106 protein-coding genes are annotated in these 113,648 nt (G+C 57.1%); 48 read left to right on the top strand and 58 right to left on the bottom strand.

The window, feature by feature from the left end; all coding sequences use genetic code 11:
* The first annotated feature begins 16 nt into the window (after positions 1-16).
* The gene (locus tag ASF69_RS02810; RefSeq protein WP_062585081.1) at positions 17-934 is read left to right on the top strand and encodes a cation diffusion facilitator family transporter; all 918 of its coding nucleotides are present in this window, start codon (positions 17-19) and stop codon (positions 932-934) included.
* A 3-nt stretch (positions 935-937) separates the two neighbouring features.
* Complete coding sequence (gene queF / locus ASF69_RS02815) at positions 938-1,402, top strand: preQ(1) synthase (protein ID WP_062585083.1); 465 nt, start codon at positions 938-940, stop codon at positions 1,400-1,402.
* Between the two features lie 18 nt (positions 1,403-1,420).
* On the opposite strand, the gene ASF69_RS02820 is transcribed toward queF, so the two are convergent.
* Positions 1,421-2,191, bottom strand: a complete 771-nt coding sequence (locus ASF69_RS02820; protein ID WP_062585085.1) for a DUF2076 family protein — start codon at positions 2,189-2,191, stop codon at positions 1,421-1,423.
* Positions 2,192-2,298: 107 nt separating this feature from the next.
* Positions 2,299-2,889: a HupE/UreJ family protein gene (locus tag ASF69_RS02825; RefSeq protein WP_062585087.1), complete on the bottom strand. Its 591-nt coding sequence runs from the start codon at positions 2,887-2,889 to the stop codon at positions 2,299-2,301.
* 217 nt (positions 2,890-3,106) lie between these two features.
* Between ASF69_RS02825 and ASF69_RS02830 the strand changes: the two genes are divergently transcribed.
* The gene (locus tag ASF69_RS02830) at positions 3,107-3,688 is read left to right on the top strand and encodes an ATP-dependent Clp protease proteolytic subunit (protein WP_062585089.1); all 582 of its coding nucleotides are present in this window, start codon (positions 3,107-3,109) and stop codon (positions 3,686-3,688) included.
* 84 nt (positions 3,689-3,772) lie between these two features.
* Here ASF69_RS02830 and ASF69_RS02835 read toward each other — a convergent pair whose 3' ends face one another.
* The gene (locus ASF69_RS02835; protein ID WP_062585091.1) at positions 3,773-4,834 is read right to left on the bottom strand and encodes an SDR family oxidoreductase; all 1,062 of its coding nucleotides are present in this window, start codon (positions 4,832-4,834) and stop codon (positions 3,773-3,775) included.
* A gap of 97 nt (positions 4,835-4,931) precedes the next feature.
* On the opposite strand from ASF69_RS02835, the gene ASF69_RS02840 reads away from it, so the two are divergent.
* The gene (locus tag ASF69_RS02840) at positions 4,932-5,309 is read left to right on the top strand and encodes a helix-turn-helix domain-containing protein (protein ID WP_062585093.1); all 378 of its coding nucleotides are present in this window, start codon (positions 4,932-4,934) and stop codon (positions 5,307-5,309) included.
* A gap of 12 nt (positions 5,310-5,321) precedes the next feature.
* On the opposite strand, the gene ASF69_RS02845 is transcribed toward ASF69_RS02840, so the two are convergent.
* Entirely contained in the window at positions 5,322-5,996 is a 675-nt protein-coding gene (locus ASF69_RS02845; protein WP_062585095.1) for an MnmC family methyltransferase, read from the bottom strand.
* Between the two features lie 424 nt (positions 5,997-6,420).
* Here ASF69_RS02845 and ASF69_RS02855 point away from each other — a divergent pair, with 424 nt between their 5' ends.
* The 5 genes from ASF69_RS02855 (at position 6,421) to leuA (ending at position 13,105) form a co-directional block, all read left to right on the top strand.
* On the top strand, positions 6,421-9,042 hold the full coding sequence (locus tag ASF69_RS02855; protein ID WP_062585098.1) for an autotransporter domain-containing protein: 2,622 nt from the start codon (positions 6,421-6,423) through the stop codon (positions 9,040-9,042).
* A 341-nt stretch (positions 9,043-9,383) separates the two neighbouring features.
* A complete protein-coding gene (locus tag ASF69_RS02865; RefSeq protein WP_062585101.1) occupies positions 9,384-10,559 on the top strand; it encodes a benzoate/H(+) symporter BenE family transporter in 1,176 nt (391 codons plus the stop codon).
* A gap of 21 nt (positions 10,560-10,580) precedes the next feature.
* Positions 10,581-10,850 carry a BrnT family toxin gene (locus ASF69_RS02870; RefSeq protein ID WP_062585102.1) on the top strand — a complete coding sequence of 90 codons (270 nt, stop codon included), beginning with the start codon at positions 10,581-10,583 and terminating at the stop codon, positions 10,848-10,850.
* Positions 10,831-11,067 carry a CopG family antitoxin gene (locus ASF69_RS02875; RefSeq protein ID WP_082469605.1) on the top strand — a complete coding sequence of 79 codons (237 nt, stop codon included), beginning with the start codon at positions 10,831-10,833 and terminating at the stop codon, positions 11,065-11,067. The genes ASF69_RS02870 and ASF69_RS02875 overlap by 20 nt, the downstream gene beginning before the upstream one ends.
* Before the next feature lie 322 nt (positions 11,068-11,389).
* Positions 11,390-13,105 (top strand): 2-isopropylmalate synthase, encoded by a 1,716-nt coding sequence (leuA, locus tag ASF69_RS02880; RefSeq protein ID WP_062585103.1) that lies wholly within the window; start codon positions 11,390-11,392, stop codon positions 13,103-13,105.
* A 56-nt stretch (positions 13,106-13,161) separates the two neighbouring features.
* Here leuA and ASF69_RS02885 read toward each other — a convergent pair whose 3' ends face one another.
* Positions 13,162-14,127 (bottom strand): metallophosphoesterase, encoded by a 966-nt coding sequence (locus tag ASF69_RS02885; RefSeq protein WP_062585105.1) that lies wholly within the window; start codon positions 14,125-14,127, stop codon positions 13,162-13,164.
* Positions 14,128-14,353: 226 nt separating this feature from the next.
* Here ASF69_RS02885 and ASF69_RS02890 point away from each other — a divergent pair, with 226 nt between their 5' ends.
* A complete protein-coding gene (locus ASF69_RS02890; RefSeq protein ID WP_244475386.1) occupies positions 14,354-14,752 on the top strand; it encodes an NUDIX domain-containing protein in 399 nt (132 codons plus the stop codon).
* Positions 14,753-14,754: 2 nt separating this feature from the next.
* On the opposite strand, the gene ASF69_RS02895 is transcribed toward ASF69_RS02890, so the two are convergent.
* Complete coding sequence (locus tag ASF69_RS02895; protein ID WP_062585107.1) at positions 14,755-15,747, bottom strand: glutathione S-transferase family protein; 993 nt, start codon at positions 15,745-15,747, stop codon at positions 14,755-14,757.
* Positions 15,748-16,039: 292 nt separating this feature from the next.
* Between ASF69_RS02895 and ASF69_RS02900 the strand changes: the two genes are divergently transcribed.
* On the top strand, positions 16,040-16,606 hold the full coding sequence (locus ASF69_RS02900) for an N-acetyltransferase (protein WP_062585109.1): 567 nt from the start codon (positions 16,040-16,042) through the stop codon (positions 16,604-16,606).
* A gap of 69 nt (positions 16,607-16,675) precedes the next feature.
* On the opposite strand, the gene ASF69_RS02905 is transcribed toward ASF69_RS02900, so the two are convergent.
* The 7 genes from ASF69_RS02905 to ASF69_RS02935 are packed head-to-tail and all read right to left on the bottom strand — an operon-like array spanning position 16,676 to position 24,623.
* On the bottom strand, positions 16,676-17,029 hold the full coding sequence (locus ASF69_RS02905; RefSeq protein ID WP_062585111.1) for a helix-turn-helix transcriptional regulator: 354 nt from the start codon (positions 17,027-17,029) through the stop codon (positions 16,676-16,678).
* 10 nt (positions 17,030-17,039) lie between these two features.
* Positions 17,040-17,291 carry a type II toxin-antitoxin system RelE/ParE family toxin gene (locus tag ASF69_RS02910; RefSeq protein WP_062585113.1) on the bottom strand — a complete coding sequence of 84 codons (252 nt, stop codon included), beginning with the start codon at positions 17,289-17,291 and terminating at the stop codon, positions 17,040-17,042.
* A gap of 59 nt (positions 17,292-17,350) precedes the next feature.
* A complete protein-coding gene (locus ASF69_RS02915; RefSeq protein ID WP_062585115.1) occupies positions 17,351-17,770 on the bottom strand; it encodes a GNAT family N-acetyltransferase in 420 nt (139 codons plus the stop codon).
* A complete protein-coding gene (locus ASF69_RS02920; protein WP_062585116.1) occupies positions 17,770-19,851 on the bottom strand; it encodes a hypothetical protein in 2,082 nt (693 codons plus the stop codon). The genes ASF69_RS02915 and ASF69_RS02920 overlap by 1 nt, the downstream gene beginning before the upstream one ends.
* 1 nt (position 19,852) lies before the next feature.
* Positions 19,853-22,663, bottom strand: a complete 2,811-nt coding sequence (locus ASF69_RS02925; RefSeq protein WP_062585118.1) for a DUF4159 domain-containing protein — start codon at positions 22,661-22,663, stop codon at positions 19,853-19,855.
* Entirely contained in the window at positions 22,660-23,580 is a 921-nt protein-coding gene (locus ASF69_RS02930; protein ID WP_062585634.1) for a DUF58 domain-containing protein, read from the bottom strand. Before ASF69_RS02930 ends, ASF69_RS02925 begins: the two co-directional genes overlap by 4 nt.
* A 32-nt stretch (positions 23,581-23,612) precedes the next feature.
* A complete protein-coding gene (locus ASF69_RS02935) occupies positions 23,613-24,623 on the bottom strand; it encodes a MoxR family ATPase (protein ID WP_062585120.1) in 1,011 nt (336 codons plus the stop codon).
* A gap of 180 nt (positions 24,624-24,803) precedes the next feature.
* Between ASF69_RS02935 and ASF69_RS02940 the strand changes: the two genes are divergently transcribed.
* The 3 genes from ASF69_RS02940 to ASF69_RS02950 are packed head-to-tail and all read left to right on the top strand — an operon-like array spanning position 24,804 to position 27,321.
* Positions 24,804-25,427 carry a DUF1285 domain-containing protein gene (locus ASF69_RS02940; protein ID WP_062585121.1) on the top strand — a complete coding sequence of 208 codons (624 nt, stop codon included), beginning with the start codon at positions 24,804-24,806 and terminating at the stop codon, positions 25,425-25,427.
* Entirely contained in the window at positions 25,424-26,062 is a 639-nt protein-coding gene (locus ASF69_RS02945) for a CoA pyrophosphatase (RefSeq protein ID WP_062585123.1), read from the top strand. The genes ASF69_RS02940 and ASF69_RS02945 overlap by 4 nt, the downstream gene beginning before the upstream one ends.
* The gene (locus ASF69_RS02950; protein WP_062585125.1) at positions 26,059-27,321 is read left to right on the top strand and encodes a CCA tRNA nucleotidyltransferase; all 1,263 of its coding nucleotides are present in this window, start codon (positions 26,059-26,061) and stop codon (positions 27,319-27,321) included. Before ASF69_RS02945 ends, ASF69_RS02950 begins: the two co-directional genes overlap by 4 nt.
* Here ASF69_RS02950 and ASF69_RS02955 read toward each other — a convergent pair.
* The 3 genes from ASF69_RS02955 to hemF all read right to left on the bottom strand — a co-directional run bounded on the left by ASF69_RS02955 (position 27,312) and on the right by hemF (position 28,982).
* Positions 27,312-27,500: a DUF1059 domain-containing protein gene (locus tag ASF69_RS02955; RefSeq protein ID WP_062585127.1), complete on the bottom strand. Its 189-nt coding sequence runs from the start codon at positions 27,498-27,500 to the stop codon at positions 27,312-27,314. The genes ASF69_RS02950 and ASF69_RS02955 overlap by 10 nt on opposite strands.
* Before the next feature lie 95 nt (positions 27,501-27,595).
* A complete protein-coding gene (locus ASF69_RS02960) occupies positions 27,596-27,862 on the bottom strand; it encodes a hypothetical protein (RefSeq protein WP_062585128.1) in 267 nt (88 codons plus the stop codon).
* 208 nt (positions 27,863-28,070) lie between these two features.
* Positions 28,071-28,982 (bottom strand): oxygen-dependent coproporphyrinogen oxidase, encoded by a 912-nt coding sequence (gene hemF / locus ASF69_RS02965; protein ID WP_062585130.1) that lies wholly within the window; start codon positions 28,980-28,982, stop codon positions 28,071-28,073.
* A 124-nt stretch (positions 28,983-29,106) separates the two neighbouring features.
* Between hemF and ASF69_RS02970 the strand changes: the two genes are divergently transcribed.
* Positions 29,107-29,382 carry a hypothetical protein gene (locus ASF69_RS02970; protein WP_062585132.1) on the top strand — a complete coding sequence of 92 codons (276 nt, stop codon included), beginning with the start codon at positions 29,107-29,109 and terminating at the stop codon, positions 29,380-29,382.
* A gap of 2 nt (positions 29,383-29,384) precedes the next feature.
* Here ASF69_RS02970 and ASF69_RS02975 read toward each other — a convergent pair whose 3' ends face one another.
* Positions 29,385-31,037, bottom strand: a complete 1,653-nt coding sequence (locus ASF69_RS02975) for a Na/Pi cotransporter family protein (protein WP_062585134.1) — start codon at positions 31,035-31,037, stop codon at positions 29,385-29,387.
* A 194-nt stretch (positions 31,038-31,231) separates the two neighbouring features.
* Positions 31,232-31,693, bottom strand: coding sequence for a tRNA (cytidine(34)-2'-O)-methyltransferase (locus tag ASF69_RS02980; protein ID WP_062585136.1), 462 nt, complete (start codon positions 31,691-31,693; stop codon positions 31,232-31,234).
* Between the two features lie 412 nt (positions 31,694-32,105).
* Between ASF69_RS02980 and ASF69_RS02985 the strand changes: the two genes are divergently transcribed.
* Positions 32,106-33,962, top strand: a complete 1,857-nt coding sequence (locus ASF69_RS02985) for an ABC transporter ATP-binding protein (protein ID WP_062585138.1) — start codon at positions 32,106-32,108, stop codon at positions 33,960-33,962.
* A gap of 239 nt (positions 33,963-34,201) precedes the next feature.
* Complete coding sequence (locus tag ASF69_RS02990; RefSeq protein WP_062585636.1) at positions 34,202-36,076, top strand: ABC transporter ATP-binding protein; 1,875 nt, start codon at positions 34,202-34,204, stop codon at positions 36,074-36,076.
* Here the strand turns inward: ASF69_RS02990 and ASF69_RS02995 are convergent.
* Complete coding sequence (locus tag ASF69_RS02995; RefSeq protein ID WP_244475371.1) at positions 36,073-37,230, bottom strand: endonuclease/exonuclease/phosphatase family protein; 1,158 nt, start codon at positions 37,228-37,230, stop codon at positions 36,073-36,075. The two genes, ASF69_RS02990 and ASF69_RS02995, sit on opposite strands and share 4 nt — an antisense overlap.
* Before the next feature lie 85 nt (positions 37,231-37,315).
* Here ASF69_RS02995 and petA point away from each other — a divergent pair, with 85 nt between their 5' ends.
* The 4 genes from petA (at position 37,316) to ASF69_RS03015 (ending at position 40,793) form a co-directional block, all read left to right on the top strand.
* Complete coding sequence (gene petA, locus ASF69_RS03000) at positions 37,316-37,894, top strand: ubiquinol-cytochrome c reductase iron-sulfur subunit (protein WP_062585142.1); 579 nt, start codon at positions 37,316-37,318, stop codon at positions 37,892-37,894.
* A gap of 13 nt (positions 37,895-37,907) precedes the next feature.
* On the top strand, positions 37,908-39,191 hold the full coding sequence (locus tag ASF69_RS03005; protein WP_062585143.1) for a cytochrome b N-terminal domain-containing protein: 1,284 nt from the start codon (positions 37,908-37,910) through the stop codon (positions 39,189-39,191).
* A 22-nt stretch (positions 39,192-39,213) separates the two neighbouring features.
* Positions 39,214-40,101: a cytochrome c1 gene (locus ASF69_RS03010; RefSeq protein ID WP_062585145.1), complete on the top strand. Its 888-nt coding sequence runs from the start codon at positions 39,214-39,216 to the stop codon at positions 40,099-40,101.
* A gap of 149 nt (positions 40,102-40,250) precedes the next feature.
* A complete protein-coding gene (locus tag ASF69_RS03015; protein WP_062585146.1) occupies positions 40,251-40,793 on the top strand; it encodes an adenine phosphoribosyltransferase in 543 nt (180 codons plus the stop codon).
* A 125-nt stretch (positions 40,794-40,918) separates the two neighbouring features.
* Here ASF69_RS03015 and ASF69_RS03020 read toward each other — a convergent pair whose 3' ends face one another.
* From ASF69_RS03020 to ASF69_RS03055, 8 genes are all read right to left on the bottom strand, one after another.
* Positions 40,919-41,386, bottom strand: coding sequence for a MaoC family dehydratase (locus ASF69_RS03020; RefSeq protein WP_062585148.1), 468 nt, complete (start codon positions 41,384-41,386; stop codon positions 40,919-40,921).
* Positions 41,383-41,841, bottom strand: a complete 459-nt coding sequence (locus tag ASF69_RS03025; RefSeq protein WP_244475373.1) for a MaoC family dehydratase — start codon at positions 41,839-41,841, stop codon at positions 41,383-41,385. Before ASF69_RS03025 ends, ASF69_RS03020 begins: the two co-directional genes overlap by 4 nt.
* Before the next feature lie 153 nt (positions 41,842-41,994).
* Positions 41,995-43,098, bottom strand: a complete 1,104-nt coding sequence (gene ychF / locus ASF69_RS03030; protein WP_062585150.1) for a redox-regulated ATPase YchF — start codon at positions 43,096-43,098, stop codon at positions 41,995-41,997.
* Between the two features lie 145 nt (positions 43,099-43,243).
* Positions 43,244-43,870: an exopolysaccharide biosynthesis protein gene (locus ASF69_RS03035; protein WP_062585152.1), complete on the bottom strand. Its 627-nt coding sequence runs from the start codon at positions 43,868-43,870 to the stop codon at positions 43,244-43,246.
* Positions 43,871-43,989: 119 nt separating this feature from the next.
* Entirely contained in the window at positions 43,990-44,706 is a 717-nt protein-coding gene (pth, locus tag ASF69_RS03040; protein ID WP_062585154.1) for an aminoacyl-tRNA hydrolase, read from the bottom strand.
* 87 nt (positions 44,707-44,793) lie between these two features.
* The gene (locus ASF69_RS03045; protein ID WP_062585155.1) at positions 44,794-45,510 is read right to left on the bottom strand and encodes a transporter substrate-binding domain-containing protein; all 717 of its coding nucleotides are present in this window, start codon (positions 45,508-45,510) and stop codon (positions 44,794-44,796) included.
* Positions 45,511-45,533: 23 nt separating this feature from the next.
* On the bottom strand, positions 45,534-47,924 hold the full coding sequence (locus tag ASF69_RS03050) for an EAL domain-containing protein (protein ID WP_062585157.1): 2,391 nt from the start codon (positions 47,922-47,924) through the stop codon (positions 45,534-45,536).
* A 313-nt stretch (positions 47,925-48,237) separates the two neighbouring features.
* Entirely contained in the window at positions 48,238-48,855 is a 618-nt protein-coding gene (locus tag ASF69_RS03055) for a 50S ribosomal protein L25/general stress protein Ctc (RefSeq protein ID WP_062585159.1), read from the bottom strand.
* 320 nt (positions 48,856-49,175) lie between these two features.
* On the opposite strand from ASF69_RS03055, the gene ASF69_RS03060 reads away from it, so the two are divergent.
* The 3 genes from ASF69_RS03060 to adh all read left to right on the top strand — a co-directional run bounded on the left by ASF69_RS03060 (position 49,176) and on the right by adh (position 53,965).
* Complete coding sequence (locus tag ASF69_RS03060; RefSeq protein ID WP_062585161.1) at positions 49,176-51,248, top strand: EAL domain-containing protein; 2,073 nt, start codon at positions 49,176-49,178, stop codon at positions 51,246-51,248.
* 83 nt (positions 51,249-51,331) lie between these two features.
* A complete protein-coding gene (locus tag ASF69_RS03065; protein WP_062585162.1) occupies positions 51,332-52,291 on the top strand; it encodes a helix-turn-helix domain-containing protein in 960 nt (319 codons plus the stop codon).
* A gap of 156 nt (positions 52,292-52,447) precedes the next feature.
* A complete protein-coding gene (gene adh, locus ASF69_RS03070) occupies positions 52,448-53,965 on the top strand; it encodes an aldehyde dehydrogenase (RefSeq protein WP_062585164.1) in 1,518 nt (505 codons plus the stop codon).
* Between the two features lie 196 nt (positions 53,966-54,161).
* On the opposite strand, the gene ASF69_RS03075 is transcribed toward adh, so the two are convergent.
* The 6 genes from ASF69_RS03075 to lgt all read right to left on the bottom strand — a co-directional run bounded on the left by ASF69_RS03075 (position 54,162) and on the right by lgt (position 60,180).
* Positions 54,162-55,094 carry a ribose-phosphate pyrophosphokinase gene (locus tag ASF69_RS03075; RefSeq protein WP_062585639.1) on the bottom strand — a complete coding sequence of 311 codons (933 nt, stop codon included), beginning with the start codon at positions 55,092-55,094 and terminating at the stop codon, positions 54,162-54,164.
* Between the two features lie 241 nt (positions 55,095-55,335).
* Positions 55,336-56,058: a hypothetical protein gene (locus ASF69_RS03080; RefSeq protein ID WP_244475375.1), complete on the bottom strand. Its 723-nt coding sequence runs from the start codon at positions 56,056-56,058 to the stop codon at positions 55,336-55,338.
* Between the two features lie 99 nt (positions 56,059-56,157).
* Positions 56,158-57,309 (bottom strand): Xaa-Pro peptidase family protein, encoded by a 1,152-nt coding sequence (locus tag ASF69_RS03085; protein WP_062585168.1) that lies wholly within the window; start codon positions 57,307-57,309, stop codon positions 56,158-56,160.
* A 1-nt stretch (position 57,310) separates the two neighbouring features.
* The gene (pgeF, locus tag ASF69_RS03090) at positions 57,311-58,105 is read right to left on the bottom strand and encodes a peptidoglycan editing factor PgeF (RefSeq protein WP_062585641.1); all 795 of its coding nucleotides are present in this window, start codon (positions 58,103-58,105) and stop codon (positions 57,311-57,313) included.
* A gap of 146 nt (positions 58,106-58,251) precedes the next feature.
* On the bottom strand, positions 58,252-59,352 hold the full coding sequence (locus tag ASF69_RS03095; RefSeq protein ID WP_062585169.1) for a class I SAM-dependent methyltransferase: 1,101 nt from the start codon (positions 59,350-59,352) through the stop codon (positions 58,252-58,254).
* A gap of 6 nt (positions 59,353-59,358) precedes the next feature.
* Entirely contained in the window at positions 59,359-60,180 is an 822-nt protein-coding gene (lgt, locus tag ASF69_RS03100) for a prolipoprotein diacylglyceryl transferase (RefSeq protein ID WP_062585644.1), read from the bottom strand.
* Between the two features lie 128 nt (positions 60,181-60,308).
* On the opposite strand from lgt, the gene ASF69_RS03105 reads away from it, so the two are divergent.
* From ASF69_RS03105 to ASF69_RS03125, 5 genes are all read left to right on the top strand, one after another.
* Positions 60,309-60,503 carry a hypothetical protein gene (locus ASF69_RS03105; RefSeq protein WP_062585172.1) on the top strand — a complete coding sequence of 65 codons (195 nt, stop codon included), beginning with the start codon at positions 60,309-60,311 and terminating at the stop codon, positions 60,501-60,503.
* Positions 60,500-60,763 carry an accessory factor UbiK family protein gene (locus ASF69_RS03110; RefSeq protein WP_062585174.1) on the top strand — a complete coding sequence of 88 codons (264 nt, stop codon included), beginning with the start codon at positions 60,500-60,502 and terminating at the stop codon, positions 60,761-60,763. The genes ASF69_RS03105 and ASF69_RS03110 overlap by 4 nt, the downstream gene beginning before the upstream one ends.
* Before the next feature lie 452 nt (positions 60,764-61,215).
* Positions 61,216-61,716: a YbjN domain-containing protein gene (locus ASF69_RS03115; protein ID WP_062585176.1), complete on the top strand. Its 501-nt coding sequence runs from the start codon at positions 61,216-61,218 to the stop codon at positions 61,714-61,716.
* Positions 61,717-61,719: 3 nt separating this feature from the next.
* Complete coding sequence (gene proC, locus ASF69_RS03120) at positions 61,720-62,538, top strand: pyrroline-5-carboxylate reductase (protein ID WP_062585178.1); 819 nt, start codon at positions 61,720-61,722, stop codon at positions 62,536-62,538.
* Positions 62,539-62,627: 89 nt separating this feature from the next.
* Complete coding sequence (locus ASF69_RS03125; RefSeq protein ID WP_062585180.1) at positions 62,628-62,969, top strand: tRNA-binding protein; 342 nt, start codon at positions 62,628-62,630, stop codon at positions 62,967-62,969.
* A gap of 63 nt (positions 62,970-63,032) precedes the next feature.
* Here the strand turns inward: ASF69_RS03125 and ASF69_RS03130 are convergent, their stop codons facing one another.
* The 4 genes from ASF69_RS03130 to ASF69_RS03145 all read right to left on the bottom strand — a co-directional run bounded on the left by ASF69_RS03130 (position 63,033) and on the right by ASF69_RS03145 (position 66,553).
* The gene (locus ASF69_RS03130; protein WP_062585182.1) at positions 63,033-64,412 is read right to left on the bottom strand and encodes an ATP-binding protein; all 1,380 of its coding nucleotides are present in this window, start codon (positions 64,410-64,412) and stop codon (positions 63,033-63,035) included.
* A gap of 39 nt (positions 64,413-64,451) precedes the next feature.
* Positions 64,452-65,165 (bottom strand): response regulator transcription factor, encoded by a 714-nt coding sequence (locus ASF69_RS03135; RefSeq protein ID WP_062585184.1) that lies wholly within the window; start codon positions 65,163-65,165, stop codon positions 64,452-64,454.
* Positions 65,166-65,167: 2 nt separating this feature from the next.
* The gene (locus tag ASF69_RS03140; RefSeq protein ID WP_062585186.1) at positions 65,168-65,677 is read right to left on the bottom strand and encodes a MarR family transcriptional regulator; all 510 of its coding nucleotides are present in this window, start codon (positions 65,675-65,677) and stop codon (positions 65,168-65,170) included.
* 276 nt (positions 65,678-65,953) lie between these two features.
* A complete protein-coding gene (locus tag ASF69_RS03145) occupies positions 65,954-66,553 on the bottom strand; it encodes a DUF1236 domain-containing protein (RefSeq protein WP_062585188.1) in 600 nt (199 codons plus the stop codon).
* 210 nt (positions 66,554-66,763) lie between these two features.
* Here ASF69_RS03145 and ASF69_RS03150 point away from each other — a divergent pair, with 210 nt between their 5' ends.
* Entirely contained in the window at positions 66,764-67,408 is a 645-nt protein-coding gene (locus ASF69_RS03150) for an MBL fold metallo-hydrolase (protein ID WP_062585189.1), read from the top strand.
* A 131-nt stretch (positions 67,409-67,539) separates the two neighbouring features.
* Here the strand turns inward: ASF69_RS03150 and ASF69_RS03155 are convergent, their stop codons facing one another.
* The 4 genes from ASF69_RS03155 to ASF69_RS03170 all read right to left on the bottom strand — a co-directional run bounded on the left by ASF69_RS03155 (position 67,540) and on the right by ASF69_RS03170 (position 70,670).
* Positions 67,540-67,755, bottom strand: coding sequence for a cold-shock protein (locus tag ASF69_RS03155; protein WP_042617292.1), 216 nt, complete (start codon positions 67,753-67,755; stop codon positions 67,540-67,542).
* 441 nt (positions 67,756-68,196) lie between these two features.
* Positions 68,197-69,099, bottom strand: a complete 903-nt coding sequence (locus tag ASF69_RS03160; RefSeq protein ID WP_062585191.1) for a DMT family transporter — start codon at positions 69,097-69,099, stop codon at positions 68,197-68,199.
* Positions 69,100-69,223: 124 nt separating this feature from the next.
* Positions 69,224-69,514, bottom strand: a complete 291-nt coding sequence (locus ASF69_RS03165; protein WP_062585193.1) for a hypothetical protein — start codon at positions 69,512-69,514, stop codon at positions 69,224-69,226.
* A gap of 238 nt (positions 69,515-69,752) precedes the next feature.
* Positions 69,753-70,670, bottom strand: a complete 918-nt coding sequence (locus ASF69_RS03170; protein WP_062585195.1) for an EAL domain-containing protein — start codon at positions 70,668-70,670, stop codon at positions 69,753-69,755.
* Between the two features lie 206 nt (positions 70,671-70,876).
* Here ASF69_RS03170 and ASF69_RS03175 point away from each other — a divergent pair, with 206 nt between their 5' ends.
* Entirely contained in the window at positions 70,877-72,079 is a 1,203-nt protein-coding gene (locus ASF69_RS03175; RefSeq protein WP_062585197.1) for a pyridoxal phosphate-dependent aminotransferase, read from the top strand.
* A gap of 102 nt (positions 72,080-72,181) precedes the next feature.
* Here the strand turns inward: ASF69_RS03175 and ASF69_RS03180 are convergent, their stop codons facing one another.
* Positions 72,182-73,297, bottom strand: coding sequence for a calcium:proton antiporter (locus ASF69_RS03180; protein ID WP_062585646.1), 1,116 nt, complete (start codon positions 73,295-73,297; stop codon positions 72,182-72,184).
* A 187-nt stretch (positions 73,298-73,484) separates the two neighbouring features.
* On the opposite strand from ASF69_RS03180, the gene ASF69_RS03185 reads away from it, so the two are divergent.
* Complete coding sequence (locus ASF69_RS03185; RefSeq protein WP_062585199.1) at positions 73,485-73,745, top strand: DUF2188 domain-containing protein; 261 nt, start codon at positions 73,485-73,487, stop codon at positions 73,743-73,745.
* 11 nt (positions 73,746-73,756) lie between these two features.
* On the opposite strand, the gene ASF69_RS03190 is transcribed toward ASF69_RS03185, so the two are convergent.
* Entirely contained in the window at positions 73,757-74,701 is a 945-nt protein-coding gene (locus tag ASF69_RS03190; protein ID WP_062585200.1) for a LysR family transcriptional regulator, read from the bottom strand.
* Positions 74,702-74,794: 93 nt separating this feature from the next.
* On the opposite strand from ASF69_RS03190, the gene ASF69_RS03195 reads away from it, so the two are divergent.
* Positions 74,795-75,757 carry an NAD-dependent epimerase/dehydratase family protein gene (locus ASF69_RS03195; RefSeq protein ID WP_062585202.1) on the top strand — a complete coding sequence of 321 codons (963 nt, stop codon included), beginning with the start codon at positions 74,795-74,797 and terminating at the stop codon, positions 75,755-75,757.
* A 59-nt stretch (positions 75,758-75,816) separates the two neighbouring features.
* On the opposite strand, the gene ASF69_RS03200 is transcribed toward ASF69_RS03195, so the two are convergent.
* The 4 genes from ASF69_RS03200 to trxB all read right to left on the bottom strand — a co-directional run bounded on the left by ASF69_RS03200 (position 75,817) and on the right by trxB (position 79,743).
* Complete coding sequence (locus ASF69_RS03200) at positions 75,817-76,929, bottom strand: alkene reductase (RefSeq protein WP_062585204.1); 1,113 nt, start codon at positions 76,927-76,929, stop codon at positions 75,817-75,819.
* A 47-nt stretch (positions 76,930-76,976) separates the two neighbouring features.
* The gene (locus ASF69_RS03205; protein WP_062585206.1) at positions 76,977-77,267 is read right to left on the bottom strand and encodes a metalloregulator ArsR/SmtB family transcription factor; all 291 of its coding nucleotides are present in this window, start codon (positions 77,265-77,267) and stop codon (positions 76,977-76,979) included.
* A gap of 581 nt (positions 77,268-77,848) precedes the next feature.
* Entirely contained in the window at positions 77,849-78,745 is an 897-nt protein-coding gene (locus ASF69_RS03210; protein WP_062585207.1) for a LysR family transcriptional regulator VtlR, read from the bottom strand.
* Positions 78,746-78,768: 23 nt separating this feature from the next.
* Positions 78,769-79,743, bottom strand: a complete 975-nt coding sequence (gene trxB / locus ASF69_RS03215; protein ID WP_062585208.1) for a thioredoxin-disulfide reductase — start codon at positions 79,741-79,743, stop codon at positions 78,769-78,771.
* Positions 79,744-79,987: 244 nt separating this feature from the next.
* Between trxB and ASF69_RS03220 the strand changes: the two genes are divergently transcribed.
* The gene (locus ASF69_RS03220; RefSeq protein WP_112962784.1) at positions 79,988-80,455 is read left to right on the top strand and encodes an Lrp/AsnC family transcriptional regulator; all 468 of its coding nucleotides are present in this window, start codon (positions 79,988-79,990) and stop codon (positions 80,453-80,455) included.
* Between the two features lie 10 nt (positions 80,456-80,465).
* Here ASF69_RS03220 and ASF69_RS03225 read toward each other — a convergent pair whose 3' ends face one another.
* From ASF69_RS03225 to ASF69_RS03235, 3 genes are read right to left on the bottom strand one after another with little or no spacing between them, the layout of a single operon-like run.
* Entirely contained in the window at positions 80,466-81,479 is a 1,014-nt protein-coding gene (locus ASF69_RS03225) for a glycosyltransferase family 2 protein (RefSeq protein ID WP_156461970.1), read from the bottom strand.
* A 57-nt stretch (positions 81,480-81,536) separates the two neighbouring features.
* Complete coding sequence (locus tag ASF69_RS03230; RefSeq protein ID WP_062585212.1) at positions 81,537-82,295, bottom strand: glycosyltransferase; 759 nt, start codon at positions 82,293-82,295, stop codon at positions 81,537-81,539.
* 3 nt (positions 82,296-82,298) lie between these two features.
* Entirely contained in the window at positions 82,299-83,060 is a 762-nt protein-coding gene (locus ASF69_RS03235; protein WP_062585214.1) for an FkbM family methyltransferase, read from the bottom strand.
* A 136-nt stretch (positions 83,061-83,196) separates the two neighbouring features.
* On the opposite strand from ASF69_RS03235, the gene ASF69_RS03240 reads away from it, so the two are divergent.
* From ASF69_RS03240 to ASF69_RS03250, 3 genes are read left to right on the top strand one after another with little or no spacing between them, the layout of a single operon-like run.
* The gene (locus ASF69_RS03240) at positions 83,197-84,015 is read left to right on the top strand and encodes a glycosyltransferase family 2 protein (RefSeq protein ID WP_062585216.1); all 819 of its coding nucleotides are present in this window, start codon (positions 83,197-83,199) and stop codon (positions 84,013-84,015) included.
* On the top strand, positions 84,016-85,047 hold the full coding sequence (locus ASF69_RS03245) for a glycosyltransferase (RefSeq protein ID WP_062585218.1): 1,032 nt from the start codon (positions 84,016-84,018) through the stop codon (positions 85,045-85,047).
* Complete coding sequence (locus tag ASF69_RS03250; protein ID WP_062585220.1) at positions 85,044-86,066, top strand: glycosyltransferase; 1,023 nt, start codon at positions 85,044-85,046, stop codon at positions 86,064-86,066. The genes ASF69_RS03245 and ASF69_RS03250 overlap by 4 nt, the downstream gene beginning before the upstream one ends.
* Here the strand turns inward: ASF69_RS03250 and ASF69_RS03255 are convergent.
* Both ASF69_RS03255 and greA read right to left on the bottom strand, forming a co-directional pair.
* Positions 86,050-87,045: a glycosyltransferase family 4 protein gene (locus ASF69_RS03255; RefSeq protein ID WP_244475376.1), complete on the bottom strand. Its 996-nt coding sequence runs from the start codon at positions 87,043-87,045 to the stop codon at positions 86,050-86,052. The genes ASF69_RS03250 and ASF69_RS03255 overlap by 17 nt on opposite strands.
* A gap of 96 nt (positions 87,046-87,141) precedes the next feature.
* Positions 87,142-87,618: a transcription elongation factor GreA gene (greA, locus tag ASF69_RS03260; RefSeq protein WP_062585221.1), complete on the bottom strand. Its 477-nt coding sequence runs from the start codon at positions 87,616-87,618 to the stop codon at positions 87,142-87,144.
* 218 nt (positions 87,619-87,836) lie between these two features.
* Between greA and ASF69_RS03265 the strand changes: the two genes are divergently transcribed.
* Complete coding sequence (locus ASF69_RS03265) at positions 87,837-89,069, top strand: putative DNA modification/repair radical SAM protein (RefSeq protein WP_062585223.1); 1,233 nt, start codon at positions 87,837-87,839, stop codon at positions 89,067-89,069.
* Positions 89,069-90,547, top strand: coding sequence for a UdgX family uracil-DNA binding protein (locus ASF69_RS03270; RefSeq protein ID WP_062585225.1), 1,479 nt, complete (start codon positions 89,069-89,071; stop codon positions 90,545-90,547). The genes ASF69_RS03265 and ASF69_RS03270 overlap by 1 nt, the downstream gene beginning before the upstream one ends.
* On the opposite strand, the gene ASF69_RS03275 is transcribed toward ASF69_RS03270, so the two are convergent.
* Positions 90,544-91,482 (bottom strand): LysR family transcriptional regulator, encoded by a 939-nt coding sequence (locus ASF69_RS03275; protein ID WP_062585227.1) that lies wholly within the window; start codon positions 91,480-91,482, stop codon positions 90,544-90,546. The genes ASF69_RS03270 and ASF69_RS03275 overlap by 4 nt on opposite strands.
* A 90-nt stretch (positions 91,483-91,572) precedes the next feature.
* Here ASF69_RS03275 and ASF69_RS03280 point away from each other — a divergent pair, with 90 nt between their 5' ends.
* Positions 91,573-92,445, top strand: coding sequence for an aldo/keto reductase family oxidoreductase (locus ASF69_RS03280; RefSeq protein ID WP_062585652.1), 873 nt, complete (start codon positions 91,573-91,575; stop codon positions 92,443-92,445).
* A 77-nt stretch (positions 92,446-92,522) separates the two neighbouring features.
* Here the strand turns inward: ASF69_RS03280 and carB are convergent, their stop codons facing one another.
* Positions 92,523-96,011, bottom strand: coding sequence for a carbamoyl-phosphate synthase large subunit (gene carB / locus ASF69_RS03285; RefSeq protein WP_062585228.1), 3,489 nt, complete (start codon positions 96,009-96,011; stop codon positions 92,523-92,525).
* Positions 96,012-96,270: 259 nt separating this feature from the next.
* Between carB and ASF69_RS03290 the strand changes: the two genes are divergently transcribed.
* Both ASF69_RS03290 and ASF69_RS03295 read left to right on the top strand, forming a co-directional pair.
* Positions 96,271-96,939, top strand: coding sequence for a glutathione S-transferase (locus ASF69_RS03290; RefSeq protein ID WP_062585230.1), 669 nt, complete (start codon positions 96,271-96,273; stop codon positions 96,937-96,939).
* A 60-nt stretch (positions 96,940-96,999) separates the two neighbouring features.
* Positions 97,000-97,899, top strand: a complete 900-nt coding sequence (locus ASF69_RS03295; protein ID WP_062585232.1) for a neutral zinc metallopeptidase — start codon at positions 97,000-97,002, stop codon at positions 97,897-97,899.
* On the opposite strand, the gene ASF69_RS03300 is transcribed toward ASF69_RS03295, so the two are convergent.
* Positions 97,896-98,378: a DUF2938 domain-containing protein gene (locus tag ASF69_RS03300; protein ID WP_062585233.1), complete on the bottom strand. Its 483-nt coding sequence runs from the start codon at positions 98,376-98,378 to the stop codon at positions 97,896-97,898. The two genes, ASF69_RS03295 and ASF69_RS03300, sit on opposite strands and share 4 nt — an antisense overlap.
* A 127-nt stretch (positions 98,379-98,505) precedes the next feature.
* On the bottom strand, positions 98,506-100,596 hold the full coding sequence (locus tag ASF69_RS03305) for a methyl-accepting chemotaxis protein (protein WP_062585235.1): 2,091 nt from the start codon (positions 100,594-100,596) through the stop codon (positions 98,506-98,508).
* Positions 100,597-100,918: 322 nt separating this feature from the next.
* On the opposite strand from ASF69_RS03305, the gene ASF69_RS03310 reads away from it, so the two are divergent.
* Positions 100,919-102,316, top strand: coding sequence for an MATE family efflux transporter (locus tag ASF69_RS03310; RefSeq protein ID WP_062585237.1), 1,398 nt, complete (start codon positions 100,919-100,921; stop codon positions 102,314-102,316).
* A gap of 39 nt (positions 102,317-102,355) precedes the next feature.
* On the opposite strand, the gene carA is transcribed toward ASF69_RS03310, so the two are convergent.
* Positions 102,356-103,561, bottom strand: a complete 1,206-nt coding sequence (gene carA / locus ASF69_RS03315; RefSeq protein ID WP_062585240.1) for a glutamine-hydrolyzing carbamoyl-phosphate synthase small subunit — start codon at positions 103,559-103,561, stop codon at positions 102,356-102,358.
* A 323-nt stretch (positions 103,562-103,884) separates the two neighbouring features.
* On the opposite strand from carA, the gene ASF69_RS03320 reads away from it, so the two are divergent.
* The 4 genes from ASF69_RS03320 (at position 103,885) to ASF69_RS03335 (ending at position 110,224) form a co-directional block, all read left to right on the top strand.
* Positions 103,885-104,337, top strand: a complete 453-nt coding sequence (locus tag ASF69_RS03320) for a GatB/YqeY domain-containing protein (protein ID WP_062585242.1) — start codon at positions 103,885-103,887, stop codon at positions 104,335-104,337.
* Positions 104,338-104,700: 363 nt separating this feature from the next.
* The gene (gene dnaG / locus ASF69_RS03325) at positions 104,701-106,680 is read left to right on the top strand and encodes a DNA primase (RefSeq protein ID WP_062585244.1); all 1,980 of its coding nucleotides are present in this window, start codon (positions 104,701-104,703) and stop codon (positions 106,678-106,680) included.
* Positions 106,681-107,070: 390 nt separating this feature from the next.
* Positions 107,071-109,125, top strand: coding sequence for an RNA polymerase sigma factor RpoD (gene rpoD / locus ASF69_RS03330; protein WP_062585246.1), 2,055 nt, complete (start codon positions 107,071-107,073; stop codon positions 109,123-109,125).
* Positions 109,126-109,252: 127 nt separating this feature from the next.
* Positions 109,253-110,224: a DUF930 domain-containing protein gene (locus tag ASF69_RS03335; protein ID WP_156461971.1), complete on the top strand. Its 972-nt coding sequence runs from the start codon at positions 109,253-109,255 to the stop codon at positions 110,222-110,224.
* A 51-nt stretch (positions 110,225-110,275) separates the two neighbouring features.
* Here the strand turns inward: ASF69_RS03335 and ASF69_RS03340 are convergent, their stop codons facing one another.
* Positions 110,276-112,828 carry an HWE histidine kinase domain-containing protein gene (locus tag ASF69_RS03340; RefSeq protein WP_062585250.1) on the bottom strand — a complete coding sequence of 851 codons (2,553 nt, stop codon included), beginning with the start codon at positions 112,826-112,828 and terminating at the stop codon, positions 110,276-110,278.
* A gap of 265 nt (positions 112,829-113,093) precedes the next feature.
* Here ASF69_RS03340 and ASF69_RS03345 point away from each other — a divergent pair, with 265 nt between their 5' ends.
* Positions 113,094-113,516 (top strand): secondary thiamine-phosphate synthase enzyme YjbQ, encoded by a 423-nt coding sequence (locus ASF69_RS03345; protein WP_062585252.1) that lies wholly within the window; start codon positions 113,094-113,096, stop codon positions 113,514-113,516.
* Positions 113,517-113,648: the final 132 nt, after the last annotated feature.

The raw sequence follows: 113,648 nt of genomic DNA on the forward strand, positions 1-113,648 counted from the left end.
CTGCATGGGGTCAGTTATGAACGAACAGGGTCACGCACTCGTCAGAAAGCTTGCTTTCTGGGGAATTCCATTTGCCATTGCAGTGCTTTGCCTCAAGCTTCTGGCCTGGTGGTTTACCGGCTCCGTCGCACTGCTGTCCGATGGTCTGGAATCAACCGTCAATGTGGTGGCGGCCTTCATTGCCTATTTCGTTATCCGTTACGCGCAAAAGCCAGCCGATGACGATCACCAGTTCGGGCATCACAAGGCAGAATATCTGTCTGCGGTGGTGGAAGGTGTTTTGATCGTGGTGGCCGCGCTTCTGATCGTGAAAGAGGCCTGGGGTGGTCTCATGGCACCCAGCCTGCCGGATGCACCGGTGCTCGGCCTCGCCATCAACGCCTTTGCGGGTATCCTCAATTTCGTCTGGGCGACGGTGCTGATCAGGGTCGGGCGCAAGCAATCCTCTCCGGCACTTCTGGCAGATGGCCATCACATCATGTCGGACGTCGTCACCTCAGGCGGCGTTCTGATCGGTCTCGTGCTGGCAATCATCACCGGTTACGCGATCCTCGATCCGATCCTTGCCATCATCGTTGCCATCAACATTCTTTTCCAGGGTTACAAGGTCATCACGCACTCGCTTGGCGGCTTGATGGACCGTGCGGTAGAGCCGGAGGAAGACGAGATCATCAAGACGGCGATTGCGGAGAACTCCGCCGGTCTTTTGGGCGTCCACGATCTCAAAACCCGCAGGGCCGGGTCGGTAGCCTTTATCGATTTTCACGTCGTCGTACCCTCGGCCATGTCGGTTGGTGCCGCACACGAGATTTGCGACCGGCTGGAAGATGCCATAAGAGAGGCCGTGCCCGGTGCCGTCCTCGCCATTCACGTCGAACCCGAAAGTGAACAGGCGCATGGCGTCCGGGTCGAGTTTCAAGAAGCAGGAGTTTGAATCATGTCAGTCACGGATGTTTCCGGCCTGTCTCAACTGGGTGCGCAGGTTGCAGCACCCGAAAGTCCGGAAAAGGCCGTTCTGGAAAAAGTGCCGAACGGCAACGCCGGCACGGACTATGTCGTACGCTTTACCGCACCGGAATTTACGTCACTGTGCCCGATGACGGGTCAGCCGGACTTTGCCCATATCGTCATCGATTACATCCCGGGTGAATTCCTGGTGGAATCGAAGTCGCTGAAGCTGTTCCTGCACGCCTTCCGCAACCATGGTGCGTTTCACGAGGATTGCTCCGTCTACATCGCTAAACGTCTGGTGGAGCTGCTGCAGCCGAAGTGGCTGCGCATCGGTGCCTATTGGTACCCGCGCGGCGGCATCCCCATCGATGTTTTCTGGCAGACGGGTGCGCCGCCGGAAGGCGTCTGGCTTCCCGAGCAGGGTGTCGCGACCTATCGCGGTCGCGGCTGATCCCGCTCTGAGAGAGATTCAGGCGAAGGAATCGCCATCGCCTGAATCGAAATCCATGTCGTCATTGCTGTCGTCATAATCCGCCTGCTGCACGTCGTCATTATTGTCCGAGGCGTCCTGCTGTGGCTTGTCGTCGTCATTATAGTAGTTGTTGATGACGGTTTCCTCGACGGGCGCATTGGCTGAGCCCGCGCCACCCCAGCCGGATGAGGCGACGTGGTTGGAGAAGATGCCGCTCAGCGAATTGGCCAGCAACATGCCGCCTGCGACACCGGCCGCCGTTCCTAGCGCGCCCTGCAGAAAACCGCCGCCACCGCCGCCGCCAAATCGGCCGAAGCCGGAGGGCTGCTGGCTCCATGGGCCACTGGTCTGCTGCGGCGCATCCGTGGTGCGGCCCCATGGCCCCGCGGTCTGGCCGGATATGTCGTTGCGATAGGTTGGAGCGGGGGCCGCAGAGCTGGGGCTTGGCGCTGGTGCCGGTGCCGGTGCCTGCTGCTGGTTGCCGCCGAAGATCGAGCTGAGGAAGCCGCCCTGCTGTGCCTGCTGCGGTGCAGTGTTGCTGCTTTCAAGCTGATGGATGCGTTCTTCCAGCTGGCGAATATGCGCCGCCGCTGCTTCCAGTCCCTTCTCCTGCACGATAACGGCCTGAGCAAGATAATAGGGGGCGGCTGGCTCATCCTTTACGGCCTGGCTGATAAGCCTTTCGGCGTCCGCATCGCGCGGTGTGGAGGATGCGGATCTAACCCTGTCGAACAGGGATGTGAGCAGTTGGGTTTCTTCTGGTGACATCGGTTGCCTCCTTGGCGTGTCGAGAAACGCACAGCAAGGAAGTAGGGTTCAATTCCGGCTTTTGAAAGCCGGAATTTTCTAACATTTTTGTAAGGTTAAGCGCCTGCTCAGCCGCCGAGAACCAGTGACAGACCGGCAAGTGCGGTCGCCGCTCCTGTGAGGCGTGCAGCGATCGGCCCAAGCTTTGCAATGCCCAGCCCCAGCGCCATGCCTGCGACATGAAGAAGCGCCGTTGCAATGACGAAGCCAATGCCGAATTGCAGCGCGCCCGCGCTGCCCAGTTCTCCGCCATGGGCATGGCCGTGAAACAGGGCAAAAACGCCGACAATGGCCGCAGCCGCGTTCACCAGAACCCGTGTTGCCATGGCAACCAGCAGTCCAAGGGCGATCACAGATGCAAGAATGGCAGGCTCTACGAATGGAAGCTCGATGCCGCCGAGTGCCAGCAGGAAACCGATGGCCATTGCGCCGACGAAAGCCGCAGGAACCATGAACAGTGCGCGGCGATCATGTCTCGTTGCCGCGATCTGCGCCGCCCAGATACCCACCGCCACCATGACGAGAATGTGGTCAGCGCCAAACAGCGGATGGGAGAAGCCCGCCATGAAGGAGCCGTGCTCTTCCGGATTGAGGTGAGCAAAGGCGGGAAGCGTGGACGCAGCCAGCGTTGCCGCAACGAGTGAAAGTCTTTTGATCATTGTTCCCTCTCGATTACTGGACGCGGAGCAAGGGCGCTTGGGTCGCCTGTCTAACCCCGCAAATTAACGATATCGTAGGCATGAAGTCCGTGTCCATGCGTCATTTGCCGGAGGTCTGTTTATTAAGCAGTTCCGCGCCTTGTCTTTTTCAATCATTGTTTTACGAAACAAATCACACTATGTCCGGTAGGTAATGAATTACGTTGGAGATCGCCCCATGAACGAAGAAGAAGACGACAAGAGCAAGGAACTGCCGATCGGCAAGGAAACGGAAGCGAATCTTTTCAAGTCGCGTTCGATCTTCATCTATGGCGGCATCACGCAGGAATTGGCGCAGAAAGTGTGCACGCAGCTTGTGGCGCTCGCCGCAGCCAGCGATGAAGACATCCGCGTCTATGTCAATTCGCCCGGCGGCCACGTCGAGTCCGGCGACAGCATTCACGACATGATCAAGTTCATCAAGCCGAAGGTCTGGATCATCGGTACGGGCTGGGTCGCTTCCGCTGGTGCGCTGATCTATGTGTCGGTGCCGAAGGAGCGTCGTATCTGCCTGCCGAACACCCGCTTCCTGCTGCACCAACCATCCGGCGGCACACGCGGCATGGCATCCGACATCGAGATACAGGCACGTGAAATCATCAAGATGAACAAGCGCCTGATCAAGATCTTCTCCGTGGCCACCGGCCAGACGGAAGAAAAGATCGCCAAGGACATCGACCGCGATTACTGGCTGGGCGCTGAAGAAGCTGTTGCCTACGGCCTTGCTTCGCGCATCGTGACCTCGCAGGCCGAAATCTAAGGCACGCCTTATCTGATTAAAAAGAACCCGCACCGGCTATGCCGATGCGGGTTTTTTATTGTCTGTAATCGGCCAATAGCGCGCTCAGGGAATCAGACGGTTCTTCCGCAGCGTTTCGAAGAGCGCAAAGAATGCGTCGTCGGTTGGCTGATACTCCTTGAAGCCGAGACGGCGGCTTTTACCCATGTCGGTCACGACTTCAATGGGGCGTCCCAGGTCGGCGTCGGTATGCCAGGGCGATGCGAGGCGGTTAAGATCCGGCTCGGCGAGATTTTCGCGAGTGGAAATTTTATTCCAGATTTCGGCGTCGTGTTCCATTTGTTCTGCCAGAGGAGTGACGGTGCCGTCGAAGGGTGCTGCTTCAATGCCGAACCATTCCGCGATGCGGCCCCACATCCAACTCCAGCGGAAGATATCGCCATTCACGACGTTGAAATCTTCGTTCTTTGCCTCAGGCGTTTGCGCTGCCCAGAGCAGATGCTTGGCCAGAAGGTTCGCATCCGTCATGTCGGTCAGGCCGTTCCATTGGGCGGCTGATCCGGGGAAGCGGAAGGGGCGTCCGGTTTCCCGGCAGATCGTGGCATAGACCGCCAGCGTCGTGCCCATGTTCATGGCATTGCCGACTGCCTGGCCAATCACGGTATGGGGGCGGTGGACGCTCCAACTGAAGCCATCGCGTTTGGATGCGGCAAAGACCTCGTCTTCCTGCGCATAGTAGAAATTCTCGACATCGAGACGGCCCTGTTCTTCGCGAAACGGGGTTTGCGGAAGCGTGCCCTTGCCATAGGCTTCAAAGGGTCCGAGATAATGTTTGAGACCTGTGACCAGTGCCACATGGCGAGTGGATTTGCCGAGGCTCAGACCATCCAGCAGGTTGCGCACCATGGCGGAATTGACGCGGATGTTTTCCGCTTCGCTTTCCTGCCTCGCCCAGGTCGAGATAAAGACGGCCTCTGGCCGCACATCCGCGAGCGCCTTTGCGGTTTCGACTGCATCCTGCAGATTTGCCGAGACGGGAATGATTCCCTCTTGCTGGGTCGGGCGTCTGGCCAGACCATAGACCTGCCAACCCTGTTCCAACAGAAGATTTGCCGTGGCACTTCCCACGATCCCACTTGCGCCGACGACCAATGCCGTTTTAACCATGTTCAAACTCCATTTCGTAAACGCTTTAATTAGTCATCCGGCGCGTCATCGTGTAGACGGCACTGTTTGGGGACATGGAAACCAAAGGGTGACCACTATGAAACCGGGTAGCCACGAAGCAGAATGGCGCGAGGATTGTGCGCCGAGACGCGTTCTGGAACTCTTCTCGACCAAATGGACGAGCATGATCCTGCACACGTTGCACAAGCTGCATGAGGGGGCCGCGCGCACCGGTGTGCTGGAGCGCAGCCTGCCGGGCATTTCCAAGAAGATGCTGACACAGACTTTGAAAGAGATGGAAAGGTCCGGCCTTGTCACGCGCCACGTGCACGCCACACGCCCGCCTGCTGTCGAATACAGGCTAACGCCGCTCGGTAACCGCTTCATCGAACCGGTGGAGATGCTTTACGCATGGGGCAGGGATAATGCCGACGCCTTGGACGCTTTGGGAGAACGCTCTACTTCAAGGCGCTGACACTTTCTGTCGTCAAGCCTTGGCAGCAAGCCAGAGTGTGTGACGCGCACCGCCGCGTTTGCCATTGGCGCGAACGCTGACCTCATCGGTCTTGAAGCCGGTCTGGCGAAGGCGTCGGGTAAAGGCAGCATCCGGACCTGAAGACCAGACCGCAAGCACGCCCTTCGGGCGCAGCGCGCTTCTGGCCGCTTCCAGCCCTTCGCGATCATAGAGGCTGTCATTGGAGGGGCGGGAGAGGCCATCCGGGCCGTTATCGACATCCAGCAGGATTGCGTCATAAGCCGCCTTTTTGGAGCGGATGAGCGCACCGACATCGCCGACATGAATATCGACGCGGGCATCATCGAGCGTGCCCTTGTGCAGATCGGCCATCGGTCCGCGCGCCCAGTCTACGACAGCCGGTACAAGCTCTGCCACGGTGACGTCGGCATCCGGCGGCAGTGCACCCAGTGCAGCGCGCAGGGTAAACCCCATTCCAAGACCGCCGATAAGAATATGCTGTTTACTGCGGCCCGCAATGCGCTCGCAGGATAGTGTCGCCAATGCTTCCTCGGAACCGCTCAGCCGGCTGTTCATCAGCTCGTTCGAACCAAGCATGATGGAAAATTCCTGACCGCGCTGCTTCAGGCGCAGTTCGGTGCCATCGCCGGGAATGGCTGCACGGTCCAGTTCTATCCAAGGGAGCATGGCGTATCTCGTTGTTTGCTGGCCGGGGTTTACACGGGCGGGGCCGAGAGAACAACAGGCACCAACCCTCAGGCGGCATGGCATCGGATACTAATGAATCATAGGCGGAAAACTCTTTTGCGGTTTCTGCCCATAGAAAAAACGCCCCGTAAAAATGGTCGCGTCTATCGTCGAATTTTCAACTGGAGCAATCTATACGAACAAAAGTTGCCGGACAGAGAAATTGTTTCGTCAAAATTGCGGATACCCCAAAAAAAGTCGTTCGCAAATCGCTTTTTCAGCTTTAAGTTCATGAAGTTCAATTATAGATTGCGTATCTATGTCGATAAATACGACCTGATTCCGGCTGTTCTAAATCGGATTGAGTGCATTTGGGGTAATTATGAACGCAAAGCATAATTTAAAACATTTTCGGCGGGCGCTTTTGGCATCCACTTTCGCTCTCTGCGGCAATGTCGACCTTGCTTTTGCAGTCGACAGCGGAGACATCGTCTTCAATAACGGAAGCGAGACCATATCTGACTCGATAAACTATGGTACCAATGTTATCGTCGGTGAGAGCGGCAATGCCGCCCTGACAATTAACAGCGGTGCGACTGTGACCGGCACGGGCGCCTATGTCGGAAAGCAAGAAGGTGTTACCGGCACCGTCACCGTAACCGGCAGCGGTACGATTTGGGAAAACACTAGCTCAACCTCTATCGGTCATCGCGGAACCGGCATACTGACAATCAGCGACGGCGGGTCTGTCAGCACTGATTATACGACTATTGGCAATGAGAGCGACAGTGAAGGAACCGTTACCGTCACTGGCAGTGGATCAAGTTTTGCCACGCCGAACTTAGCCGTTGGTTACAAGGGTCGTGGAACGCTTAATATAGAGAATGGCGCAACGGTAACAGCCTACACCAGCTTTATCGGTGTTTACGATGGTCGGGAAGGACTCGTGAAGGTCACCGGCAGTGGATCGACCTGGACCAATGGCAGCTTCTTTTACCTCGGCGGCTTTAACACCAGCATAGATCCAAGCTATATTGGAACGGGCACTTTAACCATCGCAGATGGCGGTGCTGTGAATGTAGGTGCCGAGCAGACTGGTGGAGGTTATGGCGGTACTGTAAATATTGCATATTCTGCTTCCTCGACAGGCACACTGAACATTGGTGCCGCGTCTGGTCAGACGGCTGTGGCCGCAGGCACACTGAACGCTGCAAATTTGGCGTTTGGCCAAGGTAGCGGCACTTTGGTGTTCAATCACACCGATTCGGATTATGATTTCTCGACAGCGATGTCATCCAATGCGGACAACACCGGCGCAATCAACCAGATTGCCGGCTTCACCACCCTGTCCGGCGATAGCTCGCAATTCGACGGCACCACCAATGTCACGGGCGGCACGCTCGACGTCACAGGTGCGCTGGGAGGAAGGCTGTACGTCTCCAATACGGGCACGCTTAGTGGTTATGGTGACGTTGGCACCACAAATATTCTCAGTGGTGGCACGCTTTCACCGGGCGGAAACAGTCTTGGCAGCCTGACCGTCAATGGTGATCTGACATTCGAAAGCGGCTCGACCTATGCTGTCGATCTGAGCGGCACAGAAGGCATAAGCACGAGAAGTATTCTTTATGGCGATCAGACAAGGGTCACCGGCAATGCCACCATCAATGGCGGCACAATCGCGGTTACTGCGCTTGATGCATCAACCAGCTACCTCAGTGGCAAGACCTACACTGTCATTGCCGCAGAAGGCACATTAAGCGGTGCATTCACAGGGGTTGTGAGCAGGTCTGCCTTCCTGACAACAACCGCAAGCTATGATGAAAACAACGCTTATTTGACAATTGCGGTGCAGGATACGGGTTCAAGCGGTACGGGCCTCTTTACGCCTGTCGCCCAAACCCCAAACCAGTCGGCAGTCGCCCGTTCGCTCGACAGCCTCTCGCAATCAGGCATATCGCTCGATCTTCACAACTCCATGCTGTTATTGAGCGACGATGAGGCGCGCACGGCCTATCAGCAGCTCTCCGGCGACAGCTATGCCACCGCTCAGGCATCCTTTGTGCAAACGGTCCAGACAGTCAACAACACCGTCAACACGCGCATGCGCAGCATTACCCAAAGCGTGGCGGCACCGTCCATCGCGCCGCTGGGCTATGCTGAAGAAGAAAAGACCCCCAAAAAGAATAACCCTTTCTCATCCTATGAGAAGAAGGAGCAAACCTTTGATTCCCAGCGGTTCTCCGCATGGTCGATGGGCTTTGGTTCCTGGGGTAAGGTGAAAGGCACCGGCGGCGGGCCAGATACCGACACCGGCAACGGCGGCGTCTTGTTTGGTTTCGATGGCCGAGTTTCCAATGCATGGCGCGTTGGTGTCATGGGCGGCTATAGCCACTCCTCTTTTGATACCTCGACGAGCGATGGCAACAGTGACAACTACCATGTTGGCGTCTACGGCACTGGCGATTGGGGGGCGGTTACGGTCCGATCCGGACTTAACTATGCCTGGAGCGACGTTGATAATACCCGCCAGGTCTCCTTGTTGAATCAGACCTTGAAGGGGGACTATGATGCCGGCAGCCTGAGCAGTTTTGCGGAAGTCGGCTATACGATCAAAACCGCCCCTGCGAACTTTGAACCCTTCGCGTCTCTCTCTTATTCGCGCGTGAAGACTGATGGTTTCAGCGAAACAGGCGGCTCTGCAGCGTTGACCGTGGATGAGCAGCAGATGAATACAACCTTCACCACAATTGGACTGCGCACATCGAAGGATATAAAGCTGCTCGGAACCGCCGCAGCCTTGCGCGGCACGGCCGGATGGGTTCATGCTTTCGGCGATGTCGATCCAATCTCGACTGCCCGCTTTGCCACGGGTGACAGCTTCACAGTGTCCGGCACGCCGATCGACAAAGATGCCGCCTTGCTGGAAGCAGGACTGGACCTCAACCTGACACCGGCCTCAACCTTCAGCCTTGGCTATAATGGCCAGATCGGAAAGAATGCTTATGAGCACGGCGCGAATGCAAAGTTCCGGGTGCAGTTCTAACAACTCAGGTCAAGAAAACATTTGTCGCCATGGTTCCTATGGCGGCAAACCCGAAACGCTCACGGTCTTGCACAATTCCTCAAATCGGAATCGACTCAAGGAATTGTGCAACAGATCTCGGGTCTTGCAGCGTCGGGCGTTTGAGAAAACGCACCGTGCTGTCATGCAGATTGGCAAAGCGCAGGCTGGAAAATGTGTCTGCCTTATTGCAGACCATAGCGAAAACAACGATTATCTGCTCAAGTTTCGTCCATTTACGGCATCAGCACGACTACCTTGGCTTGCGCATGCGGTCAAAATAATGTTCCAGAGCAATATCCTGCCTGCTCTGGACCGTCGCCATGCATAAAGACTTCTCTCTCCAAAGCCTTTTCATGGGCCTGCTGACGGCTTTCGTCGGCTTTGCCAGCTCCTTTGCCGTGGTGCTTCAGGGCCTGAAAGGCGTCGGCGCCACCGATTACGAGGCGGCATCCGGTCTGATGGCGCTTTCGGTGGCCGTCGGCCTTTGCGCCATCGCCCTGTCCGCCACAACACGGCTTCCGATCAGTATCGCGTGGTCGACGCCGGGCGGCGCCCTTCTGGCCACGACGGGCGTAATCGAAGGCGGGTTTCCCGCCGCCGTGGGTGCGTTCATCGTCTGCGCGGTATTGATCATCATTGCGGGCCTGTTCAAGCCGCTGGGCCGCGCCGTCGCATCCATACCCACGCCGCTTGCCAATGCCATGTTGTCAGGCGTCATCATCGGCCTGTGCTTTGCGCCAATAAAAGCAATCGGCTTCAACCCTCTGCTTGGCTTGCCCATCATTCTGGCATGGATCGTCGTCGGCGCCTTCAAGCGCCTGTTTGCGGTTCCGGCCGCGCTTGGCGCCTTCGTGCTGGTCATGATTTTCGGGGTCGATATCCCCGCAGGTGCACTCGACAGCGTGGCGCAATCGCTGGCCCCGCCGGTGGAGTTCGTTTTGCCGGTGTTCAACCTGCAAGGGTTGGTCTCCGTTGCGTTGCCGCTGTTCATCGTCACCATGGCCTCGCAGAATATACCTGGCATCGCCGTGTTAAAGGTCAACAATTATGATCCGCAGCCGGGGCAGCTTTTTGCTACCACGGGCCTTTTTTCGCTGCTATCGGCACCCTTCGGCGGACACGCCGTCAATCTCGCCGCCATCACTGCCGCCATGTGCGCAGGTGAGGATGCCCATCCGGACCCAAGGCGTCGCTACTGGGCTGTCATTGTCAGTGGCGTGGGTTATGTGATCTTCGGTCTGCTTGCCGGTGTGGTCACAGCCTTCGTGGCGCTGGCTCCGCCCATTCTCATCCAGGCAGTTGCGGGTCTCGCACTCGTTGGCGCTTTTTCCGGTTCAGCGGTCGCCGCTTTCAAAGAGCCCGAGACCCGCGAAGCCGCCGCCATAACCTTCCTGATAACAGCTTCCGGCCTGTCCTTCGGTGGCATATCCGGCGCATTCTGGGGTCTGCTGGGCGGCGGTCTGATGATGGCTTTGCAGCGCGTGGTGAAGCGCTGAGGATTGCTCCGGGCATATTCCATGACATTTGAGTTCGACCCGTCCAAAAGTGCCAGCAATAAAGACAAGCACGGCATAGACTTTATAGAAGCGCAGGCCTTATGGCGCGATCATAAAAGAATCACCGCACCACTCGCAACAGAGGGAGAGGAGCGGTATATTATGGTCGCTCAGCTTCACGGACGTTGCTGGAGTGCGATTTATACTTACAGAGATGATCGCGTTCGGATCATTTCTGTAAGGCGCTCCAGAGACAGGGAGAGACAGTATTATGAAGACTATCAGCGCTGAAGAACTGGATCGCAGGTTCGACGATGGTGAAGATGTCAGCGATCATTTCGACTGGTCAAAGGCTACGCGACCGGGCCTTGAGCTTGAACATGCCGATATCGATCTGCCGAAGTGGATATTGCGGAAGGTGGATGCGGAAGCCTTGCGCCTGGGTGTGACACGCCAGTCTCTTCTGGAGGAGTGGATTGCTGAAAAAGCAAAGCACGTCTCTTCGTGAAAATAGCCGCAACAAAGACTAGATGGTTACTTGCCAGATCAAAAACCGCTGTTTATACAAATCGACATGACCATTCGCACCGTAATCACTTCCGGCATGAGCGCGCAGATTTCTGCGAAGGCCAGCCCGTGCGGTGCACTCTCGCTTCTTAGCCTCGACCTTACACGCGGTTGCCGGGTCCAGTGAGGAGCGCCCGGCGGCCGAAAGCCCGCTGGTGCCAATGCTCCTCAACTCGAAATTTCATATTACACTGGATTTAAGGCCCGTTTGGGCGCGCATTCGTGAAGGCTTTTCAGCCCCGATGCGTTGAAGGAGCAGCACAATGGATTCCAAGATTTCCAACACGACCAAGGGAATGCCGGACGCGAACGTCAAGTATCGCCCATACCCTGTCATCGATATCAAGGACCGCACCTGGCCGTCGAAGACCATCGACAAGGCGCCAATCTGGTGTTCGGTGGACTTGCGCGATGGCAACCAGTCGCTGGTCAATCCCATGGGGCATGATCGCAAGGCCCGGATGTTCAAGCTGCTGCTGGAAATGGGTTTCAAGGAAATCGAGATCGGCTTTCCTTCCGCATCGCAGACCGATTTCGACTTTGCCCGCTGGTGTGTGGAAGAGGGTGGTGTGCCCGAGGACGTGTCCTTGCAGGTGCTGGTACAGTGCCGTCCGGAACTGATCACGCGCACGTTCGAATCACTGGAAGGCGCCAAGAACCCGATCATCCATTTCTACAATTCCACCTCCGAATTGCAGCGCCGCGTGGTGTTCGGCAAGGATGTCCACGGTATCAAGCAGATTGCCGTCGATGCCGCCAAGATGATTACCGACATGGCTGCCAAGGCCGGCGGCGGTTACCGCTTCGAATATTCGCCGGAAAGCTTTACCGGTACGGAGCTGGAAGTGGCGCTGGAAATCTGCAACGCGGTTGTCGAGGTGGTGAAGCCGACGGCTGACAACAAGCTGATCCTGAACCTGCCTTCCACCGTCGAGATGGCGACGCCCAATATCTACGCCGACCAGATCGAGTGGATGTGCCGCAACATCGACAACCGCGAGAATGTCATCATTTCCCTGCATCCGCACAATGACCGTGGCACAGGCATTGCAGCCACCGAACTGGGCCTGATGGCAGGTGCCGACCGCGTGGAAGGCACATTGTTTGGCAATGGCGAACGCACGGGCAATGTCGACGTCGTTACGCTGGCGCTGAACATGTACACCCAAGGTGTCGACCCCGAACTGGACTGCCGCGATATCGAACGGATCAAGGCGGTCTATGAATACTCCAACGAGATGACGATTCCCGAGCGCCATCCTTATGTCGGTGAGTTGGTCTATACGGCTTTCTCCGGCTCGCATCAGGATGCGATCAACAAGGGCATGAAGGCCATCAAGGTTGCCAATCATCCCGTATGGGAAGTTCCCTATCTGCCCATCGATCCAAAGGATGTCGGGCGCTCCTACGAGGCGATCATCCGCATCAATTCGCAGTCCGGCAAGGGCGGCATCGCCTATATTCTGCAGCAGGATTACGGCATCAACCTGCCGCGCAATCTGCAGGTGGAGTTCCGCGAAGACATTCAGCGCATTACCGACGATGAGGGTGTCGAGCTGCCAGCCAAGCGCATCTACGACCGCTTCATCGAACGCTACGTGACGCAGCCAAATGCCCGCATCAAGTTTGTCGATCACCACACCTATCCGGCTGGCGATTTCAAGGGCGTGCGTGTCGTGGCTGCCGAGATCACCGATAACGGTGAGGTAAAGCGCATCGAGGGCAAGGGGACCGGTCCGATTGATGGCTTCATCAATGCACTGTCCACCTATCTTGGCGTTGACCTGTCGGTCAACGATTACTCGGAACACTCGCTGCAGCACGGCTCCAACGCCTCTGCCATCGCCTATGTCGAGATGGAGCACCCCGGTGGAAAGCTGTTTGGCGCGGGCGTCAACACCAACATCGTTGCCGCTTCGCTCGAGGCAATCGTGTCTGCTGCCAACCGTGTTCTGGAAGAGCGGGCGGCCAAGGCGTAACGCGGGCCAGGAAGCAAAGCATTCTATTGAGGTGGGCGGGGGCAGGTGCTCCCGCCTCAGTCTTCCTCGCCCTGTTCAGCGGGGTTTGTGAAGCCCAGTGGACGTCCGTTGGTGTAGAAAACACGCACGTCTTCCAGCTCTATGCCGGTCGATTTCTCGTTGAGGCCATAGCGTTCACAGGTCACGTTCCATGTGCCTGGACCGCCATCGATATGGAAAAGATTGTATCCGGCGCGGGGCTTTTCTCCGCCCGGCCCCTGTGAGGCGGATGCTATGCCTACGACCGGGGTATGGTCGCGCCCGCGATGCGTGTTCAGCCAATAGACCGTGTTGAGGTGCGTATGGCCGTGCAGGACGAGTTCTGCGCCGCCGGTGCCGATCGCTGCGGCAAAGCGTCGAATGCCGATCATGCGTTTATGCGTGGCGGCAGCACCGCGAACGGGTGGGTGATGGATCATGACGACGCGAAACAGACCCTGTTCGCCGGCCTTGCGCAGCAGTTCCGCCGTCGCGCGCGCCTGCCTGCGACCAAAATAGCCGGTGGCGGAAAAAGGTGGTGTTGCAATGGAGGTCGAGCAGCCGATCATGGCGACCGGCCCGCGTATGCGCATGTAAGGAAAAATCTTGCGGTCTTCGTCCCATTCTTCCGCGTCGCCATCGCCCCGCACATAGGGGTACCAGGCGGCCATGGCCTTATCATGCGCGCCGGGCACATAGGCGTCATGGTTGCCGGGCACGACGGATATTTTCAGGGGGTCGCCCACTTCCTCCAGCCAGTCCGCTGCAGCGCGGATTTCAATGCCGGTGGCGAGATTGACAAGATCGCCTGTGATGGCCACATGGTCCGGCTCCTTGCCTTCCATGTCATCCACCAGTCTTTCCAGCGTATCGGTGAAAAGATGCTTGCGGCGGTTGAGGCGCCAGTTCACAAAGCCGGTAATGCGCTTAGAGGCCAGTTCGCGAAAGGTCAGCTTTGGCAGCGGGCCGAGATGGACGTCAGAAATGTGAGCGAGTTTGAACATGGGTAAGCCATACCGTATCGGAAACTAGGCGTCCAACGCGAAACCCCATTTTTTCAATGGGATAGTCGCCAGACCAAGAAATGTGAAAATCCGTGATGGCACTGCCATGCGCCGGGTGAGAGGATCTCTATTGAGCGACAACCGTGGTCAGGCAAATGGGTTCCGCATTCTGTTGCAGAATCTCGCAAAACGTGCGCTGCATAGCTTCTTTTTCCTGCGCCGGGGAATGACGCTGGGCGTTCGCGCAGCGTGTTTTGATGGCGAAGGCCGGATCTTTCTTGTGCGCCATACCTATATTGCTGGCTGGCATATGCCGGGAGGCGGTGTGGAGAGGCATGAGACCTGTCTGCAGGCGCTGCACAAGGAAATACGGGAAGAGGGCAATCTGGTCGCAGTTTCTCCACCGGTGCTCGTCCACGTCTATTTCAATAATCGCACCAGCAACAAGGACCACGTCCTGCTCTACAAGCTGGATGTAAGGCAAACAGCGCCAAAAATCGCCGACCGGGAAATCAGCGAAAGCGGATTTTTTGCATTCGACGCACTGCCTGAGGGAACCACGGGCGCGACCCGGCGTCGCCTGCTGGAAATTGCGGGCGAAACGCCGCCGGCCGATTACTGGTAGCTTCAGCCCAGCCGGGCTCTGTCGTGCGCTTTCTCTAGCTCCAGCTCTGGCCCCACGGGAACGATTCCCGTTGGATTGATCGTCTTGTGGCTGCGGTAGTAGTGATCCTTGATGTGACGCATATCGACCGTCTCAGGCACACCTGCGGTCTGGTAGAGATCGCGCAGATACCCCGTCAGGTTCGGATAGTCCGCAATGCGGCGGATATTGCATTTGAAGTGGCCAACATAGACCGGATCGAAGCGGACCAGGGTCGTGAACAGCCGCCAGTCTGCCTCCGTCTGGCGAGAGCCAAGCAGAAAGCGCTTGTCCTCAAGCCGTTTTTCCAGAAGGTCCAGTGTTTCAAAGACCTTTACGGCGTTCTCTTCATAGGCTTCCTGCGTGGTGGCGAAGCCTGCCTTGTAGACCCCATTGTTGACGGTGTCGTAGACGAGTGCGTTGACCTCATCGATCTCGTCTCGAAACTCTCTTGGGTAGAAATCATCGGTCGATTCCGTCAGCGCATCGAAAGCACTGTTGAACATGCGGATGATGTCTGCCGATTCATTGGAAACGATTGTGTTCTGCTGCTTGTCCCACAGCACGGGTACGGTCACGCGGCCGGAATAGGATGGGTCGGCCTTGGTATAAACCTGCCACAGGGCTGACGCGCCAAAGAGATGATCCTCAGTCGCGCCCGGCGTGCGGGCATCTTCAGCTTTGAACTCCCATCCATTTTCCAGCATCAGCGCATCGACGACCGATACGGAAATATAGTCTTCCAGCTTCTTGAGCTTGCGGAAGATCAGGGTTCGGTGTGCCCAGGGGCAGGCCAGAGAGACGTAGAGATGATAACGGTCCTTCTCGGCCTTAAAGCCGCCCTTGCCGGAAGGGCCAGCTTCGCCATCCGCAGTGATCCAGTTGCGAAACTGCGAGGCGCTGCGCTTGAAGTGACCCTTGGTTTCCTTGGTGTCGTACCAGACGTCTTTCCAGACGCCTTCAACCAGCATACCCATCGCGCTTTCTCCTACATCTCGTTTTGGCTTACTGTAAGCCACCGATTTGGGGTTGGAAAACCCTGGCGGCTGTAAACAGTGCGTTCGTATTCACTCATATCAATGAATGGGTGTGCGCCGGATTAGTTCTGGACGTGCCGGAATTTTCCTGATATCCGCGTTTATCACAATTCTGAGGGAATTCTGCTTTATGACCGCAACACGGATGCTCCGACGACGCTGACGCTTCGAACGCCTTAACCGGCGCAGCCGTCACATTGTCGTATCCGTATTGAAACGTTCCGGTCCCTTCATGTCCAAGCACGAACTGGTCTACCTCACCGAAGACGCGTCGCATGACGCCATTATCGAACTCATCAACGCAGAAGCTTTCGGTCCAGGCCGCCACACGCGCGCCGCCGCCCGCATTCGCGAGCAGGGCCCTCACGACCGGTCGATTTCCTACATCTGCGCCGATGATGGTGAAACCATTGCTTCCGTGCGCATGACGCCGGTGCTGGCCGGTGGCGTGAAAGGCCACATGCTAGGACCACTCGCTGTCCGCCCCTCCCACAAGAACCTTGGCATCGGCCGCGAACTGGTTCGCATTGCGATTGCTGCTGCCAAACGCAAGGGCTCGGAAGGCGTCATCCTCATCGGCGATCCACCCTATTACATGCCCCTGGGCTTCGAGAGGGTCGCCTATGGCGCGCTCGACTTTCCCGGCCCGGTCGATATGAACCGGGTGCTTGTCGTGCCTCTGGCAGCTGATACGCATGAGCGGCTAAAGGGCAAGATCGGCTGGCGCAAGTGCGAGGCGACCGTAGCGGCCGCTGAGGATGGCGAGCCTTTCGTCGAGCAGCTTCGCGCCATCGGGTGAGCCATCTAGTCTGCTGATGAAGGGTCAAAGCTTCGTCTTAGTCTGGAATGAAAGGGCACGGCTGCTAGCCTATACGAGATCATCCAGATCAACGCCGAGTACATCGGCAATCTTGCGCATGACGGAAAGACTTGCTTCTTTTTTGCCGTGTTCGATCTCGGAAAGATAAGGCGGGCTTATTTCAGCTTTTTCAGCCAGTTGTCTGGCGGTGATGCCTCGATGCACCCGCCAGACCTTTACTGGATTTTCCCCGGAAAGGATGAGGTTGACGACTTCGGCTGGAACCAGCTCATCGCGGCCAGCAGCAATATCTGCCTTGATCGCATCTGCTGACACGATCTCCGCTGCTTCGACAAGCTTTTCATATTCGGATAGCGGAAGAACAACGAGTGTTTCTCCACCCGGCGTCGTGATCGTTTGCATGTGTGTTTTCCTATCCGTAAATCTCGCCGCGAGCGCCTATTTTTATTACCTCCAGAACGTTGCCTTGATCATCCATGACAATGCGCCAGTCACCAACGCGCAATCTTATGTATGACGAGCCCACCAAGGCCCTTACATTGTTGGCAAGCGACTTCGGCTCTTTTGCGTACTGCTCGATCTTGGAGGTTATCCGTTCCGCCTCATTTCTCGGTAAGCGGCGTAAAACCTTCAATGAGGATTTGCTGTAAGCGATTTTCTTCATAAAATAGCTATCCGCTAACAATAGTCAATAAAATTCGCCATTGGCTAATAATCGTGCGGTTAAGACAATGATTTCTTCAAATAGGTAAGCGAACTTTCGCCAAAATTCTCGATCCGGCCAAAAATTTCATAGCCGCACTTCTGATAGACAGGCACCGCATCGGGGTTCATCGTATCGATAAAAGCGCCGACGCAGCCCCGTTTGATGGCCTCGTCTTCGGCCATGGCGAGCAGTTTTGGGCCAAGGCTCTGGCCGCGCAACGTTTCCGGGACGAAAAGCAGTTGTGTGTAAAGCCAACCGCGGGCGGTATGTCCACAGAGGCCGCCGATGACGTTGCCATCATCATCTCGCAAGGAGATGACGAGTTCCTGCCAGTCGCTAGGGCCAAAGCGGTCGATATTGTAGGACTTAAGCGCTGCTAATATCGCCGCTTCGCTGTCCTTGTCGGCGGTCTGACTGATCGAAATGGTAGGCTGCATCAGCGACCTTCTCTCCACCACAGCGCGGAAAACGCCATCAACAAGGCGGCGAGGCCTGCAAAACCGGCAAAGAGCGGCAGCGTGTTGACGCCCTTCAGAACGGTTTCATCCGTCAGGCGAATGAGCATCCGGTCATTATCGGCGACCCGTACATCTCCGCGCACGGGCAGGATATCGGGCAGGACAACACGACCATCTTCGTTGACGACGCGGTGGATGTTGCCCTTGGTCGCATCGGCCAATGGCTTTAAGGGCTCGGTGGTGGAGATCATTGCCTTGAATTCCGGTGCATCGACAGCGCCGACGTGAACAAGGGTGGTGAAGTCGCCATTGGTGATTTCGTAAAGGCCGGTTTCATCCATGCGGCGCTCGATCTTGTAAAGACCGGGTTCTGCCTGCGTAAACGCCATGGTTTCGGTCCTGCCCGTCGGGAATTTCACGGTCGCATTGCCGGGGTTGTCGCCGATGGTCTGGCGAGTAATTTCCAGCGTGCGGCCATTGGCGCGGGCCGTCAGCGCCTCTTCCTCAAGCTCCGGTTCCTTCATCAGCCAGTGGGCAATCCGGCGATAAAGGGCGACATGCGGACCGCCGCCTTCATAACCGCGCGCCCAGAGCCAGCCCTGATCGGACAACAACATGGCAACGCGGCCTTCACCCTGTCGGTTGAGAACGAGGAGGGGGTCCTGTCCGTCCCCCAGCATCACGGTCTGCCCCTGTGGCTGATCGACGCCGACGGTGCGGAACCAGCGTCCCCACTGCGGCGGCTCCTGGCCTGAGCCTTCCAGTCCACGCGTGACCGGGTGCTTCTTGCCTGCGTCCGAGAGGCGCGGATAAAAGGCGGATTGATGCATTTCACCGGTTGGCTGGGCCGGCAGCACGGAGGCAAGCGGCGTCATGGCGATGGAGTCCTGGCCCGCATGTTCCGGACCTGCGGCAATCAGCAGAGCGCCACCCTTTTCGACATATTGCGCGATGTAGTCGTAATAGAGGATTGGGAGAACACCGCGATGCTGGTAGCGGTCGAAGATGATGAGGTCGAAATCCTCGATCTTCTCGACAAACAGTTCACGCGTCGGGAAGGCGATCAGCGACAGCTCGTTGATCGGCGTGCCATCCTGCTTTTCCGGCGGACGCAGAATGGTGAAATGCACGAGATCGACTGACGTGTCTGACTTCAACAGGTTGCGCCACGCCCGCTCACCGGCGTGGGGTTCGCCGGAGACCAGAAGCACGCGCAGGTTCTGTCTGATGCCCTCAATAACGTGGACGGCACGGTTGTTGCTGGTGGTGACTTCACCGGGAAGTTCGGCCACAGAAAATTCCATGACATTGTTGCCGCCTCTGGGAACCTTGAAAGCAAAGGGCAGCGGCTGACCGGGTGTGGCATCCAGCGTGGCGATTTCCTCGCCATTCATCTTGATCGTGACGCGCGCCTGTCCACCCTGTGAACGTCCATCATCGAAAACGCGCAGCGTCAGTTCCTGCTCTTCGTTGACGATGCCGAAGCGCGGTGCGCGGACCACTTCGATGCGGCGGTCGAATTCCTGCGGGCGTCCGGTGATCAGGCCATGAATAGGGGCCTTAAATCCGAGCGTCTGCTCGATGTTGGGTGTCACATTCGGAATATCGTGGATCTGGCCGTCGCTCAGGAAAATCGCACCGCCGACGCGCGAGGGCGATACGTCTGAGACGGCTGCAGCAAGCGAAGAGAACAGGCTGGTTGCGGGTGAGTCGCTGTTGGGATCATTCTCGACCTCGACGATGCGGGGCTCGATGCGTGGGAAACGGGCGAGGCGCTCCTTGAGTGTCGCCAGCGCCTGATCCGTCTGTTCAGGCCGCTGCTGCACGTCCTGGCTTTGTGAGCGGTCAACAATAACGGGGACAATGGTGGAAAGCGGATCGCGTTCTTCATTGGTCAGAAGCGGATTGGAGATGGCAAGCAGAAGTGCCGCGAGCGCAAGGCCGCGCAGCCACGCACCGCGAACGCCCCGCCAAAGGCCAATTACGGCAAGCACAAAGGCTGCGGCGGCGAGAATGCCAATGACGATCCACGGCAGGAAGGGGGCGAATGTCAGTGTCATATCATTGCCCCAACCGCTGGAGGATATCGGGCACGTGGACCTGATCGGCCTTGTAGTTGCCGGTGAGCATATACATCATGATGTTGACGCCGGTGCGGAAGGCATGTTCGCGCTGTACCTCGTCCGGTGGAACCGTGGGAAGAACAGGTGCACCATTGGCATCCACGGCCCAGGCACCGGCAAGATCATTGCCAGTAATGAGAATGGGAGAAACGCCATCGCCTGACGATGAAATGCCCGATGTTGTCTTGGCAGCATCCTGCCGGGATTCGACCCAGAGCGGGCTGCCATTATAGCGACCGGGGAAATTGTTCAGCAGGTAGAAGGAACGGGTGATGACATGGTCCTTCGGCACAGGCTCCAGTGGCGGAATATCGACACTGGCGAGGATTTCCTGCAGACGCTGACCGTTGGCGCTGGTGCTGCCGGTGTCCAGTGACGAGAACTGGTCGCGCGTGTCGAACAGCACCGTTCCGCCAGCACGCATATAGGCATCGATGCGTGATATGGCAGCGGTCGATGGCATCGGCGCGGTCGCCGATATCGGCCAGTAGATGATGGGATAGAAGGAGAGCTCGTCGCTGGAAATGTCGAGCCCCACCGGCTGGCCGGGTTCAAGCGTGGTGCGCCATGTCAGAAATTCGGAAAGCCCTCGCAGACCCTGTTCGGAAATGCGGTCCACATCATCCTCACCGGTGCGCACATAGGCCAGATGGGTGGTGTCCAGCCGCTCGAAAATGGCCTCATCACCCGGCTTGGGGTCATCGGCGCGGGCAACATCAGGCCCAAAAGCCGCAAGGCTAGCGGTCAGCACAAGCAGCATTCCGGCAGCCGTAGAGCGTGCGCGCGGAAGGCGCGAAAAGACGCCGTTCATGAAGAGGACGATGAGTGTATCGGCAAACAGCATCAGGAGTGCCGCGATGAAGAGGGCAGGGCGCATGGATTTGGCGGCCTCGCCAACAAGACCTTCGCGCGTCGTTGCCGTTCCCGCCATGGAGGCGTCGATCGGGCGGAGCGTGGCATCCGGCGGCAAAAGGTTCAGCGCGACGAAACCGGATTCGGTGCCGTAAAGGCCGGGCGGATTGTCGAAGCTTGCCCGTGGCGACTGGCCGGGCTTGACATCCAGCGGGCGGGCGGTGCCGATTTCAGGGGACAGGGAGCCCGTTGCAGTCAGCAGACGGTATGGCGGCAAGGCGGCAGCGGGCGCATTGGCGGAGGCAGACGAGCCTCCGACCAGCGAGAGTTGGACGATACGGCGCAGCATTTCCACAAAGTGGCCGGAGATCGGCAGATCCGACCAACTGGCCTCGGCGCTGACATGGAACAGCACGATGCGGCCTGCATCGATGTTGCGGGTTGTCACCAGCGGCGTACCATCGGCAAGGCTTGCCCATGTACGCTCGGCAAGATCAGGCGTCGGCTCTGCCAGAACCTGACGTTTGATATGGATACCATCCGCCTTCGGCATACCGGCAAAGGGGCCGAAATTGGGGAAGTCTGCCAGCGGTTGCGGTTCTGCCCATGACAGGGCGCCGCCAAGCGCGCGCTCACCCTGTCGCAATGTCACCGGCACCAGCGGATCCTCGGCGGGGGCTGCGGCGAGGCGCGGACCTGCAAAACGGATCAGCGTGCCGCCGCGCGATAGCCAGCGTTCAAGCGGTGCGTAGGTTTCCTGCGGAAGACGACCGATATCGGCCATGACGATGACGGAGGGATTGGTCTGCAACAATTCGGGGATAGCGGATGCTAGATCGGCCTGTCTTTGCGGAACGAGATCGACATAGGGCTGGAGCGCGCGGCTGATATAGAACAGAGGCTGCAACAGCGGTTGAAAATCATTGGCGGTTTCGCCAGCCAGAAGCGCAACGCGACGGCGGCGGAAACCATCATCCAGCATGTGGACGGAGCCTGCGGTGGACAGGCGGTCGATCGACAGACGGGCAAAGTCGTTGCGCAGTTCGAAGGGGGCGCCCAATACGGCGGTTGTTTCTGCCGCACCCGGTGCAAAGCTTGCGGTGTCGCTGGCGAGAATACGGCCCTGAGTGTCCTGCGCGTTGATGGTGAGGTTGGCCGGACCGGTCGTATCCAGTCGGGACAGCTTGACCGTCATGGTCTCGGCACCGTTTTCAGCACCGGTAATGGCGGTAACTGCGCGGCCATCACCCTCGACCAACCGGAATTCTGCGGCCTGCATGGTGGCGAGGTTGCTGAGCGCGGCCCGGTCATCCGGCGTGGCGACGCCATCGGTAATGAAAGCGAGAGTTCCCGGTGTCGTCCCATTCATGGCCTCGATGACCGCTTCGGCAGCGCGCCTGCGGTCCGGCACCAGGGGTTGAGGCTTGGCTGCGGCCAGCTTTTCCAGCGCCGCTGCCGTCGTGCCAGCTTCGGCATCATGGTCACGATCTGCGGTAAAGGCGATGGAAACGGGCCGCTCTGCTCGTTCGGCGTCGCCAATGAGAGCCTGCGCAGTCTGGACCCGGCGATCCCAGTCCGGGGCGGACGCCCATCCATTATCGACGATCAGCACCAGAGGGCCGCTGCCCGCAAGCGTATTGTTGCGTGGATTGATAACCGGATCGGCCAGTGCGAAAATGACGGCGGCGGCCAATAGCATCCGCAGCAGTGTCAGCCACCATGGGCTCTGCGACGGTGTTTCCTCGCGCTTGAGAACGGTTGCGAGAATCCGTAGCGGTGGAAACACTTCCGCCCTTGGACGCGGCGGCGTCAGGCGAAGCAGCCACCAGATGGCGGGCAGCGCCAGAAGGCCGAAAAGAATGTAGGGGCTGGTAAAGACGAAGGGCAGGGCGCTCATGTCCGGCCTCCATTCTTCCCGCCGCCCGGTGCGCCTGACAGATACATGTGCATGGCGACAAGGGCTTCGGATGCCAGGTGATCGGTGCGGTGAAAGACGAAGTTCCAGCCGAGACGGCGAAGCGAGGATGACAGCGCATCCCGCCTTGCCAGATAGGCGCGGGTATAATCATCGCGAATGGTTTCAGCGCGGCCTGCCGTCAGCTTTTCCCCGGTTTCCGGGTCGGAGAATTCGGTTCTGCCGCTGTAGGGGAAGATTTCCTCTGCGGGATCCGCGATCTCGACCACGTGACCGCCGAGCCCACGGCGCGCGAGCGGCGAAAGACGTTCCATCACGCTCGTTGCATCATCGAGAAAATCCCCGATCAGCACGATGTCGCTGGAGCCGCGGATCATCGACGTATCGGGAAGGCCCGTCGTGGCCGGTGCGTGCATGATCGCAGTCGCCAGCCGCTCGGCAGCGTTGCGGGCGGATATGGGTTCCATGATGCCGGGGCAACCGATGCGTTCTCCGGAGCGGGCAAGAATTTCCGCCAGCGCCAGCAGCAACACCAGCGCCCGGCTTTCCTTGGAAACGGAACCGAGCGTGGACTTGAACATCATCGAGGGCGAGAGATCCGCCCATAGCCAGATGGTATGGGCAGCTTCCCATTCCCGGTCGCGAACATAGGTATGATCGTCACGGGCAGACCTGCGCCAGTCTATGCGTGACAGGCTTTCTCCCTCGGCATAGGGGCGGAACTGCCAGAAGTTTTCGCCGATACCGCGTTTGCGGCGGCCATGCCAGCCCGCGGTAACGGTGTTGGCGATGCGCTTGGCCTCAACCATGCAATCAGGCACCAGGGCGGCGCGCTGGCGCGCACGGGCAAGCACGTCATTGGCGGGCGTTTGCTCTACGATCTGGCCGATGGATGCCACATGCACTCCTTAAGATCCGACCCTTGAACCGGTCAGTTTCTGGCCTGCTCCACAAGGCCCGCAATAACGTCGCGAACCGACATGCCTTCCGCGCGCGCCGCAAATGTCAACGCCATGCGATGCTCGAGAACCGGTTCTGCCAGTGCATGGATGTCGTCCAGCGATGGTGCCAGACGGCCTTCGTAAAGCGCACGGGCTCGAGCTGTCAGCATCAGGGACTGGCCTGCACGCGGTCCCGGCCCCCATGCAACGTTCTTGTCGGTCAGTTTGTTGCCATGGCCCGGTCGGGCAGAGCGCACGAGCGCAAGAATGGCGTCCACCACCTTGTCGCTGACCGGCATCTGGCGGATGAGCGTCTGGATTTCGATGAGGCGGTCGGCCTCGATCATGCGGCGGGCTTCACCCGATGCGGTGCCGGTCGTATCCAGCAGGATCTGACGTTCAGCGGCAAGATCGGGATAGTCGACATCCACCTGAAGCAGGAAGCGGTCAAGCTGGGCTTCCGGCAGAGGGTAGGTGCCTTCCTGCTCCAGCGGGTTCTGGGTGGCCAGGACGTGGAAAGGCTTGGGAAGGTCGAAACGCTGGCCCGCCACGGTGATGTGGTATTCCTGCATGGCCTGCAGCAGCGCAGACTGCGTGCGTGGGCTGGCGCGGTTGATTTCATCCGCCATCAGCAGCTGGCCGAAGATCGGTCCCTTGATGAAGCGGAAGGAACGGCGGCCGCTTTCATCCTGATCCATCACTTCGGAGCCGAGAATATCCGATGGCATAAGGTCCGGCGTGAACTGGATGCGGTTGGCATCGAGACCGAGAACCGTGCCAAGGGTGGTGACGAGCTTGGTCTTGGCGAGACCGGGAACACCAACCAGCAGGGCATGGCCGCCGGAGAGAATGGCGAGAAGCGTGTTCTGGACCACCTTCTCCTGACCGAAAATCACCTTGGACACTTCCGCCCTTATGGCGGCAATGTCGGACAGCGCCTTTTCGGCAGCGGCGATGATTGCCTTTTCGTCGAGGGTTTCGCTGGTGTTCATCATGCCCATATCGCTCTCCTCAAACTTTAAGACGCAGCCATCATCTTGTTACCGGTCATCATCGCATACAGGACACATCTCGCGCTGCCTATAGCTTATTGTCATCCTGCCGGCTGACAAGCATCCTTTGAATGACTATCTCGTTACCCGTGTCTGGGACTTCAATAATGGACAAAGCAGGGCTCGAATATGGCGGTTGAGACGATAAATTCAGCGACGGATGCGGCAGGGCTTGCGGCGATGATTTCCCGTGCCGCCGAGCAGACCGGTGACAAGCCCCGTGGTGCTGCCCCCGTCGAGCGATGGAACCCGCCATTTTGCGGTGATCTGGACATGGAAATCCGTGCGGATGGAACGTGGTTCTACATGGGCACGCCCATCGGTCGCGCGCCGCTTGTGCGGCTGTTCTCAACGGTGCTGCGCAAGGATGAGGACGGCAAGACCTATCTGGTCACACCTGTGGAAAAAGTCGGCATCCGCGTGGCCGACGCGCCTTTCATAGCGGTTGAAATGAATGTGGCGACAAGGGACGCCATGCCGGTTCTCACCTTCCGGACCAATGTCGGAGATGTCGTCGAGGTCGGCGCGGATCATCCGCTGCGGTTTGAAATCTCTGGCGAAAACAATGAGTTGAAACCATATGTTCTTGTGCGGGGTCGGCTGGAAGCGCTGGTTTCGCGCGCGGTGATGTATGATCTGGTCGAACTGGGTGAGGTCGTGGAAATCGATGGAAAGGATATGTTTGCCGTCCGCTCCGGTGGCGCGGTATATCCTGTCATGCCTGCCGATGAACTGGACGCACTTTCCCGATGACAGTGAGCGCAATGGATTTTTCCGCCGAGGACTTCAGGCGACGCGTGCTGGAAGAAGGGCAGGGTGTCGCCGAGCGGGACGTGGATGACAATGGCGATCATGGTCTGAATCCCGGTGTGCGTCTTGCGGGCGACGGTATCAGGCTCAAGGATGCCGCCGTGCTGGTGCCCGTTGTCGACTATGGCCACCATGCCCGGGTTATCTTTACCCTGCGCACAGCCACGCTTCGCAAGCATTCAGGCCAGATTTCCTTTCCCGGCGGCGGCATCGACGCGGATGATGCCTCGCCTGAGGAAGCGGCACTTCGTGAGACGGAAGAGGAAATCGGCCTATCCCGTTCATATATCGAGACAGTCGGTCGTCTGCCCGACTATGTCTCCGGCACCGGATTCCGTATCAAGCCCGTTCTTGCGGTTGTCAAACCCGGTTTTGAGCTCACGCTCAATCCGACAGAGGTTGCCGATGTGTTCGAAGTGCCGCTTGGATTTCTGATGAACCCGGAAAATCACAGACGCGCCAGCCGCATCTTTCAGGGGAGGGAGCGGTTTTTCTACGAAATGCCCTATGGCGAGCGATATATTTGGGGCATTACGGCGGGCATTACACGCAGCATTTACGAGAGGTTCTATTCATGAGCAGCATCGCGGGGCAAGAGTGGTTCTCCAAGCCGGGCCTTCAGCGGATTTTGGCGCTTCTGAATGCAGATGGCGGCGAAGCGCGCATTGTCGGCGGCGCGGTGCGCAACGCCCTCATGGATATGCCCGTAGGTGACATAGACATAGCAACGACATTGCCGCCTCAGGATGTCGTGGAGCGTGCCAAAGACGCCGGGATCAAGGCGGTTCCAACCGGTATCGAGCATGGCACCGTCACGCTGGTTTTGGATGGCGAGGGTTTCGAGGTAACGACGCTTCGCCGCGATGTGGAGACAGACGGGCGACACGCGCAGGTGGCTTTCGGCACAGACTGGAAGGAAGATGCGGAGCGGCGCGACCTCACCATCAACGCGCTCTATGCAGATGCCTCGGGTGACGTCATCGACCTGATCGACGGTCTGCCTGATATCGAAAATCGCATCGTCCGCTTCATAGGAGATGCGGATCGGCGGATCGCCGAGGATCATCTTCGCATCCTGCGGTTCTTCCGCTTCTTTGCCCATTACGGCGCTGGCCGGCCCGACGCAGACGGCCTGCGTGCGTGTGCACGCGCAAAAGACAAGGTGCCGACGCTCTCGGCCGAACGGGTCTGGAGCGAAACCAGGAAGTTGCTGGCGGCGGAAGACCCATCGCGGGCGCTGTTGTGGATGCGCCAGTCCGGCGTTTTGGCACAGGTTCTGCCGGAAACCGAAAAATGGGGCATTGATGCCATTCATGGGCTTGTGGCAGCGGAGAAGGCGTTGGGCTGGCAACCGGACCCGCTTCTGCGTCTCGCGTCGATTATCCCTGTTGACGTTGACAGGGTAGCGGCTATGGCGGTCCGTCTGCGCTTGTCCAACGCTGAAGCCAAGCGGTTAAAATCATGGGCATCGGCCCCGGCGGTAGATGCATCTATCACCGACGCAGCCTTCGACCGTCTGCTCTACCGGCAGGGCGTTGAGGGCGTAGCGATGAGAGCAAGGCTTGCGCTGGCGTCCGCACGTGCAGATGTTTCTGCGGGCGCCGAGGCGATGCAGAAGATTGCGAGACTGTCGGCTTTGCTCGCGCGGGCGGAAAAATTTGCCCGTCCCCAGTTTCCGCTGTCCGGTGCAGACGTGCTGGCCGCTGGCCTTCCTCCGGGCCCAAAGGTCGGGGAGATACTGGCCGCATTGGAAGAAAAATGGGTTGAAATGAACTTCTCACTCGACCGGGCAGCATTAACCGCCCGGCTTCAATCGGAAATCAAGGATCAGGCCTGAACATTCGCCTCATCGCGAATGCGATGTTTGATGTTCTCGACCATGTTTTCCCGGATGATGGTTTCGCCGTGAGCTTGGCGAAGGTGCTCGACCGCGCGTCGCACGACTTCTGCATCTTCACTCGCCCGCGTATGCCATTCGCAACCGGGGACGAGAGTTCCACATTCAAAGAGTCGCATTGATACCTCCCATTGTTGGTGAAAAGGGCGGCGGCCTTGTGAAGGCATATCCGCCCTTCCATCAGCAAACGGGTGTCCGACTTGTTCGGTTCCCGTCAGACCCTTTCAGGCATAGCCCAGCAATGGAATACGGAGGATGTGGCCGCAGCGGGTATGCTGCGCGGTTCCAGGCGGTCATCATTTGCCGCCGCATCATTGGCGAGCTTGCGTTTGACCTGTTCTACATAAAAGGAGTGAGGCAATTCGCGGTCGCCTGTGGCGCGCATTTCGGCGGCAAGGCGGTCAATCAATTCTTGGGTCGGAATAATCTTTTCGCCGTCACCGGGGACCGAGGACAGAGACATGCTGTTTGAAGTAATCATGATGATAGCTCCTCCAGTCATCAACGCTGGGAGACTACCACCACATCGACGTTTTCATAAGAGCTAATCTTCGGAAATATGCGCGAAAAAACCTAACAAAAGTCAAACTTTTCGTGATTTCTCAGTCCTGCTGAATAAAACCTGTAGGTGCCTGAAATTGTTTACGCGACTCAGGCGCGTGGCGCCCGAGAAGGTTTCAGTTCCCCGATTATGGCCAGCGCACGACGGGCGGGAGGGATGACAGAATGGATTCCACGTTGCCGCCCGTCTTGAGACCAAAGATGGTTCCGCGGTCATAGAGCAGGTTGAATTCCACGTAGCGACCGCGACGAACGAGCTGTTCGTCCCGGTCTTCTTCCGTCCACGGCTTGTTGAAGTTGCCCAGGACGATCTTGGGATAGACGAGGTTGAAGGCCCGGCCAACATCCTGCACGAAGGCAAAATTGGCGTTCCAGTCTCCTCTTTCCTCGGCGGGATGCAGCCAGTCGAAGAATATGCCGCCGATGCCGCGTGGCTCGTTGCGGTGCTTGAGATGGAAATACTCATCGCACCACTGCTTGTAGCGCGGATAGTCCGCCACCGCGTGTCTGTTGCAGGTGATTTCGAAGACGCGGTGGAAAATCTGCGCATCCGTATCCTCCTGCGTGCGGCGACGATCCAGCACGGGGGTAAGGTCAGCTCCGCCGCCAAACCAGTGGCTGGAGGTGACAACCATGCGGGTGTTCATGTGAACGGCAGGCACGTTGGGATTGATGGGATGAGCAATCAGCGAAATGCCTGAAGCCCAGAAACGCGGATCTTCTTCCGCGCCGGGTATCTGATTGCGGAACTCCTGCGAAAACTCGCCATGAACGGTGGATGTGTGGACGCCGACCTTTTCGAAGACGCGGCCTTCCATCATCGACATCTTGCCGCCGCCGCCTTCGCCGTTGTCGCGGTGCCAGTCCTTCTGCACGAAGCGGCCGGGCGGCTGGTCGGACAGGGGGCCTTCCAGCGCGTCCTCAATGGCTTCAAAGGAGGTCACGATGGTATCGCGCAGGCTCTCGAACCATGTTCTCGCCAGTGCCTTCTTGTCCTCGATGTCGTCGGGCAAGCCTTTCGGCAAAACTGGCCGTTCCATATTCGTATTCCTTCAGGTCGAATCGCAAAGTCCTGCCCGGTTTAACAGTCGCACGGGACAGACACAAATTCGACTCGCCAACTGTCCGCTGGCACACTATCTTTTGATCAGAGAGGTGAATGTCATGACGAAATTTACCGGACCGCCACCCCTGGCCGGCCTCAAGCGCAGGATCGATGCCCACCGGCAGGATCAGGCCGCCGGTGGCCGCAAGAACGAAAAAAGCGGCATGTTCGTTCGCCAGACCTTTTGCATGAGCCGTGGCGAAGCACGCGCCAAGGCCAAGGAATGGTTCGATGAATATCCGAAGGCCGCTTACTGGACCGAAGTGGAAAGCTGGCGGACGCTTGAAGGCGACCGCATAGAATTCACCATGCGGCGGCTGCCTTCCGCCGATTGATCTTACGCCCTGCTGTCTGTGGCCCTCAGACGGCTTTCGCCGAGAACGCCGCCCTGATCGAGGATCGGGTGGGCAACGGATACGATATGGGCATTGATACGCTTGAGGTCGCGCAGCATGTCCAGATGCAGCGAGCTTGTCTGCAGGCTCTGCATCAGGCCATCGCGCAGCCGTTCCAGGTGTCGCCCGGAGGACTGCTTTTCCAGCCGTCTGATATCGATCTTGATTTCCATCAGACGACGGGCCAGATCGAAATCACCGGTTACGAATATGCTCTGGGCCGCTCGCAGGTTTTCGATCGTCATGTCGAACAGCGTCTTGAGCTCTTCATAGCCCTGATCTGAGAACTTGAAGCCGTTGAGGATTTTCTTACGGATTTGCTCGGCAAGGCCCTTCTCGATGATATCGCCGATATGTTCCAGATTGATGGCGTAGTCGATAATCGTGATCGACCGGCGACCATCCTGCTCGTCCAGCCCCTTGCGGCCCAGCTGCGACAGATAGATCTTCACGTCCTGCTGGCGCGCGTCGACCTTCTTTTCCAGCGCGATGATTTCTGCAAGAGGGCCAAGATCATTGTGCTTGAAGGCATTTTCCGCCCGGATCAGCATCCGCTCGATGGTGTCGCCGACGACAAGGACTTCGCGGGTGGCGTTGGCAAGAGCGACGACGGGGGTGTCGAGCGCATCGGCATCGAGAAAACGCGGGCCTTCATCGGCCTGCGGGTCATCGGGCACCAGCTTGCCCATCAAGTCGGAGATGAGACCGGACAGCGGCCATGCAAGAGTGGCAAGCGCCAGATTGAAGATGAGATGCGCATCGACCGGCAACATAGCCTGCGATAGCGGCAGGCTTTGCAGCAACAGCGCGCCATATCCCGCAAGCGGCAGCGCAATGGCGCAGCCGACGGTGCGGACCACCAGATTGCCGATGGTGATGCGGCGCGCCGATGCCGGTGCAGACAGCGTGGCAACGACGGGCGGGATCGCTCCGCCGAGGTTGGCGCCGAGGATGAGGACGATTATCAGACCTGTGGAGAGGACACCGGCGGAGGCTAGCGACAGGATGAGGACCACGACGGCAAGGCTGGAGGATGACACGAAAGCAAGTGCTGCAGACAGGATGAGCGCGACGGGCCAGGCGTCATCCAGCATACCGATGAAGGCGCCAAGCGCCGGTGAATCGCGCATCGGCTCTGTTGCGCTGCTCAACAGATGAAGAGACAAAAGCATCAGGCCAACGCCCACAAGGGCTGTGCCGCTGCCCTGCCGGGCACTGGACGCGCCTTTGCGCACAATCAGGCCGGTGAGGATAAGCATGGGCGACAGCCAGGCAACCCCGGTCGCGAAAATCCATGCCGTAACGGCGGTGCCGATATTGGCACCCAGCAGAACGACCTGCGCCATGCGCGGGCGGATCAGATCACGTTCGGCAAAGGATGCGACCGTGAGCACTGTTGCGGTGGAGCTTTGCAGCGCGATGGTTGCAAGGAAGCCTGACAGGAGCGACCGTGGACCGCTTTGCGTGCCCGTCGCCAGCACGGCTCTGAGCTTGACGCCGAAAGCGCGCGTCACGCCATACTTCACCTGAGCAAGTCCGAAAAGAAGAAGCGCGACAGCGCCGAGCAGATTGACGATGGTGATGGTGGATTGCATTGTCCGGTCGCCCTCCTTCCGTCAGTGAAATGACTGTGTGCGTCCTGGCTTGCCCGAAACCGGTCTGCTTTCGGACGACACGCTGCGTGGAAAGTATTCGGGGGCGGGAATGTTAGTTGGCTAAATAATATAGGCCTGAAATGCCGTGTCGTACAGGGCTGATTACGACATTTTGGAGCAAAATGGCGATGGCCCTAGCGCCACGCCGTCTGCCGCAACGCTTCTCCGGCAATCATTGCAGCGGAAACCGCGACATTGATCGACCGCTGGCCTTCCATCATGGGAATGATCAGCCGCTCATCGGCTTTCTCATGGACGTGATCTGGAACGCCAGCACTTTCGCGGCCGAACAGTAGAATGTCGTCGGCTCGAAAAGCCACATCGACATAGGGCAGTGCTGCCTTGGTGGAGGCCAGAAGCAGCCGGCGACCGGTGGAGATGCGGCACGCCTCGAACCGTTCCCAATTGACGTGCCGGGTCAGTGATGCGGTGGTCAGGTAATCCATTCCGGCACGCTTCAGGTTGCGGTCCGAAATGTCGAAACCGGCAGGTTCGATGATATCGACGCCAATGCCCAGGCACGCCGCAAGCCGCAGGATCGTACCGGTGTTTCCCGGAATATCGGGTTGATAAAGGGCGATCCTGATCTCTGGCATGGCATCTCTTCCGTGTCGCGCAATCGCCGGGACTTACCACGGCCCGCTACGTCTGAACAAGAAAGTCTATCGCCCGCCGGTTTCGTCGCGCCGACATAGTTCGATGGTAGGGGTGACGGGGATATATTAGTGGGAGTTTCATGCTGGCCAATGCATATTTTTTGAGCTACAAGGTTGCATCTTCAACACCAGCCAAGGAGGTTCAGATGAATATGCTCGTTCGATATCGCCTCCCGGCCCTTGTCGTGCCGCTACAGGCATAGGTGTTTCCAGCGGTTCGTCCGCACTTTCCTGTTTTTACCTTTCGTCATGTGGCTGTTGCGGCCATGTTCAATGTTCTTCCCGTTCAGGCCCTGGCGCTTATTTCGCCCTGCGGCCGTTAATTCGGGTTATTTTTGTCCGGAGCTTGGCCATGTTCGGCTGGTTTGAAAAACGTCTCGATCCATTTCCCGCGTCAACGCCTGTTGTTCCACCCGGCAGGCTGCTGCCCTTCATGTGGCACTACGTCAAGCCTGCTGCGCCGTGGCTGCTGCTGCTCGGCCTGATGTCCATGGGCATCGCGATTGCCGAAGTGATGCTCTATCAGTTCCTGGGCAACATCGTGGACTGGCTGTCTTCTGCCAACCGGGAGACATTCCTGCAGGATGAGGGCTGGCGCCTCATCCTCATGGCCGCAATCGTACTGGTCGCGCTGCCCTTGATGGGGTCCATCCATACGATGACCATGCACCAGACGCTGGCTGGAAACTTCGGCATGATTGCCCGCTGGCACATGCACCGGTTCCTGCTGCGTCATTCCATGACGTTTTTCGCAAACGAGTTTGCCGGTCGCGTTTCCACCAAGGTCATGCAGACAGCGCTTGCCATCCGCGAAGTGGCGCTGAAGATCATCGACGTCTTCGTCTACGCCATCAGCTTCGTCGGTTCGATGCTGTTTCTGGTTGCGGCGGCTGACTGGCGTCTGGTCATTCCGCTGGTGGTTTGGCTCTCCGCCTATATTGCGATCCTGACCTATTTCGTGCCGAAGCTTGGCCGCCTTGCCAGTGAGCAGGCGGATGCGAGGTCGCTGATGACGGGCCGCATCGTAGACAGCTACACCAACATTGCCACGATCAAACTGTTTTCCCATGCGGGCCGTGAAGAGGTCTATGCGCGTGAAGGCATGAACATATTCCTCAAGACGGTCCATCGGCAGATGCGCCGCATCTCCGCGTTTAACATCGCCATCGATATCAACAATGCGCTCGTCATGTTTTCCACCACGTCGCTGGGTCTCTATTTCTGGATGATGGGTTCGGTATCCGTCGGCTCGGTTGCCGTTGCCATCGGCCTGTCCATGCGCGTCAACGGCATGTCGCAGTGGATCATGTGGGAAGTGACATCGCTGTTTGAGAACATAGGCACCGTCTATGACGGCATGAACATGATGTCCAAGCCGCACGATATCGTGGATGCCGCCAATGCGCCGGCGCTGTCTGCCCACAAGGGTGAAATCATCTTTGAAGACGTCCGCTTCCACTATGGCAAGAACAAGGGCGTTCTTGAGAACCTGTCTCTCAACATCAAGCCGGGCGAAAAGGTCGGTCTCGTCGGTCGCTCCGGCGCTGGCAAGACCACGCTGATGAACCTGCTGCTGCGTTTCTACGATCTGGAGTCGGGCCGCATCCTGATCGATGGGCAGGATATTTCCAATGTCTCGCAGGATAGTTTGCGCTCGCTGATCGGCGTCGTGACGCAGGATACGTCGCTGCTCCACCGCACGATCCGCGAAAACATCGCCTATGGTCATCCCGGAGCGACGGACGAAGAGATCATTGCCGCAGCAAAGCGCGCCAATGCCTGGGACTTCATCGAAACGCTGGTGGATATGCATGGGCATCAGGGGCTGGACGCGCAGGTCGGAGAACGTGGGGTCAAGCTTTCCGGTGGTCAGCGCCAGCGTATCGCTATTGCCCGCGTGTTCCTCAAGGATGCGCCGATCCTCATTCTCGATGAGGCAACTTCGGCGCTCGACTCGGAAGTCGAAGCGGCCATTCAGGAAAACCTGTTTGCGCTGATGGAAGGCAAGACGGTAATCGCGATTGCCCACCGCCTGTCGACGCTGACCGAGATGGATCGCCTCATCATCCTCGACAAGGGCAAGATCGTCGAGGCTGGCACGCATACGGAACTGGTGGAGCAGGGAGGCATCTATGCCGATCTGTGGCTGCGTCAGTCCGGCGGGTTCATCTCCGAAGAAGAGCCGGACATGAAGGTGGCAGGGGAGTAGGTTTCTGCTTCCCCCACTCCCTCACCCCGGTCTTGAGCCGGGGGCCAGATTGATCAAGGCCTTGATCGAAAAAAGCTCTTTTGCAGCGCAGACGCGGCGCTGCCGGACCCCGGCTCAAGGCCGGGGTTAGGGAGTGGTTGAAATCGTAGCGGACAAAGCATTCCCTCCACCAATCTCATTACTAAAATATAATCCAGCCGCCGCTTTGCCCGTCCGATGAAACCGCCTATATCGGAATGATGCTTATCACCCGTATTTTTCGCGTTTTCGAGAACTGGATCAAGCCCTTCGCCCGCAAGGACGATCTTCGTCCGCCGCAAGATACCTTCGCATTCATCTGGTTTTATCTGAGGCAGGCCAAGGCGCCGTTTTTCGCCATGCTCGTTCTTGGCGGCATGACGGCCGCCATCGAGGCCGCATTGTTCTGGTTCGTCGGCAGGCTGGTGGACATTCTCTCGAGCGTAAAGCCCGGCGATGGCTGGGCAGGGCTGATCGCCGGGCACGGTTACGAGTTGATCGGCATGTTGTTCCTCATTGCCGTCGTCCGCTTCGTCGTGACCATGCTGACGGCACTGGTCGATCAGCAGATCATCACGCCCGGTTTCTACAATCTCGTGCGCTGGCAGTCCTATATGCATGTCGCGCGACAATCGCTCACATTTTTCCAGAATGATTTCTCGGGCCGCATCGTCACCAAGGTCTGGTCCGGCGGGCAGGCGGCGGGCGATCTTGTGACCTCGCTGATGGAAAGCGTCTGGTTCGTCGGCATTTATTCGGTCTCGATGCTGTTTCTGATCGGCGGGCTGGACTGGCGGCTGGCGGTTGTCGTTCTGGTCTGGGTCGGCATATTCTCGATGCTGGCGCGCTATTTCGTGCCGCGCATCCGCAAGCACTCCCGCGAGACGGCAGAAGCTGCATCCATGCTGTCTGGCCGCATGGTGGATGCCTACAGCAATATCCAGACCCTGAGGCTCTTCGGTCGCGACGACGCCAATGACCGCTACATGCGGCAGGGTTTCGACATCTTCCAGAACACGACGATGATGTTTACACGCTTCATCACCGGGGTCCGGGCATCCATGGCGCTCCTGTCAGGCATCATGATCACATCCATGGCCGCGCTCTGCATCGATCTCTGGCTGTCTGGAAAGATCAGTTCCGGGGCGGTTGCCTTTACGCTTGCGCTCGTGCTGCGCCTCAACTTCCTGCTCGGTCGTCTGATGACGCAGTTCAACGGCATCATGCGCAATTTTGGGACGGTGCAAAACGCCGCCGAACTGATTTCTCAGCCGCTGGGATTGGTGGACGCCGAAAGCGCCAAGGCATTGTCCGTGGCACGTCCAGCCATTCGCTATGATCACGTCAGTTTCCACTATGGCCGTGGCAAAGGCGTGATCGATGATCTCAGCCTTGATATTGCGGCGGGAGAAAAGGTTGGCATTGTCGGTCGCTCCGGGGCCGGGAAATCGACGCTGGTCAATCTCCTGCTGCGTTTTTATGATGTCGAAAAGGGCCGCATTCTCATCGACGGACAGGATATTGCGGCGGTAACGCAGGAAACGCTGCGCTCCCATATCGGAATGGTTACGCAGGACACATCGCTTCTGCACCGCTCCATCCGCGACAACATCATGTTCGGACGTCTGGACGCGACCGAGGAGCAATTGCTGGAAGCCATACGCCGGGCGCGGGCGGATGAGTTTATCGATAAGCTGGAAGATCAGCGCGGGCGCAAGGGGCTGGACGCCCATGTGGGCGAGCGCGGCGTGAAGCTTTCTGGTGGACAGCGCCAGCGCATTGCCATTGCCCGCGTGATGCTGAAGGACGCCCCAATTCTTGTGCTGGACGAGGCGACATCGGCACTGGATTCGGAAGTGGAAGCAGCCATACAGAGCAATCTGGACGAGTTGATGCGGGGCAAGACGGTTCTAGCAATCGCTCACCGCCTATCGACGATTGCGGCACTGGACCGGCTGGTGGTGATGGATGCTGGGCGTATTGTGGAGCAGGGTACCCACAGCCAGCTCGTCGCCAGCGGCGGGCTCTATTCCGAATTGTGGGCACGCCAGTCTGGCGGCTTCCTCTTATCGGACGAAACGGTTCAGCCTGTTTAAGGCTTCGCAATCGCAAAATCGGCAACCAGTCCGAAGTGATTGGACCCCAGATTGTCTGGCAATCGCTCGGTCTTAATGAGCGTAGCTGGTGCGCGGGCGAATATGTGATCGATCGCGATGCCGAATTTTCCCGCAGGTATGGGCCATGTGGCCGGCTCCCATTGGGCCTTTTTCAGATCGGTAGCGAGCAGGAATTCCCGCATATCGGGGGCAATGCTGGCCGAGTTGAAATCGCCGCCGAGTATGACTGGGCCGCTGACCGAGGCGATGGCCAATTGGATGCGGCTCAGCTCATTGCGGTGATATTCATCAAAATACGGTTTTGCCAGATGGGCGGCCACGAGGGTCAGCTTGATGCCCGCCGGTTCGATGGTGGCCATTGCGAAGCGGTCGCGGCTGACATAGCTGAGGCTGCCGATACCCGCATCCATAAGCGGCAGCTTTGACAGGATCAGCAGATCGCAGGACTGCGTTTTTTCGCCGCATCCCAAGCGATACGGGTAAGTCTGCTGCAGGCGCGGCAGCACGCTTCTCAGTGCCGCAGCCTCCATGACGTAAACAGCGTCTGCCCTCTGTGCGAGGATCGCGTCCGCGATTGATTCGGCATTGGCGCCGTTTTCCATCAGCACATTGAAGGAAAGCAGCCGGAACGGTGTCGCGTCCTTCGGAGCATAGGCTTCGGTGACGAATTCCCGGTGCATGTAGAGGGTGTGGGCACCCAGTACGATTGCCCAGATCAGCAGTAAAACGAAGATGCGGGACCGCAGTACAGCCAGGCCCAACAGTGAGGTGAGGGCGACCATAATTGCGATATGCAACTGGAAACTGGTGACGAAGGCCAAAATCCAGAAATCGAAGACATATCGAAGACTTATGACTGCCAACGAAAGTGTGAGCGCAAACGCAACGACACAGGTGAGCCTAGCTTTCAAAATTAAAAACCTCGTTGAAGGGCTCTCCCTGATTCTGCTTAACACGCGCGATTTTCCGGCACAATGTTGCATGATGGCCAGCAGGACGGGAAAAGACGGAGAAAAATGACCTGACAAGGCAGAATTACGGCAGCTTTGTGAGCTTTCCTCTTGCCAAGGTCCGGCATATTTTGCGATCAAGCAGAATAGGCGCGATTTCTCGTCGCGCGGTATCCGGGACAAGGGGGATCGAGTTTGTCCTGGATCAAAACATAGCTGGAGGACTCATGCGACTTTCAACAAAATCAGCGCAGAGGATGGTGTAGCGGTGAGCGAGCACGTAAATGACCATGACGCTTCGGGTGAACCCACCCGTCGCGATTTTCTTTATCTTGTAACAGGTATGGCTGGCGCAGTTGGCGCTGCCGCAGTTGCCTGGCCTTTCATTGACCAGATGCGTCCCGATGCATCGACGCTGGCTCTGGCTTCCATCGAAGTCAACGTCGCAAGCGTGGAGCCGGGCATGTCTCTGACCGTGAAGTGGCGCGGCAAGCCGATCTTCATTCGCAACAGAACTCCAAAAGAGATCGAAGAAGCAAATGCCGTCCAGCTGGCTGAGCTCAAGGATCCCGTTGCGCGTAACGCCAATCTCGATGCCACCGCACAGGCGACGGATGTCGATCGTTCCGCAGGCGCGGGCAAGGAAAACTGGATCGTCATGGTCGGTTCCTGCACGCATCTTGGCTGTGTTCCGCTGGGTCAAGCCGGCGATTTCGGCGGGTGGTTCTGTCCCTGCCATGGCTCGCACTACGATACGGCGGGCCGCATTCGCAAAGGTCCGGCGCCGGAGAACCTGCATATTCCGACCTTCGCATTTACATCCGATACCGTGATCAAGATCGGATAAGGGGACATATGAAATGAGTGGTCATTCCAGTTACCAGCCCTCGACCGGTATCGAAAGATGGGTCGATTCCCGCTTGCCACTGCCGCGCATGGTCTATGACAGCTTCATAGCCTATCCGGTTCCGCGCAACCTCAACTACGCATACACCTTTGGTGCGATGCTTGCCGTCATGCTGATCGTGCAGATTCTGACCGGCGTCGTGCTGGCCATGCATTATGCAGCCGAGACGACGGTTGCGTTCAATTCGGTCGAAAAGATCATGCGCGACGTGAACCACGGCTGGCTGTTGCGCTACATGCACGCCAACGGTGCGTCCTTCTTCTTCATTGCCGTTTATCTGCATATTGCGCGTGGACTTTACTACGGCTCCTACAAGGCACCGCGTGAAATCCTCTGGATTCTCGGCTGCGTCATCTTTTTGCTGATGATGGCGACCGGCTTCATGGGTTACGTTCTGCCATGGGGACAGATGTCCTTCTGGGGTGCAACCGTTATCACCGGCTTCTTCACCGCGTTTCCTGGCGTCGGCGAGTGGATCCAGCAGTTCCTGCTCGGCGGCTTTGCGGTTGATCAGCCTACGCTGAACCGCTTCTTCGCGCTGCACTATCTTCTGCCCTTCATGATTGCCGGTGTCGTCATCCTGCACATCTGGGCACTGCATGTGACTGGCCAGACCAACCCGACAGGCGTTGAAATCAAGAGCAAGACGGACACCGTTCCGTTTACGCCCTATGCAACGCTGAAAGACGCACTCGGCCTTTCCATCTTCCTTCTGGCCTATGCGTGGTTCGTGTTCTATATGCCGAACTTCCTTGGCCACCCCGACAACTACATCATGGCGGACGCTCTGAAGACACCGGCACATATCGTGCCTGAGTGGTACTTCCTGCCTTTCTACGCCATGCTTCGCGCGATTACCTTCAACGTTGGCCCGATCGATTCCAAGCTCGGCGGCGTTCTGGTCATGTTCGGTGCTATCGTCGTGCTGTTCTTCCTGCCATGGCTGGACACATCGAAGGTTCGCTCGGCTGTCTATCGCCCCTGGTACAAGATGTTCTTCTGGGTCTTCGTCGTAAACTCCATCATGCTCGGCTGGCTCGGTTCCCGCCCGGCAGAAGGCACCTACGTCACGCTTTCGCAGATCGGAACGGTTTACTACTTCGGCTTCTTCCTCGTCATCATGCCGCTGCTTGGCCTGTTCGAGACGCCGCGACGTATTCCGAATTCCATCACCGAAGCTGTTCTTGAAAAGAACGGCAAGACAGCCGCCGCGCCTGCGGCCGCCGTCAAGATATGAGCGTGAGAGAAGGACGATTACAATGAAAAAGCTTGTAACGAGCATCGCGCTTATCGCTGCCATGGGCGGCTTCGGATCCGCGGCTTTCGCCGCGGAAGAAGGACACGACCTGAAGGCCCAGACCGAACATGCCATTGCAGGCGGGCACTTTCCCGTCCTCAAGCCACATGAAGAAAAGTGGTCCTTCGCCGGTCCATTTGGCAAATATGACAAGGGCCAGCTTCAGCGTGGATTGAAGATCTACAAGGAAGTCTGTTCTGCCTGCCACTCGATGAGTCTCGTTTCCTTCCGCACGCTGGAAGATCTGGGTTACTCCGAGGAACAGGTGAAGGCTTTTGCTGCCGAATATGAAGTGCAGGACGGCCCAAATGCCGATGGCGAGATGTTCTCGCGCAAGGCTGTGCCATCCGACCATTTCCCGTCGCCCTATCCGAACAAGGAAGCAGCTGCAGCTTCGAACGGCGGCGCCGCTCCTCCCGATATGTCGCTTCTGGCGAAGGCCCGTGGCGTGGAACGCGGTTTCCCGCAGTTCATCTTCGACATGATCCCCATTCTCGGCGGATATCAGGAAGGCGGCCCGGATTACATCCATGCGCTGCTGACGGGATATCAGGAGCCGCCGGAAGGTATCGAAGTCGCTGAAGGCACGCACTTCAACCCTTATTTCGCCAGCGCAATCGCGCTCAAGATGGCCCCGCCCATCAGCGCCGATCAGGTGACCTATGATGATGGCACGCCGCAGACCCTGGACCAGTATTCTCAGGACGTTTCCGCTTTCCTGATGTGGGCTGCTGAGCCGCATCTGGAAGAGCGCAAGCGCACCGGCTTCATGGTCATCGTGTTTCTGCTGATCTTTACGGCGCTGATCTATCTGACGAAGAAGTCGGTGTACTCCCGCAAAGAGCACTGATCTCCAACATCAAGGATATCAAGACACTGGCCCTCACGTTAACGCGTGAGGGCTTTTTCCATGCCCTTTGCACCTGTTTTCCTATTGGTCTGCTTGGGCTGAGTTGTTAAAGTTGCCTCACTTTTAATCCTGACACCATCGGAAATTCCATGACCGTCATCGCCTCGGAGCTCGCTGCTGCCATTCGTTCCATTCATGACTATCCCAAGCCAGGGATCATCTTTCGCGACATTACGACGTTGCTGGGCAACCCGCGTGCCTTCCGCCGGGCGGTAGATGAGTTGGTGCAGCCCTATGCGGGTACGAAAATCGACAAGATCGCGGGAATGGAAGCGCGCGGTTTCATCCTTGGCGGAGCCGTTGCACATCAGCTTTCAGCCGGTTTCGTCCCAATCCGCAAAAAGGGTAAACTGCCCCACACGACGGTGCGCGTGGCCTACAGTCTCGAATATGGCGTCGATGAGATGGAAATGCATGTGGACGCCGTTCAGCCCGGTGAAAAGGTCATTCTTGTCGATGATCTCATTGCAACGGGTGGAACCGCAGAAGGTGCGGTCAAGCTTCTGCGCCAGATGGGCGCTGAAATCGTGTCTGCCTGCTTCGTCATCGATCTTCCCGATCTGGGTGGCCGAAAGAAGCTGGAGGATCTGGGTGTCGAAGTGCGCACACTGGTGGAGTTCTCGGGCCACTAGAGCCTTTCCATTTACAAGGAAATGCTCTACGCCGATCACGCTGCACCAGAATGCAGGCGTAAGAAAAGCCCCGTCATGGGGCTTTTTTATTGCAAGGCTACAGATCCTGTGAAGGGCGATCGCGTCTAATCGAATTCCAGAACGTTGCTCTCAAACGTCACCACGACGTCACCATGCTGATTAACGCCCTCGTTGAGTGTCGTGTTCATGTAGGTGCCGGGTCGTGATGCCAAGGCGCGCGATGCCTTCATTGTCGTGAAATAGGTCACGTCATCGCCGGCATAGACCGGGCGAAGCCATTTGAGATCGCGAAAACCAGGGGAGGGGCCGAGCTTGGGCGGTTCTATCCCTTGCGCCACCAGCCGCTTTGCTTCCTTTGACCAGAAGTTCAGGAAACATTTCATCCAGGAGGCGCTGGTCTGCCATCCGGAGGCGCAGAGACCTTCGAAGACGGAGTTCTTCGCGGCTTCCGCATCCAGATGGAAGGGCTGCGGATCAAATTTTTCCGCATAGCGAATGATTGAAGCGGCAGAGAAATGGATCGTACCAAGCTCCAGGCGGACATCGGTCGGGTAGAGGTCGATGAATTTCATGCGTTTGCCGTTTCTGCGGAGGTGGCCAGCATGGCATTCAACTCTACTATGCACACAATCTGTCCGCGCTGGTTTTGCAGCTCGTGGCGCAGCTTCACGACGCCCATGCCGGGCCGCGTCTTGCTGACCCTCTGGTCGATCACGGTTGTTGTGCCGCTCAACGTGTCACCCGCCAGAACGGGCTTCTTCCATTCCACCAGATCGACGCCGAGGCCAGCCTGTGAGGGCGAGTGGCTGATATAGCTGTCGACGGTCATGCGCATCAGCATTCCGCATGTGTGCCAGCCTGAGGCCGCAAGCCCCCCTAAAATGCTGGCTTTCCCGGCTTCTTCCGAGAGATGCATGGGCTGCGGATCGAACTCTTCCGCAAACTCGATGATTTCCTCCGCAGTGACCAGTTTTGGTCCGAGCGGGAAGCTCCGGCCCGGCGTAAAATCCTCAAATCCGTATTTCACTGACAGACTCCTCTTCCGCAGCACGATTGGGCTAAAGCCTATCGTAAATCGGCCTTTTACGTAAAGGTAATATTGCCGGGGTTTATGCAAAACTTGGCGGTCAACGCAAAAAGCCCGCGACGATGCGCGGGCTTCTTGCGGAGGGCGTGTGCCTCAGGTGTTGAAGCGGAAGTGGATGACATCGCCGTCGTTGACGACATATTCCTTGCCTTCATCTCGGCCCTTGCCGGCTTCCTTTGCTCCGACTTCACCCTTATAGGTGACGTAGTCGTCGTAAGCGATTGTAAAGGCGCGAATAAAGCCGCGTTCAAAATCGGTGTGGATGACCCCGGCTGCACCCGGCGCCTTGGTGCCGCGCACGATGGTCCATGCGCGCGTTTCCTTCGGGCCAACGGTGAAATAGGTGATGAGGTCGAGCAGGTGGTAACCTGCACGGATCAGCCGATCAAGGCCAGCCTCTTCAAGACCGAGAGCCGAGAGGAATTCCTTGGACTCTTCTTCAGGAAGCTGGGCGACTTCGGATTCGATCGCCGCAGAAATGATGACGCATTCCGCGCCCTGCGCCTTTGCCATTTCGGCAACGGCCCTGGTGTGCTCATTGCCATCGACGGCATCCGCTTCAGATACGTTGCAGACATAGAGCACGGGGTGCGACGTCAGAAGGTTAAGCCCCTTCAGCACTTCGATTTCGTCGGCAGCAAGCGTCTTCAAGAGAAGGCGGGCGGGCTTGCCTTCATTCAGCAGCTTGATGACCGCTTCCATGACGGGCAATTGGGCAAGCGAATCCTTATCCTTGGAAGATGCGCGCTTGCGCGTCTGCTCAACGCGGCGCTCGAGGCTTTCGAGGTCGGCGAGCATCAGCTCGGTCTCAATCGTGTCGGCATCGCCAACCGGGTTGATGCGGCCTTCGACATGGGTGATGTCGTCGTCTTCAAAGCAGCGCAGAACGTGAACGACGGCGTCGACTTCGCGGATGTTGGCGAGGAACTTGTTCCCGAGGCCTTCACCCTTGGAGGCACCGCGAACCAGACCGGCAATATCAACGAAGGAAATGCGGGTAGGGATGAGTTCCTTGGAACCGGCGATATCGGCCAGAACCTTCATGCGCGGATCCGGTACGGCAACTTCGCCTGTGTTGGGCTCAATCGTGCAGAAGGGATAGTTTGCCGCCTGCGCAGCCGCCGTTTTCGTCAGCGCGTTGAAAAGTGTGGACTTGCCGACATTCGGCAGACCGACGATACCGCATTTGAAGCCCATGGCTTGAACCTGTCTCTGTTCTCAAGAATTCCGTTAGCCAGCCTTTTGCGGAATGGGCAGGGGAAGGTCAAGCCTTGTTGCCGGAAAGCTTGAGGATTCGCGCAAATTGCAGGCCTGGAGCGTTTTCATTGAGCAACGAACTGCCTCAGGCCGCCGCCTGACCGAGGCCGAACCAGTTCGAAATCAGGGCCCATCCGCCATAGATAATCGCCACGCTTGTCACCATGGACAGCAGCGCGAGGGCAAAGCCGGTCAAGACGGCGACATCGTCCTTCTGTGCCAGGCCAAGCGCAATCGCTAGCACCGAAAGGCCGGGCAGCACGTTTCCAAAGGGAATGGGCAGCGCAATGAGGACCGCCATGAGGAAAATGACGATGCCGATAACCGCCGGGCTGAGATGTTTCGACAGCACATGGCCGCGTGGTCGCAGCATCTTTTCCAGCTTCGCAAGCCGTGGTGCAGCCTTCGATGCGGTCAGCTCTATGATGGAGCGCGAGATCGACAGGCGGCCAAGAAACCCAGGAAGCACCAGTTTTTTCGCGCCAAACATGATCTGCAGGGACAGGATGGCCAAAGCCGTTCCGAAGATCATGCCCGCCGGAATGCCGGGTGTCGGTATGATTGCGGGTATGGCGAAGACGACCAGAACAAATGCAATGGCCTTGTCGCCAAGGCTCTGGAGCAGCCCTTCCAGCGTGACCTTCTCCGGCAGGTCTTCGGGAAGCCGGCCAAGTGCGGCCGCCATTGTCTGTTGGCTCGCAGGATCATCCATGGTCTGGATGTTTCTGGGCGGCGCAGCGGCGCCCGCAATGGCGGTCAGATGTCTTCATCAGGCTGAAATGGGGAGGCGTGACGAAGTTTCAAGCGGCAGCGAAGTGGTCGGTGCCACTCTCAATCCTTCTTGGCAAACATTCTTTTCAGCATTTCCGCCATGGGGCCGGTCTCCGGAAGCTTCTTCGGCTGGGCTGAATTGCGGGCCTGATGGATGTGGGATTGCGCGGCGGGCTTTGATGGTTTGGCTGCCGGCTTTTCTTCGGTCTTTACGCCAACGGCCAGCGCCAGCTTGTTCATCAACTGCGAGTCTTCGCCTTTGACGAGCAGGTCAGCATTGTCAGCGATGGCATCGAGCAGCGGCTCCAGCCATGTCTTGTCAGACTTGGCGAAGTCACCGAGAACATGCCCGTGAACGCGCTCCTTGTCGCCAGGATGACCGATGCCAAGCCGCAAGCGCCTGTATTCCTTGCCGCAATGGGCATCCAGCGACTTCAGGCCGTTATGCCCACCATGGCCGCCGCCAATCTTGATGCGGGCGCGGCCGGGCGCCAGATCGAGTTCGTCATGAATGGCAATGATGTCGCCGGTCTTCACCTTGAAGAAACGCATTGCCTCGCCAACGGCCTCGCCGGAGAGGTTCATGAAGGTCAGCGGCTTCATCAACAATATCTTTTCGCCCGCGATTTCGCCCTCGGAAATTTCGGCCTTGAACTTTTTCGCCCATGGCGAAAAGGAAGGTAGACGCTGCAAGGCATCCACTGCCATGAAGCCGATATTGTGCCGGTTGGCTGCATATTGCGTGCCGGGATTTCCGAGGCCTGCAATGATGATCATTGACGTGTCCGCTCAGTTTCGATTGACGATTGCCTTTCACCACCGAAAAAACGAGCTGAAGTCAACGTCTTTATCGCCTGCCGGGAATCATTGGCGAATGACGAGACCATATTTCTCGTAAATCTTGCGCTGGGTTCCGTCTGCGATCAAGGCATCGAGAGTGACCTGCATTCTGCTGATCAACTCATCTGGAACGGAGCGATTACACGCCATTCCCAGGCTCTGGTTTGTGAGAACCACAACCTCCTGGAAGCTCGCGCCCGGCAGTTTCCGAAGCGCACTTTCAGACATGGGCATCAGGTCTATGCGTCCGGCGGCCAGTTTCGACAGCGTCTTGTCGAAATCGGCGCTGAGGTCGATATGGGTGAATCCCAGCGACTTCAGAACCGACTGGGTATAGTCGTTGCGCTGGGTGCCGATCAGATAGTCCTTGGCCTCGTCGAGGTTTTTGATCTTGAGACGCCGTTCTCTCAGGCCGACGAGCACATTCCTGTCGGTGTGAACCGGAGACACCCACTTGAACTGCGCCTCACGCTCCGGCGTTCGCGCCGCCGCCACAACGCAGTGCATCGGCTTGCTTTCTGCAAGTGCGATGGCGCGCGCCCACGGCGTGACCGTCGCATCGTAGTCGACCTTGGCTCTGGCGAATATAATCTTGAGCTGGTCCATGTAGACCCCGCGGGGCTGCCCGTCAGTCCCGCGTGTATTGTAGGGTGGATATTCCTCCGTCGTGATGAAAAGCTGCTCGGACGAAGCCGATGAGGTTATAAAAAAAGCAATCGAAAATAAAATGATGCGCCACATTCACTTCCATCCCCCCGATGAAGTCATGTTCCTACTTTTGCAATGGCCTGGTTATTTGCTTGTTCAAATTCCGCAATATAGGCGTCGATAGGTTGTGGGCGCGCGAAGAGATAGCCCTGTCCGCAATCCACCCCAATATCCTTGAGCATCTCCTGCTGCTCTACGGACTCGATACCTTCGGCAATAACCACGCAGTTCATCTTGTGGGAAATGGCGCTGATGCCCTCCACAAGCATTCGGCTTCTCTGGCTGATCTCTGGGACCTTATCACGAATGGAACGTGTAAACGACTGGTCGATCTTGACGATATCGACCGGGAAACGATTGAGATAGCTCAGCGAGGAATAGCCCGTTCCGAAATCGTCCAGTGCAATACGGCAGCCCAGCTGACGTATGGCATCCAGCACAGCCCGGATTTGCGGGTCGTCATGCATCAACACGGCTTCGGTGATTTCGATGACCAGTCTGCTCGGTATGATGTCATGGCGATAGAGAAGCCCGGCAATTCTGGTCGGCAAGCCCGGCTCGAACTGTAGCGCGGAAAAATTCACGGCCACATAGACGTTCTCCAGACCTGGCAACTCCGACAGCTTGGCGAGATTCCGGATGGAGTGTTCAAGGATTTTGCTGCCGATGCGGCTGATCGAACCGTTTTCTTCAGCGACGGCGATGATGGCTGCGGGGGACAGAAGGCCCTTACGGGGATGTCTGACGCGCATCAGCGCTTCGAAGCCGACAGTTTCACCGCTTTTCAGCTTCTGGATGGGTTGGAAATAGGCCTCCAGCCAGTTCTCCTTCAAGGCCTGCTCGATATCCTGTTCGATTTCCGCGCGCTCGCGAGCCTCGTTCATGAAGGCCGGATCGAAGATTTGCGCACCGTTCTTGCCTGCGCGCTTTTTGCTATACATGGCCATGTCCGAGTTTTGCAGAAGCTCGGCGGCGGTTTTTGCATGGCTCGGATAAAGCGCCAGACCGATACTTGCGCTCAGGCGAACGCTGTGGCCGTTGGCATCGAATGGCGTATCGAAGATTGCGCAGATTTCGGCGCAGATGCGTTCGGCGCGCTGCTGGGTCATGGGACCCGCCAACAGAACCGCGAATTCATCTCCACCGAGGCGCGATGCGCTATCCATGGGCGTCAAAAGAAGCTTTAGGCGATCAACGAAACCCTTGAGGACGGCGTCTCCGGCCGCGTGCCCCAGATTGTCATTGATGATCTTGAAGCGGTCTAGGTCGATGAAAAGGCAGGCGAGTTCAGTATGGTTTTCATCGGCTTCGATAATCTTCTCGTCCAGAATGGCTTCGAAGCCCTGACGGTTGAATAGCCCGGTGAGGTGATCCGAAATGGCCTGCATCCGGTTGCGCAATTCCGAGCGTCGAAGCTCGGTTACGTCGGTCATGACGCTCAGACATTCGGAGCGGTGGTGGCCATCGCCCGCATCCAGCGCTTTTTCAGCGATCAGAACATCCATGATGCGGCCATCGCCGCACTGGAACCTTATGGTCAGCTCGGAGCTTCCTGCCATGCCATGGGTTGTGTGTTCGTTGTGCTTGCGCAATACGAAACGGGCCCGATCTTCCGGGAAGATCAGGCTCGCGAAATTATGGCCCAAAACGTCTGCCCGCTGGTAGCCTGTCGCCTCTACCCAATAATCGCTCACTGCGGCAATGCGATCGGTCGGATCCAGCGAGAACAGCATTGCTGGCGTGCGGTTGTAGATTTCCGTCGTGCGCTGATGCGCCTTTTTGATTTCTTGCTCTTCCCGCTCCAACTGAATCTGCATTTCATTGAAGCTTTGCGCCAAGCGGCCCATTTCGTCCTCGGATCGCCAGTCCACATGGTGGCGGGAGCCGAGACGCCGTGTTGCCTCGATGGCTGCCGTCAGCCTCAAGAGCGGCTTCATTACCATCAGACGGTTGCCGATGATGGCGGCTGCAAAAATCGTGAAGATGGCGAGGACGAAGATCGATATGGCCGCAAGCTCGATAGTGCCGAGAGAGGCAAACAGGCCGACATTCTGGTAAAAGACGGTGATGGTGCCGACTTTCGTTTCACCATCGAGGTTCTTGTAGGTGATGTCGCGGCTGATAGACGAGATATCCGAGGGCGTACGGGAGCCGGCGGTCTGGGTTATATCGAGCTGGCCGAATATGTCGCGAACCTTGACCATGTAGACGGCAGGATCGGTGACCAGCGTTCCGGTAATCTGGTTGATGCTTTCATCGTCGAGATCCCACAGCGGACGCCCCAGGGCCTGCGCATTGGCAACCAGCAGGATTTCCAGACGGTCATTCTGATTTTCGACGGTTTCGTGGTGGGAAAGCATCAGCAGGATAGTGAAGAGCGGAGTGACCAACGCCAAAAGCGCGCCGGAAACAATCGCTATGAAGCGACTTTCTACGGAGTGAGTCATATGCCGTACTACCGTCCCTTTGCCCTTCAACCCTTGCCGCGCATACAACAGAAGCACGCGATAAAAAGTCTTGTTTGAAAATGGTGACGCGTCCCAGATTAGATAAGTCTCAGACAATGGTCCCGAACGTACCAATCGTATGACGTCTAAACTTAAAGTTTTGAATTATCGTTTCCGGGCATGATTAATCAGCACTAAATAATTCTGATGGCGATTGTTGAAAGATCTATGGATATCATCCGGCCATAAAAAATGCCCCGCATCCTGAGGATGCGAGGCATTAGAAGGCATAAAAGCAGCGTCGAAACGCGACTTATTCTTCGGAAGCTTCTTCTGTCGGAGCTTCTGCTTCATCAACAATCGCGACGACTGGCGGCACGATGGTTGCAATTGTGAAATCGCGGTCGGTGATGACAGGTGCGACGTTCTTCGGCAGCTTGACCTGCGAAATGTGAACGCTGTCGCCGATCTTCAGACCGTCGAGGTCAACCGTGATCGCCTCAGGAATGTCGTTTGCCGGAACGTGGGCTTCGACAGTGTGACGAACGATGTTGAGAACGCCACCCTTCTTGATCTCGGACTTTTCTTCATTGATGAAGTGAACCGGGATTTCGACGGTAACCTGCGAATTGCCGGATACGCGCAGGAAGTCTACGTGCATCATGAAGTCGCGAACTGGATCGCGCTGGTAGTCCTTCGGCAGAACCTTGTACTTCTGGCCGTCGACGTCGATCGTGGCGATGGTGGTCATGAAACCGCCAGCCTGAACGCGCTTCGTGACCTCGTTGGTCGAGATCGCGATGGAAATCGGGGTTTGCTTGTCACCATAGATGACAGCAGGAATCAAACCGTTGCGACGAAGTTCACGAGAGGACCCCTTACCAACTCGTTCGCGCGCCTCGGCCTTGAGCTCATACGATTCTTTGCTCATGGCATAATCCTTTTAGGTTGTCTGGAGAGTTCACTCCGGCAGGCCGGATGGAACTGGAGAGGCGTTTTGAATGCCATCTCGCCCGTGTTGCCTCCAAGGGTGTCTACACGGATGCGGGCGCTATAATATAAAGAGGGCACAAAGGCAAGGCTTGTCACCGCGTTGTCACGCAACGCCCTGTTTCACCCGTGGATTTTAGTCTGGACAAAATACCTCTATTTAGAGGGGTATAATTTAATTTTTGCTTATCTATATCAATAAACGCGATGAATACAGATGATGACTAGTATCTGTGACACTTCAACAGATGCGTGATGTCAATGTACCAAATTCTCACCTGCCTGGCCGTCGAACACGACATCCGCTACACATTGGCGGCAGTCACCATATGTGTCATGGGCAGCTTTCTGACCATGCGTCTCTTTGCACGCGCCAGACAATCCGCATCTATACAGCGCGCCAACTGGCTTTTTCTTGCTGGCATGATCGGCGGAACCACGATCTGGACGACCCATTTTGTCGCCATGCTGGGATATCAGGCACCCGGTAGTGTCGGCTTCCTGCCCGGTTTTACCGGATTGTCCTTTATCATCGCCATTCTTGCCACGACGGCGGGTTTTGCCATTTCGACCTATGGCGGACAATCGGCACTTGCCGAAGGCGGCGGGCTGGTTGTCGGCCTTGGCATTGCGTGTATGCATTACACTGGCATGGCGGCCTATACGGTACAGGGGACGTTGATCTGGGACCCGTATTATGTGGTTGCGTCCATGGTGCTTGGCGCGATTTTCGGCGTTCTGGCGACAAATCGCGTCGTTCGTCCGGTCAACTGGTTCTGCAAGTATAGCGGCATGACGTTTCTGGTCCTTGCCATTGCCTCCACGCACTTTACCGCCATGGCGGCGTTTTCCTTGTCTTTCGATCCGGTATTGACCATCGCACCTGCTCTGGTGTCGCCGGGTCTCATGGGCGGCAGCGCAATCATCATTACCTTTGTGCTTCTGGCTTTCGGCTTTTCGACCTATGTCATCGACTCAGAGGCCAGCCTGCAGGCTGTCGCACGATACCGCCATCTGTCGCTTCACGATGCCCTGACGGGTATTCCCAACAGAGCAGCCTTTCATGAGCATCTGCAACTGCTGATGAAGCGCAGCGCCGATCCTACCGCGCGCATTGCCCTGCTGTCTTTCGATCTCAACCGCTTCAAGGAAATCAATGACGTCCACGGCCATGGGGCAGGGGACGCCGTACTTCGCTCACTGGCTGACCGCATGAGTTCGGTTCTGCGGCCCGGCGAATTCGTCGCCCGCGTCGGGGGCGATGAATTCGTTGCCGTGTTGCATCGCTTCTATTCGCGCGCAGACGGGATCGAATTTGCAAATCGGCTGCTGGCGGAAATTGTCAAGCCGGTGGCGTGGAACGGTACCGTGCTTTCGGTCGGTGCCAGCATCGGTATTGCGGTTGGCAATGCGGGTGCTAGAAATATCGATACGTTGATATCCCAGGCTGACGTCGCCATGTATCGCGCAAAAAGCGATGTGACCGGCACGATCTGCTTTTATGACAAGTCCATGGACGAAGCATCGCGCACCCGAAATGCGCTTGCGGTCAGCATGAGAGCGGGTCTGGCTGCGGGCGCATTCGAGCTTTATTTTCAACAGCAGAATGACACGGCCACCGGCACAATCGTTGGTTTTGAGGCTTTGCTGCGCTGGAACCATCCGGAGCGTGGCATGATTTCGCCTGCCGAATTCATTCCCATCGCCGAACAGACGGGATTCATCATCGAAATGGGCGAGTGGGTGTTGCGCGAAGCCTGCTCCCAGGCCGTTCGATGGAAAAATCCCTTGAGCATCGCCGTCAACGTAGCGCCCTTGCAGCTTTCGGACTCCGATTTCGTGCAGAAAGTGCAGCGTATTCTTCTTGAAAGCGGGCTGGAGCCGGGTCGTCTCGAGCTGGAAATAACCGAAAGCGGCATTATCGACGATCACCGACATGCGCTGCTGACGATCCGCAGGCTGAAAACACTCGGCGTTCGCATCGCCATGGATGATTACGGCACGGGCTATTCATCCCTTTCGACATTGCAGAGCTTCCCCTTCGACAAGATCAAGATCGACCGCGCCTTCATCGAGGGGCTGGGATCGAACATACAATCGCAGGCCATCGTGCGCTCAACGCTCATTCTGGCAAACAGCCTGGATATTCCCGTTCTGGCGGAGGGTGTTGAGACGCTGGCCCATGTCGAATTCCTTCGTCGCGAAGGTTGCCAGCATGTGCAGGGCTACTATTTCGGGCGGCCGGGGCCTGCGGAGAGTATCGAGTCGGTGGTCAATCTTCCAAGAGAGCCCATCACCATTTCGGCGCAGGACGTTATCTCGCTCGCAAGCTGAGTGGGCGAAGAGGACGTAAAGCGTTTTTTTGTTGAAAGACCTTTGTTTCCGGCGCACCATCCCGTCAAACTCGGGAGGAGTCCATGTCTATCGGCACAGCGCATGCGGATCATGTCTACCAGAGTGCGAGCCAGCCATCGGCTGCCGCCAGTTCGCCCATAATCGCCTCTTGGCGTCGCTGCATGACGAAATACAAACTGGCGCCTGAACAGAGCAGCAAGCCAGTCTTTCTGACGGATACGGAATTTCAGCGCGCCCGGGAAGTGTCTGCCGGTCTGATCGCGGAGAGCGAGGACGAGCTGGACCGGATCTTTACCGCAGTCGGAAAGGCCGGATGCTGCCTGCTTCTGACGGATGCAGATGGCGTGGCGCTGGAGCGACGCGGCGCTGTCAGCGATGATCGGGATTTCCGCCAGCTTGGCCTGTGGTCTGGTGCCGTCTGGAGCGAGGCAAGCGTCGGCACCAACGGCATTGGCACGGCGCTCGCCGATGAACGGTCCGTTACGATCTACCGCGACCAGCACTTCTTCTCCTCCAATATCAGCCTGTGCTGCACCACCGCGCCCATTCGCGATCACGTCGGGCAGGTGACCGGTGCGCTGGACATTTCCACCTGTCGCGACGATGTCAACGAATTCACCTTTTCCATGCTGACCCAGGCGGTGCGCGATGCGGCCCAGCGCATAGAAGGCAATCTTTTCCGGCGTGCCTTTCCCGGTGCGCGCATTCTCATGCTGCCATCAGGCGGCTCCACATCCCTGTCGCTCCTGGCCGTTGATCCCGACGATATCATTCTGGGGGCGACGCGGGCGGCGCGGCTTGCGCTGCGGCTGGATGATGCCCGGCTGGCGGCTGGTATTCCTGCGTCCGATGCGTTGAAGGAAGATCGCCATGACCGGGGCGCGGAGCTTGCGGAGGCGGAGCGAGCCGCACTCCGTCGTGTGCTGTCACGTGCCAATGGCAATATAACGCAGGCTGCATCCCTGCTTGGCATCAGCCGGGCAACGCTCCACCGCAAGATGAAGAAATTCGGCGTTCACTGAACCTCATGATGGTGTGTTGATCGCTTCCGCTGTCGCAGAAGTGAAACACTGTGCAATGCGGAATCGCCCGCCACCTCTATGAATGGCCGCATTCTGCGAGCACCTTCCTGTCACGCGGTCAGATAAGGACCGCATTTCATCAGGGAGGATGAACTCATGAACATTCAGGTCCAGCAAAAGGCCGGCGAAGCGCCGTTCAAGCTGAAATATGGCAATTACATCGGCGGCGCATGGGTGGAGCCAAAGTCGGGTCGCTATATGGATAACCTGTCTCCGGTCACGGGTCACAAGATTTGCGAAGTCCCGCGCTCCGATGCCAGCGATATCGAAGCGGCACTGGATGCCGCGCACAAGGCCCGCGCGGCCTGGGGTCGCACCAGCGTAACGGAACGATCCAATATTCTTCTCAAGATCGCCCAGCGCATCGAGGACAATCTCGACCTTATCGCCCGGGCTGAAACCTGGGACAATGGCAAGCCGCTGCGTGAAACCACCAATGCCGATATTCCGCTGACGATCGATCACTTCCGTTATTTCGCAGGCTGCGTGCGCGCGCAGGAAGGGTCCATCGGCCAGATCGACAATGATACCGTCGCCTACCATTTCCACGAGCCGCTCGGCGTCGTCGGTCAGATCATTCCTTGGAACTTCCCCATTCTCATGGCGGCCTGGAAGCTTGCGCCCGCGCTTGCGGCTGGCAACTGCGTGGTGCTGAAGCCTGCTGAGCAGACGCCTGCCTCGATCCTGCTGGTGATGGAGCTGATCGAAGACCTGCTTCCGCCCGGCGTTCTCAACATCGTCAACGGCCTTGGTACGGAAGCGGGCAAGCCGCTGGCACAAAGCAACCGCATCGCCAAGATTGCCTTTACCGGCTCGACCTCGGTCGGCAAGGAAATCATGCGCTACGCCGCAGACAACGTCACCAACATTACGCTGGAACTGGGTGGCAAGTCTCCCAACATTTTCTTTGCGGATGTGATGAACGAAGACGACGCATTCCTCGACAAGGCGCTCGAGGGCTTTGCGATGTTTGCCCTCAATCAGGGCGAAGTGTGCACGTGCCCATCGCGCGCGCTGGTTCACGAGTCCATCTATGATCGCTTCATGGAAAAGGCGATCAAGCGCGTGGAAGCGATCAGCCAGGACGATCCGCTGAATGCTGCAACCATGATCGGTGCGCAGGCATCCCAGGAGCAGTTCGACAAGATCATGAGCTATCTTGAGATCGGCAAAAAGGAAGGTGCAAAGGTCCTGACCGGTGGCGACAGGAAGTCGCTTTCGGGCAACCTGAAGGATGGCTTCTACATCCAGCCGACGGTGTTCGAAGGCAACAACAAGATGCGCGTGTTCCAGGAGGAAATCTTCGGACCGGTCGTATCCGTCACCACCTTCAAGACGCTGGACGAGGCCATCGAGATTGCCAATGACACGGTGTATGGCCTCGGCGCGGGCGTCTGGAGCCGTGACACCAATACGGCTTACCGGGCAGGGCGCGGCATTGAGGCCGGGCGTGTCTGGACCAATTGCTACCACGCCTATCCTGCAGGCGCTGCCTTCGGCGGCTACAAGCAGTCCGGTATTGGTCGCGAAACCCACAAGATGATGCTGGATCATTATCAGCAGACGAAAAACCTGCTGGTCTCCTACAGCCCCAACAAGCTCGGCTTCTTCTAGGAAGCACCAGGGTCCTCCCCGGAGCCGGTGGCCGCTGCCGCCGGCATTCTCCCGGAAGTTCTCGCGAGCTTCCGGGAGCCGGTTCCCGAAAGACAGAAAAAGCCGGAGCGGAATGCGCCGGCTTTTTTATTTCATCCATGGTTGGAAATGGAATATCTATTCCAATATGCGGGAGCTGGATATTCCGGCCGCAGTCTTAGTCAAACAGACCGGAAACCGACTGTTCCATCGATGTACGATTGATGGCTTCGCCCAGCAGGGTGGCTGTGGTGATGACGCGGATATTATGCGCTGACTGAACAGCTGTCGTTGGCTGAATGCTGTCGGTGATGACCAGCTCGCGCAGCTTGGAAGAGGCCACACGCGCCACGGCACCGCCGGAGAGAACGCCGTGGGTGATGTAAGCCGTCACGCTGGTCGCGCCATTCTTGAGAAGCGCCTCTGCGGCGTTGCACAGCGTACCACCGGAATCCACGATGTCGTCGATCAGCAGGCAGTCCTTGCCGGTAACGTCGCCAATGACGTTCATGACCTCGGACTCGCCCGGACGGTCGCGGCGCTTGTCGACGATGGCGAGCAGACAGTCCAGACGTTTGGCCAGCGAACGGGCGCGCACCACGCCACCGACGTCAGGCGAAACGACAACGACGTTCTTGGTGTCGTAATGTTCCTTGACGTCGCGTGCCAGAATGGGTGCGGCGAAGAGGTTGTCGGTGGGAATATCGAAGAAGCCCTGGATCTGGCCTGCGTGGAGGTCCAGCGTCAGGACACGGTCAGCACCGGCTTCGGTAATGAGATTGGCAACGAGTTTCGCTGAAATGGGCGTCCGTGGACCGGCCTTGCGGTCCTGGCGGGCGTAGCCGAAATAGGGAAGAACGGCGGTGATGCGCTTTGCCGAGGAACGACGCATCGCGTCGATCATGATCAGCAGTTCCATCAGATGGTCATTGGCGGGGAAAGACGTGGACTGAACGACGAAAACGTCCTCACCGCGCACGTTTTCAGAAATTTCTACGAATATTTCCTGATCGGCAAACCGCTTTACAGTGGCATTTCCAAGAGGGACATTCAGATACTTGCAGATCGCTTCGGCCAGATGCCGGTTCGAATTGCCTGCGAAAACCTTCATTGCTGCCGCCTGTTTCCATGCCATCGCTTAAAACCCGACAGAGAATGTTCCCTGAGGTCCATGCGTCGTTAAACGGGGAGGAATACCCGACCCGAAGGGTGTCGGACACGCCGTTTTGCCATGGGCGCCTTAATAGCGGTGTTGCCCGTGAATGCAAGAGCTCAGAGGGTCTTACCCATGATTTTCGTGAAAACTTTGTGACTCCGCAATGCCTAAAAAAGTTTCATACCATCCTGAGTTGCTATCCTTGCTTTGCCTGCTTCCACGCCTGATAGTCATTGAGCGTTTGGGCAGCGATTTTCTGCATGGTTGTATCAGTCACCGCGCCCCATGGATCAGTGCCTCGCCGGGGCACAGTCTGCTGTCCCTGCAACCGGTGCAGTCTGGCGCCATTGGGGTCCAGAACATCCCATACATAGACGATGGTGACATTGCCGCCATCATCAAAGGCGGAAAGATATCCCTTGAGAATGTTTTCAGCGGAGGCATCCGTCGACGGCTTGATCGTCAGGCCCTTGGCGCGCGCTTCGGCACCCAGTTGGCGAGACAGGGGCGTCACGGCCTCTACAGGGGCGCCAATGATGGGAAGAAAGCGGATGGAGCCTGCGGCAGATCCAGACGTCAGAGAAGCTACCTGCGCAGGCGCTTGTGCCTGGGGCTGAGCTGGCGCCGGCGCTTGTTGATCAGGGGCAGGCTGTTGCTGGGCGATGGGTTGGCCGTATTGAGCGCCACTCGACATGGCCAGAGCCTGCGCTTGCCGCGTATTTTGCGGTGCATAGGCAGGTATCTGGGCGGAGACCCCGCCTGGAGACCGGTCTGCGGCCGCCGCCATCTGGTCGAGGTCGCCCTGATTGACCGGCGTTGACTGCGTGTTCCCATGGCCGACATCGACCAAGGGGGTGAGTGTATCTGTGGTGTTACAGCCTGCCAGAACAGCGCTCAGGCAGGGGATTGCGATCATCATCCCTAGCCGCCGCATGGTGGATGTCCCTTCAATGTCGTCTCCCGCCGAACGTCTTTCGCAGCAATGTAAGGTTCGTAGCCGACGGGAGTCAAATCGAGATTAGGCCGTGAGCAAATCCAGGCTATGACGGGAGAGCGATTCCGGCGCTCCCTCGGTCGTGAGGTAAGTCTGGCCAAGCGTCATGGCAACGCCGGAGTCGCTGTCCATGATGATCATGTGGACGAACAGCGTCATGTTGGGCAGGATTTCCTGGGTGTTGCCGGCATAGAACATCTGGTGTTCCATCCAGGAGGGCGAAAAGCGCGCGCCCAGCGAATAGCCGCAGGCATTGAGGCGGTGGCGTGTGAGGCCGCGCTCATCCATGATACGTGCGTGGACGTCGAAGACATCTCCGAAGGTGTAACCGGGACGCAGAACCTCCTCGATGGCGCGAATGTTCTCGGCACAGGCGTTATAGAGCTCCTTGTGACGGAATTCCGGCTCTCCGATCACGATGGTGCGCATCATGGCCGCATGGTAATGCGCGCTCACGCCTGCCCACTCCAGCGTCAACTGGTCCTTTGTATCCAGCTTGCGGCGCCCGGCCTTGTAGCGGCAGAGCAGCGCATCGGGACCGGAGCCGATGATGAACTCATTGGCAGGATAGTCTCCACCGCCCGCGAAAACGGCACCCTGCATGGCGGCAAGTATCTCTGCCTCGTCAGCACCCGCAGCCACGATCTTCAGCGCTGCATCCAGCGCATCGTCTGCCAGTTCGCCCGCCCGCCGTGCATAGGCCACTTCTGCGGGGCTCTTGATCAGACGAAGGTTGCTGACAATAGCTGAGGCATCGATAATCTGGCCGAAGCTGGCAAGCTGGTTGTCCAGCAGGCGCGCAATGCGCCCGGTCATGCCGTGGGTGTCGAACTCGATACCGATGCGGCAACCCAGCAGATCCATCTCGCTCAGCAGGTTCTTGAGGTCCAGCGTTGGGTCGGCATTCAGGCGGTCCACCCAGATGACGATGTTTTCGATGTTGGACGTCTGGCGTGCCTGGCGCAAATCCGCCGAGCGGGTGAGAAGCGTCATGGTGCCATCGGCCTTGACGATCAGGGTCTGGAAAAAGCAGTAGCCGAACGTGTCGTAGCCGGTCAGCCAATACATGCTTTCCTGCGCAAACAGCAAAACGGCATCCAGCTTTTCCTCCGCCATCTTTTCCATCAGGCGGGCATGGCGTGCCTCGAACTCGGCGGCGTCGAAATGCAGGGCCATATCAGGTCTCCAGAATTGCTATTGCTGAAATCTGCCGTCCATAGTCCGGTTGGGAGCGATGCGTGGTACGGCGGAAGGAAAAGAAACGGTCCTCATCGGGGTAGGTGCACAGACCGAGGTCCTCCACCTGCACTCCGGCATTCGCAAGCCTGTCGACGGTCAGCTTCTTCAGATCGAAAAAGGCATGGCCATCCTTGGGCGATGGGGAAAAGTAGGCCGCGTAGTCCGGGTTCATCTCCTTGAGGCTATCGACGCGCTCTGGCCCCACCTCGTAATTCTCCTGCGAGATGGACGGTCCGAGACTTGCGACGATGCGTTCACGCCGTGCTCCAAGAGCAATCATGGCTTCGATGGTGTTTTCCAGGACGCCGGATACCGCACCTTTCCAGCCCGCATGAGCCGCACCGATCACACCCTGTTGGGCATCGGCGAAAAGGATGGGGCCGCAATCGGCGCTCAAAACACCAAGGATCAGACCCGGAGTGGCGGTGACCATGGCATCAGCCTGAGGTCGCTCACCGTTGTATGATCCATCCACCACGACGACATCCGGGGAATGGACCTGATGGACCGTTGCCAGTCTTTCCACCGGCAGATCGAACCAGTTCGTCACGCGTCGTCTGTTTTCGGCAACGGCGTCGCGGTCGTCGTTGGAACCCAGGCCGACATTCAGTCCCCGATAAATGCCTTCGGAAACCCCGCCGTGACGACCGAAGAAGCCATGGCGGATCTGTTTTCCGCCAGCAACGGCCAGCATGGGGCTGAGAATGGGAAGCGGCAGCGTTTCGTCCTGCATTGCGGTGTCATTCCTTGGCGATGTCGCTGATTTGAAACGCATATTTGCGAGCGAGTGTTTCCGTTTGAGCACATCACATGGGATGCTTGCGGCAGTTTTTGACTGCTTCGAATTGCGGCGATGTTGGCCCAAGGGCCATGCTGCTGTCAATCCAGCGGGCGGAAAGGCAAGAGGTGGACCGGCGTACTGGACACGGCAAGCACCTTGAAAAGCTCACCCATCTTGCCCACGCCTTCACCAGCCAGTCGATTGACGGCTTCCGCGATTTCCAGCGTCTGATCGGGGGTTGCTTTCGCAGCCAGCGCTTGCGCCCGCTCTCTCAACCCTAGGCCATAGAGGAAGTCGCCCTGGGGCAGGCAGCCATTGACGTGCACGCCGTTGCTTTCCGCTGTCTTGACGAGGCTTTCGAAATCGACATGGCTGGTGAGGTCCGCTTCGCCGGGATGCGCCAGAACCGGATCGAATTCATGCATTCGAAGCGCCTGCAACGTATCACCGAAGCCGGAAACCACGTGCCCGTAATCGATGATGAGGGCCGTGCCACCCTGACTTTTCAGTTTCTTGGCAATGGCTGCCATGACCGCTTCACGTGCCGGGGAATATTCAAAAATCGTGCCGATGGGCTGACGTTCCGGGAATGGCGGCAGCAGTTCGGGGTCGATGCTGGCGAGCCCCGACGTGAAGATCAGCTCATCATCTGCGCCGAGTGCGACCACCCGTTCACGAAAGCCCTGTGGCGTCTTGACGAACTGACGAATGGGGATGGCGTCGAACAGCTCATTGGCGACGATCAGCAGAAAGCCCGGGGGAACCTCCTCAAAGCTTTCGTGCCACGAAATCTTGTCGCCATGGCTTGCCAGCTTTTTTTGCTGCGCTTCGGCCAGCCGCGGGCTGGTTTCCACAAGATGGACACTCATCGTTTCGTAGAGTGGCGGCGCAATGCGCTGAACCACGCGCAAAATGTCCGTCATCATCGTCCCGCGCCCCGGGCCGATTTCCACGAGGCGGGCATTTGCGAGCGTGCCATGGCGCTGCCATGCGTGGACGATATACACGCCCAGCATTTCGCCAAACAACTGGCTCACTTCCGGCGCCGTTACGAAGTCACCGGTCCGGCCGAAGGGCTGGCGCGTCTTGTAGTAGCCGTGCTCCGGATCAGCCAGGCAGAGCGAAAAGAAGTCGGTAACATTCATCGGGCCGTTGAGGCGGATGAGCGACTTAATGCGGCGTGCGAGCGGTGTCGGCATCGTGGTTTATCCGGTTCTCTCTGGCGTCGCTGCGCGTTGGGCGCGCACGACAGCCCATAGACCTAAAAGGAACATGGGCGTCGACAGAACCATGCCCATGGTCAGCCAGTTTCCAGCGAGATAGCCGATCTGCGCATCGGGTTCGCGGAAGAATTCTACGAAAATTCTGGAAAGCGCGTAGCCGCAGACGAAAACACCCGTCACGGTACCCGGGCTTTTCAGCGCCTTGAAACCGTAGATAAGAATGGCCAGAACGATCAGCAAGACCAGTCCCTCCAGACCGGCCTCATAAAGCTGGCTCGGATGTCGCGCAAACGGACCGCCGGTTGGAAATACCACCGCCCAGGGAACATCCGTCAGGCGTCCCCACAATTCTCCATTGATGAAATTGGCAATTCGACCGAAGAAAAGCCCGAGCGGGGCGACTGCGGCAATGATGTCGAACATGCTCCAGACGGGTATGCCATTGCGTCTGGCAAAGAGGTACATCGCCAGCGTCGTTCCCATCAGGCCGCCGTGAAACGACATGCCGCCGTTCCAGACCTGCAATGCCCGCACCGGATTGGCCATGACGGCCGGCATGTCATAAAAAAGAATGTAGCCGATGCGTCCGCCCAGAACGATGCCGACGGCTGCCCAGACAATAAAGTCATCCAGGTGCGCGGGGGTGACGGGCGATTTGTCATGCCGCCAGAGCGTGTCGGAAAGGCTGAGTTTGCGGGCGTAGTACCAGCCCAGCATGATGCCGAAGACATAGGCAATGCCATACCAGTGAATGGCCAGCGGGCCCAGACTGAATGCTACCGGATCGATGTTCGGGAACGGCATGATGGATAACTGGGCGAGGGGTCCAAACAAATCGCTTATTCCATTGTCATTGCGTTGAGGGCAAGGAACGCCAGAGGGCTGACCTTAAGAACCAGATATCTCAATCATTCTTTTCCCGGAGCGGGAAAATGGCGATTGAAAAGGGTGCGGTCAAGGCGATTCTTCGGCGCTATCGTGACGCTGTCAATCGGGCAGCAAAAGGAACGGTTTCTTATTTCGCTTGCAACGTCGCGGGCGAGTGCCTACCTGAAGAGTATGGAGCGGAAAGGCGACCGGCTTTTCCCTATTCTGACCTGGATCTTTACGAGGACATCGCACCATGAGTACGACTGGAACAAACCGTATTTTCGATGAATTCGCGAAGCTTATGACCGATGCAGCAGGGGCAGCCCAGGGTATGCGCAAGGAAGTCGAACAGGCTTTTCATGCGCAGGCAGAACGCTGGCTGAACAGTCTGGATCTCGTCAAGCGTGAAGAATTCGAAGCCGTGCGCGAAATGGCCATACAGGCTCGCGACGAAAACGACGCGCTGCGTGCGCGGCTGGACGCGCTGGAAGCAAAGCTCTCCGCGACCGCCTCCTAAGGCTTCAAATCTGTTCGTTGATTCTGACGCCGGGCCTTCTAGAGGGCCCGGTTTTTTTATGCCTGTTCCGTTTTGCTACAGGTTTCGGCCGCAGTGGGGATTCGGCCTGTGCAAGCAAGCAAATTCCTTCAGTTTTTTTTAACGTCTGTGGAAACACTCGAAAAATGCAATTGGCAGAGTCGGTTATGACTCCCAACTGAGGTTTCGTACGAGGAGATATCCACCGTTCTGATTGCAAAAACGGGAAGGTGGGGGTGGCGCTGGGACTCGCTCGTTATACACTGATTTTAAATGATGATTCGTAATGAACTCGGTAAGCTCCAGACAGGTTAACTGCGTTATTCTGGCAGCGTCGGACATCATCCCAATGTGTTGTAACCGGCATTTGTGTGTGCGTTTTTGTGCCTTTGCGTGCGAGACAGAACATTCATTTCCGGCTGAGAAGGTGCCGTATGAGCTTAATGGAATTTGAAGTCGAACGTTACTCCAACCCGGTCGATATGATCGAGTTTGTGGCTGCGTCAAACGACTGGTCGTTCGAACGCTCCGGCGAGGATGAGATTGCCATGACGGTCGAAGGCCGTTGGGCGGATTACCATGTTTCGTTTTCCTGGATGGAACAGTTCGAGGCGCTTCATCTCGCCTGCGCCTTCGACATCAAGGTGCCCGATCACCGGGTCAACGAAGTCATCCGCCTTCTGTCGCATGTCAACGGCCAGACGCTGATGGGCCACTTCGACCTTTGGCGTCAGGAAGATGTCATCATCTTCCGTCAGTCGCTGCTTCTGGCAGGCGGGGCGGAGCCCACCAATCAGCAGGTGGAAGTGCTTCTTTCAAGCGCGCTTGAAGCCTGCGAGCAGTATTTCCAGGCATTCCAGTTTGTCGTCTGGTCCGGCATGGAAGCGAAGGCTGCCATGGAAGCGGCACTGTTCGAGACGGTTGGAGAGGCCTGATCGATGGTCACTCTTGCATCGGGTCCACTTGTTCTGATCGGCGCCGGCAATATGGGCGGCGCTTTGCTGTCGGGCTGGCTTGAGAAGGGCATCACCGGCTCTTCCATCCTCGTCGTCGATCCGGGTCCGTCCGATATCATGATGAGGCGGATTACAGAATCCGGCGCAACGCATCTGACAGAAGCGCCGCGCGATACTGTTGCGGGTATTCTGTTTCTGGCCATTAAGCCGCAGTTGATGGATACGATCCTGCCCGCCCTGAAAACGCTGGTCGGGCCGCAGACGATTGTCGTCTCGATCGCAGCAGGCAAGACGCTCGCAGGCATCGAAGCTTCACTTGGCAAATCCGCGGCCATCCGCGCCATGCCGAACACGCCCGCCATGATTGGCCGCGGTGTGACCGGCGCCTATGCCAATGAGGCGGTGTCCGAGCAACAGCGTTCGCTTGTGGAAACCTTGCTGAAGGTCAGCGGCCCCGTCGAGTGGGTGCCGACCGAAGCCGATATTGACGCGGTTACGGCTCTCTCGGGCAGCGGGCCTGCTTACGTTTTTTATCTCGTCGAGTGCATGGCGGAGGCAGGTCGCAAAGCTGGCCTGCAGGCGGACCTCGCCATGCGTCTCGCACGGGAAACCGTCGCGGGGGCTGGTGAACTGCTTCACCAGTCCCCCGAGGACGCGTCACGGCTACGAAAGAACGTTACGTCGCCGGGCGGCACAACAGCTGCAGCCCTCTCGGTCCTGATGGCAGATAATGGGATGCAACCGCTTTTTGACAAAGCCATTGCCGCTGCAAAGAAACGGGCCGAAGAACTGGCCGTGTAAGCTGGAGCGCTTCCACTTAACGAGGAGACGCTCGAGGACCGGGTCCCCTTAGGGGCATCGGTCCCTCCATGTCTCTGGGAGATTGGACCATGAGCGAAGAAATCACCTATGCGGATTTTGAAAAGGTCGATATTCGCGTCGGCACCATCATCGAAGCCGAGCCTTTTCCCGAAGCGCGTAAGCCCGCTTTCAAGCTCAAGATCGATTTCGGTGCCGAGATCGGCATCAGGAAATCATCTGCACAGATCACAGTTCACTATACGCTGGACTCACTGGTCGGCCGACAGGTTCTGGGCGTCGTGAACTTTCCGCCACGCCAGATCGGTCCCTTCCGCTCGGAAGTTCTGACGCTCGGTTTTGCGGATGAGGAGGGCGATATTGTTCTCGCCAGCGTGGAACAGGCAGTGCCAAACGGCGCGAGAATGTGCTGACATCGAACTCCGTCCACGGCGTCGTCCATGGCAGGGGCATTTGCCTCACCAGACGGAAAGGCTTTAGGCCGGTATTTTCACGATCACGCGAAGCCCGCCCAGAGCGCTGTCTCCCAGCGTTACATCACCGCCGTGGCTTCGGGCTATGTCCCTGACGATAGAAAGCCCAAGGCCGGTGCCTGATGCGTTAAGATTGCGCGCTTCATCCAGACGATAAAACGGCTTGAACACGTCCTCGCGGGACTCCTCGGGTATTCCCGGGCCATCGTCATCGAAAGTCAACGTGATCGATCTTGGCGCACGGTGTGCCTGGATGTTCAGCGTGGTGGCATAGCGGTGGGCATTGGCCACCAGATTGCCGATCAATCGGGAAAAGGCGTTGGGGCGAACGGGTAGGCCCTCAATTCCGTTCAGCTCGTAGCTGAAGGTCTTTCCACACATCTGGAAATCGCTGGCAAAGCGGTCAAACAGGGGTGCCAGTTCCAGCGTACCAATGCTCTCTTCGGCATCGTCGCGGGCAAAAGCAAGATATGCCTCCAGCATGGACTGCATGTCGTCCACATCCTTGTCCAGACCTTCAAGATCCGGATTGTCTCCGGCAAGCGCGAGCTGCAGCTTGAACCGGGTGAGGATGGTGCGAAGATCGTGGCTCACGCCGTTCAGCATGGCTGTGCGCTGTTCCATCTGCCTCTCGATGCGCTCTCGCATGAGAATGAAGGCAAGCCCCGCGCGACGAACCTCGTCCGCTCCTCGCGGCGAATAGGCGGTGATTTTCTGGCCGCGTCCAAAGCTCTCGGCGGCTTTCGCGAGCGCCAGAATTGGCCTGATCTGACCGCGAAGAAACAGAATGGATATTCCAAGAAGCACTAGAGAGGCGCCGCCCATCCAGACCAGAAAGATATGCGTGTTTGAGGCATAGGCCTGGCTGCGACGGGTAAAGACACGCAACGTCTTGTCGGCAAGCTGAATGCGGATCTCGACCAGCGAGCCGTTGCCAAATGTATCGATCCAGAAGGGCCTGCCGATCTGTTGCTGTATCTGATCGGCGAGAATCGTATCTAGGATCGAGAAGAACGGCTGGGCGCGAGGCTCGGGAAGAGGTGTCTTCGGCTCGATATAGACACTGAGATCCAGCCTGTCGCGCGCGATGCGGATAACACGCTGGTAGTCGTCTTCCTCCGGATCGCTCTCCAGAAGTTCGATGATGGCGGCGATGTCGCGGGTGACGGCGGCGGACAGCCGCTCCGTCACCATTTGCCAGTGGCGCTCCATGAAAACGGCGGCAACCACCACCTGCAGCAAAACCATGGGCAGGATGATAATCAACAGCGACCGGGTATATAGCCCGGTTGGCAGCCAGTGGCGAAGCCAGCGAACGAAGAACCGCCAGGCGCGGGCGATCCCGCTGTTTCTCGCGGCACTGATGAAATCGAGGCTGGCCATTGTCGTCTCTTCCAGTTGGCGTAAGGGACGCAGACAGTGTCAGTCCACGCTCAGACGGTACCCGATGCCGCGCACGGTCTGCAAGTAGACCGGATTTGCCGGGTCGTCTTCGATCTTGCGCCGCAGCCGGTTGATCTGGACGTCGATCGTGCGTTCGCCAACATCAGCGTCGGCATCGACCAGTTCATGGCGAGGGATCGTGTCGCCTGCGCGAAGCGCGAAGAGAAGCATGATCTCCTGTTCGCGGTCTGTCAGCCGGATGACTTCCGCGCCGCGCCGCAATTCCTTGCGCGGTACGGAGAAATTATACGGCCCGAAAATGATCTGCTCTATCTTGGGCGTATCCGGCGATGCGTTGCGTCTCAGGATGTTGTTGATCCGCAGCACAAGCTCGCGCGGGTCGAAGGGCTTTGGAAGATAATCATCGGCACCGGCTTCCAACCCGGCGATGCGTGCATCCGCTTCCGAACGCGCTGTCAGAAGAATGACCGGTACGGTCTTGTTTTCATTGAGCGATCGGGTTAGCGACAGGCCGTTTTCCCCAGGCATCATCACGTCGAGAATGAGAAGATCGAAGCGGATGCCCTGCATCTTGCGGCGGGCTTCCGCGGCATCCGCCGCAGCGGTAATCCGGTAGCCCTTGTCGCCAAGAAAGCGTTGAAGCAGCGCCCGGATGCGCGCATCGTCATCGACGATCAGCAGGTGAGGGGCATCATCATCTGCAAGTGGCTGTTTCGGTGTACCGCTCGGCATGTCTACTCCTTGTCCTCCGTAGAGGCTGTTTCCATGGTCGGGCGGTCCGTTTCCGGGTCACGCATTCGCGCAAGAAACTCTCGAACGCAGGCACGGGCATCCGGTGGCATCCCCTCCAAGGCACGGTCGATTCTTCGCGATTGTGGATCGCTGAGAGCTAGCGCCAGTTCACGGCCCGTCAAGGTGGGGTAAAGCCTGCGCTGTCGTCTGTCCTCAGGGCCCGCCATCTGTCTTATGTAGCCGTCATCGATGAGCTGTTTGAGCACTCGCGCAAGACTTTGCTTGGTAATCTGCAGGGTATCCAGCAGGTCGGCAACCGTCATGCCCGGTTGACGGCAGACGAAATAGACCACGCGGTGGTGCGCTCTGCCATAGTCCAGCTTTGACAGGATTACGTCCGGGTCCGAAACAAAGTCGCGATAGGCAAAGAAGAACGCCTCAATCGTATCGAAGTCGATCTTTCCATCATCGACATGTGGAAGAGGTGGGGCGCGTCTGACGGCTTTCTTCATCGACTGGGCAGGCACCTTGGTTCCTTCTCGCTCTTACCACCTGCATCGCACGACCACGCCGACTTCTCGGCTGCTCTGCAGTCCCGGCGATGCGGCTGCAGACTATCTGAAAATACGCGACAACAGGAGGTCGATTGCAATCATTTTCTGTTGCGTTCGATAATATGACGAGGGAGGAACATCAACGACATTATGCGGAGGGGGCCGGGATACGCAAAAAAAGAGCGCAGGAAAACCGCGCTCTTTTTACAGTAAACTCAAGCTTATGCGTCAGGCTTATTCGTAGACGTAAACGACCCGGCGGGTGGTTGGCTCTACGAGAACCCGGCGATCGTTGACCATGACGTAGCTATATTCATAGTCTGGGATCTGAACGAGTTCTGCCGTTGCTGGCAACGTGCTGCCGATGGCGACATCGCCATCGATGCGCACTACCTGACCAGGATGACGCTCGATATAGGTCATGACATTTTCCGGCGGATCGACTTCACCAACGCGACCGAGGTTCGGGTCGCCCGGATTTGGTTCCGACTGGACGTTGGATGTTTTTTCGTATGTCACGACGGGAACGTTGATCTCAGAACGACGCTCACGCAGAACTACGGGCGCGCCCTCGTACATGACGTTGAGATAATCGGCATTTGCCCAGCCACGCACACCATTTACTTCGATACGGCACCATGCGCTGCCGTCCAGGCAGCCGTCCAGTACGGCGTCGCTGCCACGGGTGGCGAGACCGACCTCAGGATAATCTTCGCCTGGGCCCGAACGTACAGAAATGTCGGAAGCCGTGGTGGCAACCATCGCCGCGTTGGCGTACCCAGCGAGCAGCGTAAGCGCGCCGCCGGCGATCATAAGTTTCAGCTTCTTGTTCATCTGCCTCACTCCTTTGAAGACTGGGGCAAGAACGCGCGAGTTAACGGTCTGTTCCAGTTTGAGCGATTGCTAAAATATAGGCGTCTGTTTCATCGAAGGGAAATGTTGTCGCCGGGGCATAGTCTTTGTCGGCGCAATAATCCCTGCGGTTTTGTTGTCTGGCGAAAAATGGCGGTTTATAGAGGACGCTGTTTTTAAAAGGGAGATACAATGGGAAAGTTACAGGCAGGCATTATCCCAGTGACGCCTTTTCAGCAGAACTGCACCATTCTCTTTGATCAGGACACCAAGGAAGGTGTCATTGTCGATCCGGGCGGAGATGTGGATGTCATCATCCAGACCATCCAGGAAAACGGTGTTACCTTAAAAGAGATATGGCTGACCCACGGGCATCTGGACCATGCCGGTGGTGCCAAGGAGCTGAAAGAGAAGCTATCTCTTCCCATTGTCGGGCCGCATGAGGATGACAGGCCGCTTCTGAAGCGTATTGAAGTTCAGGCGCAAACCTACGGCATACCCGGGCTTCAGAATGTATTGCCGGACCGCTGGCTGAAGGATGGCGATACGCTGTCCTTCGGGGATCATCGCTTCGAAGTTCTTCACTGCCCGGGCCACGCGCCGGGCCATGTGATCTATTATAACAGAGAGCAGGCCTTTGCGCATGTGGGCGATGTCCTGTTCAGCGGCTCTATTGGACGCACCGATCTTCCCGGCGGCAACCACGAGCAATTGCTGGCATCGATTAGGGACAAGGTACTGCCTCTTGGCGATGATGTCGGCTTCATCTGCGGCCATGGTCCCGGTGGACGCATAGGCGAGGAACGCCGCACCAACCCCTACCTCCAGGGCCTCTAGTCATTCTTCTGGCCGCGGCAGGCGGCTACACGATGCGGGAACTGGGGAGGAGCGAATGCAACCCTTGCCTGGAGCACAAAAAAACCCGGCATTCCTGCCGGGCTTCAACCAGAAGAGAAAGTCGTGAGGGTTCAGCCATCAATCTGCAGATTGACTGCCTTCGGCCCCTTGCCGCGACGATCCGGTTCAGTGTCGAAGCTTACTTTCTGATTTTCTGAGAGTGCGGACAGGCCGGAAGCCTGTACAGCGGAGATGTGGACAAAAATATCGGCGCCACCATTGTCTGGCTTGATGAAGCCGAAGCCCTTGTCGGTATTGAAGAATTTAACAGTGCCAGTCTCGGCCATGCATCAGGTCCTTTTCGCTCTGCCCGTGTTCAGCTCCAGGCAGCATTACAGTTTTGCCGGTTAAGGCGTACGGCAGGCAGTTTTTGATAGTTGAGAATGTGGACCTTCGCGTGGAAAGCTTTTGACGTTCTGATCAACGTTATTTTGTCCCCGCCGCCCAGAGTTTTTTATCTCCGGAGCATTCATTTTTTAGGCCTTCCCATGCTCGCAACTTGCCCGAACCGCAGTAGATTGCTGTGTTTATTTAGAATTGGCAAGCGAAACTTTTTAGACAAATTGGATGCGCCCCTTACACCATATGGGCGACAGACCACTGCAATGGCAGAATTTTTCTCACGTTTTAGAAGTTCTGAAATGAAAACATCGCTGGCGATGGGATTCAGTGGTAAATTTCGCGTGAAAGGGGAAAATTTTATTGAATGTGGAAAATTACGAGAGTGCTCAGGTTTTGGCACTTAACGCGTTATTTCGCTTTCTCGACAGTTCGGGAACCAGCTCTACCAGCAAAATCGCGGCAAAAATTATCGCGCAACCAATGTAGCCGGCAGTCTGAATGGTTTCCTGAAGAAAGATCGCAGCAAAGAAGGCTCCAAATAGCGCCTCGGACGAGAGGAAGATGGCTGCCTGTGGTGCCGTCGTATATCGCTGCCCGACGACCTGCAGCACGAAGGCAAGGCCAGAGGAAACCAGACCCACATAGAGTATTTCGCCGATGGAAGACGAGATTGCGGTGAAGCTCAATGGTTCGACCATTGCGCCGAAGACCATGCTCAACGCGGCGCATATGGAAAACTGCGTGCAGGAAAGCGCAAGCGGCCTGTTGCTCTGCATGACGAAGCGACCGGCAAGGGTGATCTGGAGAGCCCAGAAGACGGCGCAGGTGATGCTGAGCATGTCTCCCGTCGTCAGGCTGGCGATGGCGCCGCCTGACAGCAGGAATATGCCAGTCAACATCATCAGTGCGCCGGGCCAAACCACCCAGTGCGGATTGCGGCGATATATGATGACGGCGATGACGGGGACGAAGATGACGTAGAGCGCGGTGAGAAAGCTGGAGTTCGTGACAGATGTTGTCAGCAAGCCGATCTGTTGCGTTATCGCGCCCAGAAAGAGAGCCACGCCCACAAGGGCGAAGGCCTTGAATTCACCCCTCGATGGCGCCGAGCCCATCTTCCGGCTTTCCATGGCCGCGAAAGGCAGCACCGCGATGGCGGCGATGGCAAAACGCAGACCGACAAACCAGAATGGACCGATCGTATCCATGGCCGTGGACTGCGCGACAAAGCCGCCGCCCCAGATTGCGGCGGCGAGCAATAAAACGAGATTGGCCTGAATGCGCGTCATGTCTCACCGGATGCAAAGGCCATGACACGCTGGTACGTGATCCAGGCGTCGTTCTGGCAAATTTGACCCTTGCCAAATTTGACGCTGCTCTAACAGCAAAGAATGATTGCGGCAAGCTGACCGGTCAGTCCCGACGGCTGCGCGTGGGCGAGGTTTCGCGAATGCCGTTGACGGTCAGCACGATGCCGCCAATGGCCATTGTGACGAAGCCGGTAACGACAAGTGCGGTTACCAGGATGCGGTCCGACGCCCTGGATATGGGAGCCGAGGCAATCGCCGATGTATGGATGTTGTCGACCATTTCATTTGCCTGGTCCGGCGATGCCTCGAGCGCGTGAGCCGATGTGGCTAGCCCTGCGGCCATGGTGATGACGACCATCAATGCGGCCAGAGCCATCCAGAGCGAAAAAAGCATTCTTTGGGTTCTCAGCCGGTCTGCCGAATTCCGATCATTGAGAAACATTGTTCTGGTTCCTTGCCCACGTTCTGCGCCCGCTACCGCCTGAATGCCGACAATGCGACGCACGGCACGGAAATTCGCGACATGGTTTAAAATTGGCTTTGAAGTGGACGGCTTGTGGACCGAATTCGGACAGTCCGGCGTATTTATTGTGGCGATAACAAGGCGGCGGTTAACAAGAGATAAACGCCCCTCAAATTCCTCGTTTGCCGAAGGTTTTGACCGGTTTGGGGCCGCGCGTCTCGTTCCCAGCAGGAAGCCTCGAAGAGGGCTTAAGGGACTGTTTAAACCCGGTCGCGCGCGCTGCTCCGAGAAGCTCGGGGAACCTTTCATTGAAGGTGGTGGGAGCCAGTTCAGGCCTTGCCAGTGCATAGCCCTGCATCAGCGCCACACCCAGGTCCACGCACAGGTCTATCTCGCGTTCTTCCTCGAGTGCTTCGAAGATCGGTTCGATACCTTCGGCGACAAATTGCCGGACGATGAGGCGCAGGAGGGCCGCACCAGCGGAATTGCGCATGAAGTTGCGGGCCCAGGCCGCTTCGAACTTGACGTAATCGGGCTTGATCAGCTTGACCCGCTCGATATCGGAATCTCCGGCACCGAAATCAGCAATGGCGACACGAAAACCCATGGCGCGCATGTGGTCGGCGAAATCGGCCACCAGCCGCGTATCGGCACCCTTGTTTTCCGCAACTTCGCAAACAATCCGGTCCGGCGCCATTCCAGCCTCATGGGCCGAAAGCCGCATCCGCTCCACTTCCTGCTGCATCTTGGCGGGAGTTCGAAACAGGCCCGGATGGAAATTGACGAAAATGCGTGCCCGCGATCTCGCCAATGCGCCGGTATTAAGAATGTGGATCGTGCGCAGGATGCTGTCGATCGCCTCGATGTCATCGGGATGGATCTGCGCGAAAAGCTGGGCTGGCGGCACCAGTTGCGATGCCTGGTAGGGGCGCACCAGACCCTCGAAGGAATCTATATCGAACCGTCCATCGGACAGCCTGCGAAATATGGGCTGTAGCGCGGATCTGAGCGTAAAGGGGGCATAGGTCGTTGACCAGGAGCCATCGGCCTCGCGTGAAAGATTTGAAAAAATGCTTTTCGGTGCCACGGCGATCCACCCGGAAAATCATTTCAGCCGTCATAGCCTAGCACAGCAAGCGTTACGGGCCGGTTAAGCGCCTCTTAAAATGCCGACAACGTAACGTTTTCATGGCATTTGGCCTTGAAACGCGCTTGTTCTTTCGACATACCACTTGCCGCAGAGGGCGGCTGTCGCAAACTCTGCCGATGTCAACTTCAATAGGACCGATAAAAATGGCCTTCCTTGCCGACATTCTCTCCCGCGTTAAGCCTTCCGCCACTATCGCCGTTTCCCAGAAAGCCCGTGAACTGCAGGCTCAGGGTCGCGATGTGATTGGCCTTGGTGCAGGTGAGCCGGATTTCGATACGCCCGACAATATCAAGGAAGCTGCCATTGCCGCGATTAACGCGGGTAAAACGAAATACACGCCGGTTTCGGGTATTCCTGAACTGCGCAAGGCAATTGCCGAAAAGTTCAAGCGGGAAAACGGTCTGGACTACAAGCCGGAGCAGACAATCGTCGGAACCGGTGGAAAGCAGATTCTTTTCAATGCCTTCATGGCGACGCTTAACCCCGGCGATGAAGTTGTTATTCCGGCACCTTACTGGGTCAGCTACCCGGAGATGGTTTCGATTTGCGGCGGTACCCCCGTTTTCGTAACCACATCGCTGGAAGATAACTTCAAGCTGAAGCCAGAAGCGCTGGAAAAGGCCATCACGCCTCGTACCAAGTGGTTCATCTTCAACTCGCCATCCAACCCGTCGGGTGCTGCATACAGCCACGACGAGCTGAAGGCGCTGACCGACGTTCTCGTCAAGCATCCGCATGTCTGGGTCTTGACCGACGACATGTATGAGCACCTGACCTATGGCGATTTCAAATTCGTCACGCCGGTTGAAGTCGAGCCATCGCTCTATGACCGCACGCTGACCATGAACGGCGTCTCCAAGGCTTATGCAATGACTGGCTGGCGTATCGGTTACGCTGCAGGCCCGCTGGAACTCATCAAGGCCATGGACATGATCCAGGGCCAGCAGACCTCCGGTGCAACCTCGATTGCGCAGTGGGCCGCTGTCGAAGCATTGAACGGAACCCAGGACTTCATTCCGACCAACAAGAAGATCTTCGAAGGTCGTCGCGATCTCGTGGTTTCGATGCTCAACCAGGCAAAGGGCATTAACTGCCCGTCTCCTGAGGGTGCATTCTATGTCTACCCATCCTGCGCTGGCTTGATCGGCAAGACCGCACCATCCGGCAAGGTCATCGAAACGGACGTGGATTTCGTCACCGAGCTTCTGGAAACGGAAGGCGTCGCCGTCGTTCAGGGCTCTGCATTCGGCCTTGGCCCGAACTTCCGCATTTCCTACGCGACATCGGAAAAGAACCTGGAAGAAGCGTGCAAGCGCATCCAGCGTTTCTGCAACGCCTGCAAGTAATCGTCTTCATCCTGAATTTAATGGAAAGGCCCGGCAGCGATGCCGGGCCTTTTCGTTTCGTGCATTGATTCAATGCTATCTCTTAAGATCCTGATTTCGCTCCTAAAGTCCCAGAAAAAGAAGCATGATGAATGTTGCAAAGAGGATAAAATGGGTCATCCCTTCAATGGCGTTCGTTTCCCCGTCATTGAGATTGATGGCGGCCGCGATGAGGGTGATGAAGACCATGACGGTTTGAACTGGCGTCATGGCCATGATGAAAGGCTGTCCGGTGTAAAGCGCGATGGCTTCCATGACCGGGACGGTCAGGATGACTGTCGATAGCGATGCGCCCATGGCGATGTTGACCACCGACTGCATCCGGTTGCGCAGGGCGGATCGCATCGCCGTCATGATTTCCGGTGCAGCTGAGATTGTCGCGACAACGACGGCCATGAGTGCAACCGGTGCGCCACTTCCCTCAAGGCCGTTGCCCAGAAAGGCCGACATGAATTCCGCGAGAACGCCAATGATGACAACGCCGAGGAGAATGACCGTGATCGATTTGGTCGCAGGCCCATCCTCTTCATCCGGTTCTGCTGCCGGTGTCCCTGAACTCGTGGCCTTCTTCCTCTCACTGCGGGGATAGCTGTAGCTGAAGAAATAGCTGTGTGGGCCGACCTGCATTTTCAGGAAAAGCGCGTAGAGGACGATCATGGCGCAGATGGTGAAGGCGGAATAGATATGCCAGCTTTCACCGGGAATGAATTCAGGCACGATCATGGATATGCCCATGGCGGTCAGGATCATCACGCCATAGGTCTTGCCGGAATCGTCATTATAGGGCTGCTCGCCATGCTTGAGGCCGCCCAGAAGCGCCGCAAGCCCCAATATGCCGTTGATGTCGATCATGACTGCCGAATAGATTGTGTCACGCACGAGTGTTGGCGAGCTGGATTCCTGCATGATGATGGCAAGGATCAGCACTTCCACGGCGACCGCTGAAAGGGTGAGGATCATCGTTCCATAGGGATCGCCAACCTTGGCGGCCAGAATTTCGGCGTGATGGGCCACGCGCATGGAAACGAGAATGATGACGCCGATCAAAGCTGCGGCAACGATGAAGGATACGGCCTTGCTCTGCTCCATGACGGCGTGTTCGGCAAAATAAGCAAGGGCGGCACAGGGGACTGCCGCCAGCAACATCCGTTCCTGTTTCAGGGTTGTCGCAATTGACATGGTCGGCCTTTCATAATGCTCAGCGCGGTGATCCACGAAGGCTGCGACATTGCGGAATTTGCACAATGCGCTTTTTGGTAGGATAGTAACGATCAAGGACATGGCAACAAAGCCGCGATCTGGTCCTTGAATGCGCTTTTGCGGCAAAGGTTGCCACGCTCCTTCAATCTATCAGGAGGAAGTGTGCATGACCAAAGTGGTTTATGAGATTGTCGAGCACGATGGCGGCTGGGCTTACCGTATGAACGGAGCCTATTCCGAAGCGTTTCCCACCCATTCTGACGCCGTGCAGGCAGCCCGCATTGCGGCAGCTGAGCAGCAGGTTGGAGGCGATGATGAGGAAATCTACTATCAGGACGAAGGCGGCCGTTGGCACATAGAACACAGCCAGGGCGGCGACAGGCCGGAGGCCGAGGTGGTGGACCATGCACAGTCCCTGAGGTCCTAGCGTGATTGCGTTCAGCGCTTGAGGGCGGGTGCCGCCGGATCTGCCGCTTTCAGAAAGCCCTTCAATCCGTGCACCAAGGCATCGAATGTCGCCCGGCATCGCGGCGATGAACGCAGGTTTTCATGCATGGCCACCCATGTGTGGAGAGACATGTCCAGGTCGGGCAACACGCGTACGAGGTTGGAATCGTCTTTAGCAAGGCCGATCTGGCACATGCCGACACCGCCCCCGGACCGTATCAGTGCAAGCTGCGCAAGATTGCTGTCCGTGCGCATGTTGAAAATGATCTGATCGAAGTCCGGCATGGAGGGTGTATCGCGCTTTACCCGTTCAAGTGCCGCGCGGACAAAGGGTGTCCGGGTGTCAAAGCCAATAAGGCGATGTTGCGCCAGATCCTCGTTGGTGGTGGGCGTGCCCATTTTTTGAAGATAGGCAGGGTTGGCGTGAAAGCCGATCCGAAAATTGCCGACATAGCGCATGACCACCGCATTCTGGACCGGCTCCGTCATGCGGATTGCGATGTCGACATCCCGGCGCAGCAAGTCTTCCAGTGCGTTGCTCAGAGACAATTCGATCTCCAGTCGAGGGAAAGTCTCCTGAAGTTTGGCGATGATAGGAGGAAGAATTTCGACGCCCATCACATCCGATGCGCTGATGCGCACGGTGCCTTCGATCTTGCCGACCTCTCCAGAGGCAGCACGCAGCAGGGCGGAGGTGGTGGCTGCAAGGTTTTCGGCATAGGGTCTGAGTGCAATGGCGGCATCCGTTGGCAACAGACCCTGCGGTGACCGTATGAAAAGTTCAAAGCCAACGGCTTCCTCTAGAGCTGCAATATGCCGCCCCACTGTTGGCTGGGTCAGCGCAAGCTCTCGCGCTGCAGCCGATAGGGAGCCATCGCGCAGCACACTCAAGAAAGTGCGATAATAATCCCAGCTGATATTGCGATGTCGCGCCATATATTTTTGAATGGATGCTCAACGTTTTTCTCTAATTTTGTATAGCATGGGCGAGGTCCATAGTCCAACCACACTGGATTATGGAGTTTCACCGTGCTGAACGTTTCAGAAAAGACATCGCCTCTCGCCCTCGTTCTAGGCGCCAGAGGTGGGATAGGCAGCCATGTCGTAACCACAGTTTTGCAAAGAGGCTGGCGTGTTCGTGCGTTGGTCCGTGGCACCCCGCCTGCATCGACTAATTCATTAATGGAGTGGATCGAGGGCGATGCCTTGAATGAAGGCGATGTGATGAAAGCCGCTGAGGGCGCGGCGCTGATCGTCCATGCGGTCAATCCACCCGGTTACATAAACTGGGAAACGCTGGTGCTGCCCATGCTGGACAACACGATCCGCGCTGCGGAGGCGACGGGTGCACGTATTCTTTTGCCCGGGACTGTCTATAATTTCGGACCGGACAGCTTTCCCGATCTCACGGAGCAGAGCCCACAGCGGCCTGTAACCTCCAAGGGCGCCATCCGTGTCGAGATGGAGGCTCGTCTCCGCCGGGCGTCTGAGCGTGGTGTACCGGTGCTGATCGTCCGAGCGGGGGATTTTTTCGGTCCCGGCGCGCAAAACAACTGGTTCCACCAGTTGGTCAAGCCTGGCAGGACGGTCACCAGCGTCTCCAATCCCGGTGTCGCGGGTGTTGGTCATCAGTGGACCTATCTGCCGGATATGGCGGAAACAATCGGACAATTGCTGGACCGGAAAGCAGAACTGGAGACATTTGCTGTCTACCACATGGAAGGATTCTGGGACCGGGATGGGCAGGAGATGGCGCGGGCAATCCAGCGCGTCGCAGGTCGGGATATTCCCGTCAAACGCATGCCGTGGTGGCTTTTCAGGCTCGCTTCGCCGTTTGTACGGTTGTTTCGGGAAGTGTTGGAGATGCGTTATCTCTGGACCACGCCGGTGAGGATGAGCAATGAGAAACTGGTTGCTTTTCTAGGGGCGGAGCCGCGCACACCTATTGATGATGCGGTGCGGGCAACACTTGTGGATATGAAGTGCCTCTAGAAAACTTGGGGCTCTAAAAAAAGCGCCGCGCACCCTTTCGAGTGCGCGGCGTGTCTATTTTAGGCGAGAGCAGGGTAGTCTGTGTAGCCTTCAGCGCCACCGCCATAGAAGGTAGCCTGGTTCGGTTCGTTCAGCGGCGCATTGTCCTTGAGGCGGCGTACCAGATCCGGGTTGGAAATGAAGGCCTTGCCGAAAGCGATGGCATCCGCCTTGCCGCTTTCTGTTGCTTCGATCGCCTTTTCACGGTCGTAACCGTTGTTTGCAATCCACAGGCCTTTGCCACCGGCATTGGTATAGGCAGCCTTGAGTGCTGCGTAGTCGAATGGCTTGTCGCCCTGTTTGAAGTCACGGGGACCGCCCGTTGCACCTTCAATAACGTGAATGAAGGCCAGGCCGCGGGTGCCAAGTTCGCGAACGACATATTCGAACAATGGCTGTGGATCGCTCTCGAAAATATCGTTGGCTGGTGTGACCGGGGAAAGACGAATGCCAGTACGGCCAGCACCAATTTCCTTGGTGACCGTGTCGACAACGTCCAGCAGGAAGCGTGCCCGGTTCTCGATCGAGCCACCATACTCATCCGTGCGCTGGTTGGTGCCGGATTTGAGGAACTGGTCGATGAGGTAACCATTGGCGGCATGAATTTCCACACCATCGAAGCCTGCATCGATAGCGGCGCGCGCGCCGGTGCGGTAGTCTTCGAGAACGACCGGGATTTCGCTCAAGCCAAGTTCCCGGGGCTCGGATGTCTCGGCAAAGCCGCCCGTGCCGTCGTCGTTGATGATGTAGGTCTTGGAGTTCGCCTTGATAGGAGAGGGCGCAACCGGCTGGCCGCCGTGCGGCTGAAGTGATGTGTGGGAGATGCGGCCAACGTGCCAGATCTGGGCGACGATCTTGCCACCTGCCTTGTGCACGCCCTCAGTAACGGCCTTCCAGCCGTCAATTGCTTCCTGCTTGTAGAGGCCGGGTACGTCTGCGTAACCCTGGCCCTGCTGGGAAACCGGTGTGCCTTCCGACACGATAAGCCCGGCGGTCGCACGCTGCTCGTAATAGGCTGCGTTCAGGTTGTTTGGAATGGCGCCCGGTGACCGATTACGGGTGAGGGGGGCCATTACGACGCGGTTTGCCAGTGAAATGTCGCCCGCCTGTGCAGGCTCAAACAATTTTGTCATGGGATAGGCTTTCTCTTCCGGTTGTTAGAGAGCGCTGAAATGCGCGCTTAAAGCTTCTGGTTCAGATAGGTCAGAAATCTCGCGATATTTTCCTCGTCGCGCTCATAGAAGTTCCACTGCCCGACCTTCCGCGAACGAACCAGTCCCGCAGCCTGGAGGGCTGAGAGGTGGGATGAGACTGTCGATTGCGAAAGACCGCTTATCTCGAACTGATGGGCGCAGACCCCCATGGTAAAGGGGTGGGCCTGGTTGAAATGCTGTTCTGGCTGTTTAAGCCATTCCAGAAACTTCAGCCGGACGGGATGTGCAATGGCCTTGAGTGCATCTTCGTGGTTCATATCGTTTCCGTATATCTGTCCATACCGATATTTATATCGGGAAAAACCGATATCAAGGGGCTGTGCAATATTTCGAGGTTGGAAAAAAAAGGCCGCTGGATCTCTCCGCGGCCTGACAGTTTTGAAGGTAAAAACCTCCAGAGGGGAACAGCTGTCAGATGCAATCCGTGCACCAGCGACAACTGAACTGAATATGGAAATGGCCATGCAAAAGAACAAGGGCACGCAATCAAATTAACCTGGAGTAGCGAGGAAAAATATTACGGGCAAAAAAAGAGGGCCACCGGATCGCTCCAGGGCCCTTATAAGTGTGAAGGTCAAATAACCTCCAGAGGGGAACAGCTGACGCGGCGGAACTGGGAGGAAAAGCCGCCGTGTGCATCAGCTGTGTGCGATATGGTGCTTATTTGGGCAGCGTTCAACTCTTTTTTGTGCAGGCCAGCCCTGCGCCTGGCGCATCGCTGTTGTTTGGTGTCATATTTATTTCGCAAATCTACGATCGATCTCGTTAGAATCGCATTGCCATTAGGGCGTTAAGTTTTTGATTAATATCAATAAAAATACAGGACCATGCGCGCCGGTCAGAAATTCCAGTTGCGCGCTTTCGCCACGATGAAGTCACGGAAGACTTTAAGCTTTGCCGCATTCTTCAGCTCATCTGGATAGCAGAAATAGGTATCGAATGAAGGGATATCCGCTGGCAGCGAAAGCTGGATGAGGCCGGGGTCTCGGCCAACGATGTAATCCGGCAGGCAGGCGATGCCGATGCCAAGCAGGCAGGCGCGCTTGATGGAGGTCTGGCTGTTAATCTGCAGGTGGGCAAGGCGAGTATTGTCTGATGAGCGGCCGGCATTTTCGAGCCAGTTCACATCCAGAAGATAATTCGGTGCTGGTTCGCCGAAGGAAATGATCTTGTGGGTATCCAGATCCTCGATCGACTGCGGCTCTCCATATCGGTTGATGTAGGAGGGTGCCGCATAGACATGCATATGCACGGTGAAAAGCTTGCGCTGAATAAGGTCAGACTGCTGTGGCTGGCGCAGGCGAATGGCGCAATCGGCGTGGCGCATGTTCACATCCAGTTCCTCGTTGTCGAGGATCAGCTGGATCGACATTTCCGGGTAGAGCTGGAGAAATTCCTGCACCTTGTCGGTCAGCCAACCCTGGCCAAGGCCAACCGTTGTCGTCACACGCAGCTTGCCGCTTGGCTTTTCCGTCGTTTCCGTCAGCTGCATCTTGACGGTTTCGAGCTTCAGCAGAACATCATGCGCTGTTCTGTACAGCAATTCGCCCTGTTCCGTCAGGATCAGGCCGCGCGCGTGGCGGTGGAAGAGCTTGACGCCGACATCCTGCTCCAGCGCGCTGACCTGACGGCTGATGGCCGACTGGGACAGATGCAGCTTGTCAGCTGCGTGGGTGAAAGATCCTGCTTCGGCGGCCGCATGAAAAATGCGCAGTTTGTCCCAGTCCAATGGCATAGGCATGCGGTGTTCAGCCTTTCTTATTCAGCAGCAACGGCAAGCGGCGCTTGCGCTGCGAGAAAACGTTCCGCCTCGAGCGCGGCCATGCAGCCCATGCCCGCAGCGGTAATAGCCTGGCGATATGTGTCATCGGTCACATCGCCCGCTGCAAAGATGCCATCGACATCCGTGGCGGTGGAATCGGGCGCCGTCCACAGGTAGCCGTTCGGCTTGAGCTTCAGCTTATCCTTGAACAGCTCAACGGCCGGAGCATGACCGATGGCCACGAAGACGCCGTGGATCGGCATTTCGGTGATTTCGCCGGTCTTGGTGTTGCGTATCTTCGCGCCTGTGACGGACGGTGGCATGGGCGGCTTTGCGGGCGTGCCGGTAATTTCGGCAATTTCGCTGTTCCAGAGGATGTTGACATTCTCCTTGGCGAAAATGCGCTCCTGCAGGATCTTTTCCGAGCGGAAGCTTTCGCGGCGGTGCACCACCGTCACCGACTTGGCGATATTGGAGAGATACAGCGCTTCCTCGACCGCGGAGTTGCCGCCGCCGACCACGATGACATCGCGGTTGCGATAGAAGAAGCCGTCACAGGTTGCGCAGGCTGAAACGCCGAAGCCCTGGAAATGCTGTTCGCTTTCAATGCCGAGCCACTTGGCTTTGGCACCGGTGGCAATGATCAGCGTATCCGCAGTCCAGACGGCTCCGGAATCGGTCTTGACAGTGAAGGGGCGGCGGGTGGTTTCGACCTCTGTGACAAGGTCGTTCACGAGTTCCGCGCCCACATGGACCGCCTGCTTCATCATCTGGTCCATCAGCCATGGACCCTGGATAGGGTCGGCATAGCCGGGATAGTTTTCGACATCAGTCGTGATCATCAGCTGGCCGCCCTGTTCCATGCCGGCGATGAGAACGGGTTCCAGCATGGCGCGTGCCGCGTAAATCGCAGCGGTATAACCTGCAGGGCCGGAGCCGATGATGAGAACCTTGGAATGGCGGGCGGACATGGAGCGTTCCTTTCAAAACAAGGGTGTCTGGTGTTGCGGCCACCATATCGGCGCAATGGGAATACACCCCTTCGATAGTCGGTATTTAAGAGTGTCCAATGCCGATATTCAAGGGCAGCCTTGCGTTACCAACAGGGCAGAGGGGATGTACACGCAATTTTGTGTCGCGTCCGTGGACTATTATTGCGAATCCCGCGGTGTAGAGTAGAAGGAGGCATTCAAGCTTGAGCAAGGAATGCATATAGTGGCCAGCGTCGAACTCGATGCCATCGATCTCAAAATACTGCGCGAATTGCAGCGTGATGGCCGAATGACCAATGTCGATCTTGCCGATCGCGTCGGAATTTCCGCGCCTCCCTGCCTGCGCCGGGTGCGCAAGCTGGAAGATGCCGGGATCATCGAAGGCTATCACGCCATGCTCAATGCCCCGAAACTCGGCTTCGACCTCGTCGCCTTTTGCATGGTGGGCCTCAAACGTCAGTCCGAAACCAATCTAAAAGCCTTCGCCGCCGCCACCGACCGCTGGCCCCTCGTGCGCCAGGCCTGGATGGTCTCCGGTGACAGTGATTTCCTACTCCACTGCGTCGCCGAAAACCTCACCCAATTCCAGGATTTCGTCATCGAAGTGCTGACGGCGGACGAACACGTGGAAACGGTGCGCACCATGCTGACCATCCGCCAGGTCAAGCGGGTGGGACTGGTGGGGGTTTAAGGCCCCCAGCTTATTCATACGTCAAAGCAGTGATGAAACCGAGTTTCACGAGTTGCTCTGGCCCTTCGTACCCCAAGGAAACCTTGGGGTCATAGAGCGCCAACTCGCCGTCGGACTGAATTTTCGCCTGCAGGGCCTTGTAGTGAGAGGCCCCGTTGTAATGTTGTCCTTGTTTTGCTGCGTAAGCAATCTTCTCCTTATAGTTCGGCGGAAACTTAAAATGCAGCAAAGCGCCCCAACTCGTGGGCGTGTTTCTTTGATAGGGAAGAGGGCTATGGGGGCTTTGGTCGAACGAGCAGCTTTTATCCCAGTAGATGACAGGATACTTCAGTAACTCATTGTTCTCGCCGAACTTTCTTCTACGTGGACCCCCGTAGAGCCTTGTCCCCCTTTTGCCGTGCCGCAGGGAATATCCGCTTGCGTCGAAGAACGGCGATTGCGAAAAAAGGCCATCGCCATTCCCCGCTTCCGAAACATAGTCGTCACCGTACATATCCAGCATCGGTGCAGCCATTCGCTTGTCGCCTCTTAGTTCAAGCTCTCTGAATAGCTGGGGTAACCGGTGCTGGTGGCATCTGTCGTACACCAGGAACTCGTCGGAATCGACATTCACATACCATCGGTCTGTTCCATACAGGGCAAATAACTGCTCACGCCACCGACGTCCTCGCTCTGCCTCACTGTAGCGGACCGGCGATACCCATAAATCGACATCTGTCTGTTCGGAAAGATACTGACGCGACCCATCGTTAGATTGATCATCGACGCATATGAAACGAGTGACCCCCAGAGACCTGTAGTAATTCAGGAATTCGCCGAGTATCTGCATGTCGTTATGCGTCACGAAAACGAGTGGAACACTTTCTTCACTTAACGTGGACCGTCCATTCACTGGAGACATATCCAGTGTTTTCTTGGCCTTTGCTTTTTTTTGTGCTCGAAAGCTTTCGTAATAGCACCGTAAAAACAAGATCCAGTCCATGGTCGGCGCTTTATGGTTAGCGAACGGGTATTCCGTATTCATCTGCTCATACTCTAAGTGGACTCGATCTTATTTGATTTGAGCGCGTTTCAACGCTGCTCACGGCTTTGGTTCAGATTGCATTTCGTCATGCTGCCACACAGAGGCGCCATCTACGAAACACTTTTGGATGTGCCGCTTATCTCTCCAGTCGCGACCTATGTCTGTGACAAGGTATGGTTGATCTTTGCCCAATATGTAGTTGCGGTAATTTTTTACAGCCTTCTGAAGGCCTGGGTTGGTCTCGTTATAAAACTGCTTTTCCGGGTCGAACCTCGCGTCTAGCAGTCCTGCAGATGCGCGAGCGAAGGAACCTCTGATAAAAGAAGGTGACGTCGTAAAGTAGGGCAGAATGCGGTCAGGACCGATTTTGAGACCAAACAGTTTCGTTCGGCGCCGACGTTGATGAAATGGACCGTCGCCGAAATCCCATTTTTTATGAATATTGTTAAATGAAATCTGGACCACGTCCGGATTTTTCAAAATGTTCTCGATCATATCTGGCGTTATATCGATATTGACGATCCAGTCATCTTCAAGATGTAATATGAGATCAGACTTGGTTGCGCCCCACAGGTGTTTGACCGCTGTGCAGAAATTTGCCGTTGCAGGTGTGTTAACATATGCCTCAGAAAAATATGACCGTACCACCTCCACCGTACGATCTTTGTCGATCTCGTCGCCAAAGATGGGGTCAATATTGACGTACGCACCGATAATGCTGAAATGAGACAATAGTCGACGTTGGAAGCTTTCGAGCGTTGTCTTTAGTAAGTCCGGCCTGCGCCCGGCAACGACGCAAATCTCGATCTCTTTCATCTATTACTCCACCACAGACTTTTTGGCGGGTTTTATGCTTATGAGATCAAATTCGATGAATTGCAGCGAGTCGAAGTCTCTCGAAACAGTCACGAATGCAGCAGGTTTGAAGCCTAGAGAATCAAGCTTTGCCACAGATTCAATATAGTTTGGCATACCGTCGTAAATTGGATTTACACTCGCTTCTGTCTGAATGATCGAAATTTGATCCAGGATGCGGCTGGCGCCATCAATGACTTTAAGATCATAGCCCTGCGTGTCTATTTTAAGAAATGCGCGGAAGTCCTTTGGCAGTATTTTTTCGTCAATCATCTTTTCGATGATTGTATCGAGGCGCTCGACGTCGACCAGTTCCTTGTCGCGTTCAAGACCTTCGTAGCGGGAATGGGCAAGTTCGTTGGTGTCGAGGAACGAATTCAAGCTGCTGTCGTCATGGCTGTGTATGCTAAGCTGTGCAGGTTGGTCGCCAAGGCCCATCTTGATGCATTGCCAGTTTGGGTTGCCTGCAGCCTTTTTCTCCAGAATTTGAAATGTCGACGGCGTCGGCTCAAACGAGAGTATTGTGCCCTTGAAACCGGTTTTTATCATATCGCCAGCGAATTGACCTTTGTTGGCACCGACATCTATGATTAGATCGATTTCGTAATGTTCGATTGCAGTCTGCAGCAGCCTGCGAGGGTGCTGATATTTGGCTTTTGGAATTAAGTCGTTACCGGTAGCGTCCGCAAATCTCTTTGCAATAGTTTTTTTCAGGTGCTTGAACATGGTAGTCCTTTATCACTGGAACTGGGTTTGATTTGCCTTATTTTCCCGTCCATAACAATTGCACAGTTCCTGAGTCGCGGTGTTTTACGCAGGTTTAACACGCCCAATTCCGGCTCTCCTCTTGATAAAAAAGTCAATGCAGCACTCATTCCCAATATCCGCTTACGTGATCTGCCTTAACGAGGAACCATATATTGGTTCCTGTATCGAAAGCCTTGCAGGCTTCGCCGAGATCGTGATCGTTGACTCAGGATCGACGGACGGTACGGCATCTTTGGTGCAATCTTTTATTGACCGAGGGTGGCCGATCAAATTCATGTACGAACCATGGCGTGGTTACGCCGGTCAGAAACAATTTGCTCTTGAGCAGTGCACTCAGCCCTGGTGTTTTAACATTGATGCTGACGAGAGACTCGACGATGATCTCCGTTCCGTCTTACCCGATCTTATTGACGCTCCACTTTCCGTGGTTGGGTGGCGATTTGCCCGCCGCCCCTACCTGATAGGCTATGGCTACACGCCTGCAAATGTGCGGGAGCGTAAAAACTTACGCCTTATTCGTAACAGCATGGGCAGCTATGATCTCGCCCAGAAGGTCCATGAAGGTATTGTGGCAAAAGGTCAGGTACAAAACTCCAAAAGGGGCAGCTTGTTGCATTATCGACCTTTAATCATGGATGAGCAAATACTGAAGGAAAACAGATATTCGACCCTTAAGGCAGACCAAAAAATTGAGGAGGGTGCGAGGCCTAAGCTTTACAAAATTTGGTTTTCGCCACTTGTTTATTTTGGGCGTCTCTACTTCCACAATGGCCTCTGGCGGTGTGGAACACCCGGCTTCATTGAGGCTGCGACGGGTGGTGTCTATGCCTTTTTGACTGAGGTAAAAATATATCAGAGATTCACGCTCCTCCGGCGGCAGAACTTCGATAACTCCAACTCTCGGGGTGTTTGAATGAGAGTGATGCATTTCCATTTTGGTAAGGACGGCGGAACCGAGAGATTCTTTATCAATCTTGCCAATGGGATGGCGCGTCGGGGCGTCTCTCAACTTTCCTTTATTCGGCCCGGAAGGTTGTGGCGACCAGCCGTTGAGAATGCGACTGAGATTGTTGAGTCGCATTACCGTCGCTTTTCATTTGATGGCCTTGCTCTTAAATTTCTTATTCGTCGCCGTATCGAGCGGGAAAAGCCAGAGGCGCTGGTCGCATGGACCCCGAAAGCCTGTCGGCTGTTCCCATGTAAAACGTCGGCTCTGCGTGTTGCTCGCCTTGGCGACTACCCTCCGCATCTCAATTACTATCGCAACGTTGATGTTCTCGTTTGCAACGCGCCAGATATTGCTACCCACGTAAGAGCGTTAGGCTGGAAAGGGCGACTGGAAATCATCTCAAATTTCACTCAGGTGGCAAAAGCTGATGCGGTCAATCGAAGTGATTTTGATATCCCTACTGATGCGGTTGTCGTTATGGCAATGGGGAGGCTTATCGCACGCAAAGGGTTCGACATTCTCATTAAAGCGATAGCCAAAACGGGCAATACGCATCTGTGGCTCGTTGGCCAAGGCGAAGAGCGCGAGTCCCTTCAGGCTCTGGCGGCAGGTCTTGGAATTTCTCACCGTGTTCATTTTCTTGGCTGGCAACAGGATGTTCGCCCTTTCCTCGCAGCAAGTGATATGTTCGTTATGCCTTCACGTTTCGAGCCTCTTGGAAACGTTGTCCTGGAAGCTTGGGCACAAGATCGTCCCGTTATCTCGACCCGTTCTCAAGGACCTCTCTGGTTTATGAGCGATGCAGCGAACGGTTTGCTGGTTGATATCGATGATGTCGATGGCCTCTCCAGCGCTCTCCAGCGACTTATCAACGATCCGGCGTTGCGGGAAAGAATCGTTAACGGGGGGCGCCAGACACTCGTTGAGAAGTTCTCCGAAGATGCGATCTGTGATGCATACTTGGCACTTTTTGGATCTGGGGTCCAAAGTCATTGAAAGTTCACCATTTTCACTTCGGAAAAGATGGCGGTGCGGAACGTTTTTTTGTTCACCTCGTCAATGCCTTCGCTGCGCGTGGGATCGAGCAGAGCTGCGTTATCCGTAAAAATCGCGTCTGGCGTAAAGATATTGAAGCGGTGGCGGACATTACAGAGAGCAATTTTCGCAATCTGTCCTTTGACAGGATCCTGCTTCCTCTGAAAGTCAGCGCAATGGCGAAGGGCCTTGAGCCTGACGCAATCATGGCCTGGGCTCCGCGTGCCAGCGAATTGATGCCCGCCTACAAAGGCTGCATCAAGATCTCGCGGCTTGGTGATTATCCTACGAAGCTGGATTATTTCAAAAACACCGACATTCTTGTCTGCAACACACCCGGTATTGGCGACCATGTGCGTGCGCTCGGTTGGACGCGTGGTGTCGAGGTCATTTCCAATTTCACGAATACGCAGCGCATCGCGCCTGTTGCCAGAGCAGAGATGGGGACACCGCAGGATGTGCCGCTGGTCATGTCCATGGGGCGGTTTGTGAAGCGGAAGGGGTTTCATACTCTTGTTGATGCGGTGGCGAGCCTGCTCGGTGTGCATCTGTGGCTGGCGGGCGATGGCGAAGAGCGGGAGAGCCTTGAAGCCCAGGTTGTTGCGCTTGGTTTGCGCGATCGTGTTCGCTTTATTGGCTGGAAAGACGATACCCGGCCTTACGTTTCGGCTGCCGATGTTTTTGTGATGCCGTCCAGCCATGAGCCGCTGGGAAATGTAATCCTGGAAGCCTGGGCGCAGAACAAGCCGGTTGTTTCCTCAAAGTCCGAAGGACCCATGTGGTTCATGCAGGATGGGGAAAACGGATTGCTTGCGGAGATAGGGGAGGCCGACAGTTTTGCGGCGTCCATACGGCGCCTGCTGGACGATGAGGCGCTGTCGCGGCGTGTCGCAGAGGGCGGATATAAAACATTGATGGATCAGTTTTCCGAGGAAGCCGTTGCCAGCGCCTATATGGAACTGTTCAAACGCAAGCCGTGAGCCTGTCATAGACGCGGCCAAGACTGGCCGCTTCACCCTCTATCGTGAAGTTTACTGCGACATGGTCACGTGCGGCTGACTGGGCGTTGCTGCGTTGCTCGTCATTTGCGATCCATGGTCCGGCAGTGTCTATCATTGCCGCCAGATTGTCGCGCGCCGTAATGTCGCCTGTGTGGCCCACCACCAGAAGCTCCGGAAACGCTCCGACATCCGTTGCCACCACCGGCACAGCCGATGCCATGGCTTCCAGCGGCGTCAGCCCGAAACCTTCCCATCGCTGAGGCGCGATGAAGAGATCGAGCGCACGATACCATTCGTTGATATTGGTGTGCTCGCCCACGAAAAGAATACGCTCGGAAAGGCCGGCAGCCCGGACCTTGTCCTTGAGACCATTTTCAAATTCCACATGCGGGCCGGTTGCGCGACCCGCAACAATGGCCGACCAGCCGGGATTTTGTGGAAGAAGCGAAATCATTGCATCGACAAACAGGTCCGTGCCCTTTTGACGACGCACCCGTCCGAAGCAACCCACATATTTCTGGTCGGGGTCCAGCCCCAGCACGCGCTTGACTTCGGCTTTATCCGCAGCTGGCGAAAAGCGGTCAGTATCGATGCCATGCATGATGACGTCGCTCGGCAAAGCCATATAGGACGCCGTTTTGTTGCTGGTGGAAATGATGGCATCCATTTTTGAAATCAGAAATTTCGTCCAGCCGCTATGCTTGCGCTGGGATGCCGAGGTGAAGACAAGCTTGAGCTTCATCTGCAACAGATCGCGCAGGATAATGCCGGGGAGCATTTCGATATTCCGCCGCGCGTGCCACACGCGAAGCCGCCCATCCGGGCCCGCTTGCCACAGCCGCCACAGGTCACGGAAGCGAACATGTGGCAAGCTTTCGGGCAGACCCGGCCCAATGACAGCGACCTGTTGCCCGAGCCGGTTTTGCACCGGCACGAGCTGAATGATCGTTGATGTCACGCCTGAGAGCCTGCGCTTGAAATTTGGCGCGAGCACACGGACGTTTCTCAAATCAATGTAAGGCAACTGATTGTCTCGCAGGGAGCGGGTCGATGCTCAACCCCAGTTGATGGAAAGAATTTCGTAGCCGCGTGAACCGCCAGGCGCGTTCACTTCGATGCTGTCGCCAACTTCCTTGCCGATCAGGGCACGTGCAATAGGGGACGAAATGGAAATGCGGCCCTGTTTGACGTCTGCTTCCTGATCGCCCACGATCTGGTAGATTTTCTGCTCGTTGGAATCTTCGTCCACAAGCTTGATGGTCGCACCGAACTTGACGGTGGTGCCAGACATCTTGGAAAGATCGATGACTTCTGCGCGCGCCGTCAAATCTTCGAGCTCTGAGATTCGGCCTTCATTGTGGCTCTGCGCTTCCTTGGCGGCGTGATATTCTGCATTTTCAGAGAGGTCACCATGGGCGCGAGCTTCCGCGATCGCCTCGATGATGCGTGGGCGCTCTTCCTGCTGGCGCCAGCGAAGTTCTTCCTGCAGCTTGACGAATCCGCCCTGGGTCATCGGTACTTTTTCTACCATTTTTTTCTTCCTTCGCATTCTACCGCGGTAACCGCAGACACAAAAAGAAACAGGTTCCGGAGCAAAACTACGGAACCAGTCAAAATCACAATTCGCGAGACTATATCAGAAGTCGCAAGCCAATTGCCAGCAAATTTGAAACCATGCATTTTCTGTCATGCAGAACTTGATGATAGACAAATATTGACATGATCGGAAAGAACATTTAGTGAACATGTATGAAAAAGTCCATAAAAGAACGGCTTGCAGTCCTGTCCGATGCAGCGAAATACGATGCGTCCTGCGCCTCCAGTGGCACGACGAAGCGCAATTCGTCCAATAGCGGCGGTTTGGGTTCGACGGAAGGTTCGGGCATTTGCCACGCCTATGCGCCGGATGGCAGGTGTATTTCCCTTCTGAAAATACTGCTGACCAATTTCTGCATTTATGACTGCGCCTACTGCATCAACAGATCATCCAGCAATGTGGAGCGCGCGCGATTCTCGGTTGAGGAAGTGGTCTGGCTGACGCTGGAATTCTACAGGCGCAACTATATCGAAGGGCTTTTCCTGTCTTCGGGCATCATCCGTTCGTCAGACCACACAATGGAAGAACTGGTCCGGGTGGCGAGAGAGCTGCGGGTGACCCATGGGTTTCGCGGATATATTCACCTCAAATCCATTCCCGAGGCGTCCGCGAAACTGGTCGAAGAAGCCGGGCTTTATGCCGATCGCTTGTCGATCAACATCGAGCTTCCGACAGATAGCGGGATCGGGCGGTTTGCGCCGGAAAAACAGCCGGTAAACATCCGTAAGTCCATGGCCGACATCAGGTTGAAAATCGAAGAGGCGGGCGAGCCGACCTTGAGAACGAAGCGGGTCAGGAAATTTGCGCCAGCCGGTCAGAGCACACAGATGATCGTGGGTGCGGATGGCGCCAATGACACAACTATCCTGCAGACCAGCGCGCGTCTTTATGGCAGCTACGGCTTGCGCCGCGTCTATTACTCGGCTTTCAGCCCCATTCCGGATTCGTCGAAAAACCTGCCGCTTATCAAGCCACCCTTGATGCGGGAGCATCGACTCTATCAGGCCGATTGGCTCTATCGCTTCTATGGTTTCGATATCAATGAGATTGCTTCCACCCAAAAGGACGGGATGCTCGATCTCGATATCGATCCGAAGCTGGCATGGGCGCTGGCTAATCGTCAGAGTTTTCCTGTTGATATCAACTCGGCAGACCGGGAGATGCTGCTGAGGGTGCCTGGCTTTGGCACCAAAACCGTCAAATCCATTCTGGCCTCCCGCCGTTTTCGGCAATTGCGTCTGGAAGATCTTGGCCGTTTCGGGGTTTCGTTGAAGAAGGTGAAGGCCTTTGTCGTTGCTGGTGGCTGGACGCCGGGCAAGCTGACGGAGCGACCCAATCTGCGCGATATGTTTGCGCCACAGCCTGAACAATTATCGCTTCTGTGATGCACAGGATTTCTCTGGAGGGCCGGGGGGATTTTGACGAGTGGCGCGATGCCGCCAGAGCCTTTCTTTCTGCCGATATTGCGCCACAGAATGTTGAGTGGCACCTGCGCGGTGAGGATGCCGGTCTTTTCGGTTTTTCAGAAGAAGATCCGTTGCCGGTCTCAACGACAACAAAAAAGCTGAGCGTCCCTGCTGCTTTTATGGAGCTGGCACAGACAATTGTCTGCCACAGCGATCCGGCGCGGTTTGCGCTGCTCTATCGTCTGCTTTGGCGTCTACAGCAGGACAAGGCGCTGCTGCAGTTCAAGGCGGATGCGGATGTGGCCGAAGCGAGGAAACTGGAAAAATCCGTTCGGCGCGATAGCCACAAGATGACGGCCTTTGTCCGTTTCAAGGAGGTGGGTCTGCAGCCGGAGCAGGCTGGTCGCCGCCGGTTCATCGCCTGGTTTGAGCCGGACCATTTCATTGTCGAGCGGAAGGCAGCTTTTTTTCAAAGACGCTTTACCGACATGGACTGGATGATTCTCACGCCAAAGGGCTCGGCCCGCTGGGACGGCGAAACACTTGAGACGTCCCGCCTTCCGGCCCAACAGCCTGATCTTTCCGATGAGACCGATGAGCTTTGGCGCACCTATTACGCCAATATTTTCAACCCGGCGCGGTTGAAGATTAAGGCCATGACAACAGAAATGCCCAAGAAATACTGGAAGAACCTTCCCGAGGCCGACCTCATTCCAGAGCTTGTGCTGAATGCAGAACGTCGTGTTCTGGAGATGGGGGCAAAGGCTGCGACCGAGCCACAATTGTTCCATCATCGCATTCAGGCCGCAGCGGAAAGCAGGCCAGCGCCTGCCTTGCCGGATGCGGATACATTGGCGGGTTTGAAGCATGAAGCGCAGGCCTGCACCATGTGTCCGCTTCACTGCAAAGCAACGCAGACCGTCTTTGGAGAGGGCCCAGAGGGCGCGGCAGCGATGATCGTGGGAGAGCAGCCGGGCGATTTCGAAGATCTGGCAGGGCGGCCCTTTGTTGGCCCGGCGGGTAAGGTGTTCGATCAGGTAGTGGGTGAAACCGGCATAGCGCGGAAAGACCTTTATGTGACCAATGCGGTCAAGCATTTCAAATATGAGGCACGGGGCAAGAAGCGTATCCACCAGCGTCCGGATGCAGGAGAAGTGGAGCGATGCCGCTGGTGGCTGACGCGGGAAATCGAGCTTGTCCAGCCGAAGCTGATTGTCGCGATGGGTGCAACGGCTGTGTTTTCCCTGACGGGTTTGAAGGAGAAGGTTTCAGACCTGCGCGGGAAGCCGATGCCGATGGATGGCGGGAGAACACTATTCGTGACGGTTCATCCCTCATATCTGCTGCGCATTCCAGAGGAACGACGCAAAGCTGAAGAGTTCGACCGTTTCCGGGCTGACATGCAGGCGGTACGCAGGCTGATGGATGGGACGGGCACTGCGTCGGCAATGTCCTAATCTGTCTGAACTGACGGTGGTAGCCGAGCGCTGCGTTCATTGGCGGCCTTTACGAAATCTATGAAAGCCCGCAGAGGGGCAGGCACGAGGCGTCTGCCGGGATAATACAGAAACGGTCCGGTAAAGCTTTGCCACCAAGGTTCGAGAACCGGAACAAGGCTGCCTTGTGCAAAATGCGGGCCCAGCCAGTCTTCGAACAGGGAGACGATGCCGGTTCCAGCTATGGCTGCGTCGACAGCAAGATCAACCGCTCCACCAATCCTCACGGTCAGAGGGCCATTCGGCTCGATCACGACAAGCTCACCATCCCGCTCAAATTCCCAAGGCGGCAGAAAGCCGCTGGCGAAGCGGCCGCGGATGCAGGCGTGATCCAGAAGGTCGCGGGGATGTTGCGGATGGCCACGTCTTTCCAGATAGCCGGGCGAGGCGGCCAAGGCGATGCGTTGCACGCGAGGACCGATGGGAATGGCAATCATATCCTGTTCGAGACGCTCGTCATAACGTATGCCCGCGTCGCAGCCAGCGGCCAGGATGTCGACGAAGCTCTCTTCGGTGATGACCTCAAGTCTGATATCCGGATAGGCCTCGAGAAAACCGGGGACGATATCAGGAAGGACAAGACGGGCCGCACTAACGGGAACGTTGATCCGCAGCGTGCCTGCTGGACTGTCTCTGAAACCGTTCACGACATCAAGTGCGGCTTCAACCTCGTTCAACGCGGGTGACAGGCGGTGCAGCAGGCCTTGCCCCGCCTCAGTCAGAGAAACGCTGCGCGTGGTGCGGTTGAGAAGACGCACGCCAAGCTCGCTCTCCAGCCTGCGAACCGCTTCGCTCAAACCGGAAGCGCTGCCATTGCGTATGCGCGCGGCCTCACGAAACCCGCCTGCACGGGCGACGGCAACGAAGATATTCAGATCGTCCAGATTGGCCTTCATTGTTCGTTCTCTCGCACAGTCTGTATCGATTGTACCCAGTTATGCTCATAGGGCAAAGCCGCTAGTGTGGCTGCATCACAGGAGATGATCATGAACACCATGCAAAAAGCCGGTACATTCAAACTCGGTAGCCGCTCTGTCGGGCGTCTGGGATATGGAGCCATGCAATTAGCAGGGCAGGGGGTTTTCGGACCTCCCAGGGATCACGACGCAGCAGTTGCGGTTTTGCAAGCGGCGGTGGAAGCGGGCGTCAATCACATCGATACGAGCGACTTCTATGGGCCTCATATTACCAACAGAATCATTCGTGAGGCCCTGCACCCCTATGCCGATGACCTGACCATCGTCACCAAGATCGGCGCCACGCGCGGTGCCGACAAATCATGGAACCCGGCAACTTCGCCGGAGGAACTTACACAGGCTGTGCACGATAATCTGCGCAATCTCGGGCTCGACGTTCTCGATGTCGTCAATTTGCGGATCATGTTTGATGTGCATGGTCCGGCGGAAGGTTCGATCGAGCCTTTGCTGACGCCAATCGCGGAGTTGCAGCGGCAAGGCTTGGTCCGTCATATCGGCCTTAGCAATGTCACCGCCAGCCAGATTGCCGAGGCGAGGCACATTGCTGACATCGTCTGTGTCCAGAACATGTATAATCTGGCGCATCGAAACGACGATCAACTGATTGACGATCTCGCCCGCGACGGCATTGCCTATGTGCCATTCTTTCCGCTGGGTGGGTTCAGTCCGTTGCAATCCTCCACCCTGTCGGATGTCGCCCAGCGGCTTGAGGCGACGCCAATGCAGGTCGCGCTTGCCTGGCTGTTGCGCCGTGCACCCAATATCCTGCTTATTCCAGGCACGTCCTCGGTGGCTCATCTGCACGAAAATCTTGGTGCCGCCGCTATCGCCCTTTCTGACGAGGTCATGGCTGAACTGGAAAGCGTTGCAGCCAACGGCTGACCGGCCCTATCGCCACATGGAAAAAAGGGCGCGTCCTCGGACGCGCCCTTTTCAATTTGAACGAAGGTTGATCCTGCTTATGCGAAGTAGTTCTGCAGAGGCTTTACGTCGAGGCTGCCCGCTTTCAGTGCCTTGATTGCAAGCGCGGCAGATTCAGCACCGGACATTGTGGTGTAGTATGGCACCTTCTGCATCAGGGTTGCGCGACGCAGCGACTTTGAGTCCGAGATCGCCTTGTTGCTATCAGTGGTGTTGATGACCAGCTGGACCTGACGGTTACGGATGGCGTCTTCGATATGCGGACGGCCTTCCTGTACCTTGTTGATCTTCTCGGCATCGATGCCCTGTTCCGCAAGGAAGCGCTGCGTGCCGCCGGTTGCCAGAACCTTGAAGCCAATTTCCACCAGATGGCGGATGGCGGGCAGGACGCGTTGCTTGTCTTCATCGCGTACGGATACGAAGACAGCACCCGAGCGCGGCAGATCGACGCCAGCACCAAGCTGAGACTTTGCAAAGGCCAGTGCGAAATCGCTGTCGAGGCCGATGACTTCGCCCGTGGAGCGCATTTCCGGTCCAAGCAGGATGTCGACGCCGGGGAAGCGGGCGAATGGGAAGACCGCTTCCTTGACGGCAATGTGCTTGAGATTACGTGGATCCGGCTTTTCGCCATAGGCGGCGATTGCTGCATCCAGCTTCTCGCCGGTCATGATGCGAGCCGCGATCTTGGCAATCGGAGCGCCAATGGTCTTGGCGACGAATGGCACGGTACGCGAGGCGCGCGGGTTGACTTCGAGAACGTAGATGGTGCCGTCCTTGATGGCATACTGAACGTTCATCAAGCCGCCAACATTGAGCGCCTTGGCCATGGCCGTCGTCTGGCGTTCAAGCTCGTCCAGCGTTTCCTTGGAAAGCGAACGCGATGGCAGCGAGCAGGCGCTGTCGCCGGAGTGAATACCAGCTTCTTCGATGTGCTCCATGATGCCTGAAACGAAGACGTTTTCGCCATCGCATAGTGCATCGACGTCCACTTCGACGGCGTTGGTCAGGTAGCTATCGAACAGAAGCGGGTTCTTGCCCAGCAGCGTGTTGATCTGGCCGGTCTTGTCATTGGGGTAACGCTGCTTGATATCTTCAGGAACGAGGCCCGGAACCGTATCCAGCAGATAGGTCTGCAACTGGCCTTCGGAATGAATGATCTGCATGGCGCGGCCACCCAGAACGTAGGATGGGCGAACGACCAGCGGGAAGCCGATTTCGGAGGCCACGAGGCGGGCCTGCTCGACCGAATAGGCGATACCGTTGTTCGGCTGCGCCAGATCAAGCTTCATCAGAAGCTTCTGGAAGCGGTCGCGGTCTTCGGCAAGGTCGATCATGTCAGGCGCCGTGCCGAGGATCGGGATACCGTTCTTTTCCAATGCTTCGGCCAGCTTGAGCGGTGTCTGGCCGCCGAACTGCACGATGACGCCAACCAACTCGCCGTTTTCCTGCTCCGCACGCATGATCTCGATCACGTCCTCAGCCGTCAGCGGCTCGAAATAGAGGCGGTCGGAAGTGTCGTAGTCGGTGGACACGGTTTCCGGGTTGCAGTTGATCATGATGGCTTCGAAGCCCGCATCCTTCAGCGCGAAGGCGGCGTGGCAGCAGCAATAGTCGAACTCGATGCCCTGGCCGATACGGTTCGGGCCACCGCCGAGAATGACGACCTTCTTGCGATCCGAAATCTGGGCTTCAGAGCGCAGCTGTCCCGCGAATGGTGTCTCGTAGGTCGAGTACATATAGGCGGTCGGCGACGCGAATTCGGCAGCGCAGGTGTCGATGCGCTTGAAGACGGGACGAACCTCCAGGCTGTTGCGCAGCTCTGCCACTTCCTTGGGACGCTTCTTGCTCAGGCTGGCAAGACGGGCATCGGAGAAGCCCATCGCTTTCAGCGAACGGAGGTTCTCGGCATCCTGCGGCAGGCCATGCTCACGCACGCGCTCTTCCATGTCCACGATGGCCTTGAACTGGGCGATGAACCAGGGATCGATCTTGCTGTTTTCATGCACTTCGGCTTCGGACATGCCCATGCGCAGGGCCTGTGCGACCATGCGCAGACGGTCTGGCGTCGGAGTGCCGATGGCGGCGCGGATGGCGTTCTTGGAGCCTTCGCCCTCTTCGTAGCCGGGGATTTCGATTTCATCGAGACCCGTTAGGCCGGTTTCGAGACCGCGCAACGCCTTCTGCAGGGATTCGGCAAAGGTACGGCCAATCGCCATGACTTCACCAACCGACTTCATGGCCGTGGTAAGGATCGGCGAAGCGCCCGGGAATTTTTCGAAGGCAAAGCGCGGGATCTTCGTGACGACATAGTCGATGGATGGTTCGAAGGATGCAGGTGTGGCGCCGCCGGTGATGTCGTTGTCCAGCTCATCCAGCGTATAGCCGACAGCGAGCTTGGCCGCGACCTTGGCAATCGGAAAGCCTGTTGCCTTGGACGCAAGTGCAGAGGAGCGCGAAACGCGTGGGTTCATTTCGATGACGACCAGACGGCCATCCTTCGGGTTGACGGCGAACTGCACGTTCGAGCCGCCGGTTTCCACGCCGATTTCGCGCAGGACAGCGATCGATGCATTCCGCATCATCTGGTATTCTTTGTCCGTCAGCGTCAGGGCCGGGGCGACAGTGATCGAGTCACCCGTGTGAACGCCCATAGGATCGATGTTTTCGATGGAGCAGATGATGATGCAGTTGTCCGCCTTGTCGCGGACGACTTCCATTTCATATTCCTTCCAGCCGAGAACCGATTCTTCGATCAGCACTTCGGTGGTTGGGGAAGCATCGAGACCGCCGCCGATGATTTCAAAGAATTCCGAGCGGTTATAGGCAATGCCGCCGCCGGTGCCGCCCATGGTGAAGGACGGGCGAATGATGGCTGGCAGGCCAACCACGTCGATGGCCTGCGCTGCGATGGCCATTGCGTGGCTGATGTAGCGCTGCTTGCGGTCCGTCTCGCCAAGGTTCCACTGATTTTCCAGATCATCCAGTGCCTTGTCGAGTTCGGCACCAGAAAGTTTGGACTTGAGGTCCGCACGCGCGGCTTCGTGGGTCTTGCGGTCGGCATCCTTGATGTCGGTGGCGTTGGCCAGCATCGACTTCGGCGTTTCCAGTCCGATGCGCTTCATGGCTTCGCGGAACAGCGCGCGATCTTCGGCCATGTCGATGGCTTCAGGCTTCGCGCCGATCATCTCGACATTGTAGCGATCCAGCACGCCCATGCGCTTCAGCGAAAGGGCCGTGTTCAGCGCGGTCTGGCCACCCATGGTGGGCAGCAGTGCGTCCGGGCGTTCCTTGGCGATGATCTTTGCGACAACCTCGGGCGTGATCGGTTCGACGTAGGTCGCGTCCGCCAGGCCGGGGTCTGTCATGATGGTTGCAGGGTTGGAGTTGACGAGGATGACGCGATAGCCTTCCTCTTTCAGCGCCTTGCAGGCCTGCGTGCCGGAATAGTCGAATTCACATGCCTGACCGATGACAATCGGTCCAGCGCCGATGATAAGGATGGACTTAATATCTTGGCGCTTCGGCATGGCTCTCTTCCGCTTTTGTTGTTGCGCAAAAAAACGGCCATGGTGAAACTCACCGGCCGGCGTGCGCAATTCCAATCTTTTCAGGCTAGAAGCGGCTTATAGGCAAATGTTTTTGATAACGGAACCCCGAATCTTCTCTTTCTGACAGGAAAGTTCGTTCGTCAGAATAGCGTGTTGCGCGCTGATCCTTTCCGCCTTTAAAAACGTATAGACATTATAAGCAATTACGTTTGTTTCCAAAGGCAGGGGCAAAGGCATAATGATTACTGTTCACTATCTCGAAAATTCTCGCGCGCACCGGATTCTCTGGCTGCTGGAAGAGCTTGAAATTCCCTATGACATAAAGACTTACAAGCGCGGGCCCGATCTTCGCGCGCCGAAGAGCCTGAAAGCCGTGCATCCGCTGGGCAAATCGCCGGTGATAGAAGATGACGGCAAGGTCTACGCAGAAAGCGGCGCCATCATCGAGTATCTGCTCGATACCTATGGAAAGGGTGCCTTCCGGCCGGAGCAGGGAACGGACGCCTACAGGCGCTATGTTTACTGGCTGCATTATTCCGAAGGCTCAGCCATGCCGCTTCTCCTGCTCAAGCTGCTGTTTTCCCGCATCCCCTCACAGGTGCCTTTCTTCCTAAAGCCTATGGCGGCGATGATCTCAAAGGGCGTGGGGAGCAAACTGGTCGATCCCCAGCTTGCCGATCACACCGCATATTGGGAAAGCGAGCTTGCGAAAGACGGTCTGTTTGCCGGGCGTGAGCTGACAGGCGCGGATATCGCCATGAGTTTTCCCGTCGAGGCGGCTATGAGCCGTGCAGGCGGAATGGAAAACCGCCCGGCAATCCGACGCTATCTGGAAACGATCCGTGCCCGCCCCGCCTATCAGCGCGCGTTGGAACGCGGCGGCGCCTATATCTACGCCAATAGCTGAGGCTTCCCGGAACGCTTTCTCCCCTCAAGCGTTCAGCAAGGCACTCAAGGGGAGATAAATATGCAGTGGAGAGGGCGTCGCCAATCCGACAATATTGAAGACAGGCGCGGCATGTCGTCTGGCGGCATGGGAGGCGGCGGGTTTCGTCTTCCAACCGGCGGGCGGGGAGGCGGTATTGGCATCGGCGGCCTTGTGGTCATTCTTTTGATCAGCTGGGCGCTTGGCATCAACCCGCTAACGCTTCTCTCAGGCGGCGACGTTTCCATGGATGGTGGCACCAGCGGCCAGCAGACAACCGGCACCCGTCCGCAGGGTCAATCCTCTGATGAAACGACCGCCTTTGTGCGTACCGTTCTGGCGGAAACCGAGGATACATGGGGCAAGATCTTCAGCTCCTCCGGCGAAACCTATGAGAAGCCTACTCTTGTGTTGTTTGCGGGCCAGGTTCGTTCAGGCTGCGGCACGGCGACCTCTGCGAGCGGCCCGTTCTACTGCCCGCAAGATCGTAAGGTTTATCTCGATACGGACTTCTTCCGCGAACTTGACAGACGTTTTGGTGCGTCGGGCGATTTCGCTCAGGCCTATGTCATCGCGCATGAAGTGGGTCATCACATCCAGAATTTGACGGGTGTACTGCCTGAGTTCAATCGTCAGCGGCAGGCCATGGACGAAACGGATGCCAACAAGATGTCCGTCCGGGTCGAGTTGCAGGCGGATTGCTATGCCGGCATCTGGGGCAAATCCACCCAGCAGAAGGGCATTCTGGAGACAGGCGATCTAGAAGAGGCGATTAACGCGGCTCATCAGATCGGCGACGATACTCTGCAGAAGAAGTCCCAAGGATATGTCGTCCCTGATAGCTTCAACCACGGTACGTCCGCACAGCGCGCCGAATGGTTTCGCAAGGGCTTCGAAAGCGGCCGCGTAGAGGACTGCGATACGTTTTCTGCAGATATCTAACGGCTTAGCAGCAGCGCTATAACGAACATGCCAAGCGCAAAGATGGTGTGCGCCACAAGGTTGAGAGCGCGCACCTTCCAGGGGTTTGGCGTTTTGGATGCGGCCCAGCCAATGCCGAGGCCCGGCTGCAACAGGAACCACCCTGCGGCGACGGTAACAATGCCGACCAGCCAGGGAAGTGCGAAGGTTGGCGTCCCGAACCAGCCCGCTGGCACGATCAGTGCCAGAAGGATGCCGTAAAGAATACCAACGGCGTAATGGGAAATCCAGCCAAGCGCATTTTCGTGTTTGTAGGGCGGGGCGCTGGCAATATTGTCATGGAACACCTTGCCCTTGGGCAGGTGCCAGAACCATCGCCCAACCGGTGCCCAGTTGGGAGCGGACTGGCCAAAGAACCGGTGCAGGATGATGGCCCAGAGGTCCATGAAGACCGTGCCGCCAATTCCCATTGCAACGCCTCGCCAGATGATGTCCGACATCATGTTCTCCCCGCTGGATTGTGTCGGCGGGCAGGGTGTCGGTTTTTCCACGCTTTAACAAGCCCACTGGAAACGCAAACCGACGCGTGGGGAGGACGTGGCCGCTGTTGCAGCCACGTCGGTCTTATCAGGCCGCGCTGCGGTAGTCGGAGTTCTGGCCGAACTGTTCCTTCGCCAGCTTGAACTGCGCAATCAGTGCGTTAAGCGCTGCCGCTTCGGAAGCAAGACCGTGACTTGCCGCGGTCTGCTCTTCCACCATGGCGGCGTTTTGCTGCGTGCTTTGATCGATATTGTTGATCGCGGTGTTGATTTCCTGCAGCCCGGTCGACTGTTCCCGCGATGCAAGGACGATGGCGTTGATGTGCGTGTTGATTTCCTGCACTTCCGCCACGATGGTTTCGAGCGCCTTTCCGGCATTGCCAACCAGCGAAACGCCGATTTCCACCTGACTGGTAGAAGCGCCGATCAACGCCTTGATTTCCTTTGCTGCATTGGCGGAACGCTGGGCAAGCTCGCGCACTTCCTGAGCCACGACGGCAAAGCCCTTGCCTGCTTCGCCAGCGCGAGCCGCCTCAACACCCGCATTCAGGGCAAGGAGATTGGTCTGGAAGGCAATCTCGTCGATGACGCCGATGATCTTGGAAATGCCGGACGAGGATTGCTCGATGCCTTCCATGGCCTTGACCGCATCACTGACGACGGCGCCGGATTGTTCTGCGTTGCTGCGGGCGCGGGCGACAAGACGACCGACCTCTTCGGCGCGCTTGGCGGAGTCCTTCACGGTGGTGGTGACTTCTTCCAGGGCTGCTGCGGTTTCTTCCACGGATGCGGCCTGCCGTTCCGTGCGTTTAGCAAGGTCATCGGCAGAATGGCGAATTTCGTTTGCGCCTGCATCAATGGCATTTGCATTCTTGCCAACAGTGACAAGGGCCGCATTCAGCTTGGCAATCGAGGTGTTGAAGTCTTCACGCAAGCGGTCTACCCGCGGAATGAACGGTGTGTTGATACGGTGATGCATGTTGCCATTGGCAAGGTTTGCGAGACCTTCCGCCAGGGAGTCGACTGCGAACTGGATGTCTGCAGCATCCTTGGCGGCGGTTTTTTCCCGCTCGTTGCGCTCCTGCTCGGAAAGCGTTCTTGTCTCTTCGGCATCGCCTTCGAGACGACGACGCTCCACGGCGTTGGTGCGGAACACGGCAACGGCAGCTGCCATTGAGCCGATCTGGTCCTTGCGCTCCTGGCCGGGAATGGTCGCGTCCAGATTGCCGTCTGCAAGCTGCTCCATCGCGAGCGTCATGCGCGTCACGGGTTTGATGACAAGGCTGTTCATGAGGAAGGCGAGGAAGGCGATCATGCCAGCGACGGACAGAATGGTGGCGACGACGGCTGCGATGCGAAACTGCGTGATGGACGCAAACGCGGTGTTGCTGTCGATGACGAGACCCACGGACCATTCGACACCGGGAAGACCGGGGACTGGAATAAAGCTGGTCATCTTGTCAGCGTCGCCAATGCGGGTTTGCGAGACGGTCTGGGAGATTTTCGGCGTTGCGACCGGGAAGAGGTCGGTCAGCGTCTTGTTGATCATGGCTTCGTCTGGATGGATCAGAATCTTGCCATCCTTGTTGACAAGAAACGCATAGCCTCCGTTGCCCGCATCGACCGAGCCGATCATGGAAACCAATGTTGTCAGCAGGAAGTCGCTGGCGGCAACGCCAACCAGCTTGCCATCGCGCTTGACGGGCAGGGCGGCGCTGACCACGAGCTTGCCGGTGGTGGCATCCGTGTAAGGCTCGGTCAGAACGGTGGAGTTGGCCTTGACCGCAGCCTGGTACCACGGACGCTGGCGTGGGTCGTAACCTTCGCGCATCTTGGTCGATGGGAAGTTGTTGAACGCACCCGTTTCATCGCCGAAATATGCGGATTTGAATTCGCGTGCAAGAACCTCATTGTGCAGGGCAAGCTCCAGCTTTTCCTGGGTCGTTGCCGTTACCATGGACGCAGCCACCATCTCGGTCATCATGACGCGGCCATTCAGCCAGTTGGCAACGCTGAGTGCCGACTGCTTGCCTGCCGCATTGATCTTGTCTTCGACGAAATGGTTAGCCGCATCACGCTGGAGCCCATCAATATAAATGGAAAATCCTGCAAAAGCCGCAACGACGACGCAGGACGCCGCCACGACAATTCGCGTCATCAAATTCGATTTTCTGGACAATGTATGGACCTCAAAAAGAGACCGGTTCTTCCGGATTTGGATGGGGGACATGCCTGGGGGCTGGTTTGGCGTGCCTCATGCAGCCAGAAAGTCGCAACTTGTTCTGTGGACCGTATCATTGTTGCATGACGAAACTTTAATAGTCGTGTCGCTCGCCAATATTTTTTTCCGGTAAGTGAATGTTTCAGTTAATCAATCTTTAACCCTGCCGCGATTTTGCGCGTCTGCCGCATTCTTGCGCATCTGCTGCGATTGTCTTATTCAGGCAATGCGCCGCTCTCCTTCTTTGCAGGACAGCGGCTTTTCTTTTTGAGGTGATGCCATGTCTTCTACGGTCGCGGAAACGAAACCCCAGGTAACTGCCGATTCCTGGAGTGCACATCTGCGCGCAACTCTGGCCCTGGGAATTCCGCTGATTGGTGCGCAGTTGGCGCAGTTGGGAATTCACACCACGGATATGGTCATCGTCGGGCAGCTGGGTGCCGAAAAGCTGGCCGCCATGGTGCTGGCCGGGCAATTCTACTTTGTCGTCTTCATTTTCGGCTCCGGCTTCTCTGTTGCCGTCGTTCCCATGGTCGCCAATGCCTATGGGCAGGGAGATGCGACATCGGCACGCCGTTCGCTGCGCATGGGCATGTGGGTGGCAATCGTCTACTGGTTGCTGACCATGCCGCTGTTCTTCAGTGCGGAAAAGATTTTGCTGGCACTGGGACAAAACCCTGCGGTAGCGCGGCAGACCGGGGAATATCTGGCGATAGCGCAGTTCGGTTTGCTGCCTGCACTTCTGTTCTATGTGATGCGCGGCCTCGTCAGCGCCATCGGGCGCGCCGGCATCATTCTCTACGCCACCATCGCCATGCTGCTGATAAATGGTGTTCTGGCCTATGCGCTTGTTCTCGGGCACTTCGGCTCCCCAGCCTTCGGCATGATCGGTGCCGCTTACGCTGCGGTCATCGTCAACGCCTTCAGCCTCCTGTTCATTGTCGTCTACATTCAGACGCGCGATGAAACGCGTCGCTATGAACTCTTTGTCCGTTTCTGGCGGCCTGATCTTCATGCCCTCTGGGAAGTCATCAGGCTTGGTCTGCCCATCAGCGTTACCATCCTTGCAGAAGTGACGCTGTTTTCCGCAGCCTCTATCCTGATGGGGCAGATCGGCACAATCGAACTGGCGGCGCATGGAATAGCGCTTCAGCTTGCCTCCATCGCCTTCATGATCCCGCTCGGGCTGTCACAGGCGGCAACAGTGCGGATCGGCATTGCGCATGGGCAGGGAGACTATCCGAACCTCGTTCGCGCGGCGATCACGGTTTACGCCGTTGCCTGCGTCATTGCGGCATGCGGTGGACTGTTCTTTGCCCTCAAGCCGGAATATCTGGCCAGCTGGTTTCTCGATCCGGCGCTGCCGGGCGCGACAGACGTGCTCGCCTATGCCAGCACGCTTGTCATCATTGCCGGGGTGTTTCAGCTGGTGGATGGAATGCAGGCGGTGGCGGCCGGTCTTTTGCGTGGGCTGAAGGATGCGCGGGTGCCGATGATACTGGCGCTGATTTCCTATTGGCCCATCGGCCTTGCGCTGGCCTGGATCACAGCATTTCCTCTCGGCTTTGGCGGTCGTGGGGTGTGGTTCGGCTTTATCATGGGTCTTTCGACCGCCGCTCTCTTGTTGACGACCCGTTTCTACCTGATGGTAAAGCGCGAAATGAAAACGGCCCGCTGATAAGGCGGGCCGCAAAAATCGGTTGTTTCCGTTCGTTTATCAGCGCTCTGCAAGCGCCTCTTCACCCTTCTTTTCGCGAAGAAGGTTGACGAAGCGGCGGAACAGATAATGGCTGTCCTGCGGGCCAGGCGAGGCTTCGGGATGGTGCTGCACGGAGAAGACCGGCTTTCCGGTAATGCGCAGGCCGCAATTGGTGCCATCGAACAGCGAAATGTGAGTCTCTTCGACGCCTTCAGGCAGGGACTTCGTGTCCACCGCGAAGCCGTGGTTCATCGAGACGATTTCCACCTTGCCGGTCGTATAGTCCTTTACCGGATGGTTTGCGCCATGGTGGCCCTGATGCATCTTTTCCGTCTTTGCGCCAACGGCAAGGCCAAGGATCTGGTGGCCAAGGCAAATGCCGAACATCGGCAACTCGGTCTTGATCAGGTCCTGAATCACCGGAACGGCATATTTGCCCGTCGCGGCCGGATCTCCGGGGCCGTTGGACAGGAACACGCCATCCGGCTTCAAGGCCATGATGTCTTCTGCCGATGTCTGGGCGGGAACGACGGTCACCTTGCAGTCGAGGCCAGCGAAGAGACGCAGAATGTTGCGCTTGACGCCAAAGTCGATGCAGACGACGTGGTATTTCGCCGCCGTATCACCCAGCGTGCCGTAACCCTTGTTCCATTCCCAGGGCGTTTCGTTCCAGACTGACGACTGTCCGGACGTGGCTTCGATGGCGAGGTCGAGACCTTCCAGACCGCTCCAAGCCTTTGCTTCCGCTTTCAGCGCTTCGACATCGAAAACGCCATTCGGGTCATGCGCGATGACGGCGTTCGGTGCGCCGTTTTCACGGATCCAGGCGGTCAGCGCGCGCGTATCGACGCCGCAAAGGCCGATGACGCCGCGGGTTTTCAGCCATGCATCCAGATGCTTGACGGCGCGGAAGTTGGAAGGATCGGTAATGTCAGCCTTGAAGATGACGCCGACCGCGCCGCGTCGTGCAGCGGGCGTCAGGTCTTCGATGTCTTCTTCGTTCGTGCCGACATTGCCGATATGCGGGAAGGTGAAGGTAACGATCTGGCCGAGGTAGGAAGGATCGGTCAGAATTTCCTCATAACCGGTCAATGCGGTGTTGAAGCAGACCTCCGCCTGAACCTTGCCGGTTGCGCCGATGCCGGTTCCCTCGATCACGGTGCCATCTGCCAGAACGAGCATGGCGGTGGGTTTGCGGGTGGTCCAGGGTGCTGTCTCGGTCATCTCGTTTCCGTTTCTGCCACTTGGGCCCGCCAGGAGGAAGGCAGGTGCTAAGCGGTCATCTTTTGTCGCGGATAAGGGCGCGCGAAAGCCTTCGCGTCGTAACCTTCGTTAAAAATCCTGTGCAGGTGCCGGAAAATAACGAAAGGGGTGCTGCCGGTCAACCACGGGCGCAACAATTAACCGGAATTTAAGATGATGCAAATCAAAGCTTTAGGTAAATGATTTGCCGAGCCGCCGTTGCTCGTTTATGTCACCGGCAAATTTGTGACGGAAAAGCACGACCGGAATTTGCCGGTCCCTGCGGCTTTTCCAGGGAGAAAGCCATGATACGCGATACATTTGCCAATACGTTGAAAGAGGCCATGAAAGCCCGCGACTCGCGGCAGATTTCAACGATCCGCCTCATCCAGGCTGCCGTCAAGGATCGCGATATCGCCAATCGCGGCATAGGCAAGGATGCGGTTTCGGACGAAGAGATTTTGCAGATCCTGGCCAAGATGATCAAGCAGCGCGAGGAATCCGCAGCCATTTACGACAAGGCTGGTCGCGGCGAGCTGGCGGAGCATGAGCGCGAGGAAATCGCCATCATCAAGAGCTTCATGCCGGAAGAAATTCCCGAGGAGAAGGTTCGCTCGATCCTTGAGGGCGTGATTGCCGAGACCGAGGCCTCCGGCCTTCGTGATATGGGTAAGGTGATGGGCGTGCTCAAAGAGCGCTATCCCGGCCAGATCGATTTCGGCAAGGCGTCCGGCCTGATCAAGGAATTGTTGAAGTAGCACGAAATATAAAAAGGCAGGGCATATGTGGATACCCTGCCTTTTCATGTACGGGACGCTCACACGCTTGAAGCGCGTATCGGGCGGTCATGGGGGATGTCGCTCGATATCAGGCATCACGCATACTCGGCCTCATGCCGACGCAGCAACGATATGTCGGTGAAAGCCCTCCTTCAAATTACAAAAACATAATGTTTCGGCTTTCGGCTCTGCCTTCATTTTGCCCGAAGTTGGGGCATGTGATTTGCAATGATGGTGTCGCGCCTGTGAATATCGGGTACGGTCGGTTTCTGCGCTTGGTAATGGAGCCGGGCTGCGCTTATATAAAGGACTGGCCGAAACAGGCGGTGATCCCAGGTAAAGATGCGCTTTTCAAACTCATTTCTCGACGAGATACGTGACCGGGTTAACATCTCCGATGTTATCGGCAGACGTGTGACGTGGGACAGGAAGAAGAGCAACGCATCCAAGGGAGACTATTGGGCCTGCTGCCCATTTCACGGCGAAAAAAGCCCAAGCTTCCACTGCGAAGATCGCAAGGGCCGTTACCACTGTTTTGGCTGTGGCGTTTCCGGCGACCATTTCCGCTTCCTGACTGACCTCGATGGCATGGGCTTTCCCGAAGCCGTCCAGCAGATTGCCGATATGGCCGGTGTGGCCATGCCGCAGCCGGATGTGCAGGCGGAAAGGCGCGAGCGTGAGCGGGCGACCTTGCAGGATGTCATGGAAATGGCGACCCTGTTCTTTCAGGATCAGTTGCAGACCGCGGCGGGCGCCAGAGCGCGGGCCTATCTGCGCGATCGCGGCCTGACGGGACGAACGATCGAAACCTTCCGCCTTGGCTTTGCGCCAGACAGTCGCAACGCGCTGAAAGAACATCTGGCGTCAAAAGGAATTGCCAGGGAGCAGATGGAAGCCTGCGGGCTGGTGGTGCATGAAAACGTGCCGGTCTCCTATGACCGTTTTCGTGATCGCATCATGTTCCCCATTCTTTCGTCGCGGGAAAAGGTGATTGCCTTTGGTGGACGCGCCATGGCCGCCGATGCCATGGCGAAATATCTCAATTCCAATGAGACGGAGCTCTTTCATAAGGGCAATGTGCTTTACAATTTCGCGCGCGCGCGTCGAGCCACGCAATCGTCGGGCACCGTCATCGCCGTGGAAGGCTATATGGACGTCATCGCCCTTTATCAGGCTGGCGTCGAAAATGCGGTGGCGCCGCTCGGTACCGCGCTGACGGAAAGCCAGCTTGATCTTCTGTGGAAGATGTCGCCGCAGCCGATCCTGTGTTTCGACGGTGACGGCGCGGGCATTCGTGCCGCCAGCCGCGCTGCCGACCTTGCGCTGCCGCACATCAAGCCGGGCCGCTCCGTCAGCTTTGCGCTTCTGCCCGATGGCAAGGACCCCGACGATCTGGTCCGCCACGAGGGCAGGGCGCCATTCGACCGTGTGCTTTCGGAAGCCAAGCCTCTGGCCGCGATGATATGGAGCCGCGAAACGGCGTCGGTGACCTTCGATACGCCCGAAAAGCGCGCCGAGCTGGAAAACCGCCTTCGCCAGATCGTCTCCGTCATTGGCGACGAAAGCGTCCGTCGGTTCTATCAGCAGGATATGCGCGACAGGCTGAATGCATTCTTCCAGCCGCAATTCCAGCGTGGTAACGCGTCTAACAAGAATTATGGCCGCGGCGATGCCGGTGCCGGGCGCGGGGGGCAGCGCGTGCCGCCCAGAGGCACGACGACCGGCTCTGGCAGCATATCGGACAGGCTCAGCCAGTCCGGACTCGTCAAGGGGTATCTGGCAACGCCAGCCCTGCGCGAAAGCGTTCTGGCGCTGACAATCGTCAATCATCCGCAGCTGTTGCTGGAGGAATATGACGAGATTGCCGCCATCGATTATGAGAACCGCGATCTGCAGAAGCTCTGGTCGCAGGTTCTGACTTACGCTGCGGAAAGCGCTGCCGGACTTTCGCGCGAAGGACTTGCATCGCGTCTTGAAGCCCAGGGTTTCGAACCGCTGGTGAAGGCCATGAACCAGCAGGTGCGAAATGCGCGGCTGTGGACCGCAACCGAGCAGGCGGCGCTTGAAGATGCGCGTGAGGGTTATACGCAGGCATTGTCTTTGCACAAGCGAACCAAGGCGCTGCGATGGCAGAAGATTGATCTGGAGCGAGAGATCGCAGAGGCTACCGAGGCGGGCGATGGAGACCGGATGGTTCAGTTGATGCGCGCGCTTTCCGAGGTCCAGCTCGAAATCGGGCGGATGGAGAACCAGGAGGCGATCATCGATGGTTTCGGTGTCATGTCCGGCAGGGTCAAGGGTCCGGCCTATAGCCACGGCTAGGCCTTTTGCGGCTGTTGAGGCTTGTCTTTTGTGCAGATAGACCTAAATAGGGGATAAGTTGGTGAGGTCCGCGAAATGTCGCTGTAATGACGGCGTTTTTAGGTTTTTAGCCCTTGGGCAGGCCATAAAGGCTTGACGTGAAGGGAAATAGCGGGAATCACCATTCCAGGAAAAGTAAGGTGGAATGGGCCTTGGCGGATCGAAACTGCATACATAAGCATTTCCGAATGCAATGTCTTGATATTCCGCCTGTGGCAGCCGTGTTTAATCGGCAATTAAAGATCATTCCGTTAGGTGTTTGACAATGATTCGCGGCCATGGCCGGTGCCCTCAGGGGTAAACGGCCTTGCGGCGAAGCGGATGTTAGCGTCAGGGAAAGCGACGAGATAAATGGCAACCAAAGTCAAAGAAAACGAAGAAGCTGAAAACGAACGCGATGGCGCGACGGATGGGCCGCTTCTCGATCTTTCGGATGACGCGGTCAAAAAGATGATCAAAGCCGCGAAAAAACGCGGCTATGTCACCATGGATGAACTGAACGAGGTTCTGCCGTCGGATCAGGTCGACCCTGACCGTATCGAAGACATCATGGCGATGCTCAGTGAAATGGGCATCAATGTCATCGAGGACGAGGACGCCGAAGAGGCGACCGCCGAAACCGAAGACGGTGACTCCGAGGCTGAAGAGTCCGAAGGCGGGGAACTTGCGCCTTCCAGCGGCACGGCCCTTGCGACTGCCAAGAAGAAAGAACCGACCGACCGCACGGACGACCCGGTGCGCATGTACCTGCGCGAAATGGGCTCTGTCGAGCTGCTGTCTCGCGAAGGCGAAATCGCCATTGCAAAGCGCATCGAGGCTGGCCGCGAGACGATGATCTCCGGCCTGTGCGAGAGCCCGTTGACGTTCCAGGCGCTGATCATCTGGCGTGACGAACTCAACGAAGGCACGACGCTTCTGCGCGAGATCATCGATCTCGAAACGACCTATTCCGGTCCGGAAGCCAAGGCTGCTCCGCAGTTCCAGAGCCCGGAAAAGATCGAGGCCGACCGTAAGGCCGCCGAGGAAAAGGAAAAGGTTCGCCGTCTGCGCAATCCCGGTGGCGACGATGACGTGACCAATGTCGGCGGTGAAGGCCTTCCGCATGAAGAGGAAGAGGAGGACGACGACGAGTCCAACCTTTCGCTTGCTGCGATGGAAGCGGAACTGCGTCCGCAGGTCATGGAAACGCTGGATACGATTGCCGATACCTACAAGAAGCTGCGCAAGCTTCAGGATCAGCAGGTCGAAGCACGCCTTGCTTGCACCGGCACGCTTTCTACCGGTCAGGAACGTCGCTACAAGGAACTGAAGGATCAGTTGATCACGGCTGTTAAGTCGCTTTCGCTGAACCAGAACCGCGTCGACAGCCTTGTCGAACAGCTCTACGACATTTCCAAGCGTCTGATGCAGAACGAAGGTCGTCTGCTGCGTCTGGCTGAGTCCTACGGCGTGAAGCGTGACAGCTTCCTCGAGCAGTATCATGGTGCAGAACTTGATCCGAACTGGATGAAGTCGATTGCCAATCTGGCCGCAAAAGGCTGGAAGGAATTCGCGCGCGAAGAAAACAACACGATCCGTGATATCCGTCAGGAAATCCAGAATCTTGCACAGGAAACCGGCATCTCGATTGCCGAGTTCCGCCGCATTGTTTCCATGGTCCAGAAGGGTGAGCGCGAAGCGCGCATCGCCAAGAAGGAAATGGTGGAAGCCAACCTGCGTCTGGTTATCTCGATTGCCAAGAAGTACACCAACCGCGGTCTGCAGTTCCTCGATCTCATTCAGGAAGGCAATATTGGCCTGATGAAGGCGGTCGACAAGTTCGAATACCGTCGCGGTTACAAGTTCTCCACCTATGCAACATGGTGGATCCGTCAGGCAATCACCCGTTCGATTGCCGACCAGGCCCGCACGATCCGTATTCCGGTGCATATGATCGAAACGATCAACAAGATCGTTCGCACATCGCGCCAGATGCTGCATGAAATCGGCCGCGAGCCGACGCCGGAAGAACTGGCTGAAAAGCTTGCCATGCCGCTGGAGAAGGTCCGCAAGGTTCTGAAGATCGCCAAGGAGCCAATCTCGCTCGAAACCCCTGTGGGTGACGAAGAGGATTCGCATCTGGGTGACTTCATCGAGGACAAGAACGCGCTTCTGCCAATCGACGCCGCCATTCAGGCCAATCTGCGCGAAACGACAACGCGTGTTCTGGCCTCGCTGACCCCGCGTGAAGAACGCGTTCTTCGTATGCGCTTCGGCATTGGCATGAATACGGACCATACGCTTGAAGAGGTTGGCCAGCAGTTCTCGGTTACCCGTGAGCGCATCCGTCAGATCGAAGCCAAGGCCCTGCGCAAGCTCAAGCATCCGAGCCGCTCGCGCAAGCTGCGCTCGTTCCTCGACAGCTGAGTTTTGCCTTAGCCAGACTATCAACCCGGTCAGTTTCTGGCCGGGTTTTTCTTTTTTGGGATGGTGCTTGCGTCCAAAAGACTTATCTCTTGCTCACGGAAAGAACACGAACGGCATCTGAATGGATATGCGTGAGCAAAGCAAAGGGCGGCAGCCGAGCTGGACAATTCCGCTCTCCGTGATCTTGCACGCGCTGATCGTCGTTGCCTTCTATCTCCAATGGCCCGGAGGGGCCGAAGTGCCCGCTGAGCCCGAAGCTGTGAATGTCGAGCTTGTAGAGCCTCCCAAGGAGGAGCCGCCAAAGCCTGAGGAAAAGAAGGCGGAAGAACCGCCGGCTGAGCAAGCCAAACCGGCAGAACCCGCTCCGCCGCCGCCACCTCCAACGCAGATGCCCAACGTCGCCATTCGCCCTGACGGCACGCAGCTTGACGCGCGTGATGACCCGGCTGTGCAGGAAGAGGCGGGTGGGCGAGAGGAACCGGAGCCGGCCAAGCAGGAAGAGACATCTCAACCGGAAAGCAAGGACTCGGCTGAGGCGCCTGAAACGGATCAGCCGCCGACGCCATCCGAGAACAAGCCGACGGCGCAAGAGGGCGAGATAGCGGCGGTGGAACCGGAGAAGCCCGTCGAGGCAGCAGATGTGGCTGTGCCCGCACCTAGGCCGACAGTGGAGCCGCAGCAAAAAGAGGATGTCGCGGCAAAGCCGGATGGCGCTGGCGACCCCGAGCTCAAGCCCGCCAAGAAGATCCTCGCGAACGCGAAGGGGCCGACGCCCATGCGCAGGCAGATACTCGGTCAGTTGCCGCCGCGCCAGCGGGTTGCACAATTGTGCATTGTCGAAGCCCTTGCCCAAATCAAGAGTGAGCGGAAGGGGCAATCACCTGCTGAGGGGCTGGAGCCACATATCGGCAAAAACGATCCCATTGTCGGCAATGTTCTGGATGCGCAAGGTGCGTTCAATGTCGGGACGCAATGGTACCCGATCCATTATCGCTGCGAGGTCGATATGGACAAATATCTGGTGACGGGCTTCCGTTATGCGATCGGTTCGAAATTCACCGCAGAGCAGGTGAAAAAGATCGGGTTGGTTGCCGATTAGAGGCTGCGTCGCACTGCTTGCGACGCTGGCCGTTCCAGACCTTCGAAATCACTATGCGGGAACAGGCTTTCCGACCAGCTTGCCGATCGAACCCAGCAAGGAATCCTCATCGTATGGTTTGCGAACGACGGGCACATGCGCAAATTCAGGCGGGATCATGATGCCATCGGCATAGCCTGTAGCGAACATGAACGGTATGTCGCGACGAAGAAGTTCATAGGCCACCGGAATGGATGTGTCGGTGCCGAGGTTGATGTCGAGGATGGCGACATCCGGCGACAGACCCTTCAACTTTTCCAAGGCCATGGCTGACGATGTGGCGGTCTCAATGCTGGTTACGCCATGGGCTTCCAGCATGTATTCAACGTCCATTGCGATCAGCATCTGATCTTCGACAAGAAATACGCGCAATGATTCCTCCGCAGCAAAAGGTTTGTAGTCCGGCTGGTCCGCTAAAATCAGTTCCTGACTGACGGGCGAAGGACCGGCGCTGACATGACGGGCAGGCAGGATGATCTCCGCCTCGACACCATTAGGCTGGTAAGTGACCCGGCTTTTCCCACCGAGATCGTAGGGAACGCTTCGGCTGATGAGCGCTGAGCCGAATCCGGTTCTCGTAGGTGGCGTGATGGTGCCCTTCAACAATTCGCGCCATGAGATGACGCAGTCGCCGACATCGTTGAGTTCCCAGTTGATGGTAAGCTTTCCGCCAGCCTGCGCGAGTGCACCATATTTTGCGGCATTCGTTGCCAGCTCGTGGAGAACAAGCGCCATGACGGAAAATGCACGCGAATCCAGAAGCACATTCGGTCCATGCGCTTCAATTTCGCTGTCGGGCGAGCGGTGAGGGGAAAGTTCGGCGTCGAGCAGATCCCGTAGCAGGCCGCCGCCTTCGCCACGCACGACCTGATCATGGGCGAAGGACAGGGCCTGAATACGACCCTTCAAGGCGGAGACATATTGCTCCAGCGTTCGGCCTTCCTGGGTGGGATTGCCGACAAGCGATTTGATGATGGCGAGGACATTCTTGACGCGGTGGTTCAGTTCTTCATTCAGCATACGCTGACGCACTTCTGCCTGCGCGCGCTCACCGGCCATCAGTTCGCTGTGGCGGAAGGCAACCTCGACAAGCGCAACACGTGCGGCTTCGGCAATCTGGCGGTCTTCCTCGGTCCAGGGCTGAGCCTGCTTGTGAACGGTTTCCTTCCACAGCGCAAAACTTTTTCTCGGCGTCAAACGGTCACCAAGCGGCCCGGTATCATATGACTTGTCCGGGTTTCCCGCCCAGTTGAGCGTTTGCACCAGCTCCCTGCGGAAGAACATCAGATAATCGTTCTTGACCTGCGAAAGCGGCACGGTGAGAAGGCCAGCAATATCTCCGCAAAGATGCTCTGCTTCTGGAAGATGATTGAACAAGGCGTGGGTTGCCCAGACGCGTCCCTCGGAAATCGAGCTGACCAGACGGCCCAGCTGTGGGGCCATCGCATCCGGCGGCACTGCGCCGACGCTGTACCAGCGTTCATTCATCCATACGCCGACGCCATCGCAGGGAAGCAGCCTGCTGAAATCCGGCAGATTTTCCACCAGCAATTCTTCAATGTTGTTGTGATGGGCAGCGAGCCGCAGGAACTTGTCCAGAGAGGCATGGGCATCCTGGGCGGTTGCCAGTTTTTTCTTCTGCTTCAACGCCTGCAGGTGAAGAGAGAAGAACTCTCCAAACATCTCTGCCGCAATGCGCATCGGCATTGGCAAAATGCGCGGAGAATAATGGTGGCAGGCAATCAGCCCCCATAACTGCCCGTCATTGATAATGGAAATGGACATGGAAGCTGCGACACCCATGTTGCGAAGATATTCGCAATGGATGGGTGAGACGCTGCGCAGATGCGAAAAGGACAGATCCAGTGGTTCGCCCGAGACATCCAGAACGGGTTCTACGGGAACGCGCGCGCCGTTCGAATCCGAAATGATGCGCAATGTGTTCTTGAGATAGAGCGTCCGTGCCTGCTGCGGAATGTCGCTTGCGGGAAAATACTGGCCGAGGAAGCTCTCGAGATGAGGCTGCTTGGCCTCGGAGATAACCTTTCCGGCCCCGTCCTGCTCGAAGCGATAAATCATCACCCGATCATAGCCAAGGATTGCCTTTACAAGTCTCGTGGTGCGCGAGATCAGACTATCGACATTGTCAGCTTCGCGGATACGATCGATCATCAGCTGGGCGGTATGGAGCGGCTGTGCCTCGTTGCTTGCCGGTTCGAGCTCGATGATAGCGACCGACTTGTACCGGTGAATGGCAACGTCGAACGTCTTGCCGCCCTCCAGTTCCACCTTGGGCAGCATGGCTGGACGGCTGCTGTTGGCCGTCACCGTCAGCGCGTTGCGAAGATCGTGCACCACGTCATTGCCAAGCAGTTGTTCGATTGGCTTGCCGAGAATGTCCCCGGAGACACCCAGCACAGCGTCGCAATTCAGCGAGTGACGCAGCACTGTGCGCATCGCGCTGTCGCAGGCGATGAGACAACCATGCGGTTGGATGAAACCGGGGATGTGGATAGGCTCTCGGTCGCAGTTGGTGAGATCTACCTGCTGGACTTGCGACGTCATATAGTGGTCTTTCGATAGAAAACTGAGATAGAGGTCGAGCGGTCTAATAAAGTGATTTCTGTTAAAAGTTTTCTATGGCGAAAGAGAGTCGGAACAGAGTTGCTTGCAAGGTTGTTCTGTACATCGAAATATTCGTACATTCTACAAGCTGTTCCCTTTGTGCGCCGCTTTGTCCGTCAGTAAAAGACGAAAAACGCACATAATATCGCGTGATTTCGCCCAACGTGTATTGAGGCAGTTTGGTTCCCAGGAAAGTGAAGTTTTAGTGCCACAAAAATTGCTGACAATAACGACGAAAGGGCAGGGTCTCTACGAGTTTACCGAAGAAGCCAAGGCCTTTGTCAAATCATCATCCGCGAAAGAGGGCTTGTTGACGCTTTTCGTGCGGCACACATCCTGTTCCCTGCTGGTGCAGGAAAACGCCGACCCGGATGTCCAGCGAGATCTGAAGACATTCTTTGCAAGGCTTGTTCCTCCCTCGAACGATCCTTCGATGGCCTGGGTTATCCACACCATGGAAGGCCCTGACGACATGCCCGCCCATATCAAATCGGCTTTGACGCAGGTTTCGATAGGCATTCCCGTTTCTAGCGGCACACTGGCCTTGGGTACCTGGCAAGGCATTTACCTCTTCGAACATAGGAACCACCCCCATGATCGCCAGATCATCATGCATCTTTCTCTGTGAATGATTGCGCGCTTATATTTCGTTTCAATCATGAACGCGGGCTGAACAATCAGTTCTGAAAACGTTCACATGGCGCATCCTATCGTCTGGCCAATCGACCGGGCATTCCGGCGAATGTCGAGAAACGGAGTA

The organism is Rhizobium sp. Leaf311, assembly GCF_001423445.1.
GTDB lineage: Bacteria > Pseudomonadota > Alphaproteobacteria > Rhizobiales > Rhizobiaceae > Agrobacterium.

Excerpts from the sequence above, each read along its gene's own strand:
- ASF69_RS03150 (WP_062585189.1), top strand. The coding sequence starts at position 66,764 with ATGGGAAAGTTACAGGCAGGCATTATCCCAGTGACGCCTTTTCAGCAG.
- ASF69_RS03015 (WP_062585146.1), top strand. The coding sequence starts at position 40,251 with ATGACCGTCATCGCCTCGGAGCTCGCTGCTGCCATTCGTTCCATTCAT.
- ASF69_RS03340 (WP_062585250.1), bottom strand. The coding sequence starts at position 112,828 with ATGACGTCGCAAGTCCAGCAGGTAGATCTCACCAACTGCGACCGAGAG.
- ASF69_RS02990 (WP_062585636.1), top strand. The coding sequence starts at position 34,202 with ATGCTTATCACCCGTATTTTTCGCGTTTTCGAGAACTGGATCAAGCCC.
- ASF69_RS03280 (WP_062585652.1), top strand. The coding sequence starts at position 91,573 with ATGAACACCATGCAAAAAGCCGGTACATTCAAACTCGGTAGCCGCTCT.
- ASF69_RS03205 (WP_062585206.1), bottom strand. The coding sequence starts at position 77,267 with ATGAACCACGAAGATGCACTCAAGGCCATTGCACATCCCGTCCGGCTG.
- pgeF (WP_062585641.1), bottom strand. The coding sequence starts at position 58,105 with ATGCAGGACGAAACGCTGCCGCTTCCCATTCTCAGCCCCATGCTGGCC.
- ASF69_RS02985 (WP_062585138.1), top strand. The coding sequence starts at position 32,106 with ATGTTCGGCTGGTTTGAAAAACGTCTCGATCCATTTCCCGCGTCAACG.
- ASF69_RS03270 (WP_062585225.1), top strand. The coding sequence starts at position 89,069 with ATGCACAGGATTTCTCTGGAGGGCCGGGGGGATTTTGACGAGTGGCGC.
- ASF69_RS02980 (WP_062585136.1), bottom strand. The coding sequence starts at position 31,693 with ATGCCAGAGATCAGGATCGCCCTTTATCAACCCGATATTCCGGGAAAC.
- ASF69_RS02835 (WP_062585091.1), bottom strand. The coding sequence starts at position 4,834 with ATGGTTAAAACGGCATTGGTCGTCGGCGCAAGTGGGATCGTGGGAAGT.
- trxB (WP_062585208.1), bottom strand. The coding sequence starts at position 79,743 with ATGTCCGCCCGCCATTCCAAGGTTCTCATCATCGGCTCCGGCCCTGCA.
- ASF69_RS03075 (WP_062585639.1), bottom strand. The coding sequence starts at position 55,094 with ATGAAGGTTTTCGCAGGCAATTCGAACCGGCATCTGGCCGAAGCGATC.
- ASF69_RS03175 (WP_062585197.1), top strand. The coding sequence starts at position 70,877 with ATGGCCTTCCTTGCCGACATTCTCTCCCGCGTTAAGCCTTCCGCCACT.
- ASF69_RS03130 (WP_062585182.1), bottom strand. The coding sequence starts at position 64,412 with ATGGCCAGCCTCGATTTCATCAGTGCCGCGAGAAACAGCGGGATCGCC.
- ASF69_RS02920 (WP_062585116.1), bottom strand. The coding sequence starts at position 19,851 with ATGACACTGACATTCGCCCCCTTCCTGCCGTGGATCGTCATTGGCATT.
- ASF69_RS02840 (WP_062585093.1), top strand. The coding sequence starts at position 4,932 with ATGAAACCGGGTAGCCACGAAGCAGAATGGCGCGAGGATTGTGCGCCG.
- ASF69_RS03085 (WP_062585168.1), bottom strand. The coding sequence starts at position 57,309 with ATGGCCCTGCATTTCGACGCCGCCGAGTTCGAGGCACGCCATGCCCGC.
- ASF69_RS02825 (WP_062585087.1), bottom strand. The coding sequence starts at position 2,889 with ATGATCAAAAGACTTTCACTCGTTGCGGCAACGCTGGCTGCGTCCACG.
- ASF69_RS03140 (WP_062585186.1), bottom strand. The coding sequence starts at position 65,677 with ATGAAGAAAGCCGTCAGACGCGCCCCACCTCTTCCACATGTCGATGAT.
- ASF69_RS03210 (WP_062585207.1), bottom strand. The coding sequence starts at position 78,745 with ATGCCATTGGACTGGGACAAACTGCGCATTTTTCATGCGGCCGCCGAA.
- ychF (WP_062585150.1), bottom strand. The coding sequence starts at position 43,098 with ATGGGCTTCAAATGCGGTATCGTCGGTCTGCCGAATGTCGGCAAGTCC.
- ASF69_RS02830 (WP_062585089.1), top strand. The coding sequence starts at position 3,107 with ATGAACGAAGAAGAAGACGACAAGAGCAAGGAACTGCCGATCGGCAAG.
- ASF69_RS02935 (WP_062585120.1), bottom strand. The coding sequence starts at position 24,623 with ATGGGCATGATGAACACCAGCGAAACCCTCGACGAAAAGGCAATCATC.
- ASF69_RS02865 (WP_062585101.1), top strand. The coding sequence starts at position 9,384 with ATGCATAAAGACTTCTCTCTCCAAAGCCTTTTCATGGGCCTGCTGACG.
- ASF69_RS03240 (WP_062585216.1), top strand. The coding sequence starts at position 83,197 with ATGCAGCACTCATTCCCAATATCCGCTTACGTGATCTGCCTTAACGAG.
- ASF69_RS03265 (WP_062585223.1), top strand. The coding sequence starts at position 87,837 with ATGAAAAAGTCCATAAAAGAACGGCTTGCAGTCCTGTCCGATGCAGCG.
- ASF69_RS02900 (WP_062585109.1), top strand. The coding sequence starts at position 16,040 with ATGTCCAAGCACGAACTGGTCTACCTCACCGAAGACGCGTCGCATGAC.
- ASF69_RS03080 (WP_244475375.1), bottom strand. The coding sequence starts at position 56,058 with ATGATGATCGCAATCCCCTGCCTGAGCGCTGTTCTGGCAGGCTGTAAC.
- ASF69_RS03110 (WP_062585174.1), top strand. The coding sequence starts at position 60,500 with ATGAGTACGACTGGAACAAACCGTATTTTCGATGAATTCGCGAAGCTT.
- ASF69_RS03155 (WP_042617292.1), bottom strand. The coding sequence starts at position 67,755 with ATGGCCGAGACTGGCACTGTTAAATTCTTCAATACCGACAAGGGCTTC.
- ASF69_RS03230 (WP_062585212.1), bottom strand. The coding sequence starts at position 82,295 with ATGAAAGAGATCGAGATTTGCGTCGTTGCCGGGCGCAGGCCGGACTTA.
- ASF69_RS03125 (WP_062585180.1), top strand. The coding sequence starts at position 62,628 with ATGAGCGAAGAAATCACCTATGCGGATTTTGAAAAGGTCGATATTCGC.
- ASF69_RS03335 (WP_156461971.1), top strand. The coding sequence starts at position 109,253 with ATGCGTGAGCAAAGCAAAGGGCGGCAGCCGAGCTGGACAATTCCGCTC.
- adh (WP_062585164.1), top strand. The coding sequence starts at position 52,448 with ATGAACATTCAGGTCCAGCAAAAGGCCGGCGAAGCGCCGTTCAAGCTG.
- ASF69_RS02970 (WP_062585132.1), top strand. The coding sequence starts at position 29,107 with ATGACGAAATTTACCGGACCGCCACCCCTGGCCGGCCTCAAGCGCAGG.
- ASF69_RS02925 (WP_062585118.1), bottom strand. The coding sequence starts at position 22,663 with ATGAGCGCCCTGCCCTTCGTCTTTACCAGCCCCTACATTCTTTTCGGC.
- ASF69_RS02885 (WP_062585105.1), bottom strand. The coding sequence starts at position 14,127 with ATGTTCAAACTCGCTCACATTTCTGACGTCCATCTCGGCCCGCTGCCA.
- ASF69_RS03295 (WP_062585232.1), top strand. The coding sequence starts at position 97,000 with ATGCAGTGGAGAGGGCGTCGCCAATCCGACAATATTGAAGACAGGCGC.
- ASF69_RS03160 (WP_062585191.1), bottom strand. The coding sequence starts at position 69,099 with ATGACGCGCATTCAGGCCAATCTCGTTTTATTGCTCGCCGCCGCAATC.
- ASF69_RS03065 (WP_062585162.1), top strand. The coding sequence starts at position 51,332 with ATGTCTATCGGCACAGCGCATGCGGATCATGTCTACCAGAGTGCGAGC.
- ASF69_RS02845 (WP_062585095.1), bottom strand. The coding sequence starts at position 5,996 with ATGCTCCCTTGGATAGAACTGGACCGTGCAGCCATTCCCGGCGATGGC.
- ASF69_RS02940 (WP_062585121.1), top strand. The coding sequence starts at position 24,804 with ATGGCGGTTGAGACGATAAATTCAGCGACGGATGCGGCAGGGCTTGCG.
- ASF69_RS02945 (WP_062585123.1), top strand. The coding sequence starts at position 25,424 with ATGACAGTGAGCGCAATGGATTTTTCCGCCGAGGACTTCAGGCGACGC.
- ASF69_RS03235 (WP_062585214.1), bottom strand. The coding sequence starts at position 83,060 with ATGTTCAAGCACCTGAAAAAAACTATTGCAAAGAGATTTGCGGACGCT.
- greA (WP_062585221.1), bottom strand. The coding sequence starts at position 87,618 with ATGGTAGAAAAAGTACCGATGACCCAGGGCGGATTCGTCAAGCTGCAG.
- ASF69_RS02870 (WP_062585102.1), top strand. The coding sequence starts at position 10,581 with ATGACATTTGAGTTCGACCCGTCCAAAAGTGCCAGCAATAAAGACAAG.
- ASF69_RS03190 (WP_062585200.1), bottom strand. The coding sequence starts at position 74,701 with ATGGCGCGACATCGCAATATCAGCTGGGATTATTATCGCACTTTCTTG.
- ASF69_RS03010 (WP_062585145.1), top strand. The coding sequence starts at position 39,214 with ATGAAAAAGCTTGTAACGAGCATCGCGCTTATCGCTGCCATGGGCGGC.
- ASF69_RS02955 (WP_062585127.1), bottom strand. The coding sequence starts at position 27,500 with ATGCGACTCTTTGAATGTGGAACTCTCGTCCCCGGTTGCGAATGGCAT.
- ASF69_RS03115 (WP_062585176.1), top strand. The coding sequence starts at position 61,216 with ATGAGCTTAATGGAATTTGAAGTCGAACGTTACTCCAACCCGGTCGAT.
- ASF69_RS02895 (WP_062585107.1), bottom strand. The coding sequence starts at position 15,747 with ATGGGTATGCTGGTTGAAGGCGTCTGGAAAGACGTCTGGTACGACACC.
- ASF69_RS03055 (WP_062585159.1), bottom strand. The coding sequence starts at position 48,855 with ATGAGCAAAGAATCGTATGAGCTCAAGGCCGAGGCGCGCGAACGAGTT.
- ASF69_RS02915 (WP_062585115.1), bottom strand. The coding sequence starts at position 17,770 with ATGCAGCCTACCATTTCGATCAGTCAGACCGCCGACAAGGACAGCGAA.
- hemF (WP_062585130.1), bottom strand. The coding sequence starts at position 28,982 with ATGGAACGGCCAGTTTTGCCGAAAGGCTTGCCCGACGACATCGAGGAC.
- ASF69_RS02905 (WP_062585111.1), bottom strand. The coding sequence starts at position 17,029 with ATGCAAACGATCACGACGCCGGGTGGAGAAACACTCGTTGTTCTTCCG.
- dnaG (WP_062585244.1), top strand. The coding sequence starts at position 104,701 with ATGCGCTTTTCAAACTCATTTCTCGACGAGATACGTGACCGGGTTAAC.
- ASF69_RS03105 (WP_062585172.1), top strand. The coding sequence starts at position 60,309 with ATGGCGATTGAAAAGGGTGCGGTCAAGGCGATTCTTCGGCGCTATCGT.
- ASF69_RS03060 (WP_062585161.1), top strand. The coding sequence starts at position 49,176 with ATGTACCAAATTCTCACCTGCCTGGCCGTCGAACACGACATCCGCTAC.
- ASF69_RS03095 (WP_062585169.1), bottom strand. The coding sequence starts at position 59,352 with ATGCCGACACCGCTCGCACGCCGCATTAAGTCGCTCATCCGCCTCAAC.
- carA (WP_062585240.1), bottom strand. The coding sequence starts at position 103,561 with ATGACCGAGACAGCACCCTGGACCACCCGCAAACCCACCGCCATGCTC.
- ASF69_RS02875 (WP_082469605.1), top strand. The coding sequence starts at position 10,831 with ATGAAGACTATCAGCGCTGAAGAACTGGATCGCAGGTTCGACGATGGT.
- ASF69_RS03005 (WP_062585143.1), top strand. The coding sequence starts at position 37,908 with ATGAGTGGTCATTCCAGTTACCAGCCCTCGACCGGTATCGAAAGATGG.
- ASF69_RS02810 (WP_062585081.1), top strand. The coding sequence starts at position 17 with ATGAACGAACAGGGTCACGCACTCGTCAGAAAGCTTGCTTTCTGGGGA.
- ASF69_RS02950 (WP_062585125.1), top strand. The coding sequence starts at position 26,059 with ATGAGCAGCATCGCGGGGCAAGAGTGGTTCTCCAAGCCGGGCCTTCAG.
- ASF69_RS03145 (WP_062585188.1), bottom strand. The coding sequence starts at position 66,553 with ATGAACAAGAAGCTGAAACTTATGATCGCCGGCGGCGCGCTTACGCTG.
- ASF69_RS03045 (WP_062585155.1), bottom strand. The coding sequence starts at position 45,510 with ATGTGGCGCATCATTTTATTTTCGATTGCTTTTTTTATAACCTCATCG.
- ASF69_RS03020 (WP_062585148.1), bottom strand. The coding sequence starts at position 41,386 with ATGAAATTCATCGACCTCTACCCGACCGATGTCCGCCTGGAGCTTGGT.
- ASF69_RS03310 (WP_062585237.1), top strand. The coding sequence starts at position 100,919 with ATGTCTTCTACGGTCGCGGAAACGAAACCCCAGGTAACTGCCGATTCC.
- ASF69_RS02820 (WP_062585085.1), bottom strand. The coding sequence starts at position 2,191 with ATGTCACCAGAAGAAACCCAACTGCTCACATCCCTGTTCGACAGGGTT.
- lgt (WP_062585644.1), bottom strand. The coding sequence starts at position 60,180 with ATGCCGTTCCCGAACATCGATCCGGTAGCATTCAGTCTGGGCCCGCTG.
- ASF69_RS02975 (WP_062585134.1), bottom strand. The coding sequence starts at position 31,037 with ATGCAATCCACCATCACCATCGTCAATCTGCTCGGCGCTGTCGCGCTT.
- ASF69_RS03320 (WP_062585242.1), top strand. The coding sequence starts at position 103,885 with ATGATACGCGATACATTTGCCAATACGTTGAAAGAGGCCATGAAAGCC.
- ASF69_RS03300 (WP_062585233.1), bottom strand. The coding sequence starts at position 98,378 with ATGTCGGACATCATCTGGCGAGGCGTTGCAATGGGAATTGGCGGCACG.
- ASF69_RS03050 (WP_062585157.1), bottom strand. The coding sequence starts at position 47,924 with ATGACTCACTCCGTAGAAAGTCGCTTCATAGCGATTGTTTCCGGCGCG.
- ASF69_RS03185 (WP_062585199.1), top strand. The coding sequence starts at position 73,485 with ATGACCAAAGTGGTTTATGAGATTGTCGAGCACGATGGCGGCTGGGCT.
- ASF69_RS03275 (WP_062585227.1), bottom strand. The coding sequence starts at position 91,482 with ATGAAGGCCAATCTGGACGATCTGAATATCTTCGTTGCCGTCGCCCGT.
- ASF69_RS03180 (WP_062585646.1), bottom strand. The coding sequence starts at position 73,297 with ATGTCAATTGCGACAACCCTGAAACAGGAACGGATGTTGCTGGCGGCA.
- ASF69_RS02960 (WP_062585128.1), bottom strand. The coding sequence starts at position 27,862 with ATGATTACTTCAAACAGCATGTCTCTGTCCTCGGTCCCCGGTGACGGC.
- proC (WP_062585178.1), top strand. The coding sequence starts at position 61,720 with ATGGTCACTCTTGCATCGGGTCCACTTGTTCTGATCGGCGCCGGCAAT.
- ASF69_RS03200 (WP_062585204.1), bottom strand. The coding sequence starts at position 76,929 with ATGACAAAATTGTTTGAGCCTGCACAGGCGGGCGACATTTCACTGGCA.
- ASF69_RS03165 (WP_062585193.1), bottom strand. The coding sequence starts at position 69,514 with ATGCTTTTTTCGCTCTGGATGGCTCTGGCCGCATTGATGGTCGTCATC.
- queF (WP_062585083.1), top strand. The coding sequence starts at position 938 with ATGTCAGTCACGGATGTTTCCGGCCTGTCTCAACTGGGTGCGCAGGTT.
- ASF69_RS02890 (WP_244475386.1), top strand. The coding sequence starts at position 14,354 with ATGACGCTGGGCGTTCGCGCAGCGTGTTTTGATGGCGAAGGCCGGATC.
- pth (WP_062585154.1), bottom strand. The coding sequence starts at position 44,706 with ATGATCATCATTGCAGGCCTCGGAAATCCCGGCACGCAATATGCAGCC.
- ASF69_RS03035 (WP_062585152.1), bottom strand. The coding sequence starts at position 43,870 with ATGGATGATCCTGCGAGCCAACAGACAATGGCGGCCGCACTTGGCCGG.
- ASF69_RS03135 (WP_062585184.1), bottom strand. The coding sequence starts at position 65,165 with ATGCCGAGCGGTACACCGAAACAGCCACTTGCAGATGATGATGCCCCT.
- leuA (WP_062585103.1), top strand. The coding sequence starts at position 11,390 with ATGGATTCCAAGATTTCCAACACGACCAAGGGAATGCCGGACGCGAAC.
- ASF69_RS02910 (WP_062585113.1), bottom strand. The coding sequence starts at position 17,291 with ATGAAGAAAATCGCTTACAGCAAATCCTCATTGAAGGTTTTACGCCGC.
- ASF69_RS03245 (WP_062585218.1), top strand. The coding sequence starts at position 84,016 with ATGAGAGTGATGCATTTCCATTTTGGTAAGGACGGCGGAACCGAGAGA.
- carB (WP_062585228.1), bottom strand. The coding sequence starts at position 96,011 with ATGCCGAAGCGCCAAGATATTAAGTCCATCCTTATCATCGGCGCTGGA.
- ASF69_RS03225 (WP_156461970.1), bottom strand. The coding sequence starts at position 81,479 with ATGAATACGGAATACCCGTTCGCTAACCATAAAGCGCCGACCATGGAC.
- ASF69_RS03290 (WP_062585230.1), top strand. The coding sequence starts at position 96,271 with ATGATTACTGTTCACTATCTCGAAAATTCTCGCGCGCACCGGATTCTC.
- rpoD (WP_062585246.1), top strand. The coding sequence starts at position 107,071 with ATGGCAACCAAAGTCAAAGAAAACGAAGAAGCTGAAAACGAACGCGAT.